113 protein-coding genes, 3 pseudogenes and 1 riboswitch (1 of these 117 running past the window's edge) are annotated in these 115343 nt (G+C 45.5%); of the genes and pseudogenes, 20 read left to right on the forward strand and 96 right to left on the reverse strand.

Annotation, left to right across the window (positions count from 1 at the left end; all coding sequences use genetic code 11):
• Positions 1–132: 132 nt before the first annotated feature.
• A riboswitch (Fluoride riboswitch) is annotated at positions 133–198 on the reverse strand.
• Between the two features lie 56 nt (positions 199–254).
• Positions 255–1649: pseudogene (locus MMY95_RS02075) on the reverse strand (DHA2 family efflux MFS transporter permease subunit).
• Positions 1650–1814: 165 nt separating this feature from the next.
• Here MMY95_RS02075 and MMY95_RS02080 point away from each other — a divergent pair.
• Complete coding sequence (locus MMY95_RS02080; protein ID WP_003640626.1) at positions 1815–2264, forward strand: MarR family transcriptional regulator; 450 nt, start codon at positions 1815–1817, stop codon at positions 2262–2264.
• Positions 2265–2333: 69 nt separating this feature from the next.
• Here MMY95_RS02080 and MMY95_RS02085 read toward each other — a convergent pair whose 3' ends face one another.
• Together MMY95_RS02085 and MMY95_RS02090 are read right to left on the reverse strand one after the other, a co-directional pair.
• Positions 2334–3479 (reverse strand): ArgE/DapE family deacylase, encoded by a 1146-nt coding sequence (locus tag MMY95_RS02085; protein WP_053267866.1) that lies wholly within the window; start codon positions 3477–3479, stop codon positions 2334–2336.
• A 120-nt stretch (positions 3480–3599) separates the two neighbouring features.
• Positions 3600–5291 (reverse strand): FAD-dependent oxidoreductase, encoded by a 1692-nt coding sequence (locus MMY95_RS02090; protein WP_053267865.1) that lies wholly within the window; start codon positions 5289–5291, stop codon positions 3600–3602.
• 192 nt (positions 5292–5483) lie between these two features.
• On the opposite strand from MMY95_RS02090, the gene MMY95_RS02095 reads away from it, so the two are divergent.
• Positions 5484–6236, forward strand: a complete 753-nt coding sequence (locus MMY95_RS02095) for a DeoR/GlpR family DNA-binding transcription regulator (protein WP_027822021.1) — start codon at positions 5484–5486, stop codon at positions 6234–6236.
• 15 nt (positions 6237–6251) lie between these two features.
• On the forward strand, positions 6252–6857 hold the full coding sequence (locus MMY95_RS02100) for an NUDIX hydrolase N-terminal domain-containing protein (protein WP_053267864.1): 606 nt from the start codon (positions 6252–6254) through the stop codon (positions 6855–6857).
• Between the two features lie 199 nt (positions 6858–7056).
• On the opposite strand, the gene MMY95_RS02105 is transcribed toward MMY95_RS02100, so the two are convergent.
• The 10 genes from MMY95_RS02105 to MMY95_RS02150 form a co-directional block, all read right to left on the reverse strand.
• A complete protein-coding gene (locus tag MMY95_RS02105; RefSeq protein WP_003640632.1) occupies positions 7057–7458 on the reverse strand; it encodes a Spx/MgsR family RNA polymerase-binding regulatory protein in 402 nt (133 codons plus the stop codon).
• Between the two features lie 165 nt (positions 7459–7623).
• The gene (locus tag MMY95_RS02110; protein WP_003644450.1) at positions 7624–8013 is read right to left on the reverse strand and encodes a YbgA family protein; all 390 of its coding nucleotides are present in this window, start codon (positions 8011–8013) and stop codon (positions 7624–7626) included.
• Between the two features lie 229 nt (positions 8014–8242).
• Positions 8243–8875, reverse strand: a complete 633-nt coding sequence (locus MMY95_RS02115) for an NAD(P)H-binding protein (RefSeq protein ID WP_053267863.1) — start codon at positions 8873–8875, stop codon at positions 8243–8245.
• 435 nt (positions 8876–9310) lie between these two features.
• On the reverse strand, positions 9311–10990 hold the full coding sequence (locus tag MMY95_RS02120; RefSeq protein WP_104795735.1) for an SWIM zinc finger family protein: 1680 nt from the start codon (positions 10988–10990) through the stop codon (positions 9311–9313).
• A gap of 159 nt (positions 10991–11149) precedes the next feature.
• The gene (locus MMY95_RS02125; RefSeq protein WP_053267861.1) at positions 11150–11818 is read right to left on the reverse strand and encodes an HAD hydrolase-like protein; all 669 of its coding nucleotides are present in this window, start codon (positions 11816–11818) and stop codon (positions 11150–11152) included.
• Entirely contained in the window at positions 11811–12419 is a 609-nt protein-coding gene (locus MMY95_RS02130; RefSeq protein ID WP_053267860.1) for a sugar O-acetyltransferase, read from the reverse strand. Before MMY95_RS02130 ends, MMY95_RS02125 begins: the two co-directional genes overlap by 8 nt.
• A 70-nt stretch (positions 12420–12489) precedes the next feature.
• On the reverse strand, positions 12490–13203 hold the full coding sequence (locus tag MMY95_RS02135; RefSeq protein ID WP_168785122.1) for a MurR/RpiR family transcriptional regulator: 714 nt from the start codon (positions 13201–13203) through the stop codon (positions 12490–12492).
• A 331-nt stretch (positions 13204–13534) separates the two neighbouring features.
• Positions 13535–14389 carry an alpha/beta hydrolase gene (locus MMY95_RS02140; RefSeq protein WP_053267859.1) on the reverse strand — a complete coding sequence of 285 codons (855 nt, stop codon included), beginning with the start codon at positions 14387–14389 and terminating at the stop codon, positions 13535–13537.
• Between the two features lie 137 nt (positions 14390–14526).
• The gene (locus tag MMY95_RS02145) at positions 14527–15168 is read right to left on the reverse strand and encodes an NAD(P)H-binding protein (protein WP_053267858.1); all 642 of its coding nucleotides are present in this window, start codon (positions 15166–15168) and stop codon (positions 14527–14529) included.
• Between the two features lie 2 nt (positions 15169–15170).
• Entirely contained in the window at positions 15171–15605 is a 435-nt protein-coding gene (locus MMY95_RS02150; RefSeq protein ID WP_016511324.1) for a DUF2255 family protein, read from the reverse strand.
• A gap of 215 nt (positions 15606–15820) precedes the next feature.
• On the opposite strand from MMY95_RS02150, the gene MMY95_RS02155 reads away from it, so the two are divergent.
• Both MMY95_RS02155 and MMY95_RS02160 read left to right on the forward strand, forming a co-directional pair.
• Complete coding sequence (locus MMY95_RS02155; protein ID WP_241277477.1) at positions 15821–16711, forward strand: LysR family transcriptional regulator; 891 nt, start codon at positions 15821–15823, stop codon at positions 16709–16711.
• Positions 16712–16874: 163 nt separating this feature from the next.
• Positions 16875–17819 (forward strand): NADP-dependent oxidoreductase, encoded by a 945-nt coding sequence (locus MMY95_RS02160; protein WP_104795737.1) that lies wholly within the window; start codon positions 16875–16877, stop codon positions 17817–17819.
• A gap of 203 nt (positions 17820–18022) precedes the next feature.
• Here MMY95_RS02160 and MMY95_RS15860 read toward each other — a convergent pair whose 3' ends face one another.
• The 7 genes from MMY95_RS15860 to MMY95_RS02190 all read right to left on the reverse strand — a co-directional run bounded on the left by MMY95_RS15860 (position 18023) and on the right by MMY95_RS02190 (position 23612).
• Positions 18023–18145: a hypothetical protein gene (locus MMY95_RS15860; RefSeq protein WP_015380420.1), complete on the reverse strand. Its 123-nt coding sequence runs from the start codon at positions 18143–18145 to the stop codon at positions 18023–18025.
• Positions 18146–18341: 196 nt separating this feature from the next.
• Positions 18342–19748, reverse strand: a complete 1407-nt coding sequence (locus tag MMY95_RS02165; protein WP_003645997.1) for an FAD-dependent oxidoreductase — start codon at positions 19746–19748, stop codon at positions 18342–18344.
• Between the two features lie 154 nt (positions 19749–19902).
• Positions 19903–20508 (reverse strand): response regulator transcription factor, encoded by a 606-nt coding sequence (locus tag MMY95_RS02170; protein WP_003645996.1) that lies wholly within the window; start codon positions 20506–20508, stop codon positions 19903–19905.
• A 9-nt stretch (positions 20509–20517) separates the two neighbouring features.
• Positions 20518–21627, reverse strand: a complete 1110-nt coding sequence (locus MMY95_RS02175) for a sensor histidine kinase (RefSeq protein ID WP_202861009.1) — start codon at positions 21625–21627, stop codon at positions 20518–20520.
• On the reverse strand, positions 21605–22375 hold the full coding sequence (locus tag MMY95_RS02180; RefSeq protein WP_053267854.1) for an ABC transporter permease: 771 nt from the start codon (positions 22373–22375) through the stop codon (positions 21605–21607). The genes MMY95_RS02175 and MMY95_RS02180 overlap by 23 nt, the downstream gene beginning before the upstream one ends.
• Positions 22372–23259, reverse strand: coding sequence for an ABC transporter ATP-binding protein (locus tag MMY95_RS02185; RefSeq protein WP_003640656.1), 888 nt, complete (start codon positions 23257–23259; stop codon positions 22372–22374). The genes MMY95_RS02180 and MMY95_RS02185 overlap by 4 nt, the downstream gene beginning before the upstream one ends.
• A 203-nt stretch (positions 23260–23462) precedes the next feature.
• Positions 23463–23612 carry a hypothetical protein gene (locus MMY95_RS02190; protein ID WP_003640657.1) on the reverse strand — a complete coding sequence of 50 codons (150 nt, stop codon included), beginning with the start codon at positions 23610–23612 and terminating at the stop codon, positions 23463–23465.
• Between the two features lie 293 nt (positions 23613–23905).
• On the opposite strand from MMY95_RS02190, the gene MMY95_RS02195 reads away from it, so the two are divergent.
• From MMY95_RS02195 to MMY95_RS02205, 3 genes are read left to right on the forward strand one after another with little or no spacing between them, the layout of a single operon-like run.
• Positions 23906–24373 carry a GNAT family N-acetyltransferase gene (locus tag MMY95_RS02195; RefSeq protein WP_003640658.1) on the forward strand — a complete coding sequence of 156 codons (468 nt, stop codon included), beginning with the start codon at positions 23906–23908 and terminating at the stop codon, positions 24371–24373.
• A gap of 58 nt (positions 24374–24431) precedes the next feature.
• Positions 24432–24869 (forward strand): MarR family transcriptional regulator, encoded by a 438-nt coding sequence (locus MMY95_RS02200; RefSeq protein ID WP_053267893.1) that lies wholly within the window; start codon positions 24432–24434, stop codon positions 24867–24869.
• Positions 24866–25534: a DUF6198 family protein gene (locus tag MMY95_RS02205; protein ID WP_053267853.1), complete on the forward strand. Its 669-nt coding sequence runs from the start codon at positions 24866–24868 to the stop codon at positions 25532–25534. The genes MMY95_RS02200 and MMY95_RS02205 overlap by 4 nt, the downstream gene beginning before the upstream one ends.
• Before the next feature lie 331 nt (positions 25535–25865).
• On the opposite strand, the gene MMY95_RS02210 is transcribed toward MMY95_RS02205, so the two are convergent.
• The 3 genes from MMY95_RS02210 to MMY95_RS02220 all read right to left on the reverse strand — a co-directional run bounded on the left by MMY95_RS02210 (position 25866) and on the right by MMY95_RS02220 (position 26698).
• Positions 25866–26033 carry a hypothetical protein gene (locus MMY95_RS02210; RefSeq protein ID WP_003640662.1) on the reverse strand — a complete coding sequence of 56 codons (168 nt, stop codon included), beginning with the start codon at positions 26031–26033 and terminating at the stop codon, positions 25866–25868.
• A 12-nt stretch (positions 26034–26045) separates the two neighbouring features.
• A complete protein-coding gene (locus tag MMY95_RS02215; RefSeq protein ID WP_015380425.1) occupies positions 26046–26183 on the reverse strand; it encodes a hypothetical protein in 138 nt (45 codons plus the stop codon).
• A gap of 101 nt (positions 26184–26284) precedes the next feature.
• A complete protein-coding gene (locus MMY95_RS02220; RefSeq protein WP_053267852.1) occupies positions 26285–26698 on the reverse strand; it encodes a YjdF family protein in 414 nt (137 codons plus the stop codon).
• Positions 26699–27278: 580 nt separating this feature from the next.
• Here MMY95_RS02220 and MMY95_RS02225 point away from each other — a divergent pair.
• Positions 27279–28178 (forward strand): ATP-binding cassette domain-containing protein, encoded by a 900-nt coding sequence (locus MMY95_RS02225; RefSeq protein ID WP_053267851.1) that lies wholly within the window; start codon positions 27279–27281, stop codon positions 28176–28178.
• A 13-nt stretch (positions 28179–28191) separates the two neighbouring features.
• Positions 28192–28944 (forward strand): ABC transporter permease, encoded by a 753-nt coding sequence (locus MMY95_RS02230; RefSeq protein WP_053267850.1) that lies wholly within the window; start codon positions 28192–28194, stop codon positions 28942–28944.
• A gap of 72 nt (positions 28945–29016) precedes the next feature.
• Here MMY95_RS02230 and MMY95_RS02235 read toward each other — a convergent pair whose 3' ends face one another.
• From MMY95_RS02235 to rpsU, 15 genes are all read right to left on the reverse strand, one after another.
• Entirely contained in the window at positions 29017–30075 is a 1059-nt protein-coding gene (locus MMY95_RS02235) for an ABC transporter permease (RefSeq protein WP_003644469.1), read from the reverse strand.
• Positions 30072–31142 carry a hypothetical protein gene (locus tag MMY95_RS02240; protein WP_015825636.1) on the reverse strand — a complete coding sequence of 357 codons (1071 nt, stop codon included), beginning with the start codon at positions 31140–31142 and terminating at the stop codon, positions 30072–30074. The genes MMY95_RS02235 and MMY95_RS02240 overlap by 4 nt, the downstream gene beginning before the upstream one ends.
• A gap of 1 nt (position 31143) precedes the next feature.
• Complete coding sequence (locus MMY95_RS02245) at positions 31144–32037, reverse strand: ABC transporter ATP-binding protein (RefSeq protein ID WP_241277478.1); 894 nt, start codon at positions 32035–32037, stop codon at positions 31144–31146.
• Complete coding sequence (locus tag MMY95_RS02250; protein ID WP_003640670.1) at positions 32021–32410, reverse strand: GntR family transcriptional regulator; 390 nt, start codon at positions 32408–32410, stop codon at positions 32021–32023. Before MMY95_RS02250 ends, MMY95_RS02245 begins: the two co-directional genes overlap by 17 nt.
• A gap of 756 nt (positions 32411–33166) precedes the next feature.
• Entirely contained in the window at positions 33167–34273 is a 1107-nt protein-coding gene (rpoD, locus tag MMY95_RS02255) for an RNA polymerase sigma factor RpoD (protein ID WP_003640674.1), read from the reverse strand.
• Positions 34274–34354: 81 nt separating this feature from the next.
• Entirely contained in the window at positions 34355–36235 is a 1881-nt protein-coding gene (dnaG, locus tag MMY95_RS02260; protein WP_015825640.1) for a DNA primase, read from the reverse strand.
• A gap of 256 nt (positions 36236–36491) precedes the next feature.
• Complete coding sequence (glyS, locus tag MMY95_RS02265) at positions 36492–38576, reverse strand: glycine--tRNA ligase subunit beta (RefSeq protein WP_053267847.1); 2085 nt, start codon at positions 38574–38576, stop codon at positions 36492–36494.
• The gene (gene glyQ / locus MMY95_RS02270; protein WP_003640677.1) at positions 38576–39475 is read right to left on the reverse strand and encodes a glycine--tRNA ligase subunit alpha; all 900 of its coding nucleotides are present in this window, start codon (positions 39473–39475) and stop codon (positions 38576–38578) included. The genes glyS and glyQ overlap by 1 nt, the downstream gene beginning before the upstream one ends.
• Before the next feature lie 322 nt (positions 39476–39797).
• Positions 39798–40574: a DNA repair protein RecO gene (recO, locus tag MMY95_RS02275; RefSeq protein ID WP_080371167.1), complete on the reverse strand. Its 777-nt coding sequence runs from the start codon at positions 40572–40574 to the stop codon at positions 39798–39800.
• A gap of 30 nt (positions 40575–40604) precedes the next feature.
• A complete protein-coding gene (era, locus tag MMY95_RS02280) occupies positions 40605–41513 on the reverse strand; it encodes a GTPase Era (RefSeq protein WP_003640679.1) in 909 nt (302 codons plus the stop codon).
• Positions 41514–41553: 40 nt separating this feature from the next.
• Positions 41554–41970, reverse strand: a complete 417-nt coding sequence (locus MMY95_RS02285; RefSeq protein ID WP_003640680.1) for a diacylglycerol kinase family protein — start codon at positions 41968–41970, stop codon at positions 41554–41556.
• Complete coding sequence (gene ybeY, locus MMY95_RS02290; RefSeq protein ID WP_003640681.1) at positions 41954–42433, reverse strand: rRNA maturation RNase YbeY; 480 nt, start codon at positions 42431–42433, stop codon at positions 41954–41956. Before ybeY ends, MMY95_RS02285 begins: the two co-directional genes overlap by 17 nt.
• A gap of 9 nt (positions 42434–42442) precedes the next feature.
• Positions 42443–43420 (reverse strand): PhoH family protein, encoded by a 978-nt coding sequence (locus tag MMY95_RS02295; protein ID WP_003644473.1) that lies wholly within the window; start codon positions 43418–43420, stop codon positions 42443–42445.
• Between the two features lie 332 nt (positions 43421–43752).
• On the reverse strand, positions 43753–44196 hold the full coding sequence (locus MMY95_RS02300; RefSeq protein ID WP_003640683.1) for a GatB/YqeY domain-containing protein: 444 nt from the start codon (positions 44194–44196) through the stop codon (positions 43753–43755).
• Between the two features lie 41 nt (positions 44197–44237).
• A complete protein-coding gene (gene rpsU / locus MMY95_RS02305) occupies positions 44238–44426 on the reverse strand; it encodes a 30S ribosomal protein S21 (RefSeq protein ID WP_003638914.1) in 189 nt (62 codons plus the stop codon).
• 232 nt (positions 44427–44658) lie between these two features.
• Between rpsU and MMY95_RS02310 the strand changes: the two genes are divergently transcribed.
• Positions 44659–45477, forward strand: a complete 819-nt coding sequence (locus MMY95_RS02310) for a pyruvate, water dikinase regulatory protein (RefSeq protein WP_003640684.1) — start codon at positions 44659–44661, stop codon at positions 45475–45477.
• Positions 45478–45619: 142 nt separating this feature from the next.
• Here MMY95_RS02310 and MMY95_RS02315 read toward each other — a convergent pair whose 3' ends face one another.
• From MMY95_RS02315 to hisS, 7 genes and pseudogenes are all read right to left on the reverse strand, one after another.
• A complete protein-coding gene (locus tag MMY95_RS02315) occupies positions 45620–46345 on the reverse strand; it encodes an SDR family oxidoreductase (RefSeq protein WP_046039487.1) in 726 nt (241 codons plus the stop codon).
• A 57-nt stretch (positions 46346–46402) separates the two neighbouring features.
• Positions 46403–47299, reverse strand: coding sequence for a deoxyribonuclease IV (locus MMY95_RS02320; RefSeq protein ID WP_011101610.1), 897 nt, complete (start codon positions 47297–47299; stop codon positions 46403–46405).
• Between the two features lie 112 nt (positions 47300–47411).
• Positions 47412–48572 (reverse strand): CDP-glycerol glycerophosphotransferase family protein, encoded by a 1161-nt coding sequence (locus MMY95_RS02325; protein WP_053267842.1) that lies wholly within the window; start codon positions 48570–48572, stop codon positions 47412–47414.
• A gap of 373 nt (positions 48573–48945) precedes the next feature.
• Complete coding sequence (locus MMY95_RS02330; RefSeq protein ID WP_003640688.1) at positions 48946–49821, reverse strand: YitT family protein; 876 nt, start codon at positions 49819–49821, stop codon at positions 48946–48948.
• 202 nt (positions 49822–50023) lie between these two features.
• Positions 50024–50555, reverse strand: a pseudogene (msrA, locus tag MMY95_RS02335) (peptide-methionine (S)-S-oxide reductase MsrA).
• Between the two features lie 80 nt (positions 50556–50635).
• Complete coding sequence (gene aspS / locus MMY95_RS02340) at positions 50636–52432, reverse strand: aspartate--tRNA ligase (RefSeq protein ID WP_003640690.1); 1797 nt, start codon at positions 52430–52432, stop codon at positions 50636–50638.
• A 41-nt stretch (positions 52433–52473) separates the two neighbouring features.
• On the reverse strand, positions 52474–53754 hold the full coding sequence (gene hisS, locus MMY95_RS02345; protein ID WP_003640691.1) for a histidine--tRNA ligase: 1281 nt from the start codon (positions 53752–53754) through the stop codon (positions 52474–52476).
• A gap of 389 nt (positions 53755–54143) precedes the next feature.
• Here hisS and MMY95_RS02350 point away from each other — a divergent pair, with 389 nt between their 5' ends.
• The gene (locus MMY95_RS02350; RefSeq protein ID WP_003640692.1) at positions 54144–54992 is read left to right on the forward strand and encodes an N-acetylmuramoyl-L-alanine amidase; all 849 of its coding nucleotides are present in this window, start codon (positions 54144–54146) and stop codon (positions 54990–54992) included.
• A 268-nt stretch (positions 54993–55260) separates the two neighbouring features.
• Complete coding sequence (locus MMY95_RS02355; protein WP_046039497.1) at positions 55261–56103, forward strand: fructosamine kinase family protein; 843 nt, start codon at positions 55261–55263, stop codon at positions 56101–56103.
• Positions 56104–56210: 107 nt separating this feature from the next.
• On the opposite strand, the gene MMY95_RS02360 is transcribed toward MMY95_RS02355, so the two are convergent.
• The 8 genes and pseudogenes from MMY95_RS02360 to MMY95_RS02395 all read right to left on the reverse strand — a co-directional run bounded on the left by MMY95_RS02360 (position 56211) and on the right by MMY95_RS02395 (position 62927).
• Positions 56211–56834, reverse strand: a complete 624-nt coding sequence (locus tag MMY95_RS02360; RefSeq protein ID WP_011101613.1) for an HAD family hydrolase — start codon at positions 56832–56834, stop codon at positions 56211–56213.
• 72 nt (positions 56835–56906) lie between these two features.
• Positions 56907–57353 (reverse strand): D-aminoacyl-tRNA deacylase, encoded by a 447-nt coding sequence (gene dtd, locus MMY95_RS02365; protein WP_003640695.1) that lies wholly within the window; start codon positions 57351–57353, stop codon positions 56907–56909.
• Between the two features lie 9 nt (positions 57354–57362).
• Positions 57363–59630 (reverse strand): bifunctional (p)ppGpp synthetase/guanosine-3',5'-bis(diphosphate) 3'-pyrophosphohydrolase, encoded by a 2268-nt coding sequence (locus MMY95_RS02370; protein WP_046039501.1) that lies wholly within the window; start codon positions 59628–59630, stop codon positions 57363–57365.
• 80 nt (positions 59631–59710) lie between these two features.
• Positions 59711–60046 carry a hypothetical protein gene (locus MMY95_RS02375; RefSeq protein WP_033608738.1) on the reverse strand — a complete coding sequence of 112 codons (336 nt, stop codon included), beginning with the start codon at positions 60044–60046 and terminating at the stop codon, positions 59711–59713.
• A gap of 70 nt (positions 60047–60116) precedes the next feature.
• Complete coding sequence (locus tag MMY95_RS02380; protein WP_033608739.1) at positions 60117–60869, reverse strand: 16S rRNA (uracil(1498)-N(3))-methyltransferase; 753 nt, start codon at positions 60867–60869, stop codon at positions 60117–60119.
• A 12-nt stretch (positions 60870–60881) separates the two neighbouring features.
• Complete coding sequence (gene prmA / locus MMY95_RS02385) at positions 60882–61832, reverse strand: 50S ribosomal protein L11 methyltransferase (protein WP_053267838.1); 951 nt, start codon at positions 61830–61832, stop codon at positions 60882–60884.
• A gap of 108 nt (positions 61833–61940) precedes the next feature.
• Positions 61941–62570, reverse strand: a pseudogene (locus tag MMY95_RS02390) (DNA-3-methyladenine glycosylase).
• A 66-nt stretch (positions 62571–62636) separates the two neighbouring features.
• Positions 62637–62927, reverse strand: coding sequence for a hypothetical protein (locus MMY95_RS02395; protein WP_003640701.1), 291 nt, complete (start codon positions 62925–62927; stop codon positions 62637–62639).
• A 254-nt stretch (positions 62928–63181) separates the two neighbouring features.
• Between MMY95_RS02395 and MMY95_RS02400 the strand changes: the two genes are divergently transcribed.
• Positions 63182–63472 carry a hypothetical protein gene (locus tag MMY95_RS02400; RefSeq protein ID WP_033608743.1) on the forward strand — a complete coding sequence of 97 codons (291 nt, stop codon included), beginning with the start codon at positions 63182–63184 and terminating at the stop codon, positions 63470–63472.
• 105 nt (positions 63473–63577) lie between these two features.
• On the opposite strand, the gene lepA is transcribed toward MMY95_RS02400, so the two are convergent.
• The 35 genes from lepA to rpsB all read right to left on the reverse strand — a co-directional run bounded on the left by lepA (position 63578) and on the right by rpsB (position 105026).
• Positions 63578–65413: a translation elongation factor 4 gene (gene lepA / locus MMY95_RS02405; protein ID WP_003640703.1), complete on the reverse strand. Its 1836-nt coding sequence runs from the start codon at positions 65411–65413 to the stop codon at positions 63578–63580.
• Between the two features lie 163 nt (positions 65414–65576).
• Positions 65577–66854 carry a D-alanyl-lipoteichoic acid biosynthesis protein DltD gene (gene dltD / locus MMY95_RS02410; RefSeq protein WP_003640704.1) on the reverse strand — a complete coding sequence of 426 codons (1278 nt, stop codon included), beginning with the start codon at positions 66852–66854 and terminating at the stop codon, positions 65577–65579.
• A complete protein-coding gene (gene dltC / locus MMY95_RS02415; RefSeq protein ID WP_003640705.1) occupies positions 66851–67093 on the reverse strand; it encodes a D-alanine--poly(phosphoribitol) ligase subunit DltC in 243 nt (80 codons plus the stop codon). Before dltC ends, dltD begins: the two co-directional genes overlap by 4 nt.
• A gap of 23 nt (positions 67094–67116) precedes the next feature.
• Positions 67117–68331, reverse strand: coding sequence for a D-alanyl-lipoteichoic acid biosynthesis protein DltB (gene dltB, locus MMY95_RS02420; protein WP_003640706.1), 1215 nt, complete (start codon positions 68329–68331; stop codon positions 67117–67119).
• Positions 68328–69854 carry a D-alanine--poly(phosphoribitol) ligase subunit DltA gene (gene dltA, locus MMY95_RS02425; protein ID WP_003644487.1) on the reverse strand — a complete coding sequence of 509 codons (1527 nt, stop codon included), beginning with the start codon at positions 69852–69854 and terminating at the stop codon, positions 68328–68330. Before dltA ends, dltB begins: the two co-directional genes overlap by 4 nt.
• Before the next feature lie 42 nt (positions 69855–69896).
• Positions 69897–70046, reverse strand: a complete 150-nt coding sequence (locus tag MMY95_RS02430) for a teichoic acid D-Ala incorporation-associated protein DltX (RefSeq protein WP_003640708.1) — start codon at positions 70044–70046, stop codon at positions 69897–69899.
• A 31-nt stretch (positions 70047–70077) separates the two neighbouring features.
• Entirely contained in the window at positions 70078–71253 is a 1176-nt protein-coding gene (locus MMY95_RS02435) for a serine hydrolase domain-containing protein (protein ID WP_080371162.1), read from the reverse strand.
• A gap of 433 nt (positions 71254–71686) precedes the next feature.
• Positions 71687–72829 carry a molecular chaperone DnaJ gene (gene dnaJ / locus MMY95_RS02440; protein WP_003640710.1) on the reverse strand — a complete coding sequence of 381 codons (1143 nt, stop codon included), beginning with the start codon at positions 72827–72829 and terminating at the stop codon, positions 71687–71689.
• A gap of 101 nt (positions 72830–72930) precedes the next feature.
• Positions 72931–74799, reverse strand: coding sequence for a molecular chaperone DnaK (gene dnaK / locus MMY95_RS02445; RefSeq protein ID WP_241277479.1), 1869 nt, complete (start codon positions 74797–74799; stop codon positions 72931–72933).
• Between the two features lie 43 nt (positions 74800–74842).
• The gene (grpE, locus tag MMY95_RS02450) at positions 74843–75442 is read right to left on the reverse strand and encodes a nucleotide exchange factor GrpE (protein ID WP_074028720.1); all 600 of its coding nucleotides are present in this window, start codon (positions 75440–75442) and stop codon (positions 74843–74845) included.
• 20 nt (positions 75443–75462) lie between these two features.
• On the reverse strand, positions 75463–76506 hold the full coding sequence (gene hrcA, locus MMY95_RS02455) for a heat-inducible transcriptional repressor HrcA (RefSeq protein ID WP_003640713.1): 1044 nt from the start codon (positions 76504–76506) through the stop codon (positions 75463–75465).
• Between the two features lie 391 nt (positions 76507–76897).
• Positions 76898–77608, reverse strand: coding sequence for an acetolactate decarboxylase (gene budA, locus MMY95_RS02460; RefSeq protein ID WP_003640714.1), 711 nt, complete (start codon positions 77606–77608; stop codon positions 76898–76900).
• Positions 77609–78610, reverse strand: coding sequence for a riboflavin biosynthesis protein RibF (gene ribF / locus MMY95_RS02465; protein WP_053267835.1), 1002 nt, complete (start codon positions 78608–78610; stop codon positions 77609–77611).
• Positions 78611–78622: 12 nt separating this feature from the next.
• Complete coding sequence (gene truB / locus MMY95_RS02470; RefSeq protein WP_080371161.1) at positions 78623–79546, reverse strand: tRNA pseudouridine(55) synthase TruB; 924 nt, start codon at positions 79544–79546, stop codon at positions 78623–78625.
• A gap of 471 nt (positions 79547–80017) precedes the next feature.
• Positions 80018–80539, reverse strand: a complete 522-nt coding sequence (locus MMY95_RS02475) for a shikimate kinase (protein WP_063851686.1) — start codon at positions 80537–80539, stop codon at positions 80018–80020.
• A gap of 2 nt (positions 80540–80541) precedes the next feature.
• The gene (locus MMY95_RS02480; protein ID WP_241277480.1) at positions 80542–81639 is read right to left on the reverse strand and encodes a prephenate dehydrogenase; all 1098 of its coding nucleotides are present in this window, start codon (positions 81637–81639) and stop codon (positions 80542–80544) included.
• A 2-nt stretch (positions 81640–81641) separates the two neighbouring features.
• Positions 81642–82940 (reverse strand): 3-phosphoshikimate 1-carboxyvinyltransferase, encoded by a 1299-nt coding sequence (aroA, locus tag MMY95_RS02485; RefSeq protein WP_053267834.1) that lies wholly within the window; start codon positions 82938–82940, stop codon positions 81642–81644.
• A gap of 13 nt (positions 82941–82953) precedes the next feature.
• Positions 82954–83481, reverse strand: a complete 528-nt coding sequence (locus tag MMY95_RS02490; RefSeq protein WP_053267833.1) for an amino acid biosynthesis protein — start codon at positions 83479–83481, stop codon at positions 82954–82956.
• Between the two features lie 8 nt (positions 83482–83489).
• Positions 83490–84659, reverse strand: coding sequence for a chorismate synthase (gene aroC / locus MMY95_RS02495; protein WP_053267832.1), 1170 nt, complete (start codon positions 84657–84659; stop codon positions 83490–83492).
• Positions 84652–85923, reverse strand: a complete 1272-nt coding sequence (locus MMY95_RS02500) for an MFS transporter (RefSeq protein ID WP_241277481.1) — start codon at positions 85921–85923, stop codon at positions 84652–84654. Before MMY95_RS02500 ends, aroC begins: the two co-directional genes overlap by 8 nt.
• Positions 85924–86570: 647 nt before the next feature.
• Positions 86571–86924, reverse strand: a complete 354-nt coding sequence (gene rbfA, locus MMY95_RS02505) for a 30S ribosome-binding factor RbfA (RefSeq protein WP_003640723.1) — start codon at positions 86922–86924, stop codon at positions 86571–86573.
• 22 nt (positions 86925–86946) lie between these two features.
• Positions 86947–89520, reverse strand: coding sequence for a translation initiation factor IF-2 (gene infB / locus MMY95_RS02510; RefSeq protein ID WP_053267831.1), 2574 nt, complete (start codon positions 89518–89520; stop codon positions 86947–86949).
• 14 nt (positions 89521–89534) lie between these two features.
• The gene (locus MMY95_RS02515; protein ID WP_003640725.1) at positions 89535–89840 is read right to left on the reverse strand and encodes a ribosomal L7Ae/L30e/S12e/Gadd45 family protein; all 306 of its coding nucleotides are present in this window, start codon (positions 89838–89840) and stop codon (positions 89535–89537) included.
• Positions 89830–90129: a YlxR family protein gene (locus tag MMY95_RS02520; protein WP_003640726.1), complete on the reverse strand. Its 300-nt coding sequence runs from the start codon at positions 90127–90129 to the stop codon at positions 89830–89832. Before MMY95_RS02520 ends, MMY95_RS02515 begins: the two co-directional genes overlap by 11 nt.
• A gap of 44 nt (positions 90130–90173) precedes the next feature.
• The gene (nusA, locus tag MMY95_RS02525; protein ID WP_003644496.1) at positions 90174–91391 is read right to left on the reverse strand and encodes a transcription termination factor NusA; all 1218 of its coding nucleotides are present in this window, start codon (positions 91389–91391) and stop codon (positions 90174–90176) included.
• Between the two features lie 20 nt (positions 91392–91411).
• Positions 91412–91888, reverse strand: coding sequence for a ribosome maturation factor RimP (gene rimP, locus MMY95_RS02530; protein ID WP_003640728.1), 477 nt, complete (start codon positions 91886–91888; stop codon positions 91412–91414).
• A 295-nt stretch (positions 91889–92183) separates the two neighbouring features.
• Positions 92184–96497, reverse strand: coding sequence for a PolC-type DNA polymerase III (locus MMY95_RS02535; protein ID WP_241277482.1), 4314 nt, complete (start codon positions 96495–96497; stop codon positions 92184–92186).
• 493 nt (positions 96498–96990) lie between these two features.
• Entirely contained in the window at positions 96991–98700 is a 1710-nt protein-coding gene (locus tag MMY95_RS02540; protein WP_053267830.1) for a proline--tRNA ligase, read from the reverse strand.
• A 39-nt stretch (positions 98701–98739) separates the two neighbouring features.
• Positions 98740–100017, reverse strand: a complete 1278-nt coding sequence (gene rseP, locus MMY95_RS02545) for an RIP metalloprotease RseP (protein ID WP_104795753.1) — start codon at positions 100015–100017, stop codon at positions 98740–98742.
• A gap of 37 nt (positions 100018–100054) precedes the next feature.
• Positions 100055–100840 (reverse strand): phosphatidate cytidylyltransferase, encoded by a 786-nt coding sequence (locus MMY95_RS02550; RefSeq protein ID WP_003640734.1) that lies wholly within the window; start codon positions 100838–100840, stop codon positions 100055–100057.
• Between the two features lie 15 nt (positions 100841–100855).
• On the reverse strand, positions 100856–101635 hold the full coding sequence (locus tag MMY95_RS02555; RefSeq protein WP_003640735.1) for an isoprenyl transferase: 780 nt from the start codon (positions 101633–101635) through the stop codon (positions 100856–100858).
• 119 nt (positions 101636–101754) lie between these two features.
• Positions 101755–102318, reverse strand: coding sequence for a ribosome recycling factor (gene frr / locus MMY95_RS02560; RefSeq protein WP_003640736.1), 564 nt, complete (start codon positions 102316–102318; stop codon positions 101755–101757).
• 1 nt (position 102319) lies between these two features.
• Positions 102320–103042, reverse strand: coding sequence for a UMP kinase (gene pyrH, locus MMY95_RS02565; RefSeq protein ID WP_003640737.1), 723 nt, complete (start codon positions 103040–103042; stop codon positions 102320–102322).
• A 199-nt stretch (positions 103043–103241) separates the two neighbouring features.
• Positions 103242–104120: a translation elongation factor Ts gene (tsf, locus tag MMY95_RS02570; RefSeq protein ID WP_003644498.1), complete on the reverse strand. Its 879-nt coding sequence runs from the start codon at positions 104118–104120 to the stop codon at positions 103242–103244.
• Between the two features lie 102 nt (positions 104121–104222).
• Positions 104223–105026, reverse strand: a complete 804-nt coding sequence (gene rpsB, locus MMY95_RS02575) for a 30S ribosomal protein S2 (RefSeq protein ID WP_003640739.1) — start codon at positions 105024–105026, stop codon at positions 104223–104225.
• Between the two features lie 224 nt (positions 105027–105250).
• Here rpsB and MMY95_RS02580 point away from each other — a divergent pair, with 224 nt between their 5' ends.
• On the forward strand, positions 105251–105973 hold the full coding sequence (locus MMY95_RS02580) for an HAD family hydrolase (protein ID WP_003640740.1): 723 nt from the start codon (positions 105251–105253) through the stop codon (positions 105971–105973).
• A gap of 287 nt (positions 105974–106260) precedes the next feature.
• On the opposite strand, the gene MMY95_RS02585 is transcribed toward MMY95_RS02580, so the two are convergent.
• The 3 genes from MMY95_RS02585 to MMY95_RS02595 all read right to left on the reverse strand — a co-directional run bounded on the left by MMY95_RS02585 (position 106261) and on the right by MMY95_RS02595 (position 108391).
• Entirely contained in the window at positions 106261–107259 is a 999-nt protein-coding gene (locus MMY95_RS02585) for a D-2-hydroxyacid dehydrogenase (RefSeq protein WP_003640741.1), read from the reverse strand.
• 84 nt (positions 107260–107343) lie between these two features.
• Positions 107344–107649 (reverse strand): GIY-YIG nuclease family protein, encoded by a 306-nt coding sequence (locus MMY95_RS02590; protein WP_053267827.1) that lies wholly within the window; start codon positions 107647–107649, stop codon positions 107344–107346.
• Entirely contained in the window at positions 107633–108391 is a 759-nt protein-coding gene (locus tag MMY95_RS02595; RefSeq protein WP_015825656.1) for a tRNA1(Val) (adenine(37)-N6)-methyltransferase, read from the reverse strand. The genes MMY95_RS02590 and MMY95_RS02595 overlap by 17 nt, the downstream gene beginning before the upstream one ends.
• Before the next feature lie 111 nt (positions 108392–108502).
• Between MMY95_RS02595 and MMY95_RS02600 the strand changes: the two genes are divergently transcribed.
• A complete protein-coding gene (locus MMY95_RS02600) occupies positions 108503–109138 on the forward strand; it encodes a 1-acyl-sn-glycerol-3-phosphate acyltransferase (RefSeq protein WP_025015626.1) in 636 nt (211 codons plus the stop codon).
• 57 nt (positions 109139–109195) lie between these two features.
• Here MMY95_RS02600 and MMY95_RS02605 read toward each other — a convergent pair whose 3' ends face one another.
• On the reverse strand, positions 109196–109432 hold the full coding sequence (locus tag MMY95_RS02605; RefSeq protein WP_003640745.1) for a YneF family protein: 237 nt from the start codon (positions 109430–109432) through the stop codon (positions 109196–109198).
• Positions 109433–109529: 97 nt separating this feature from the next.
• The gene (locus MMY95_RS02610) at positions 109530–109769 is read right to left on the reverse strand and encodes a DUF896 domain-containing protein (protein WP_003644501.1); all 240 of its coding nucleotides are present in this window, start codon (positions 109767–109769) and stop codon (positions 109530–109532) included.
• Positions 109770–109920: 151 nt separating this feature from the next.
• On the opposite strand from MMY95_RS02610, the gene lexA reads away from it, so the two are divergent.
• Entirely contained in the window at positions 109921–110553 is a 633-nt protein-coding gene (lexA, locus tag MMY95_RS02615) for a transcriptional repressor LexA (protein ID WP_003640747.1), read from the forward strand.
• A gap of 89 nt (positions 110554–110642) precedes the next feature.
• On the opposite strand, the gene MMY95_RS02620 is transcribed toward lexA, so the two are convergent.
• Positions 110643–110873: a DNA alkylation repair protein gene (locus MMY95_RS02620; protein ID WP_089178220.1), complete on the reverse strand. Its 231-nt coding sequence runs from the start codon at positions 110871–110873 to the stop codon at positions 110643–110645.
• A gap of 303 nt (positions 110874–111176) precedes the next feature.
• Between MMY95_RS02620 and MMY95_RS02625 the strand changes: the two genes are divergently transcribed.
• Positions 111177–111806 (forward strand): hypothetical protein, encoded by a 630-nt coding sequence (locus MMY95_RS02625; RefSeq protein ID WP_241277483.1) that lies wholly within the window; start codon positions 111177–111179, stop codon positions 111804–111806.
• Positions 111807–111856: 50 nt separating this feature from the next.
• Here the strand turns inward: MMY95_RS02625 and MMY95_RS02630 are convergent, their stop codons facing one another.
• Both MMY95_RS02630 and MMY95_RS02635 read right to left on the reverse strand, forming a co-directional pair.
• On the reverse strand, positions 111857–113026 hold the full coding sequence (locus MMY95_RS02630) for a hydroxymethylglutaryl-CoA synthase (protein ID WP_013355614.1): 1170 nt from the start codon (positions 113024–113026) through the stop codon (positions 111857–111859).
• 35 nt (positions 113027–113061) lie between these two features.
• Positions 113062–113454, reverse strand: a complete 393-nt coding sequence (locus MMY95_RS02635) for a hypothetical protein (protein ID WP_053267825.1) — start codon at positions 113452–113454, stop codon at positions 113062–113064.
• Positions 113455–113617: 163 nt separating this feature from the next.
• Between MMY95_RS02635 and MMY95_RS02640 the strand changes: the two genes are divergently transcribed.
• Complete coding sequence (locus MMY95_RS02640; RefSeq protein ID WP_015640487.1) at positions 113618–114010, forward strand: hypothetical protein; 393 nt, start codon at positions 113618–113620, stop codon at positions 114008–114010.
• Positions 114011–114456: 446 nt separating this feature from the next.
• A protein-coding gene (locus tag MMY95_RS02645) for a glycosyltransferase family 2 protein (RefSeq protein ID WP_003645635.1) crosses the window boundary here: on the forward strand, positions 114457–115343 show its 5' portion. The gene runs 55 nt beyond the window's last position; 887 of the gene's 942 nt are visible here — the first part of the coding sequence; the start codon lies at positions 114457–114459; its stop codon lies beyond the right edge, outside the window.

Consider the following 115343-nt stretch of genomic DNA (forward strand, 5'->3'; position numbering starts at 1 on the left):
GGTGTCTTTTTTTTACCATTTTGGCTGGGTGGCTAACTTAATTATAAAACGCGCGACCGTTTCAATAACTTGTTTTTCCATATCAATCTCTCCTTCTTAACCAAAAAGAAAAGACGCCTACTGTCTGAAAAACAAACAGTAGACGTCATCAAATTGATTATCAATTATTATGTGGCGAACGTCATCGCCGATTAACTTTTGAACAACTAAAGATTACACCTTCTCAAAACAATGTCAATCTTTTTATAACATTTTTATCGTTGACCAGCTTGACGCGTCTTCATTGCCAATATCATGGTCCCCAATTCAATCAGCACTAAAATCAGCAATAACCCCAACGCCATGGTTGACCCTAACGCTGTCCGATGCGCACTAGTTCCAGTCGTCTGTACTTGAACTAACGTGATAACGGCGGACACGACTGAAGTCCCAATGGCCCCTGCAAACTGCTGCATGGTATTGAACACGGCATTGCCATCAGCTTGATGCTCAGCTGACAACTGCTGTAAGCCACTCGTCATCGTATTACCCATGGTTAAGCCAATACCAATCATTAATAAAATGTAAATGGCTAAAATCAAACCGCCTGACAGGTGCATCCCCAACACCGTAAACAGTGCCATGGCAATAACCAAAATTGTTGAACCCGTTAGGACTGGTTTGGCTGCACCCAGACTGTCTAGAATACGTCCACCTAGTGGGGCAAAAACAGCCCCGATTGCCGCGCCAGGTAGTACAAACAAGCCAGCTAACAAAGCACTCTTGCCGTTCACTAACTGGATGTAGTTGGGCAATATGAAGGCCAACCCGAGGGCACAGATTTGAACCAAAAAGTACGCCATTAATTGCAAATCATAAGATTTTGTGGTAAAAATCGCCAGATTGATTAGCTGTTGTGCCGCTCGACGTGTGCGGATAACGAACCCCACAAGACCAATCAGACCGACTACTAGCCAAGCCACAAAAATCAGTGGTTGCGTGGTAATCGTGGCTAATTTGCTAAATCCAATTGTAAAGCCAACGAATAAGAGGACGATCATCAGCCAACCGACCACATCAAATCCAACTTTAACTGTCGGCTGGGCTTGCCGAATCGCATATAGCCCTAACACAAGTGAAATCACGAGTACCGGGATCAGCAGCACGAAAATCCAATGCCAATCCATCCAACTAACGATCAAGCCCCCAAAAGTCGGCCCCAGTGCTGGGGCGATTGCGGTAATCAGCGTGCCAATTCCCATCAAGGTCCCTTTCTGCCGTGCCGGTGCCCAATCAATAATAATATTAAACATCAACGGTAAAGCAATCCCAGTTCCCAGTCCTTAAATGATTCGTCCAGTGACTAAAACGGGAAAACTGGTCGCGGTCGCGTCAACGACCAATCCCAGTATAAACAATAAATTGGCTGTCACAAACAGCGTTTTAGTGCGAAAACGGCGTTTCAGAAACGCCGAAATTGGCACAATAATTGCGACTACTAACAAGTAAGCCGTGGTCATCCACTGGACCGTCGCCGTATTGAGTGCAAATTCTCGCATCAACTTAGGGAAAGTGATATTCATCGCAGTCTCCACGATCACTCCGCAAAATGAAAGTAATCCGGCAGCCACGATTGCAAGAATCAATTTGAGGTCAACACGTTTTTCCATACTTAAAATCAGCTCCTTAACCTATAGTTCGAATGCGAACTAATTAACTATTTTAGCACACTATTTCAAAATTTTAAGCTCTATTTTAATTGACTTTTTAAAAATTAGTTCTTATAATTCACTTTAGTTAGAATACGAACCATAATATCATTAAGGAGTCCTCCCATGCAAGATTCATTAGGAATCATGATTAAGAAAGCGAACAATGCATTAGCCAGGGACTCAGACCATTATGCAAAATCACTGGGACTAACTGGCATGCAAATCAGTACGATCAACTTTATTGCCAACAATGAACAGCATCACGACCTCTTCCAACGGGACTTAGAATTAGAGTTCAATATTCGTAAAGCAACCTGTTCCAGCCTCGTTTCCAAAATGGAAGCCGCTGATTTACTCATTCGCGTGCCAGCAAAGGACGATGGTCGCTACAAACGACTACTCCTAACACCCAAGGCCCGCCAATTAGCCACCAAGATCGAACGTTTCTTTGAAACCAGTGAACAACGAATGGCGACAATTTTAGGGGTAAATACCGCCGAAACTTACGAAGCCCTGCGACAAATTGCCGTTGCTTTTTCAACACCGACCCATGCACCTGAAAATTGGTACTAACCATTCAAAGACCCGCTGACAGTCACTGACTGCTAGCGGGTCTTTGATTTTACGATCAATCAACACCGATTACTCGGCCAAAAAACGTGTAAACAGCTGTTGATAAATTGCAATAAAGTCATAAAACATCTGTTTTGGTAAACTTTCATTGACCTGATGTTGGGTCATATTACCCGGTCCATAAACCGCAAAGGGAAAATCGGCTGGTTGACGCTTAGCCAAATTAGAAGCATCGGTAATTCCCGGACTTGAGGCAACGACAACATCGCGGCCAGCATAGGGCTTGCCAATGGCCTGCACTAACTTTACTAACCGATTATCAGCCGTGGTTGCAATTGGTGACTCATTCATGATAGCGGTCATCTTAATGTTAGCACCTTGCTGATTATACGCTGCGATCAGGTCCGTTAATTTTTGGGTCACTTGGTCATTATCGTATTCCGGAATCGTCCGCACATTAACGAGTGCAGTCGCTAAATCGGGTAACGAATTTACTTGGTCCCCACCGTTTAACACGTCAATGTTAAATCTGACCGGTCCCATCTCGCCTGCCGGAATCGTTTCAAAATAGTCATTGGCTTCATTGAGTAATTTAATCAGCGGGACTAAGGCATTATAGCCGCGTTCGGGTGTCGAACTGTGTACCGCCTTACCCTTAGACGTCAATTTTAAGTCATAAGACCCCTTCTGCTCAGCCGCTGTTCCATAAACCGTTGAAGGTTCAGCAATCAGTAAACCAGCTGCATCTTGCATCGCCCCTTGTTGATAAAAGGCAGCAGAGCCAGCTTCACCAACTTCTTCGCCCATTGTCGCCAACAAGCGAATGGTGCCATGTTTAGGGCCACCTTGCTGCTGAATATTGATCATCGCAACGACTAATGCGACTAAACCAGCCTTCATATCCGTGACACCCCGACCAAATAACTGACCGGATTTTTCTACTAAGGTGAAAGGATCGGTGTCCCACGCCGCCAGGTCACCCGCCGCAACCACATCCATATGACCGGAAACTGCTAAAACAGGCTGCCCATGACCAATCTCAGCAACTAGATTTGCACGATCACCGGTAATGGGGTGAATTTTAGCTGAAATATCATACTTCGCCAACAGGGCTTGCAAATATTTTGCGACCGTCAACTCATGGTCGTTAACTGATGGAATCTTAATCACATCCGCTAGAATCTTAAGCGCTGCATCGTCTTCAATCGTTCGCATATTTTGCCACCAACTTTCTTATGATAATTTCAGTCTAACACTTCTGAACCTTCTATTTTACCCAATAGCCTCTGCTACGTTATCAAATTTTGTTGAAATTAATATCTTAGTTATCAATCATCATGTTCGTGTCAAAATTGAGGTTCGCCCCGTTGTCTGATCATTAAAATATTCATACTGAACTAGTTCGGCATACGACCCAGCAATGTTGACCACATTCGTATAGCCGCGCTGAAGTAACGCGCGGACCATATTGTAACTTCGCTGTCCGGTCTGACAATGAATATAAACTGGCTGATTGGTTGGAATTTCCACTAAGCGCTGTCGAAACTGACTCAGTGGAATATTATGCGCGCCCTTGATGTGTCCATCAGCGTACTCTTGTGGTTCACGGGCATCGATAATAAACGCTCCCGCCAAGACCAGCTGTCGAACCTGCGTCACCGCAACCTGCTTAAATTCATCATTCAGGACGTTTTCCGCCACTAAGCCAACCATGTTGACGACATTTTTGGCGGTACTGACCCATGGCGAATAACATAATTCAACATCTGTCAGGTCACTGACTCGACCGTGCATCGTGATTAGACTAGCGATAATATCAATCGGTTTGTCGACGTCCGATTGACCAATGGCCTGCGCGCCCAAAATCTCACCAGTCGGATAACTGAATATCAACTTAAGAAAGACGTCTGTTGTCCCTGGCATCACGCTGACCCGATTCTGTGGTGCCACCGTTGCGAACCGATAATCAAGTTGCTGGTGCTCACACTCAGTAGCGTTCAGGCCCGTTGACGCCACGTTTAACGTAAAGACGTGAAGAACCTGCGATCCGATCACACCCTGATACTGTGGCGTCCGCCCGTATAAATGATCCACCATGTGTCGGGCCTGCATTTGTGCAGGAAATGCCAATGCTAGCCGCGTAGATTGACGTGTAAGCCGATTAGTCACTTCAATGGCATCACCCACCGCATAAATGTCGGCCACGGACGTCTGGTAACGATGATCAACCTTGATACCACCGGTCACGCCTAACGCACAACCCGCTTGAACCGCTAATTCAGTTACTGGTGTAACCCCAATTGCCACAATCACTAACTGGCTGGTCACGGCGCGTCCCGAGGCGAGCTGCACTTGTGTTGCACCAATGGCCGTCACTTGTTCTTGCAGTATCACCTGCACACCGTGATCGTATAGTTCCTTGTGTACTAGCTGAGCAAACTCGTCATCCAAAGTGCCCAAGACGTGTTCGGCAGCCTCAATGATTGTGATCTGATAGCCAGCCTGTTGTAAATTCTCAGCCATCTCTAGTCCGATAAAGCCGCCGCCAACAATCGTCACATCATGAACGTGTTGTTCAGTCAGATACGCTTGAATCGTTCGGACATCTTGAACATTGCGGACCGTTTTAACATTGGGCCGGTCGATTCCCGCAATCACTGTGGGTAGTATCGGTCGAGCACCAGGTGAAAGAATCAGTGTATCATATGGGACGATCGTCGTTGCTACCTGTCCTTGCCGTTTGATCATCACTGTCTTAGCCTGCGCATCAATGGCGACAACCGTTGTATTCACTTGAACGTCAATATTGTACTGTTGCTCGAATTGCATCGGTGTCTTTAAAATCACGTCATCGGGCTGGTCAATCACATCACTGAATGTGTACGGTAAGGCACAATTGGAAAATGAGACATCCGGCCCCTTTTCAAAAATTGTAATCTGAGCGAACTCGTCCAATCGACGCACACGGGCCGCCGCCGAAGCACCACCACCAACGCCACCAACAATGACCACTTTTTTCACTTCCATCTGAACCATCCTTTCGTAGGTATGCTGTAGCCCTGCCACTAATTAGCTTAATTTTAAGGGTTTCAAGGCGTAACCACAACATCAACGCCGATTAATTCAACCGTTTTCATTAATTGACGTCATTGGCTTTCTATTTAAGCTAAAATAAGTTAGTATGTGTTTAACACTTAAAAAAGCTTAAGGTGATCAATTATGAACCAAAAAACACGCTTAACATTGATTCTTGATGAATTAAAAACCCACCCATCACTGAGTTTAAAAGACATTATGCAATTAACGGGGACTTCACGCGACACTGCCCGGCGCGATATTGTCAAACTCGCAGCTCATAATTTGGCTGAACGAAACTACGGCGGCATTAGTCGGCCGAATACGTTTAATAAGCTGGATCAGTACCTGGACCGGGATGATGACTTACTGCAAACTAAACGAGCCCTGGCCCACACTGCCAGTTCGTATTTACTAAATGATGCGTTATTATTTCTAGATATCTCAACCACCGTTGCCTGTCTACCACAATATCTCCAGTCCAAGCACCCCGGCATGATCGTTACGAATTCCCTTGACATTGCTGACCAGGCATTACGACATAGCAATTTTCAAACGCGTATCCTGGGTGGCACATTAGATGCACAACAACGGTGTGTTCAAGGCGCTGACAGCATTCTAGCACTACACAAATTTCGATTTACGACCACGGTCTTGAGTTGCGCTGGATTGACCGCAGATGGCGTTTATTACGCTTACGAATCTGATATTGCTTTAAAGGAAACGTTGCGCGCCCAAAGCGACCGGCTAGTGCTGTTGTTTGACCACACCAAGGTGAACGTCAGCCACAACTTCAACTTGCTAGCTCTCAGTGATTTTGATTACTTTGTGACTGATCAGCCACTACCGGATAACCTAGTTACTAAAATTGCACCTGATAAACTTATTTACCTTTAGAGGAGGATCATTAACATGCCATCTTCACTATTAACTACTCAACGGGCAATGTTAGCCCTGATTCAAAGCGGATTAGCCTACACGACTGACCCGTTCGACAAAGATCGCTATCAAAAGTTGCAAACCTTATTGATTCAACAAATGGCCGCCGCTGCCAACGCCGCCACTGCTGACCTGACGGCTGCTCTAACTCAGGACTCTGGCTACATTACCCCCAAAATCGACGTTCGCGGCTTGATACGCCATGGTAATCAGCTACTACTCGTTCAAGATATTAAAACGAAACTATGGGCCTTACCAGGCGGCTTTGCTGACGTGGGCTACACGCCGACTGAAAATGTGCAACGCGAGGTGTGGGAAGAGACTGGCCGTCACGTCGCGGTTCAGGGGCTCATCACCGTTTTTGATACTGCTCTACGTGTCGATATTCCCCAACCATTTCAGTATTATAAATTGGTCTTTGCTTGTGAAATTACTGATGGCCAATTTGAGCCTAACATTGAGGTCGCCCAAACAGCCTACTTTACGCTCGACAACTTGCCACCGTTGTCCCAAAACCGGACAACCGAAGAACAGTTGGCACAGCTAATGGCATCTTCCACTACCATCACAGTCGACTAAATGACTGCTGAAACGCCAAAAACATCCCGACTAGCCTGTCTGCTAGCCGGGATGTTTTTGTTTCTTTATGACGTCTTTCAATCAAGTTAGGCCGCTATTGGCATCAACAATTATGAAAAAGAGCGTCGGATTAACATTAATTTACATCAACCTAGTAATTACCATTTTCACAATATGGTGGACTTTAAGTCCCCTATCATTACATATCCACCAATCCAACTAAGGTTTGTTGAAAATTCAGTCGCCGAATATGCCGGGGAATGAATTGGCGAATATCATCATCATTAAAGCCTACTTGCAATTTATTACGACCAACAATAATTGGCCGCCGCAACAACTGGGGTTGTTCGCATAACAGCCGGAGCGTCTCATTGAATGACATATCTGGCAGCTTATCAGCAATTGCGGGATAACTTTGTGAACGGGTAGAAATAATATCTTCCAATCCATTCTCAGTTAGGCACAGAATTTGTTTTAACTCACTAACAGTAGGGGCTGCGCTACTAAAGTTCTTCTCCTCAAATGCAATATCATGATCCCGGAACCATTGGCGGGCCTTTCGCGATGAGTTACATCCTGCTTGCGTAAACAATTTAATCATAATTATTTCGCCTCCTTGATTAGTGTTTTTATTATGATAATTATAACTTGTTTATTATTGTAGCAGGTTATTCATAACTTTGTAAAGACCTGAACGAAGTAACCGTAAAAAATTCATTGTTTTTTCATATTTATTATTGTTTAAATAATATAAATGTTATACGAATCACCGTTGATTTTCATGCTGATCAAACGCGCGCAGCAAGCGTGACGCCAGCAAATAAGCCACTTCGTACTTCACCGTCAACTGCCACAAGAACGGCCCAAGCTGATCGTGTGCCGGGGTTAAATTCGTTAGTAAATTCAAGTAACGTTGCTTCTCGGCCAGCGTACACTGCTTTTTAAAATAGCCCCAGACGTGCTGATAAGCCGTTGTCAACGTGGCTTTAGTTGGCGTAATTTGTTCGGCTTCTGCTAATAATTGTTGGTAGCGTTCCTGTTTTGCAGCTGACCAATCATTGTGCCGAGCTAATTGTCGGATGGCATTATAATGCTGCTGTGAGTGTGCCATGACCCAGTACTTTTGGTAAGCCCAATCTTGTTGCCATTGTGACATTGCTCCCATCTCCTCAATCTTTTGATGAATTTACAAATATTGTACCGTCTGGCTCAGAAAAATAGAACCAATTTACATTAGTACACTGGTAACAGTCGTAAGTTTTGAAACTTAGCACAAAAATGGCGATAGCCCAGTTACCCGTTGGTGCAACTTAGCTATCGCCATCAAAACTTATATTTTATGAGTACTACTGTTGTCAATTAAAGTTGATTAGCCAGAACTGATGTTACTTTTCGCCTGGCCAAGCTGAGATCATGAGCTCCCGTTGCGGATAATCTTGTGGATGTTCCAACATATCGGTGATCAATGTCGCCAATGAGAATAGACTAAGTGGCCCACCGCTAACAGCATTTCCAGCTGGTTCAACAATTAATTGACCCGCTTCATCATTGTACTTGAAAAAATGACAGGCTAGCAATGTATAGTCCAAATCACTATTCCTGATGACTGCGGCCCCGGCCTTTTGCCCCGCCACATAGGTCGTCTCAACTTCACGACTAAACCCAAACTCGCGGTGGGCTAAGGTGTACATTGCTTCTGAAATCTGATCATAGTTGATTTGAAACTGGGTCGTCCAAAATAGCCGTTTGACCCCAACTGCATCCATCGCTTGCACCAATGCCGTGGCAAACTGCGCCGCGTGGGTAATGCCCACCGTTGAGAATACGACGTCAATCCCTCGCAGCGCGCGTTTTAAATCATCAACATTGCTCGCATCCCCGATTAACTGCGTGGCTAACGAGACATCATGCTCATGTCGGTGATGATCCAACAAAGTCACGTGGTGCTGCGGCATCACGGCCACTCGACGATACACTTCATACCCCAATTTACCCGTTCCAATAATCAAAATATTCATTACTGATCACGTCCTCACATCACTCGCTAATTTATTCGTAGCAACGGCCGAACCACAAATGACGCCAACAGCGCATATCCACACCCTATGGTTAATCAGTTCGGTCGCTTAAGGCTTATTATACCGGTTCCAAGATGATAATTCGGTCATTATTTAAACTTAATTGTGATTCGATGACTGATTAGCCTTATTTTGAATAACAGGGTCAATGACAGCCACCGGTCAGCCCTGAGTACGGATAGCTATTAATAACTTTGAAATAGACTAACGTCCTACCATTTTAGCTTGGCCAGGATGACCGAGGCCCCAAAGACAATTTATTATGCCCGCAGTTGGCTATGAAAAAAGCACCGCTAAGTTTGGGGTAGGAACCGATCCTAAACTTAACGATGCGACTCAACTCTGTTCGCGATTGCTGCGCCAACTAACGATCAATTACCAGTTTAGCCGCGAGAGCTCATCCATCATTGCTGAACGCCGCGGATATTGTTGCTGCCAATCATGTACAATCGCCTGCACGGTCGATTTACCAGCCGGGTAAGCAAGCATCCGTTTCAATATGCCAACTAATTGTTGATACTTTCGCCGAGTTCCAGTAGTAGTAGCCATTTTCCGCACTTCATGATCATATTTCGCTAATAGCAGATCTGAAAAACGTGGTTTCAATAACGGCTCATAAATCCGTAAATCCCAGAGTCCGTCTGCGGCCACGACCGCTTTTAATAGCGGGTTCAATAATTTTTCTTGCACGTACAGTGGTTTCAAATCGACATTGGAATTCTTCGCGATTGCTGTCAACAGTTGCTCGCGAACCGCCGGCCAATCCGTGGTCGGGTAACTCTGCTTCAACTCTGAAAATAGCATCTCATCCGCTGGCGCATATTCAGTCAGCAATTGCCATAATTCCTGACGATACAGTTGTTTTTCACCTAATTGCTGATAAGCGTCCTTTAGTTGGCGACTAAGTTCCGCTAACATGCTGGGATCGTCCGTGACCAACTTTTTACCATCCTTTAGCAATTGGACCGCGTGCGCCTCATCTTGATGTTGAAGACAGAACTGGCTATAAAACAAGCGAACTTGCGGTATCGCCAAGTTAGCGCCACAAAATTTAATAATTTGCTTATCAGGCACATGAGCCGCAGACATCATTTGTAAATAGTGCTTTAGCCATTTTTTTATCTGCCAGTCATAGTCCCAGAGATCCGGGTGTTTTTGCACCGCACGGAACCGCTTAGCGGTATACACCAGCTTTGCATCAATAAACGCTGGCGTCTTGAAATATGTGAATAATAAATCGTCAAGCGTATCTTCAATGATATTCAACGACTTCGTTAATTGTTTGCATAACCAATCAAACACCTGCTGCTGCCCATCCGCGTCGGCTTTTGTTAAGACAGCTTCCCACAAGTCGTCACTAGCACTCATGATCATCATGATCTCACCATCGGAATCATCAATGTCGACGTGGTCGATTTTAAGCATCAGATGCGCTAAGATTTGAAATACCAAACCATACTCGCCGTGATCGACCAACGGTTGCACCTCTTCTTTTAGGAGAGTTAAGGCCTCATCACCGAAGTCCGTCGCCGCATCATAATCGATAAAACCACCGCCATCCGCGTTTGTGTCAAATAAATCATCAACACTCGCGAGATATTCAGGTAAATCTGTCACAACATTAGTCTCACCCATGACCGTCTGGAACAGCTGGACGAGATGCTTGTCATGGGCCAACACCACACTCAAAAAGTCCCGGACTTGCCGATCAGTAGCCCGCTCAACCAGCTTAGTGGCAGTCTGTTCAAGACTGTCGAAACTAGTTGGTGCTTTGGAAACTTGCTGTTGACTGGCAGGTTTATCAGCCGCCATCGCTTGGTACAAAACGGCCGCCATGTGCTTGCAGTACGGATGACTATTGGCATACGGACACTCACACGCGCCACCGTGAAAGTCACCATTAGCGAGATCAATCACCACGCCATAGTCCTGCGTGCCCGTAACCATTGCCGTAATTTGTGTTTTGGTCCGTTTTAAATCAGTGACATACCCCTGTAAGTAATAATCGTACCCACGTTCAGCGATTGCCGTTGGAAAATAGTCTTCCCAGTCCATATTGTCACTCCCGTTAACTCGTTTGTCCTAACCATACTGCGGTATGGCGGATTGGGCAAGACCCGGCAAGCAATTTCTCACCATATCACTCAATACCGACCCTCATTTAGCATACGCCGTGTCATAACTTTATCTGTTGACACTAAAAAGCTTGTTTTTTCACCGTGGTTTGTGGCTCATTGGCCGCACCAATCCATGACCAAGTCGCCGTTGCAAGTAGGCCCACAACTGCTCGACCGAAGTAAACACGATCTGATCGCCGGCTTCAACAATTGGCTGATTAGGATCCCACGCCGCCGTCAAACATTGCACCCCAGCCGTATCAGCTGCTTCAAAATCTGAGCGAGTATCGCCAACGTACAAGAGTTCCGCGGCGTCTAACGACTTAGTGCGCATCAATTGTCGCAGATTGTCAGCTTTATTAGGTTGACACTCAGAACCATACAACCGCGTGGGGAAATAGGACGTCAGGCCAGTCACGTCCAAGGAAATTTGACAACTCTTAGCCGCCTTACCCGTAATCAGAGCTAGCGCCACCCCTTGCTGCTGCAACAGTTCTAAAAGTGTGACGATTCCCGGATACGGTGCTGACACCCGTAAATGTGCGCGAGCGTATTCTTGATAAAAGGCGGCCAAAGCGACCGGCCACCGTTGACCAGCCACTGCTTTGACCATCCCAACCTCATTTAGCCCAAACGTCTGGACGATAGCTTGCTTGGTCAGTTCGTGCTCAACGTACGGTGCAACGCTACGACGAAAGACGTCAATCACCATTGGAATCGTCGGCGCGAGCGTGCCGTCAAAGTCAAAGGCGATCATCTTAAGCATGCGGTTCACCTTGATTAATCTGCCGAATCACACGACAAGGATTGCCTACCGCCAACGAATTAGCTGGAATGTCTTTGACGACCACACTACCGGCACCAATCACGGATCCCCGACCAATTGTCACGCCGGGAATAATAATCACGCCACCGCCAATCCAACAGCCATCCTCAATTGTGACTGGTCGCGCTAACGTCTGGCAAAAATACTGATCACTATCTGACTGCCAGTCCGCACGTAAACGTTCATGCAGTTCGACCGGATGGGTGGCCGTATAAATTTGAACATTTGAGGCAATCAAGACATTATTGCCAATGGTAATCCGATTACAGTCGATCAAGGTACAGTTCATATTGATTGAAACATTCTGACCAATCGAAATATTACACCCGTAGTCACAAATAAATGGGCTCCCCACCGAAACATTCGATCCAATCTTGGCAAACATAGCCTGCAATATCGTACGTTTCTCACTTTTTTGGTCATAGGCGAGCTGGTTATACTGGCTTAAAAGTTGCCGTGTACGCCGTTTTAGCTCTAAAAATACTGGTGCGTGTGCATCATAGGTCTGACCGCTCAAACTCCGCTGTCGTTCATCCATCATTAAGCACCCCTTTCACTTCCAAGCTTAAAAAACGAATCGTTACTATTCAAGTCACGATTCGTTTCTTTAGTTATAGTCGTTTCGCTAAGGTCTCAATCACATAGACCACGGGGACCTGGGTCGTTATATTATAATTACCATTAATTCTCTGGTGAGCCAATTGATATGAAAAATTCCAATCGGAAAGCTTCGCTAGCGTGGATTGGGACTGGTTAGTAATGCTTAAGACTGCGCACCGGCGTTGTTGAAAATGCTGAACAAGTGCAATTAGTTCTGGGGTTTCGTCACTCTCAGATAACGCAAAAACGACCGTATCGTGAATCTCAAAAGTATTCACTGGATAATTACTATCCTCAAGTCCAAACGCAACCTTACCAGCGTTGGTAAAACAGCGCGCGGCATAGCGGGCCAAACTTCCTGAGGAACCAATGCCGACAAAAATAACCAGCGTGGCTCGACGCAAATACGTGAGCGCTGGCATCAACTTACGTTCATACGCGCTAGAATTAGTTTTTGCAAAAAAGTGTGCTAGCTCACTGACGTCGCTCTTGGGCTCGTAGGTGGACAACTGTTGTTGTTCACTTTTAAGAGCCCGTTTAAAATCACGATAACCTTCGAACCCATTTTTAAGACAAAAACGCAAAATCGTCGAGGTCGACACGTGCAACTCGTGAGCTAACTCACGAATGCTCATGTAGCCGACCCTATCCATATTATTAATAACGTACCTGTAAATTTCCACATCAGTTTCATTATATTTTTCGAGCTGCTCATAACTAAACATCCGCCACTACCCCCCACTCCAATAATCCGTTGCTTGGTCACCATAATGACCTGGTTTGTTCGACCCTCATTAGTCATACAATCGATTGGACGCGCAACTACTATCAATAGCCTACTATAATCAGCCACTCTGATCGCGCTAGCAAACGACCAACACCGTTACCAGTAATCAGTCTTTATCTATTTAAGCGCGAATACCCCGTCATTACAAGTTGGTAGCAACCTAAAAACTAGGCTAATCACTGACAAACGTCAGCTGACTACCCCAGTTTCTTTAGCGTCAATTTTAAAAATGCGAACTCGCCAGTGCCTGTCCATCAGGCTGCCCCACTTTAATGTGTGGGCCATAAAAAATCAATCAGTAACCGGTCGACCTGCGCATTTTCATGCAACTGGCTGTGTTGCGCATGTTTCCCAGTAATCTTAACCTCGCGATAAGAACGCGCACGCGCCGCAACTAAGTACCGTAAAGAGCGTGATGAAGCGTTACTGACGGACCCATCCGAATGCGTCCCATCGCCCTTATCGCCATAAATATTAAGGACTCGTACTTGCTGACGTGGATAAACCCGCCGCAATCCTAATAACTGGCGGTAGGCCGGTCGCAATTTATTCGGTCGTCCCGCAGCATTCAACGTCATCTGGTTAGGGCTGTCGTCCATGCCTAAAATACCATTGAAATGTCCAGCAATTGCGACTTGTCGCCTGAGCTGCGGCAACCGCTCATTTTGCGCATTCGCCAATAGATAATAGGTAATCGCCATATTACCCATGGAATGACCAACCATGTTAAACGACGTGATGCCATAAGTTCGTTGGAGCGCCACCACCACATTTTTTGCCCAGCGGCCCACGGTTGGATAATCTGAAGACCGGTTATTAGCAAAGTTCACTTCGACAATTGGTCGATAATCACCTGATCTAAAGTGGCCTTTCAAAGTCACCGTCCCGTTTTTAGCAACCATCGCGCGTACAATAGTTTGTGTTTTGCCGGCTTTAACGATAGCATCTGCCATGTGCGTCTCAGCATGGTAACTACTGCCCCACCCATGGAAAAACAGTGTTGGAATGTAACGATGCCCCTGAGTCGTAACCGGTTTAGTCACCCCGGTCGTCTCTGCACGACCACAACCAACTAATAATAGCAACAGGCCTGCTATCAGCCCCCATAATCGTATTCTTTTCAATAACTTTCCCCTGAATTCTATTTAATCATCTATTCACTGTTAGTTCGTCATTTAAATTTGTGCTACCCCGCATCGGCGTGCATGTCGTCTGAGCGTTAACGCTTATTTTAGCATTCAATTAAGGCTCATGACAGGAATTACAACCAATTAGGCCGATCACCCGCCGTACCAGGTTTATCAACCCCTAAACTGACACGCTGATAATTTTCAGGATGCACCATTAATTTAAAGACTAAATCAGCAACACTCGCTCGCGATACCTCAGTTCCTTTGAAAGGTTCTGCGCCGATTGTCAGTTCATAATCAATTTCGGCAGCATCCGTTAGCCAGGCTGGTCGGATCTCCGTATAAACCAGTTCGGAAGTACTAAGCAACCTCGCTGCTTCTCGAAAACCGGGTAGGAAATCGGCAATGGCTTGTTCGTTCCACGCGCCAAATTTTCCTGGCACCTCATGATGGGCGCCGAGTGCGCTAATGAAGATCAACCGTTGCCGCTGAGTTCGGGCCATTGCGGCCAAAATGCTCTTCGTCTGGGCTGCTAGATCAGTCCCACCAACATTGGAATAGACTATGTCCACCGGCGCCATTGCTGTGGCAAGTTCATCCGTATCAAGCACGTTGCCATCAATCAGCGTGACCCGTGGTTGCTCCCGATACTGGGCTAAACGTTCCGCTCGACGTAGGAACAATACCAGTTCATCGTCAGTTTCTGCTAATAACCGTTGCGTCAGCTTCCTGGCAATCCCACCATTAGCACCAATAATCATTATTTTAGTCATTTCTATTCACCTTTCTTAGATATTCGTGGCATCACTTGGACCGTCGCCTGCCGCGGTCCACTTGCTAGCATCGGCATTAAATACGGACTACCGGCATATTTTTGTCGATAAGCTTGGTCAATCTGGTTATTTAACTGTTCATCACAAATGGGCACAAAATTCACCAGATGATTGCTCTCGGCCAAGTGAATCCGGCCAGCCCTTTGGGTTACGGCCGATCGATACCAGCGTGAGCGCGGACCGTTCCAAGCACGGATAAATAGTTGCTGCCCTACCACGACCGACCAAATCCAGGTCGGTGTCCCGTATGTCTGCCCATCACTGTAAAATGGGGAGACTTGAAAATCATCCGCCGTGCTAAAAGCGGCTAACTGTGCTCTGGACCACTGCATCGTGGTTACAGTGGTTGACACTACGGGCTGATTACTTTTTTTCATCGTTAACATTCCTCCATTCTGGCAAAATAGTGGTGCTTAATTCAGAGCACTTCGGTTAAATGGTGCCCTGCCTTGATGCTTGACACGTTATTCTCTGAATAACCAACTATTCTGCACTAACCTCAAGTTTCATCTTAAAGCTTGACAGCAACCATGTCGAATGCTTATATGGTATTTAAAATTATACTTAATTGTAATAGAAAGAAGTGCTTTAGATGGAATTACGAGTTCTACGTTATTTTCAAGCAGTGGTCGCCGAGTTAAATATCAGTCGGGCTGCTGAACGCTTACACGTCTCGCAGCCAACAATTTCACGACAATTAAAGGATTTAGAGGATGAGCTGGGCGTGACCCTATTTGAACGCAATGGCCGTCATATCAGTCTCACGAGTAGTGGTGAATACTTTGCCACGCAGGCGAACCAAATCATCGCCTTAGCCGATAAGACGCTTGCCAACATTAATACAGCCAAAGAAATCAGTGGCACGATTGAATTAGGGAGTGCCGAGATGCGCAGTTTTTTGACGATTGCTCAGTCGATTAAGAAACTACAACAACAGTATCCGAAAATCAGGATCAATGTGACGAGTAGTAATGCGAATCAGATTCGAACCAACCTCAAAACCGGGAACTTTGACTTTGGAATCGTCACGGAACCAACTGACAAACACGACTTAAACTTTATCCATCTGCCCGGAGAAAGTCGCTGGGGATTACTGGTTCCGCGGCATTCGCCGCTAGCTGACCATGATTACATTAGCTTAGCTGATCTTGAAGGCCAAAAGATCATTGTTTCTGCACAACACGGTATGATCAATCAACTTCAGGATTGGTATGGTGAAAGCACGCCCAAATTCACCATCGTCGCCACTTATAATTTACTCTATAATGCCTCGTTACTAGTTTCTGCGGGCGTCGGGTACGCGTTAGGGATTGATGGCATCATCAATACGAACCAATCCGATTTGATTTTCATCCCACTAACACCTCGAATAACCGCCCGCACCAGCCTAGTCTGGACTAAGGGACAACGCTTGTCGGAAGCCGCCAAAACCTTTTCAACGCAACTGGCGACAGACCTGCAGCAACAAATACCTACTGACTAACAGTATCGACTCAGCTCTCACCAATCACCACAACACACTGCCCAATTGATGGCTGCTGAAGACGACGCGCATCTAATTCACGCTAATTCGAACTAAATAATTGAATTGAGCACAACTAAAATGCTAAGCTAGGTTATTCAGTTTCAGGGAGGAATTATTTAAAATGAAAGCAGTCATTATTAATCAGTACGGTGGGCCCGAAGAACTCCAGATGGCCACTATCGAACGTCCCAGCATTGATCAGGACGAGGTCTTAGTCGCCGTTCAGGCAACGAGTATCAACCCCATCGATTGGAAATCTCGTCAAGGGTTGCTTAAAGGCATGTTTGACTGGCAAATGCCAGTTGTCCTTGGTTGGGACGTCGCTGGGACCATTGTTGAGGCTGGCGCGGCCGTGACCAACTTTAAGGTTGGTGATGAAGTCTTTGCCCGCCCAGACATTTATGCGGATGGCCGGCGCGGGACCTACGCTGAATATGCCGCAGTCAAAGAAAACAAGTTAGCACTAAAACCAGCCAGTCTTTCTTTTGAACAAGCCGCCGCTTTGCCGTTAGCGGGGCTAACTGCTTACCAAGTCATTCATGACCAATTAAAGATTCAAGCTGGCGAGAAAGTCTTAATTCAAGCCGGTGCTGGCGGGGTTGGTTTAAATGCCATCCAGATTGCTAAGTACCTCGGTGCCGAGGTTGCGACTACTGCGAGCGCCAATCACCATACGCTGTTGAAGCAAATCGGCGCTGACCACGTCATTGATTACCACACGACGGCTATTCAAGATGTCCTTACAGACTACGATGCCGTCTTTGATACCATTGACGCCATTGATGAGGGCTTGGCAATCTTAAAGCCAACTGGCCGACTCGTGACGATTGATGGGCAACCAACGGCGGCTCAAAAATCCCAAGGCCCCACTGTCTCCAGCTGGTGGTTACAACCCAACGGCCGGGAGTTAGCCATCTTGGGGCAGCTCGCCGTTGAAGGACACTTACAAGTCATCATCGACCAAGTCTTTCCGTTTAGTACGGTTGGTCTCCAAGCCGCCCACCGGTATAGCGAAAACAGTCACAGTGCTGGTAAGCTCATCATCAACGTCGGCACTGAAGCTTAATACGGTATCGGCTCCAGCCTCAGCCAATTGACCAATCGCCACATTGACTGTCAAACGACGCATTAAAGCCTTAAAAGGGCGCTTCAAGAATCCACTACGAATTCCTGAAGCGCCCTTTTTTAAGCCCCATCGCCCGAATAACGCTAGTTGTCACCCCTGCATTTTCAGCCGCTTGTCCCATCTGTGCCTCGGCGTGATACCTATTACCGCCACCGTGGAAAAATAACGTAGGCGTATTTGACTGTACATACTTCATGCGGTGTTGTTGTGCCATACATCCACTGAGCCCCAGTACTAGCAAAACCACTAGCAACCCCGACAGCCATTTCACTTTTACTTGCATGTCCTGATCCCCACCTTTGATTGGAACCTATTATACAGGGTTCCTGTCAGCGTAAGTCAAGCTTTTTCAACAATTATGGGATGACGAACAGTGCTTTCATCATTTGGATGGCATAAAAACAGACTTGGGAAATGACCCCAAGTCTGTGATTTAATGCGCCTGTGCTGCTTTACGTTAGGTCAATGCTTATCACTACTATTCGACCAGTTACCACGAGCTGTAATTCGTGGTGTTTGATTGCCTCGCTGATATTCTTGTTTGACGGCTAGTTGCCCCACCAAATTTAAATAGTTGAACGGTTGATTAAAATTCGGCTGAAAGAACATATCCACGTAAGCCAAATCATCAATCGTATTCTGATTTTGAATCATTACTGAGATCGTGTTTGCAGCTTGGGCAATGTCGTGACGACTCCAGAATTGCGCGCCGAGAAGCTGACGATTCTGATAATTATAAACTAGTTCAATCGTGACTTTGGCCGTCGTCGGCATATAAGCTGGCCGCCAATTGCCTTGATAGACGGCGTGTCGTACTGGTAGTTCTCGTCTTTGCGCGGCTAGATAGGTCAACCCAGTTGTGGCCATCGTGTGATCAAATAATTGCATGGCTGAGGTGGCTTGCGTTCCCATGTACGGCTGTAAATCTCCGAAAACATTGATCCCCGCCAACGCACCTTGGCGCAGTGCGTTAGTTGCCAATGGTGTATACGCCGGCTGTCCCGTGGGATTATAATTGACCACGCAAGCATCCCCAGCCGCATAAATATCCGGGTCAGAGGTTTGAACATAATCATTGATCAAGATAGCACCATGGCGGTCCATAGCGACCTGCCCGCGTAACAATTCCGTATTCGGCATAAAGCCCGCGCAAACGACGGCCAGATCAACCTCATAATCACCCTGCGCGGTTTCAACGATCAACTGATCATTCGAACCGCTTGCGAATCCAGTCACCCGTTCATTGAGGTGGATATCGACCTGGTGATGTTGTAAGAGTTTAGTTGCAGCATCCGCCATTTGGGGGCCAAGATAATTATTCAAAATATGTGAATGCGAATGAAATAACATGACTTGTTGGTCCATACTAGCATAGCTTTCCGCTAACTCGGTCCCCATATATCCGGCCCCAACAATTGCAACGCGTTGGTTGGCCTGTAGAGATTGATAAAGTTGTTCCGCCTGCTCGTAGTTTTTGCACAGTAATACTTTCTCATGATCGATACCCATAATTGGTGGCACAATAACTGATGAACCAGTTGCCATAATCAGCTTATCATAAGTGTCATCAAAGACTTCGCCAGTCTGCATATTGGCGACCTGCACCGTTTTATGGCCCGTATCAATTCGTAAAACATTATGGCGGGTCTTAACTTGAGCGCCTAACTGCTTCAAGTCAGACGGCGAGGTGTAAAACATGTCTTCCAGGTGTTGGATGACACCCGTTAAGTACAAATAAATCCCACTCGAAACAAACGAAACGTTATCATTCCGCTCGTAAATCGTCACCGCCGTCTCCGGATGACGTGTTAAAATTTCGCGTGCCGCTGCCGTACCAGCGTGGGTACTACCGATGATCATTACTTTCATCTTACCGGATCTTCCATTCTTCCAGATTTGCCACGTAATTAGTAAGCGGGCTCAACATTAACCACTGTTCAATTAATTATATCGCGCACCAAATCATTTGTATATGTGTTGATGAAAACAAACCTAGTTGGCCCCTCGTTCAAACAGCCTAGCTTTACAACCACTGATTAGCTTTCGCCACACGAATCGCTTCTAATCGATTGTGAACCCCCAATTTGCTAAAAATGGCGGATAAGTAATTACGGGTCGTCCCCGCTGACAAGTATAAATTGGCCGCAATCGTCTTCGTGGGCAACCCCTTCTCAGCTTCGACCAAAACTGCTAGTTCCCGTTCGGTCAATGGATTGTTGTCTGCTGACAACATATTCGTGACTAGCTCGGGCGCATAGATGGTGCGGCCGGTCATCACAGCTCGAATTGCATCAATTAGGTCATCACTCGGACTATCTTTTAACAAATATCCCGCGACATTGGCTTTAACTGCTCGTTCAAAATAACGGCGTTGCGCAAAAGTCGTCAAAACTATTACTTTCGTAGCTAGCTGCGAACTGTCCAATAGATCAGCAACATCCAAGCCGGTTATCCCTGGCATTTCGATATCCAGAATTGCGACATCCGGTTGCAGTTCTTGCAACTCCTGCCAGGCGTTTATGCCGTCTACTGCGCTACCCACCACGTGTAGATCATCTTCTAATTCCAGTAATTGGGTCAAGGCAGAATTCAACATGCTTTGGTCTTCTGCTAAGTATAAAGTTATCATGCTGACTCACTACTCCTTTGGTAAAGTTAAGATCAACTGGGTGCCGCGCCGACTACTCGTGATGGCAAAGGTGCCCTGTTTAGCTTGCAAGCGGGTTCGCATCCCGGCAATCCCGTTGGCGCCCTGACGAATCAAGGTTCCACCTTTACCGTCATCTTTCAGCTTAATCTGATAAATTTTTGCCGTCTCGACAAAATCAATCCGCACCTCGTGCGCGTGTGCGTGGCGCATCACATTGGTCATGGCTTCAACTAACACCGCCGCAAAACAACTTTGGACCGTTGTCGGCCACTTGGTTGCCTGTGTCTCACCAGTGGTCGTCGTCCAGACACCAGGCGCTGCTAGATTACGAGTTTGGGCCAATAGGACTTCTGTGAGCGATTGTTCATGCAAATTATTGACGATTTCGCGAACTAACTGTAAATTTTGGCGACTGGTTTGTTCGATTTCGTCCAATTCTGGTGCCACTTTCTCCGGTGCTTTGACGAGTAATTTTTTAGCTAATTCCGTTTTGAGTGTAATCATTGAAAAGCTTTGTCCAAGGGTATCGTGCAAGTCACGCGCGATTCGTTCACGCTCGTTACGTTCCACAATTGTTTTTAATCGGCGGTTAGTTTGGTTGAGTTGGCGCTGTCGTTCAACTGACCGCGAAAAGGTATACGCGAGTATGGGTGATAACAATGGAAAAACTAAACCCATCACGTCACCATTATGCCACCCAAACACACCAGGATATTGTAAATAGTCTCGTATACAGCCACCAAGTAAAAAGGCATAATACCCTAAAGCAAAACCATAAAATTCTCGCTTAGGACGACGACCAAGTAAAAAGCTCACTTGCCAGCCGGGAAAGATGATCATAAAATTGTTAGCCGCAAATACCGCAAACAGTCCCGTCACAACTAACTCCGCTGGCATCGTCATTGCACGCCAATGCGGCTTCTCAACAACCAAGATGTACAACACAAGGAAGCCACCAACAAGCATTAGCCAAAACCAATCATACCAAGATTTAACGGGTATGTAAGCCGCAATTGTATACGGCAAATAGGCGAGCCACACGTAGCTCGTCCATTCAATCGTCTTCAAGTTGTTTCTATGATGCGTCAACAACGCCATTCCCCCGTTTAAGTACCCGCTGAATCACCCAACTAACAATCACTAATAGGCCGCACACCCATAGCCCGATACCAAGCAAATCGATTAATTTTAGTGTACCATGGGTGCCCCAGTTGACCAACAAATCGTTCACATAATATGTTGGCAGTCGTTTACCAATCACCTGTAGCCAGCTTGGTAATAGGCTAATGGGCCACCATAGACCACTAATAATGGCCATTGGAAAGGTAATTAAATTACTAGCGACACTCAACGTTTCGGCACGATTCAAAAATGAGAGTCCAACGCCCATAAGCAATGTCGGTAATTGACCAATCAGAGCAATTCCAAGTATCCCTAGCCATTGAACCACGGTTAAATCAACGTGGTTCACAACGACCGCAATCGCGCCTAAAATAACGACCGTTAACGCATTCATTCCCAAACTCATCATGCCAATCGAACGATAGTACGGTACTACCCCGTGTGGCGTTAACCGTAGCCACCGTAATAGTCCCCGTTCCCGATCATGCATTAGAATCTGGGCAATACTGAACAGCGCACTGATCGTCCCACTATAAACGATCATACTGCCCATATAAGACCGATTAAAAAGTGCGATTTGAGCCATTGTGCCACCGGTAACCATTACTTTTGTAAATAACAAGTAAAAAGCTGCTGGCATCACCAAGGCAAAAAACTGAAACGCTGCGTTTCGAATAATCAAACGCCGTGCATCAAATCTCAGTTGAGCCATTAAAATTTTCATGCTGAGACTCCCTTCGTCAGATGAACAAAAATATCCGTCAATGATTCACGACTAATTGAGACTTGATGCAACTCACTGATTATGGGCATCATCGCTTGCAGCGTAGCGTCACCGTCTTCACTACTCATGCGTAGTTCGTCGCCTTGCTTAGTAACCGCAGTTACTGCCGTTAAATTTGTAAACCGATCCGCTGGCAGTCTCGTTTGGCAACGAATCTCCACTTGTTGATATTGTTTTTGCAACACGGCAAACGAGCCTTGAAAGACAAAGCGCCCGTCCTTCAGCAACATAATTCGATCAGCGATGGCTTCAATCTCCGGTAGGTAATGACTGGTAATGATAATGGTTTTACCAGCGGCCTTCAAGCGCCTAATCTGTTGCCAAAATGTCTGTTGCGCATTGGTATCCATGCCAACGGTCGGCTCGTCTAAAAATAACAAATCGGGATCACCTACCAGTGCCAAAGCAAAGGTGACTCGTCGTAACTGTCCTCCAGATAACGCCGTCAAGCGTTGCTGGGCTATGTCTTGTAGTTTCAAGGTGGCTAATAATGCTTGCCAATCAAATTCAGGCAGACGTTGTGCCGCAGCTAGCCTTAACATATCACGCACCGTCACGCCTTGAATTGCCATATCACCCTGCATCATTGACCCAATCTTTAATCGCGCCGCCAGGCTACCGGCCGCTTGCCCGAACACCTTGAGATGGCCCTGCTGAACTCGTTTGATTCCTAATAACAAATTTAACAACGTCGTTTTGCCGGCCCCATTTTCACCAATCAAGCCAACAATCTCGCCCGGCATGATCGTCATATTAATATCAGTCAAAACTGACTGTTGACCATAACTAAATGCGACCTTAGTTGCTTCAATCAACGGTGTCATTATCCCCGCCTCCTTTAATGACTATAGTGTACGCCAGCGTAATCGGGTCGAGTAGTCGCGTTTGTCATAATGATCAGGTGACAAATGTCATTATTTCAACAGTATTGATAAGTTAGCATAATTCTTTAGAAAATAACCCAGACAAAAAGTGAGCTTCTGGATTTACATCAAAAGCTCATTTGAATCACAATTAATAACGCTAGTTACCGTGCTTTCAATACCCAATGTGCCAATTGCGAAACGATAACGATTCCAATAACACCAATGATACGCAAACTCAATGGCAGTGTTCGACCATAAATGAGCCAGGCAGCTAACACCAGTAATTCACCGCCAAAAATTACAAATTTCATTCCAACACATCCAATCCACTTTTCGCTAGTATACGAGCCAGCCAATACAATGTCGATTGATCTGCCATTCCTAACTGAGGGTGGTCACTGATTAACTGTGATTTCACTTCGTTTAGTTGTTACTCGCCTACGTATGTATGTCTTTAATCCGCCATTCTCCAGTTGGAAAATGATTAGTCCATCAAAAGTTCAATACATTCAAAGGTCATTCCAACCGTTAAATTAGTTTTGGCACTGACACCGGCTCTTATGTTAAACTTAATCAATCACAACGAAAATAAGGAGGTCGACCATTGTTAATTAAGTCTTTCCCGCCTGCCGAGCGAACACCGCAATTGATTAGCCAATTAACTCAACTCTGGCGACAGTCCGTCGACGCCAGTCACCACTTTCTAACGCCCGCTGAAATCACAACCATTGAGCACGAAGTCCCCACAGCATTACGAACCGTTCCACAACTGCTCGTTGCAGTGGATGATCAAAATACCCCAACTGGTTTCATCGGTATTGATGGTTCACTAGTAGCCATGCTTTTTATCGCCCCAGCCGCTAGTGGCGCTGGTATTGGAACCGCCTTACTGCAAACTAGTATTCAGGATTATGGTGCCACAACGCTTACAGTGAATGAACAAAACCCACGGGCGCGTCAATTTTATGAACACCGTGGTTTCCAAGTCACTAATCGCCAACCAACTGATGATCAGGGCCGTCCATATCCACTATTAACTATGACTTACAACTGTGACCCGTTAAACGACTGACTTGACAAGGTCGTTTTTTTTATAAATAATGGACTTGTCCACTATTTATAAAAAAGGAGTGCTGACTATCGAGTATTTTAGTCTAACTAAATATATTGCGGGTATTTACCGCGAATCCAAAAACAGCATCAACACCCAACTACAGGCGCTGAACATTCGGGCGACCGAAAGTGACTTATTACTGGTTGTTTACGATCATTCGGCCCAAACTCAAAAGGACTTGGCTGCCAGTCTGATGCTCGATCCTAGTTTATTAGCTCGAACTGTTCGTCAACTTGAGCAACGCCAACTCGTCATCCGGTTTCGTGATCCTGCCGATCAACGTAGTCTACGAATTAGCTTGACACCGGCTGGTGAACAAATCGTTATCGCCATTAAGAAAACGTTGATTGACTGGTGGTATGACTTCTTCGCTGCTCATCCAGAAGTCAACGAGCAAGTGTTTACGAACCAATTACAACAAGTTTACCTAGCCTTACAAGAGAAAAGAGATTGAAATCGTCATTGAAAAAATTCATTAAACACTTTGGAGTCCTCGTAATTGGTATCCTGTGCATGTCAGCTGGCGTCGCACTCTCTAAATTATCCTTATTAGGAACGTCCCCAATTTCAAGTATTCCGAATGTCATTAGCAATATTACGGCAATTCCAATTGGCCAGTTGACAATTGCTTTTATTTTCATTTTAGTTCTAATAGAAGCCATCGTTTTGCGCCGGCAGTTCTCCTGGCAAAACTTATTGCAATTAATTCCGGGTAGCCTGTTCGGTTGGTTCATCGATGCTTTTGTGCGGTTTTTCCATAGTCTTCCTAATCAAACATACATCGAGCAACTCGGACTTGTCTTAATGGGAACGGTGCTCTTATCGTTAGGTGTCTTTTTAGAAGTCAATTCACACGCCATTATCATGCCTGGTGAAGGACTTCCGAACGCCATCGCACTGATGCATCAACTCAAGTTTGCCAAAGTCAAAGTTTATAATGATTTCATTCTGATTGGCATTTCACTAGTCCTGGCACTCAGCTTTACTCATTCTTTAGCGGGGGTTCGGGAAGGTACCCTCATTGCAGCCTTTTTAACTGGGCGACTCGTAAATTTCTTTACCGAACATGCAAATCGATTTGTTGACTGGATGACACCAGCCGCTGACGCGAACAACTAATTTCCAGAATTATCAAATAAAAACACGGTCACTGGCTAGTGATCGTGTTTTTTGGCTTGTGTTCACGCCAGTTCGTTAGTCTGCCAGTGCCCGAATTTTTTCAGCCACTAATGCAGGTGAACATCGGCTATCCGTTAATTATTCTCCTAATTGATTTACTTTGGACCCACATGCTCGTTATTACATGTTGTAGTAATTGTCGATCATTTTCATCGCTACCAAACGCCACTTAGCGCTGGATCCCCAGTCGTTACAGGCGGACCATTTATTGACCCTAATAGCAATCAAATCAAGATTACCTTCTGTGGTATGCTGAACAGTCATCAACATCTCAGTTGCCAGCAGTTAAGTACTTAAGCGCATACTCTGCATCTTCATCAACCCTCAATAAGATAACTTTAATCACTTCATCCAATTTCGGCAGTCCAACTCTTTGTGGCAAGTGTCGAGAATCAAGCTGGTTGAAAATCGACTTGAGCCGCACAATCTCAGCAGCCATCCGCAATATAACTCAATCGCTAGCAACCATCTCAGTCACGAGCTGTAAATCATGCGACCGTATTGATGCAACTGGTTTGATTTGCCGATTATCTGCAATTAACGCCCCATTGGCACCAATCAGTAGTCCGTCCTCAAAGCCCGGAATCATTGGTATCAAATCTCGAAGCGGTTCAAAACTGATTGATTTTATTTTGATGCTGTCAAAAAACACTCACTTAACTAAAATTAGCTAAGTGAGTGTCTCGTCAACTAATGGCCACGATGTTGAGCACGATGTTTTGCCAACCGCTTTGCTCGTATCAACTGAGCATGGTCATGTCGGGCACGACGCTGCTGCCGTTTCTTCATTACCAAGTTACGCTGATGTTCTAACTTAAACATTTGCATTGCTCTAGTCGGTTTGAATCGAACGTGATGTTGACGACATTGTCGTGCCGCACGACGATACTCGCGAACCAATTGCTGCTGAGCAACCGCACTAGCCGTCGTCCATTGCAGCGTTGACCACCGATCTTGAATTAACAACCTAATCTGGGGTTCACTAGGATTCTGCGTCCCAAAGGTCACTCGGGCGACTTGATACCCGTCCGTCGACCAACGCTCAAAAACACCCTGATAAAATTGTTGATCAAAAAACACCGTTAATTTGCATCGGTTAATCAAATTAACCCCTCCTTAATTTCACTAACGAAATTCGGACAACCAAGGAAGGCAGGTTACTGACAGCCGTTGCTGCGTCTGGACTACCGACCAGACCGTGTTTTTAATTTCGCTAATAATTAGTATGTCAGATTAAGTCAGTTTGTCAAATTAGCACTTATGTATCAATGGAATAATTAATGCACTTAGTTAATCCGACATGAATCATGATTAAAACGTGACAGTCAATCAGACTCCTGCTCGTCAGCTTGGGCTATTGAGCACTGTCACCCTGCCGCTCCCATCGGTCAACCACTCGAATGGCTGATAATTATGCCTCCAGTTGGCGCGGTAAGAATCCACCGAAAATTGGTGCAAACTCAAACTGTTTCCGGTTGATCCAAGCCGGCAGTTGCTGAATTTTAAAATCAAGACGTTTTAACCATAGTTATTGCTAAATAATAACGAGTACAACAAGTAATAATTAAGATTATATTAAATAGTGTAATACCACACTATTACACTGTGATTAATAGTATACTTTGTTTGTAAAATACCTTGAAGTGTTTATTATTAGCCGCTTAAGGTTTAGGGGGATTCCAATATGAACACACCACTACTGACCGTCACGCAATTAAATCAATACTTCAGTCACCAGCACATTTTAAAAGCCCTGACCTTCACCATTCAAAAGGGGCATATCGTCGCCTTAGTTGGTGCAAATGGTGCTGGCAAAACGACACTGATGAAATCAATCTTAGGACTCACTTCCTTTACTGGTCAGATTTATTTAAATGGTCAGTCAATTACGCCATGCCATCACCAAGCTTTAAGCGCTGTGGGCGCCCTAATTGAATATCCCGGACTCTACCCATTCTTGACTGGCCGGCAACAACTCTCACTGTTTGCAACCGGTGCCAATCGTACCGCACGCGTTACCAAAATCATTGAAGCACTTAGCATGCAAGCATTTGCCGATACACTAACGAAACACTACTCACTCGGTATGCGGCAAAAATTGGGTGTAGCCTTGGCTTTGCTCAATCAGCCCGCACTAGTCATCTTAGATGAACCCATGAATGGTCTTGATCCACAGGCCACAAAAGAATTACGCGATTTAATTCTATGGGCGCAAGCTCAAGGCACCACCTTTTTAATTTCAAGTCATCTCCTGAGTGAACTGCAACGGGTCGCCAATGACGTCTTAGTTCTTGATCACGGGCAACTGATCGCCAATATGAGCATGCCGGCGTTTCTTGCCCAACAGCGCCCCACTTATGAATTAGTAACTAATCAAGATCAACGGGCTTATCAGCTATTGCGTTCTGCTGGATACCACCTAGTTGCAGCAACACCAATTCGTGTCTTAATAACGCCCGGATTTCAGCTTAATCCATTACTGCAACTACTTTTGACCAATCAGATTCAGTTACAGCGGATTCAACCCCACACTGAAGACTTAGAATCATCCTTATTAACCATGCTGAAAACGGTCAACCACTAAGGAGGTCAATCTAATGTTCACATTGTTACGACAAGAAAATCGAAAATTAATGCACCATCGTGTGATTCAACTGTTTATTCCATTTATAATGATTTTTCAATTCATAATTGCGATATATGCCGCTCACTACCCACAGCTACTAACGCCATATGATGCATTTGTAAACAACGACTACGGCTTTATTCCGATACTATTTTTGACAATCACAATTGGCAGCACTTATTTAACGAATGAACGGCAAAATGGCACGTTACGAGCGCTACTTTATCGCAGTTATTCGCGGACCCAAGTCTTAGTCAGCAAATGGCTCACGATACTCGGTCTGATGATTGGCTTATCTGGCTTTAGCACCCTCATGAGTCTCGGACTGAAGTTGAGCTTCTTTCGGCACTTACCTAATTACGGTACAATTTGGCACACTTGGGGTCTGAACATGCTATCAACAGGACTGACCCTACTATTTTTAATGAGTGTCGTCTTACTATTGGGCACCCTATTCACCAGTTCAACACCAGCCATTCTGACCGGCATCATTGGGTACTTTATTGTGACCATTTTCAATCAACTTTGTTTTTATTTATACGCCAAAGTCAGCTGGTTAAAGTGGAATCCGCTCAACATGATCAATCTAGGCGAGCAAATCCAAACACCACAACTACAACAATTAACCCGACTAAATCTATCCACGCTGGCGATTGGTTATATCGCCTATCTACTGTTATTCTTAACGCTTGCCAACTATTCTTTTCAAACCCGTAACGTTTAAAAGCATCCAGCCGGTCAAATAAGATTACTGACCGGCTGGATGCTTTATCGATTAATTGTTAATTTCATCATATTAGCGTAACTGTCGCACAACTTGCCAAAAGTAGCGACTCCAGCGCGGTTGATAAATCCAAGCAATCAGACCAATTAATGTTGCTGACCAAACTACTGCTACATATGACCAACTCGTCTGTGGTGCCAGCATAACGTCGGTAATCAATTTAGTCAGTATGATGCTCAACCCTATCAGCATTGGTACCCGCCAAGCCGGTAACAAAATCGCTTGGTGGTTACGCTCCGTGATTTGCTGGGCGCTCAAATACCGACCAAGTATCCCGCCCAAGCCCCAGACTAGACATCCAATTGCGATACCCAACAACCAGTGTTGATTGAGGAACGCCAACAAATAATTACCAGGTTGACCGAATGACCGTATCAATACAAACCAACTGATTGGTTTAACGATTGCATAGCCGACGAGCATTGCCATTACCAGGTTAGGCGTGACCAATAACACTAATGCAGAAGCGGTCATCAAAATCAGTGCAACGAGCGTGGTACTGATTACATTGCCGCCCCAGACCCACCAATTGAATTGCGCGAAATAAATTCCGGGAATATTCTGTACCAGCACCAGCAGAACCATTAATTTCGCCAAACTATACGCAATGATCGTCGTTAAACTATAGCTCAAAAACGTCGCACCAAAAATAGCTGCTCGGCGAAATCCTAAGCTCTGTAACCACTCATTCTGATGCCGGTAACGTGGAATGGCAATGAGTGCTATGCCCACTAAAATACTGATTCCCCATAGAAAATCATTTGGTTCAACATTACTCCCAACGCGCAAATTCGCCAATAATCCCCGCCGATCAGCATGATAAACTTGTAAATATTGATTCAAGTACTGCTGTTTCGAAGGTGCTACTAAGCCATCTACATCCTGATACTGTTGCCGCCGGTGGTCGTATTTAAGACCTGAAATTAGCATGTCATGATTCTGATCTAGCATTTGCCAGTGTTGATTCATTCTGAAGCCAGTCCACGCCCCCAGTGCTATAAACAAAATCAGCATACCAATGAGAAGTGGCGCATGCTGCCAAATAATCAAGTGCCCCAATTTTTTATTCATCTCACAACTTCCCCCAGTTGATGGTAACGACGGCCAGCACGATAGACGAGCATTACCATCATAGTCAGCACGATTCCGACCAATTCATACCACGGCGCAATTGTTCCCATCAAAGGTAGTAGTAGGATGTCCCCAAGTGTTGAGCCAATACTCAAACTAATCAAAGCACTGGCGATAACCCCATTAAATAGCGATTGTTGCCGCAATGTGGTGATATCCGCTGACCATTGACGACAGGCCACCCAAGTTAATCCTAGTAGCATCAGCAAGCCCACTAATGCCATGATTGCCGCTACCCCGTAGTGAACATGTAACCAGATACTAGGCAACGACTGAATGTGAAACCACCGCAACCACATATTTGTCCGCGTTAACATTCCCGACGCCCAACGCCAGGTCAGAGTGCTGATCAGGATTGCTAACCATAACCGCTGATTAAAGCTCCCCACCAGCCAAGCAAGCATAATTAGGCACCCACTGACCATCGTCACTGCCACACTACTTCCCAAGAGGGCGGCCCCGTTACGGTATTGCTGATAAACTTGGGGGATTGCAGCCGTGATCCAGCCATAATAAATCACTTGACTTACAAAAACGGTGACCATTAATAGCAGCCCGAGCCGCAGCTGTTGCCACCAAATTTGCCAACGCGTAACACCTAAACCAGCCATAAACTCGAAGCGGTGTGTGCGACGACCCCAGAATGCAAGCAGCAAACCGCTGACGAGTCCCAAAACATAATACAAACGGTTGGGTTGTTGGGCCCGCACTGCCTGATTGGGATCCGTAGAAGTGTATTCGCCAGGCCAAAAGAACTGGTCAAGATGTTCATAATAAACATGCAGGCTAACCGCCGGACGACCGGCAACTTTATAGTCTTTCGGGTGTTTAACAAAATCCGCAGCGTTGATCCGTTCACCACGTACACTCCGGGCATGTTCCACCTGCCAAGTATGTGTCACATTAATTGCCATTAATAAGCTCACTAACAGACACGTTGCCGTCACAAGTCGCACCCAAGGCCGATTTTGTTGCCACCATAACCGTCTCAATTTTACAGTTGCCATTCTACACACCACCCCAAACAGCTTGCCGGTCGCCCAATTTAACTCGGAAAACATCTGTAATGGTCAACGGCTGGACGGCCATCATCAATGGTTGATTTTGTTGGAGCGCTGTCTCAATTGTCGGCGTGTAGTCCGCAAAGTACACTTCTAAGACCCGACCGTAAACTTTAATCAGCTGCCCATGCTCTTTCACAACCGCTGGTATATGCTTATCTGCAAAAACAAGCTGAAACTTGCGGGCCGTTGCTCGTAAACTTTCTAGGTCGTAATCAGCAACTAATTCATGATGTTGCAAAAACAGCACTTGGTCGCATAAACCGTCAAGTTCATCAAGATTATGTGATGAAATCAAGAAACTGACGCCGTGTTCGGCGACCTCCTCAACCATATAGGCTACAATCCGCTCGCGCACGATGATATCCAAACCATCAAACGGCTCATCCAAAATAATATATGGCACGTGACTCGCTAACGCTAGCAAGATTTGAAATAACATCTGCTGACCCTTTGATAACCGCTGGTAGTAGCTTTTGGTTGATAAATGCTCGGCCACTAATAACGCTGTTAGTTGCGATTGGTCAAAGTCATCGTAAGCCAACGCGTATGTCGTTATGATCTGTCGCAACCGTTGACCACCAAAAAAGTGACGTTGTGTATCAATATAAAATAATTTTTGCCGACAGTATGGTTGCTGCAAAGTCGACTGCCCCTCAATCACTAATTCGCCTTCGTCCGCCAAATAGTGATCAGCCATCGTCCGAAAGAGCGTCGTCTTTCCAACGCCGTTCCGCCCGACCAACCCAACGATTCGACCTGGCTGCCAAGTAAAAGTAATCCCCCTTAATATTTCACGATTATCAATCCGCTTACTTAATGCTTTAACTTGGATACTCATCCCGTGACTCCCCCTTTTGATAAGCCGTGGTCACCCACGCCTGAACTTGCTGCGCACTTATTCCTAAAAATTGTGCTTCCGTTAACAGTGATTGTAAGCGCGTCTGAAGATCATCAACCGCATTCGAATCAATTGCAATCTGACTCGATTCACTCACAAACGTCCCCCGACCTTTTACAGTATACACGGCTCGCTGATGCTCCAAGATTTGATAAGCCTTACTGACCGTGTTCGGATTAAGGTGCATTTCTGACGCCATTGCTCGAATTGAAGGCAATTGATCCCCTGGTCGTAAGACTTCCTGAACGATCTGCTGCTTAATCTGCATAACTAACTGTTCGTAATACGGTGCCCCATTAGTTGCAAACGGCATTTTATCACCTCGGTATTGTGTACTACGTGTATTACTACAACTAGTACACTAACATACTAATTTGAGTTTGACAACTCAACAATCATATTCCTGGCACAAAATGATTACCTCAAACGTGAGTGCGACATCATTACAGTATGCCAAATTACTGAAAAGAGTCTTAAATTTGGTTGCCAGTTCATCAGTGCTTGTTCATCCTATTCCGACCTCCGGGACCCCTGCTCGCATGACAGATGAACGGCCACTCAACTTAGTGCAATTGGTCGCCGAATTCAATTACTGCTTGGAACATTGAACAAACGTTAATGTGGTCTCAGTTGTTTGGAATCTCAGTCATAATATGGTGACTGAGAATTAATGAACGAATCACAGTTCGATTATCAAACTGACAGTTACTGATAAAATTGCTGTCTCTAAAATAGCAACGACCAAGCCAGCAAAAGTTGGGGACATCCCTGTCAGCCATTCGAATACCTTCCCAACTGGAAGGCATTTCGCCAATGCTCAGCACTGCCAGAGTGGGTGGTTCAGACGGCTTGAGACTGAGAATTAGCCCAACTAAGGCGTTGAGCGGTAAACTCATCGCGTCGCTATCCGGAAGGCTCATCGGACCCGAACACGTTTCGTCAATATGGCATTAAGACGTGGGTTGCGGCTTAAATCAGTGTCCACCACGTTTTAACATCTACATAAGCAAAAAAAACGCCTGACCAATCAGCACCTTTAGCTGGTTAGTCAGACGTCATCATCTGGTGATTATTCCAAAAAATCTTTTAACTGTTTACTACGTGATGGGTGGCGTAACTTCCGTAGCGCCTTGGCTTCGATTTGGCGGATCCGTTCACGGGTCACACCGAAGACTTTTCCAACTTCTTCCAGTGTCCGGGTCCGACCATCATCAAGTCCGAACCGTAAGCGTAAGACGTTTTCTTCCCGGTCCGTCAAGGTATCAAGGACACCTTCCAGTTGTTCTTTCAACAATTCATAAGCCGCGGCATCCGCTGGTGAGGTTGCGTCTTGGTCTTCGATGAAGTCACCTAAGTGTGAATCGTCCTCTTCACCAATTGGCGTTTCCAATGAAACGGGTTCTTGTGCGATCTTCAAGATTTCACGAACCTTTTCCGTTGGCATGTCCATTTCAGCCCCAATTTCTTCAGGAGTTGGTTCGCGCCCTAAATCTTGTAACAGTTGCCGTTGAATTCGAATTAATTTGTTAATAGTTTCGACCATGTGCACTGGAATCCGAATGGTCCGCGCTTGGTCGGCAATTGCCCGCGTAATTGCTTGGCGAATCCACCAAGTCGCGTACGTTGAGAACTTGAATCCTTTACGGTAATCAAACTTTTCAACGGCCTTCATTAGCCCCATGTTACCTTCTTGAATCAAATCAAGGAATTGCATTCCCCGACCCACGTAACGTTTGGCAATCGAAACGACCAACCGTAAGTTGGCTTCGGCTAATTCTTGCTTGGCAGATTCATCACCTTGTTCGATTCGGAGTGCTAAAGCGACTTCTTCGTCAGCCGTTAACAAGTCGACACGACCAATTTCTTTCAAATACATCCGCACGGGATCATTGATTTTAATTCCAGAAGCCGAGCCAGCGTCACTAAGTTCCTTCTTAGAAACTTTTTTGACACTTTTGACCGCTCGAGCATCAGGATCACCTTTTTCATCAACAACACTAATCCCAGCATCTTCAACCTTTTGTAATAATTTATCAATGCCACTAGCATCTAGTTTGTAAGGCGCTGCTAATTTATCTGATAATTCATCATATTGAATGCTACCAGTTTTCTTATATTCCTTAATTAATGCTTTAACGGCTTTGTCGTATTCCGTCGTTGCTTTTGCCTTTGCCATGTAGTAGCCTCCTATTTAGTATGCATCTACCAGCTGATCGGTTGCAATACCGAGCCAACCTTAAGTATATCATTTTCACGCCTAGTTATCAGCTCGTTGGACCTGCTGTTGTTGCCGATATAGGTCAATTAATGCCAACGTTAACTGCTGGACCAAATCACGATTACCGATCTGCTTGGCTGCCGTTAACTCGGCCTTCTTACTGTTGATTTGTTCTACCAGCGGCTGTTGATTCATGATCACATTGACTAGATCAGCAATCTCTTCCTTGGAAGATTCATTGGCAACATCCATAAATTCCAAACTCGTGACGACAGGCTGTAAATCTGAATCCGTCATAAAATCCGTAAAGTTGCCCAAATCAAATTGATTATGCGTTTTAAAATAAGCCTCCGCATACACCAAGATTTGTTGATACGAATCATGAACAAAATGAAAACCAGCAATCGCCATCACTCGTAACCAAACATCGTGGTCATTCAACAAACGGTACAGTAACAACCGCTCCGCTTTCTCTACCCGACTTAACGGGCCACTGTTCGTACTGCCATCCACCGTGGCTGGGGGAGGCCCTAGCGGCGCAGGTGCTGGTGGCGGAGCTACTTGCGTTTCATCCGAGTGACCACCACCACGTCGAACGGCCTGCTGACCGACCAGTGATCGTAACTGTTGCTTTAAATCATCCTTATCAAGATCAAACTCCGCCACTAATTGGTTTAAATATAAATCCTGTTCGACACTAGAGGACAGTTGTGCTAATTGTTGCAAAACCGCCTGTAAATAAGTCAATTGATCGGGCGTGTTTTGCAAGTTCAAATCATGTTTTAAATACTGCATTTCAAATGCAGTGGGCGTTTGCTTACCGTCTTCAAATACTTGGACAAACTTCTCCTGCCCCTGAGCACGCAAATACTCGTCGGGATCCATCCCATCAGGCATTTGGATCACACCCAGATTAAGGCGACTGTTACCACCTAGCAATTTCAGAGCACGATCAGTCGCCTTTTGCCCCGGCATATCGCTATCGTAACAGACATATAAGGTGTCGGTAACGCGCTCAAGCATGTAAATCTGCTCATCAGTTAGGCTCGTCCCCATTGATGCGACCCCGTTCTGAATACCAGAACGATAAGCCGCAATCACATCCATAAAGCCTTCAAACAGCACCACCGACTTTTGTTGTCGAATGGGGCCCCGTGCTAAGTCAAAGTTAAATAATACTGAACGCTTGTTGAACAGCTTCGTTTCCGGACTATTCAAATACTTAGGTTCATTAGGTGATTTTTTGAGGATTCGACCTGAGAAAGCAATCACCCGACCACTCGCGTCTTTAATCGGAAACAAGACCCGGTCAACGAAGCGATCACGTAAGTCACCCGCTTGATTTTCAATGAACAGTCCCGACTGCCGTAGTAGTTGGTAGTCGGTCTGGTGTTCTTTAAAAAAATCTAACAAGAGCTGATTAGCAGGTGCATAGCCGATACCAAACGTTTTAATCGTCTCATCATCCAGCCCGCGCTCGTGCAAGTACTTAAGCGCCGGTTCACCCAGTTCAGTATTCACTAAAATATGTTGATACATCTTAGCGCTATCCGCGTACAACTTTAACAGATCGGCTTGTTGCTGATCCTTAGGTGCGGCCGGTTGTGACTGCGCCGTATAGCTCGCCGGCAAGTCAATGTGCCCAAAATCGGCCACCTTGACGACTGCTTCCGGAAAAGACAAGTTTTCGAGATCCATAATGAAGCTGAACACGTTGCCCCCACGGCCACAGCTAAAACAGTGAAAAATCTGCTTTTGCTCATTGACCGAAAAGGATGGCGTGCGCTCTTCGTGAAAGGGACACAGGCCAAATAAATTCTTACCAGCCTTCTTCAACTGAACGTATTGTCCAATAAAATCCGCAATGTTGACTGCTGAGCGGACTTGCTCAACCTTTTCCTCGGGAATTCGATTGGCCACTTTGCCACCCCATTTCTACTAACTAAAGTCTGACAAACCAACCAAATCATTGCCGCAATCAAAAGCCGCATCACGAAATTTGGATGCGACTTTGTGCGTGCAAACTTTTACAGAATATATATTACCACAAGTTTGACAGCAGTGCAATAATAAGTTGCCCTTATTAGACATATTTGTCAAATTTGTTTGTCAGCAAACTAAAAAAGAAGCTACAGCGCGCTTGCTGTAACTTCTTTTGATTATCCACAGTCCGTGCTTATTTAACGATTAATTGATTCAAGTCACCCATCACGTTGATCATTTGGGCGATCGTCAAGAGTTGCTTTAAGTGATTATCCCGCACCTTTTCATCCTTACTCATCACCATCGTCTGTTCAAAGTAATCGACGATCAATGGTCGTAAGGCGGCCAGGGCTTTGAAACGGTCCTCCATGCTCATCGCTGGGGTAAATTGCTTTTGCAATTCAAGAACAGCATCGTACAAGTGTTGTTCCGCTTCATTTTCAAATAAACTTGGATCAACAGTCAAATCACCGGCTGCCAGCTTAGCTTTCGCCGTGATCCGCAACAGACGAGTAAAGGCTTCAATTGTGTCCTTAAACTGCGGATCATCTTGATGCGCATTCAGCACATCGGCTGCTTTGAACATTTCACGGATATCCTGACGACTCCCTTTGATAACCGTATCGACGATATCGTAGCGAATCTTACGGTTGTTAAACCATTGTTTGACGCGATCCGTTAAGAAATCAGCAACTGGTGCCGTTTGCTTTTCGAAGTCTAAGTTGTACGTAGCATCATGGGCCACTAATTCCTTTTGAATATCGGCCTCGAGTTGACGAATTGGGAAATCCCAACCTTGTTCCCGTACGATCCGTACGATTCCAAACGCTTGACGACGCAAAGCAAACGGATCATTAGAGCCACTAGGAGTCAAGCCAACGGCAAAGAAGCTCGTAATGGAATCAACTTTGTCCGCAATAGCTAACACCGCGCCGACCTTGGACTTAGGTAAGTCGCCATCAGCGCTGATTGGCATGTAATGCTCACGAATAGCTTGACCGACTGCTGGATCTTCACCCTTCAAGACAGCATACTTGTCACCCATGACCCCTTGTAATTCAGGGAATTCGCCAACCATCCCTGTCACTAAATCAAATTTATAGATTTGCGCTGCCCGGTGGAGTTGGTTCTTTTCAGTCTCAGTCAAACCAAACCGATCAGCCAAAAAATCACTGATAACCATGACCCGCTGCATCTTCTCATACATCGTCCCGATTTTATCATGGAAGCTAACCTTTTTGAGTCGTTCCACATATTCTTGAATCGAGTGTTGTTGATCTTCATGATAGAAGAAAGCTGCATCTTCTAAGCGTGCCGTCAATACTTTTTGATTACCTAAAGCCACGTTTTCCAAGTGATCCGTGTTCCCGTTTCGAACGGAAACAAAGTGTGGTAATAAGTTATCCTCGGCATCCGTTACGTAGAAGAACCGTTGATGATCACGCATCGAAGTAATCAAGACTTCATCCGGGATCGTTAAGTATTTGATATCAAAATCTCCCGCAAATGCAGTTGGATATTCCACCAAGTTATTAACTTCTTCCAACAGGTCTTCATTAACTTTGATTTGCCAGTCGCGTTCATTCGCCAAGGCTGCGATCTGTTCACGAATCGTTGCCTTACGTTTAGCGGCATCCGCAATAACTTGAACACTAGCTAAGTCAGCTTCATAGTCCGCAGCAGTAGCAATTTCAACGTCATGGCCCAAGAAACGGTGGCCTCGTGAAACACGGCCAGCCGCAACGTCCAGAATTTGAACCGGCACAACCTCGTCATCTAATAATGACACGATCCAACGAATCGGCCGAATATACTTGAAACTATACGTCGACCACTTCATCATCGTTGGGAAATTCATCTTGGTGATAACATCCTTGATTCCGGCCGCCAATACTTCGGCCGCCGTTTTACCGGCCGTAAAGGTTTGTACAAAGACATACGGGGTACCCTTAACATCTTTAAAGACGATGTCATCAGTTGACGCCCCTTGGCCCTTAGAAAAACCAATCGCTGCCTTTGTCCAGTTGCCATCCGCATCCTGAGCAATCTTCTTAGCTGGACCCCGAACTTCTTTTTTCACATCAGCCTGCTTGTCAGCTAAGCCTAACACCTGAACCGTTAACCGGCGTGGTGTTGAGAAGGTTTTAACATCTTCAAAATCAAGCCGGGCATCCTTTAAGAACTTGACCATTCGTTCTTTAAGTTGTAACACACTCGGTGTAACGACGTGGGCCGGCATTTCTTCCAAACCAATTTCAAGTAAATAAGTTTTCGCCATTATTTCGTCTCCTCCTGTGCGTGTTTTAATAACGGGAAGCCACGTTTTTCACGTTGCGCCACGAATTCCTTGGCAATCGACTTCGCCATGTTTCGGATTCGATCTAAATAGCCGGCACGTTCCGTGACTGAAACCATACCGCGAGCATCCATCAAGTTGAAGGTATGACTACATTTAAGACAGTAGTCGTACGCGGGGTGAACTAAGCCGTTCTTAATTTGCCGCTTGGCTTCCTTTTCATATTCATCAAATAACATTAATAATAATTCTTCGTTGCTATCTTCAAAAGCATACTTAGAATTTTCAAATTCTGGTTCCAAGAAGATGTCGCCATACTTCACGCCATCGCCCCATTCAAGGTCAAATACGGAGTTTACATCCTGAATGTAAGATGAGAGTCGTTCCAAACCATAGGTGATTTCAGAAGTGACGGGATCAACTTCAAGACCACCAACTTGTTGGAAGTACGTGAATTGGCTGATTTCCATCCCGTCGAGCCAAACTTCCCAACCAACACCGGCACAACCCATTGATGGGTTTTCCCAGTTATCTTCCACGAAACGAATATCGTGTTCTAGCGGGTTAATGCCAAGTTTTTCCAAGCTTTGTAAGTATAAATCCTGCACGTTTTCTGGTGAGGGTTTCATGACCACTTGGAATTGATGGTGTTGGTACAACCGGTTGGGGTTCTCACCATACCGACCATCGGCAGGCCGGCGTGAAGGTTCAACGTACGCCGCGTTCCATGGTTCGGGACCGATTGCCCGTAAGAACGTGTAGGGGCTCATCGTTCCGGCCCCTTTTTCTGTATCATATGATTGCATTAACATACAACCTTGATCCGACCAAAACTTTTGCAAGGTTAAGATAATCTCTTGCACTGATAACTTTTTGCTCATTAGTATCCTCCCAAAATTAGTGACTGAACGGCTGATGGCTTTGAAACGGGGGCATCGCTATTCCCAGACTTATGGCACAAAAAAAGTCCCCTGTCGTCGACAATAACGACATAGGGACGATTGGTTTCGCGGTTCCACCCTACTTCTGAGTAACCTCAGCAGCTTAATTACACGGTATTAAAGCTCCGAAAGCGCCAATTAACGACTTTGACTGACCGTTTTTCACCATCACGGTCTCACTGTAAGTCGAATCCGTTAACCTTCTCTCATCAACACTTAACTATTCAGTTCTTCATCATCATAGCTGATGGTCGTTCGTTTGTCAATCCTCATTCTTCCGGGGCGCCAACGGTTGGTACCAACTGCCCATCTGATCGATGAAGCGTTTAGATTTCAATCGAACGCCCACTGAGTTCTGATAGATTTCATCCAAAATCCGGCGTAACTCCGCCGCTGTCCGCGGTTTGACCTTGATCGAATGAACCTTAGCCAAATCCAACACGGAAAACTGACGTAGATAAAAGATCGCTGCTGGACTAGCATGCAAGCGGTGGGGATCCAAATGCCAGTGCTGTTGACAGAGCAAACCGCCGTAACTTTCAGAATAATCTAACGGTAAATCACTTCGACCGCAAACCGTACACCAATGCAACTCTGGGGCCACCCCAAACGGTTGCAATAACTGAATTTCGACCACGTTAGCCACCAGCGCGGGGGCCACATCTTGATCAATCAGTTGCAGCGCACTGGTCAACTGTTGGTACCACCGCCCCACCGGTTGATTATCTGGAAAAGCGACGTCCATTAAGTTCATAACGTACGTGGCATAAGCGTTCAGAGCAATGTCTTGACTAATATGTTCAAGATACTGCACTGACTTGACACTATTAATATACGAGAGACCTTGATCACGTAAATCACCAACGTATTCCCCCATCGTGAACGGCAATAACTCCGCCGCCATTTTGAAGCCACGCCGACGCGCACCGCGGATAAAAAACATCTTCTTGCCATACTCGGCAGTTAAAAACTTGATTAGCATATCGCGTTCCCGGTAGTCCCGGCGAAAGAGCAAAATGCCGTTAAAATTCGTGACCATTTGTTGGGCCATCCGGATCACCTAGCGATTCTAATAGTCATCTTGCCGATAGCCATAGCTGGCTAGCAAGTCTTGACGGTCCTTCCAGTTCTCTTGGACTTTTACCCAGAGCTCAAGGTAGACCTTATCCCCAAGTAAGTGTTCAATATCACGCCGAGCTAACGAGCCAATCTTCTTGAGCATGCTACCACCCTTACCTATGATGATGCCCTTTTGCGAAGACCGTTCAATAATAATCGTGGCCTGAACGTGAATTTTTTCTTCATCTTGACGTTTGATCGAATCAATCACGACCGCCGTTGAATGGGGAACTTCTTGACGAGTCAATTCAAGAACCTTTTCACGAATCAATTCAGAAATGATAAACCGCTCTGGATGATCCGTAATTTGGTCGGACGGATAATACTGCGGTCCTTCCGGCAATTGGCCCTTCAAGGTCGTCAGTAGTTCATCAACGTTATTTCCTTCAAGCGCGGAAATTGGATAAACTTCCTTCCACGGCAAAGCGTCTTTATACTGATCCATAATCTCCAAGAGATGATCTGGATGGACTTGATCAATTTTATTAATCACTAAATAAATCGGTTGTTTAACCGTTTTAAGACGATCGATAATAAAGTTATCCCCGGCACCACGCCGTTCGTCCGCATTAATCATGAATAGTACGGCATCCACTTCACCCAAAGTTGACAAGGCGGACTTGACCATAAAGTCACCTAATCGACTATGCGGTTTGTGAATCCCAGGGGTATCAATGAAGACCATCTGCGTATCCGCAGTGGTATAAATCCCCTGGATACGGTTCCGCGTCGTTTGGGCTTTGTCAGACATAATGGCGACTTTTTGCCCAACGACCCGATTCAATAGTGTTGATTTACCGACATTGGGACGACCAATAATCGCCACAAAGCCGGAATGAAATGCTTGTTGTTCTGCCATAATTAATTCCTTTCAATCTTGTCCAATCGTTAACCAATTACTAGTTTAACCAACTGACAATTAAGTTCCAAATTTTAGGTGCAAACAACACTAACCCAACTAAGACGGCAAAGGCCGCGGCAAACACTACCGCACCAGCCGCAATGTCCTTAATTTTTTTAGCTAGGGGACTGAAATTAGGCCCAGTGATCATATCGGACAGGTTTTCTGCAATCGTATTGTTAATTTCACATAAGATGACCAGAAAAATCGCTAATGCTAGCCACAGCCATTCGTTAACGCTCAAGTGAACCCACCAGCCAGCAAACAAGGCCACCGCCCCCAGTACAAGGTGTGTTCGCATATTACGTTCTTCAATCACAACCGTTTTAAGCCCAGTCCACGCGTGTAGCCAGGACTGCCAAAACGAGTGATTTTTGCCAACCTGTAGCCGATCTGGTCTATTTTTCGAGGCCATAAGCGTCCAGAATCTGGCGTTGCAATGTAAACATTTCGGTTTCATCCGCTGGCTGAAGATGATCATACCCATTTAAATGTAAAAAGCCGTGAACGACCAAGTAACCTAGCTCGCGCGCCTCCGAATGGTTCAAAAAAGCGGCTTGTTCGCTAACCTTATCAACTGATATCATAATATCCCCGAGATTTAGTGGCATTTCCGCCGCCATCTCCGGATCCATCACAATCAAATCATCCTCGTCATCGTCGTGCATCGCAAAACTAATAACATCAGTTGGACGATCGACACCCCGATACTGTTCATTGATTTTTTGAATAGCATCGTTATTCATCAGGGTCACCGAGACCTCGGTATCATCCCGTAACTTTAACGTCTGACCAGCAAGATCAATTAAATCCCGAATCAATTGCAACTGTTCTGGCTGCGCTCCCGTTGTTGTTTGGTCGTATAATTCTAAATCCATAAGTGCCCCCTAGCGTTGTTCCACACGGTCGTACGCCGTAATAATCTTGGCAACGACCGGATTTCTGACCACATCATCCGCCGTAAATTTAACGAACGCGACATTGCTAATGCCGCCCAAAATCTGTTCGGCTTGAATCAAGCCACTCTTAGTATGGTGTGGTAAATCAATTTGTGAGATATCACCATTAACAATCATCTTGGCACCGAAACCTAGCCGCGTCAAAAACATCTTCATCTGGGCATTCGTCGTATTCTGTGCTTCATCCAAGATGACGAACGCATGGTCAAGCGTCCGTCCCCGCATATAAGCCAGCGGTGCGATTTCGATGATACCACGATCCATTAAGCGCTGCGTATGTTCAGCGCCATAAATATCGTACAACGCATCATAAATCGGCCGCAGGTACGGATCGACTTTTTCCTTTAAATCACCAGGTAGAAAGCCAAGACTCTCACCAGCTTCAACCGCTGGCCGCGTCAAAATCAGCTTCTCGACATCGCCCCGTTTTAAGGCTGCAATTGCCATCACAACGGCAAGATAGGTCTTCCCAGTCCCAGCTGGACCAATACCAAACGTAATATCACTTTTAGCAACGGCTTGCACATACTGCCGCTGACCAAAGTTTTTGACACGAATGGGCCGTCCACGATTGTCCTTAATTAAGGTCTCTGAATAGAGGTCTTTAAAGTAATCCAAAGTCCCCCGGTTGACCATCTTAATAGCACTAATAACATCTGGCGCCCCAATCTGAATACCTTGTTTAATTAAACTCGTTAAATTATCTAGTACTGCTTGCGTATTATGAACAGCAACCTCGTCATCACTGCTGATCGTCATTTGATCCCCAAACACGTGCAATTGAACGTGTAACCCATCCTCAAGCAAAGCTAAGTGGGCGTCTTCTGGTCCTAATAACGCGACTGACTGGGCCGGATCGGCAATGAGAAATTTTTGTTCATATTTTGAGTTTTCGGTCAAAAACATGGACTCCTTTATTGACAGATTTAATCACCATTATTTAATAATGGCACCCGCAGTTAGCGTGATAACCACGCTGATTTCAGCAGGTATTTGTTAGTTAATCATAGCATAAAAGCCCCCATCGAACCAGTACAAGGACGCCTCGGCATTCGACAACGATTTTCTGAACAGCATTTTTCTTTCGAGCGATTAAATTGGCCCGCTATCAATCAACGTAAGCCCAGTTAGATCAGTCCCTGCACCCATTGCTGATACTTAATCTGAACAACCGGTACTGCATTTCTGATCAACCAGAAGAAACAAAAAAACCGGAGAAAAATTTCTCCGGTTAACCGTTAATTCAATAATGATTTAACTGTTTGGTTGATCAGCTTGCCATCCGCCTGACCTTTAAGTTTTGGCATCACTGCCCCCATCACCTTGCCAAAGTCACCTTTACCAGTAGCTCCGACTTGTTGAATGGTGTCAGCAACAATCTGTTGAACTTCTTCGTCCGACAATTGTTTTGGCATGTACTGCTCAACAATTGCAATTTCTGCTTTAACGCCGTCGACTAAATCTTGACGACCCGCATTTTCGAATTCACTTAATGATTCGCGCCGTTGTTTCAGTTCACGTGAGAGCACGCTTACTTCCTCATCAGCCGTTAAATCATGGCCAACATTAATTTGTTCATTCATCAATGCTGACTTAAGCATCCGTATAACGCTGAGGGCTTGCTTATCGCGTGCCTTCATCGCAGCTTTTAGATCACCATTGAGTGTATCGATTAAACTCATTGGTTTTCCCTCCTCGTTAGGTCATTAGTAATCAATACTAATTACTTGAAACGACGACGGTTCTTACGCTTACGTGCTGCTTCAGATTTTAACTTCTTCTTCACACTTGGTTTTTCGTAGAATTCCCGTTTGCGGTATTCTTGTAAAGTACCACTCTTTGAAACGGTACGCTTAAAGCGACGAAGAGCATCATCAAGAGATTCGTTTTTACGAACGACTGTTTTTGCCATGTTAAATTCCCTCCCTCCGAGCTCAAAAAGTAACCGTTAAATTATGCATACTTACACATAACGCAACTGTTCTAGTAAATTATACATAAATTGAAAAAGGCCGTCAACCAAAGTTTACAATTTCCTTAAAATAAATCGTTAAAAGCAACGTCAGTTCGGACAGTAAATCGTTTTCATCCCCCGCCAGCTATGCTACACTAAGACTATTATCGAACCGAAATGAGGTTATTCTATGTCAGCAATTAAAGTCTTTATTTTATCTGATTCCATCGGTGAAACAGCTCATAACGTGGCCTTAGCTGCCGCTGCACAATTCTCCGACTATGACATTCGCTATCAGCGTTTCCCATTTGTCCGCACCGACTCACTGCTCCAGACGGTTTTGTCGCAGGCACTGAAGGAACACGCCGCCATCTTTCATACGTTTGTCGATCGCCGGCTCAGCCAAATCGTTAACCAATTTTGCGAAGCGCACGAGTTGCCTTATTATGACGTCATTACACCAGCTTTAGATACTTTTTCACAGATTACGCACGTCCAACCGTCCAATCACCCCGGTACCGTACACGCGTTAAACACCAACTACTTCGACCGGATCAACGCGATCGAATTTGCGGTCACTTACGATGATGGTAAGAATCCGAGTGGCTTTTTAGAGGCCGACGTGGTCTTACTGGGTGTCTCCCGGACCTCTAAGACTCCCCTGTCACTCTACTTAGCTAATCGTAACCTGAAAGTCGCCAACTTGCCACTAGTTCCTCAGGCTCAAATTCCTGACGAAATTTGGAAAGTTGATCCGAAAAAGATTTTTGGCCTAACTAACGATCCTGAAAAGTTAAACGATATTCGCCGGCAGCGAATGGTCCAATATGGGCTTAATCCCGACACCATGTATTCCAACACGGATAAAATTAAAGCCGAGTTGGAATACGCCGACAAGATCTTCAAAAAGATTGGGTGTTTAGTTATCAATGTCGCTAATAAGTCAATCGAAGAAACCGCCACTTTAATTACCGAAAGCTTGAATACTGACGACACTAACAATGGCTAGTATCACTAATTGCCAACTCACCGATGCCGCCTAAGTTTTCCTGACAATCAGCGCGTGCCACCTTCTAACGGTCAGCGCGCGCTTTTTTGCATCATTTTTCTTATCATTAATTAGGTCAGCTACTAATCATCAGTCGTGTCACTCACACGAGCTCGACACCACCGTCAACGTGCAACACTTGCCCAGTCATAAACTCATTTTGCATCAAATAAACATACGCCGACGCGACTTCGGCGGGCGTTGCCACGCGTTTCAAGGGATTACCAGCACTGACGGTCGCAGCCTGGGCCGCCAATTGTGCGTCCGATAGTTGGCGCCAAAGACCAGTCGGCGTCCAAGTCGGTGCAACTGCATTGACGCGATAGTCAGGCGCCAACTCTACGGCAAGTCCAACAACCATCGTATTAATGGCTTGATTGCCAATAATCGCTCCGGAGGCATTATCTGGCCGCCCACCAGCACCCGAAGTGAAAATCAGCGAACCGTGTTGGTTAAGATGGTGGCTGGCTAATTGGGCCACTTGCAGATTCGCAAAAAATTTATCTTCAACCGTCTGCCGAATCGCTGCAATCGAATTGTCTAAGAATCCCCCACCCATTGCACCACCTAACATTGAGACGACGTGGTCAAATGCGGGCTGAGCTGCAAAAAAAGTTTTTAGTTGCGCCAGATTTTTTGCGTCTAACGCCGTTCCAGTCAAATGGTCTGATGGGCCTAATTGGGTGATGGCAGCTGTTACGTGCGCCGCCGTATGACCGATAATATGGACATCGGCGCCTTCCTGTAAGGCTTGGCGAGCAATTGCCATACCGAAACCCGAAGTACCACCAATCACTAACAGCCGCTGTTTTTTTAATTGCATCGTCATTTTCCTCCTTCTAAAACAAAAAACGACAACCGACTAGCGATTATCGTTCAATTCTCATTAACGTTGCTGTTCAATATCTTCAATCAAATGCGGATTAAACTGCCCGGCCCGAAGCATTGCAATCTCATACTTATAGGGTGGCAATTGATGTTTCTTATCTTCCCCGACATACGGCGTTTCTAAAATCTTGCTGATGTCTGGCAATTGCGGATGATGGGCGACCTTATTCAAAGTATCAAAGCCAATCGTTCCCATACCGATATTCGTGTGCCGGTCCTTGTGAGCACCTTGAGGATTCTTAGAATCATTGAGATGGATCACTTTCAAACGATCCAGCCCAATCACATGATCAAATTCATTCAGGACACCGTCGAAATCGTCCTTAATCGCGTAACCGGCATCACTAGTATGACAAGTATCAAAGGTAACCGATAACTTTTCATTATAAGTCACCCCATCGATCATCTGCGCGAGTTCTTCAAACGTCCGGCCAACTTCAGTTCCTTTGCCAGCCATCGTTTCTAGCGCGATTTGAACATGCTGCTCTGGCCGAATAACCGCGTTCAGTCCCTTGATGATCTGCGTAATGGCAACATTCGCTCCGGCACCAATATGTGCTCCCGGATGGAGCGTTAATTGTGTTGCGCCAACGGCATCTGCACGCTGGATCTCTTGATAGAGAAAGTCCGTTGCAAACTCAAAATAACCCGGCTTTTTCGTATTACCTAAATTAATGATGTATGGGGCATGTACGACGATCTGCCGGAGGTCATGAGCCTCGATTATCGGCTGTGCTTCGTCAATTTTCAGTTCGTCAATTGGTTTACGCCGTGTATTTTGGGGTGCGCCCGTATAGATCATAAATGTGTTGGCGCCGTAACTTGCCGCCTCATTGGCAGATCCGAGCAACATGTCGGGTGCCTTCATCGAAACATGTGAACCTAATCTAAGCATTGTAGTCCCATCCTTTTCGCAAGTTTACTAATTCCTGTCATACCTTAAAGTTGCCGGATACATATGATACCGGCATGATCACTCATTATCCAAATAAATCTGTCAAGTTATTCTAAGCGGTTGTGGTCACCCGTGGATAAAAGTACGCCAAGGTCCGCTCAATCGCATGACCGTCATTACGCGTATTCCATAACTGATTAAACTGGGTTAACTGTAACGGCGCACCCGGCATTGCTAGGACATGATTCAAGTCCACCACCGTCCGGACTAATGGTCCCGGCGCCCAGTCCCTAAAATCAGCTTGCAGGCCCACTTCTTGCTCATAGTGGTCCCAGTCAAAGACATAAAAAACGATTTTTTGACAATTTGGTAACAACGCGTAGTCAAACACAACTGAGGAGTAGTCACTGACCAACGTATTAGCGACCGTCAACAATTCATCGGTACTAAACTCAGGTACCAATGTCACTAGGTCCGGGTAACGGGCTTGCAAATCACGTTCCTGCTCGGCCAAATGGGGATGTAACTTAATAATCAAGTGTTGGTCGGGCCGCAACTTTAATTGCTTAAAATCAGCCGGCAACGCAAATTGGACCCCGGCTCGATAAGTCGGCGCATACAAAATAACTTCCTGTTGTTTAAACGCCGGATGCTTCTGATAAATGGCCGTTGCGGTTTGCATCACCCAGTCGGACTTACAATACCGATCCGAACGAGGATATCCCAAGACCCGCATCCGCGTCTGTGGGACGTGATAACTCGCTGCAAAAATCGCTCCCATCTTCTCAGAACCAACCACGTAATCAGTAATCTGATCATACACGGTCTGAAACCGACGCCGATCATCTGCGGGCCGCTGTGCCGTCTGTGGATCACCCCAACCAAATGTTTTGACCGCGCCAGCAGCATGCCAGAGTTGAATCAGTCGTTGTGGGGCCTGCCGCGTCAAGCCAGCGGTAAAGCCATAATAATTATCAAGATAAACGTCCGCTGCCCGGGTAATGACGGGAATTCCCGTCAAGGCAAATCGAACTGAATCATGAAACGGTCGTGTCGCAATTCCCGCCTGTGCCAGTTGTGCCGCCCCGGTGGCTGCACTCGGCAAGTAATAAACAGTCAAGCGCCCGGGAACGCGCTGGTTCAACTGCTGAATAAAATCCAAATTGTCCGCAAAGCTCATCAAATAAATCACCTGATCATTTTTGCTAAAGTGCGCTAGCCACGATACAACTCGCACCAGCCAGACATAAATTACTTTCTTCACACTGGCCATCCTTTCATTTCATCATTAATTATTGGTAAAGCGTGCCCTACGTGACAATCAAAAATGTGCCAGCTCAATTACACTTAAAAAGTTCAGATTGGCGTCAACTTACTTGAGCCGTCTGCCTTCGTCCACTAAATATAAACAACTATTTTTCAAGTCTGTTCCCCATTAGTTGTTCATTAGCTCTGGGTCTAACTGATATGGACTTATGATCCAGCAATAACACAATGCTTGTATTATATAACAGATGCCCACACTTCGGCTAGTCGGGTCACTATTAATAGTGGTGTAAAAGTCGTCCCCGAACGCCTAATCAAAAAGTGCTTGCAAACAAGTCCCGAAAGTCCTGTTTGCAAACACTTTTAATCTGATAAATTCATCAAGGCTTCGGTTCATAAAAGTGACCGAGAATCTTGACCGTATCTGAAATGCTAACGAAAGCGTGCGGGTCAGATTCGGCCATGGCCGCCTTCAACTCGCCCATTTCGTAACGCGTGATGACTGTAAATAAAATCGTTTTATCATCATGTTGATAAGCACCTTCAGCGTTGTGCACGATGGTAACGCCACGACGAATCCGATTTTGAACGCTATCAATCACCGTTTTAGGGCGACTCGTAATAATCATCACTTGCATCTTCTGTTGGCGCGTATACGTCATATCCATGACCCGACCATTCACAAACAATCCGAGTGCGGAATAAAAGGCATATGGCCACCCGTAAACAAAGCCAGCCGCAATGACAATGATCGAGTTGAACGCCATGTTAATCGTCCCAATACTGCGACCCGTTTTACGGCGTAACACGATACCGATAATATCGAGTCCACCGGTTGAAATCCCATTTTTGAGGGCCGTTCCGGTCCCGAAACCATTAACAGCACCCCCAAAAATCGCACAAATGATGGGGTCATGGGTCAAACCAACTGGGGCAATCAGTTTAATCATAATACTAGATAGCGTAACAGCTAAGAACGTATACAACGTAAACTTATGCCCAATCGATCGCCACGCAATAATGAACATTGGAACATTCAAAATAAACAGTAACGCCGCAGTTGAAATCTGAACGGGAAGAAACTTGCTCATCAAACTATTGATCAATTGCGCAAGCCCAGTGATCCCTGAAGAATAAATATGCCCCGGCGTCCAAAAGTAGTTCATGGCAATGGAAACTAAAATGGCGTATATAAAAGCAGTTGACGCTTTCACAACATCACGATGGTGTTTGGATAACTGCTGAAAATCATCCATGAATTAAATGTGCTCCTTTACGTTTTTGCTTTCGTTATTGTAACACGCCGATTTGCAAACGGCCGGTCTTTTGCAGTATTCTGCTAAAAGTCTCACGTTTCTCAGCAAACTCCCATTAATCAATCCGACTAAATTCCAGAACGAGCCCCGCTACGATAGTTATTGTTAGATCACACCTATCGCGATGACCAGCAACTCACGCTTAGTCCACTTTAGGTGCATCGGCCCACTGCTCGGCGATGAAATCAGCGCGGCCACCCGCTTCTTGTTCCGCAAATACCACTGGATTATTTTTATAAAAGCGTTGGTGGCGTGCCTCGGCTGGATAAAATGGTTTGGCATCCTCAATCGCCGTTACAATTGGTTTACTAAATCGTTCGCTCACCTGTAATGCCCGTTTAGACGCTTCCGCGATCCGCCGTTGTTCTGGACCATTCACAAAAATGACCGGCCGATAATTATCACCACGATCTTGAAATTGCCCCATTGCATCAGTAGGATCCGTTTGATGCCAATAAATATTGATTAATTCCGTGTAACTAATGATATCGGGATCAAACGTAATTTTGACAGCTTCAGTATGACCCGTCGTATGCGCTTTGACGTCTTCGTAAGTGGGATTTTTCGTGTGTCCACCAGTATAACCCGAGACAACACTGTCGATTCCGGGTTGACTATCAAAAGGCTGAACCATGCACCAAAAAACATCCACCCGCAAAAATTGCTGTTTCCATGAGAATTCCTCCAATTAAATATTAATATAAATTTAACACTAATTAAAAAGAACGTCCATTCCTGGACGCTCTTAATATTTTTATTCGGTTGGTTCATCATCCGTTACGGGATTGGTAATATTCAAATCCAAATCAGCTAGTTGCTGGTCAGAAACCCGCGATGGTGCATTGGTCATTGGTTCTGACGCCTTGGAATTCTTAGGGAAGGCGATCACTTCACGAATGTTGTCGTTACCTGATAATAACATCGCGAACCGGTCTAACCCGATTGCTAAGCCACCATGAGGCGGGAAGCCCATGTCAAGGGCATCCAGTAAGAACCCAAATTGTTCTTGGGCTCGTTCCTTAGTGAAGTCCAATGCCTTGAACATCTTTTCTTGTAATTCGCGGGTATGAATCCGAATCGACCCGCCCCCGAGTTCATAACCATTCAAGATGATATCATATGATTGTGCATGGGCTTTGTGTGGATCTTCGCCATCATTCAAGTAATGAACATCTTCTTCATTGGGCATTGTGAATGGATGGTGGGCTGGTACCCAGCGCTCGATGCCTTCATCATATTCAAACAATGGCCAGTCAACGACCCATAGGTAAGCGTATTGATCTTGATCAATCAAGTCAAGTTCCTTAGCAATCGCGGTCCGTAAGTAACCCAGCGTGTCAGAAACTACTTTGAAACTGTCGGCGGCAAACAATAATAAGTCGCCTGGTTTAGCAGCAGCAGCACTCGTAATGGCTTCAAAGTCACCATCGTTCTTGAAGAATTTCGCAACGGGACCACTAAAGCCGTCGTCAGTGACCTTCATCCAAGCTAAGCCCTTAGCCCCAAACCGTTTAACGTACTCCGTGTACGCATCGATTTGCTTTCTAGAATATTGATCAGCACCGCCAGGAACTGCAATCGCCTTGACCAGGCCACCATTAGCGAGTGCATTATCAAAGACTTTAAAACCGGCGTTAGAAACGGCCGCGCCCATGTCTTTGAGTTCCATACCAAAGCGCACATCCGGCTTTTCAGAACCAAAACGGTCCATAGCTTCTTGCCAAGTCATCCGCGTAAACGGCGTCTTGATGTCAACACCCTTGACGTCCTTCATGACTTGCTTAATCAAGCCTTCAGTATAGGACTGAATTTCTTCAGCCGTTAAGAAGGATGTCTCCATATCAATCTGGGTAAATTCAGGCTGACGGTCACCCCGCAAATCTTCATCACGGAAACAGCGTGCAATTTGATAGTAGCGATCAAAACCGGCCCCCATCAGCAATTGCTTAAAGAGTTGTGGTGATTGTGGTAACGCGTAAAAATGCCCTTGATAGACCCGCGAAGGCACTAAGTAATCCCGGGCCCCTTCTGGCGTCGACTTCGTTAAGAACGGCGTTTCAATATCATAGAACCCGTTGGCATCAAAATAGCTATGAACTGCTTGGGTGATGCCATTACGAATTTTCAATCCACGTTGCATTTCTGGCCGACGCAAGTCCAAGTAACGGTACTTCAAGCGCAATTCATCTGATACGTTAATGTCATCTTGAATATAAAATGGCGGGGTTTTCGCCTTATTTAAGATTTTGGCATCGTGAATCTCAACTTCAACTTTACCAGTCTTCATGCGGTCATTAACAGCGTCAGCATTCCGATTAACAACGGTTCCTTGCACTTCAATGACGTATTCGCCCCGTAACTGATCTGCTACCGCCAAAGCATCCGCTGAAAATTCCTGACTAAAGACTAATTGCACAATTCCTTCACGGTCCCGTAAATCAATAAAAATCAAACTCCCAAGGTCGCGGCGTTTTTGTACCCAACCTTGTAAAGTGACCGTTTGGCCTAAATAATCCTCATTGATGAGACCCGCATATGTGGTCCGTTTCATAAACGCTTCCTCCTTATAAATCGGCAAACTTGCCGTTCACACTACTTATCTAAAACTTGATGAGCATCTTGATAGATGTCCGCCATCGCAACCTTGGTTTCCTCACCAGTAGCCATAGCCTTCAAGTTAACGACCTGATCAGCCAGCTCGGTTTCGCCCACCGTCATCGTGTAACGGGCATTCAAGCGATCAGCACTCTTGAACTGAGCTTTAGGCTTGCGATCCAAGTAATCCCGTTCGGCCTTATAACCGGCTGCCCGTAATGCCTGTACCAGCTTCAAAGTCGTAGCACTAGCAGTGTCGCCAATTCCCACAACATAGACGTCCAACTGATCATCAGTTGGTACCGCAATGTTTTCAGCATCCATCAACACTAATAGTCGTTCAACACCCAGGCCAAAGCCAACACCCGAAACTTCAGGGCCACCTAATTCCTTAACCAATCCGTTGTAACGACCCCCAGCACAGATCGTCGTGTAGCCCTTGCCTAACGCTTTTGAGTGGGTCATAATTTCAAAAATCGTATGGTTATAATAATCTAATCCCCGGACCATCGTGGCATCAATCTCGTACGGAATTGCTAATGCATCTAAATACGTCTTAGTTTGATCAAAATGCGCTTGAGCTTCCGGAGACAAGTAATCTAAAATCGATGGTGCATCGGCCACAAATTGTTGATCTTCCGGTGCCTTACTATCTAAAACCCGCAATGGATTCTTGTGTAACCGTTCCTTGGAGTCATCACTCAATTCATCAAAGTGTGGTTCCAAATAATCAATCAAGGCTTGTCGGTAATCATCACGCGTTTGTTGATCACCCAACGTGTTGATGACCAGTTTCAAATCAGTCAAGCCAAAGGTTTTAAGTAAGTTATAGCCCATTGCAATTACTTCAACGTCTAGGGCAGCACTTTCACTACCAAAAGCTTCCACGCCTAATTGATGGAACTCACGTAACCGACCTGATTGGGGCCGTTCATAACGGAACATTGGTCCCATGTAATAAACCTTGTATGGTTTGAGAACTTGCGGACCGTACAACTTATTTTCAACGAACGCCCGGACGACGCCGGCAGTTCCTTCTGGGCGGAGCGTAATGTGCCGGTCACCCTTGTCATGAAAATCGTACATTTCCTTCGTCACAATATCAGAAGTATCCCCCGCTGAACGTGAGAAGACCTCGAAATTTTCAAACATCGGTGTCCGGATCTCTTTGAATTGATAAGTCTTGAAGACGGCACGAGCCGTTGCTTCAACGTATTGCCACTTTTCACTATCGCCAGGCAAAATGTCGGCGGTGCCTTTAGGCCGTTGATATCTCATTAATAGTTCCTCCCTTGATTGCAATCGACAAAAAAAGCGCCCTTGATTATTTACCAAGGGCGCTATTAGCGCGGTACCACCTTTTTGAGTACTAATTGATAACGTCTGTAATCACAGGCGGAACGCTGCCGTTCACCTCAAAAGCGTCTCCTCATTGCGCACTATCCGGAATTCTCAGCACTACCGGTCTCTGGTTATAGTGGCGTACAATGCTCTTACTTTCTCTGCGGTCGATTGATTAATATATGGTTAAAGTTACACGAAAATCACTTAAAAGTCAACGATTCTAGTTAAAATTATCTCAAGATTTCGTCGGTCAGCTGTTTTTTTGGTATACTATTTGCAGCACTTCAAATTGCAATTATCTTAAATCTAGTTGGTGACAGAGCATGCAAGTTTTAAAACAATTTTGGCGTCAAATCACAGTCACGGTTATTTTTATCGGCCTAGTGATTGGCTTTGTAGTGCTATTAGCGACTAATAACACTGCGACTGTTAACATTGCCAACGTCAATATTCGTAGCGGTCCAGGCATGAGTTATGCGATCGAGGACGCTACGTCTAAGGGCACCAAGGTCCACATTATGAAACGCAAAAATAATTGGCTATACGTCCGTTATGCGGATCATAAATTCGGCTGGATTGCTAGTTGGTTAGTCAACGAACATAACAGTCAGTTGACTAAAACCACCAAAATCTCTGAAGCCACCATCGTTTTAGATCCCGGACACGGCGGTTCTGATTCCGGGGCGCTCTCGAGCAAGGGCAAGATGGAAAAAACGTACACGTTACGGGTCGCTAAAGCTGTAGCTAAAAAGCTCCGGGCTGCTGGCGCACACGTTGTTTTAACCCGTGATTCAGATGAATACGTCGGCCTGAGTGCGCGTCCCGCAATCGCAAACAAGCTTCATGCAGACGCCTTCATCAGCTTCCACTTTGACAGCTCACCAGAAAAAAACACGGCTTCTGGGATCACGACCTATTACTATCATAAGTCAACCTCACTAGCACTAGCCAAGGCGTTAAACAATAACGTCTCGACCTTGCCAATTCCTAGTAAAGGAACGGACTTCGGTGACTTTCTGGTCATTCGTGATAATTCACGACCATCAGTATTGATGGAACTGGGTTATATTAATGATAAGTCGGACTTCAAGACGATCAGTTCTAAAAAGTACCCTCAAGAAGTAGCGCACGCGGTTTACGCCGGATTGAGTACCTACTTCGCCAATCAATAATAATGCAGTCAGCATGAAGTCTTTGAAAGTGGCCGTTATTCCAGTGACTGGGATAACGGCCACTTTTCGCGACTATTCAATCGATGAATCGCATATCAACTGACGCGGTTTACCTAAATAACCGTCTATTTGCCTGCACTTTAGCTCCGTACCGGACGTCTAACCTCATTTCACACTCTTACGGATCAACGCCACTAATTGTTAATAACAATTAATTGCGTTACAGTGATGGTAACCGTATTTAACATCGCAGCAAGGAGGAGTTAACATGCACTTAACAAAAACTTGGCTCGCACAACTACCACTCACTGACATTCAGCAAGTGCAACCAGTGAGCGGTGGCGACATCAACGCGGCCTTTCAAATCATCACCCGTCATCACCAATATTTTTTAAAGGTCCAGCCGCACAACGACGTTACTTTCTTTGACCACGAAGTCGCTGGATTGCGACTACTTGGTGCAGTGACTAAGACACCGCGTGTCATCGCCAGTGGCACGATTGCCACAGACGGTTATCTCTTATTAGATTGGCTAGCGACCGGGACTGGCAGTCAGTCCGCACTGGGAGCGGCTGTCGCCAAAGTTCACCATCAACACCACGCCCAATTTGGTCTTGACCACGACTTCACAGCTGGCAAGTTACCGAAAATTAATCATTGGCAGACTGATTGGGCAACTTTCTATACACAACAACGTTTAGATGTATTAGTCAATTTGGCTAAGGAGAACCATTTATGGTCAGAAACGCGTGAAATACATTATCACCGCTTACGACAACAACTGTTGCAAGATTCCCACATGCATACGGTAAAACCAAGCCTGTTACATGGCGATTTGTGGTCAGGTAATTACTTATTTGACACGACCGGTACACCCGTTTTGATCGATCCCGACGTGTTTTACGGTGACCGAGAGATGGATCTGACCATGACGACGATTTTTGGTGGTTTTGATGCTGATTTTTATCAGGCCTACCAAGCGGCCTACCCGGTTGCGCCCGGTATGCAAGACCGCCTACCAAGCTACCAACTCTATTATTTACTGGCCCACCTGAACCTGTTTGGTGAAACATACGGACCAGCCGTTGACCGAATCCTCATGCAATATTAATACAAGCCTCGTGACCGAATCCTCTCAATGAGCTGTACGGGTCGCGAGGCTTGTATATAATTTTTTAGCTACAATCATCAGTTATCACAATATTTCGAGTGTCTAGACTAGTCGACAAAGGTCAATAAGTCGTTTAAATCCGTAACTTGAACTTCCGGGGCACTAGTCACCGTAATCAGGCGGTCAATATCAAATAAATATCCGGCAATCCCAGCATTGTGACCGGCATCGATGTCCAAGTTGCGATCACCCACCATAACGGCGCGTTGACAGTCGACCTGGTGTTTATTCAATAAATAATTCAACGCAGCTGGATCAGGTTTACGTGGGAATGGCTGAGCAGCCGTGACCGCATCTGTGAAATATTGGGCTAAACCCGCTCGTTGTAAATAGGCTTGTGCGCTTTCGTCACGATGGGTCATCAAATAATTGTGACCACCAACTGCGATAACTTTTTCAAGCACCGCTTGAGCACCCGCAAAGGCGGCCGGTGCATGCTGTAATTGTGGCTCCCAACGTTGATAGCCCGCCCGTAAATCATGCCAATCCCAACCATACTGAGCCGCAACCATTCTTTCCGCATAACCAACTGACTGTTGCCGCATCAGCTGGTACGTTGTATCAGCCGGAATAGTCCCACCTAACTCGGCAACTGCTTTTTGGAAAGCTTGGACCATGGCTGGATAAGTATCTAACAAGGTTCCATCGAGGTCCCATAAAAACTCACGCATCTCATTCACTCCCGCTAATAATTGTAATAGCCAAAAAGCTGAAAGTACCGGATTGGTCTTTCAGCTTTTACTTCAACGTTGATCAGTATCATAACAAATCGTGACCGGCCCATCGTTAACCAAGGAAACTTGCATATCGGCACCAAATTCACCAGTCGCAACAGTCACGCCACTGGCAGCTAATTGCTGATTAAATGTATCATACAATTTGCTAGCCAATTCAGGATTACCCGCCGCTGTAAAACTTGGTCGATTACCATGGCGCGTCTCCGCGTATAACGTAAACTGCGATATCGACAAGATTGCTCCACCGACTTGTTGAATATTCAAATTCATTTTTCCATCTGCGTCACTAAAAACGCGGAGGTTTAAAATCTTATGCGCGATGTAATCCAATTCGGCTTGACCGTCGCCATCTTGAAAACCAACCAATAGGACGAAACCGTGGTCAATCGTGCCCCGAACTTTCCCATCAATACTAACTTGTGCCTGCTGTGACCGCTGAACAATGACTCGCATGGAAGCCTCCTAAAACATTTTCCGTTCGACAACGTAAAGATCCTGAACATTTTTCAGACTGTCAATGATTCGTTGGAGATGTTCCAAGTTGCGAACCCCCAACGAAACACTAATAATGACCATCTTGTTGTGATCGACCTTACCGTTGACATTGGTCAAAAATTTCGTGTGATTATTGATAACTTTCAACACATCGTTGAGCATGCCATTACGGTTATAACCTTGAATTTCCAAATCAGAATTGTAGTTCGTTCGGTCACCCTCGGGATTCTCCCACTGAACATCAATCAACCGTTCACCATTTGCTTCTGCGCTCTTAACGTTCGGACAATCAACACGGTGAACCGAAACACCGCGCCCCTTCGTAATATAACCAACAATCTCATCACCCGGAATTGGAGAACAGCAATGACTTAGACGTACGAGTAAGTTGTCGACGCCTTGAATAATCACCCCACCAGAAGATGAGACCTTTTGCCGCTTCCGATCCTGCTTCTCCTGATCCTCATTATGATGATCTTTCGATTTCTTCTTCGCTGGCGCTTCCGTAGAGTCTGCCAAAATGGCCTCCTCACGTTCACGCTGCCGATTAGCCTCGCGCTGTTTACGAACATCACTCGTTAACCGGTTAGCAATCCCTACCGGTTGGACGTCACCAAACCCCAAGGCCGCGAACAAATCATCCTCACTACCGTAGTGCATCTTTTGAGCGACCGCCGTCACCTTGTCCTTAGTCATGATTTCTTTTGGATTAAACTCTAAATCACGTAGCTGCTTCTCAAGCAAATCACGACCCGTAATGATGTTTTCCTCACGGTCAGCATTGCGAAAGAACTGTTTAATTTTATTACGGGCCCGCCGCGTATAGACTAATTTCTGCCAATCACGGCTAGGACCAGTTGAACTAGTGGACGTTAAAATATCCACGATATCACCATTTTTGATTTGGTAATCCAATGGAACAATCTTGCCATTGACTTTCGCACCAGTCGTATGGTTACCCACTTCCGTATGGATCGAATATGCCATATCCAGTGGTCCAGCGCCCTTTGGTAATTCTGTCACGTCACCCTTGGGCGTAAAAGCATAGACCCGGTCACTAAAGAGGTCGCCCTTGACGCCCTCCATAAAGTCGGCAGCGTCCTTACTTTCATCCTGTAGCTCAATGATTTCTTTGACTAAGTTCAACTTGTTGCCCGACTGAGTCTCTTGGACCTCGTCGCGTTTACCTTCCTTATACGCCCAGTGTGCTGCGACCCCGTATTCAGCGACCCGGTGCATTTCAAACGTCCGGATCTGTATTTCGAGGGGCTTACCTTCAGGACCAACCACCGTGGTATGCAAGGATTGATACATATTGGTCTTGGGCATCGCAATATAATCTTTAAAACGCCCCGGCATGGGCTTCCATTGTGTGTGAATCGCACCTAAAACCGCATAACAGTCCTTGATTGAATCCACGACCACTCGAATTGCCAGCAGATCGTAAAGTTGGCTAAACTGTTTGTGTTTGTCCCGCATTTTCTTATAAATTGAATAGATATGCTTCGGACGACCATAAATTTCAGCTTCTGGTAGTTCCAGATCATGAAGCGCCTTTTGAATGTCTTGAATGGCAATCTCGATGTACTTTTCACGATCCTCACGCCGCGAATTCATCAAGTGGACAATGCGATAATACTGTTGAGGATTCAAATAACGTAGTGAAATATCTTCTAGTTCCCATTTAATCGTGCTGATCCCTAATCGATCGGCAATGGGGGCGTAAATTTCCAACGTTTCATTTGCAATTCGCCGCTGTTTATCGGGCCGCAAATGCTGCAACGTCCGCATATTATGCAAGCGATCAGCTAATTTGACAATCATGACTCGAATATCTTTAGACATCGCCAACAATAATTTACGGTGATTTTCAGCAAGCTGTTCTTTGTTGGATTTGTACCGAATCTTACCCAGCTTGGTGACCCCGTCAACAATAACGGCCACGTCATGACCAAACAGTTCTTCAACGTCTCCTAAAGTAACACCAGTATCTTCCACAACGTCGTGTAAGAAACCCGAAGCGACGGTTTCAGGATCCATCTTCAATTCAGCTAAGATACCAGCAACTTGAATCGGATGCATAATATACGGCTCACCAGATTGGCGATACTGATCCTTATGCACATAAGTTGCAAAATCACACGCCCGTTTAACTAACGCGACGTGATCACTATTCATATACTTTTGAACCATGTCCAGGACATCCTGGGCAGTCCAGGTAGGTTGTTTGGGCATTTTATCACCACGACTTCCACAAAGATTCTATTTAATAAAAGGCACGTGAGGTTCCCACCCAACGTGCCTTGACAACCGTTTTAACGCAAACTCGCGTGGGGACCAGTTAACCCATATGCTAAGTAGGATATGCCTAAATCAACTAACGCTAAGTAATAGACATACGTTGGGAAAAATAGATAGAGCCCGACAAAACAGCCCACTGGGAATAGCCAGACTAACCAGCCCGTCCGTTCAGTCCGACGAATCCACCAGCCAACGACTGCTGCCAGCACAAAGTCAACTACAAAGAGTAGCCATACAATCTGATGAAACCGGCTAATACTCGTAAATCGTAGCAACCATGGTATCATCACCCCAACGACAAGCGCAATCAGCCAATACTGGCCATTAAACTTACGAATTTTTTCCGTCAAACTAACTCCCTCGCTTACGCTTTATTGCTAAATGACTATGATTATTTATTGTACACCACCAACCGCAAAATTACACTAGTTCGCACCAAAAAGAAACGCTACTTAGCAAGTAGAGGGGTGCCGTTTCGGCCCGCATGATTCGTGGGCCCAGGCCCACTGCCGTGATACCAGCAGTTTGTAATGTCGCCACTTCTTGTGGTGCCAAGCCCCCTTCAGGACCAAAAATCGCCAGCAGTCGTTGTGGTGCGGTCATCGTTTTTAACGTCTGCACCAGTTGGCTGCTCTCACCTTGTTTGGCTGATTCCTCCCACGCTACGACCCCGGTATCATATGACACGTGTGCTAACAACTGGTTTAAATCCGTTGCGTAGCTCACACTAGGAATCATCGTCCGGTGTGACTGTTCAGCCGCGCCCTGCGCAATTTTCGCCAAGCGGGCCAACTTGCGGGCTCGCTTATTCGCTGCCCATTTAGCCACTGCCCACTGACTATCGAAAAACACGAAGGCGCTCGCACCTAATTCAGTACCACGTTGTACGATCTGTTCGGGTTTATCGCCTTTAGACAACCCACAAGCAATAGTCACTGGCAACGGCAATTCAACATGGGGCGTCGTAACGGCCGTGATTGTCGCTGTAGCTGTTCGACCATCGCTTTTCACCAAATCCGCCAGCACGACTTGATGTGTCGTCGTAACAAATTCCGCAGTGTCCCCCGGTTGTGCGCGCATCACCTTGACCCAGTGTTTGACCGTCTCACCCGTGATAGTGAACGTTTGCCCAATCGTTGTCGTAATCGGTGTTGATAAAAAGTATCGTTGCATTTCAGTCCCCCACTAATCTTCAGCTGTTGGTAGATAAGCCACAATACCGTGCCAGTCACCCATTTGCGTATGTTGTGTAATTTGGAAGCCCGCTTCCTTAATTGTCGTCATGACGACCTGGAACTTATCATCGATGATGCCAGAGGTAATGAAATAGCCGCCCCGTTTTAAGTTTTGACGGGCTTGTGGTACCAACGGAATAATAATTTCAGCCAAAATGTTGGCAACGATAATATCAGCCTGCGTGTCAATCCCAGCTAGTAAATCATTGGCAGCCACGTGAACATCTTTGGCAACTGGATTCAAGTCCAAATTCGTTTGAGCTGATGCCACAGCGACATCGTCAAGATCGTAAGCTTCTACTGCACCGACGCCCATCGCTTTGGCCGCAATACTCAATACCCCGGACCCAGTACCCACATCGATCAAGTGTTCACCACCATTGATCACAGTTTCAAGCGCCTGCAAACAGAGCTTGGTTGTCGGATGCGTTCCGGTACCAAAAGCCTGACCAGGATCTAGTCGCAACACAAACTCACCTGATTGCACTGGTTGGTACTGTTCCCAACTTGGCACAATCGTCAAATAGCGCGTAACCCGGACGGGGTGATAGTATTTTTTCCAGGCCGTCGCCCAGTCTTCATCCGATAAAGCCGTCATACTGACTTCATTAGGTGCTGGATTCAACCCAAAATCAGTCAGCTGACTAACCCGCTGCTTGATCGTTGGAATGACTTCCGGTACAAACACCGTCTCAGGATAATAAGCAGAAATCTTCGCCCCACTGGTAACGTGTGGAATCGTCGCCAAATCGATGATCTCACCATACCGATCAGGCTTTAAATTCTGATAATCCAAGGCATCATCAATTTTGACGCCACTGGCCCCGGCTTCCATTAAAATGTTTGCCACCGCTTCGACAGCTTCATTAGAAGTACTGACCGTTACTTCAGTCCATTTCATATCTTTATATTTTCCTCCCATCGAAAGCTAGAGCGCCAAGCGCCATCGCTTAAGACTATCACGTTTTTCTTAGTAACAATTATATAACAAGCCTGATTAACTTGACAATCACCTGGTCATCCAACCATGATGTTCATGATCGATAGTCCGGCGAGAAATCTTGGATACGAATGGATTGCCGGCCACAAAGTACCGCAATGGTGCCGTTGTCCATTCACCCTTGTTGACAATTCCAATTCGCGGAGTCGCCACAACTTGTTCCGGTTGGCGATAATGACTCAAATCCAATGATAAGGTCGCCGGTTGCAGTGCTTGTCCATTTAACGTTTTATCTAACCCAAGTGCCTGCATTAGCTTGCCCGGTCCGTTGGTCAAGTTCGCAATGGGCACTGGCCGCTGCTGTTGCATTCGTTCAAGCCCCGCATGTGGTTCAATTCCGCGAATCAAGACACATTCTGGCGTACCGGCAGCTTGTGTCACAATATTCAGTAAGCATCAGGCCCTCATTTGATAAATATAAATTGTTCCCGCTGATTGCCAGAGTGCGTGATTGCGCGGCGTTTGGTGGTTCTGATACGCGTGAGCTCCTGCATCACGGGCGCCAAGATACGCTTCTGTTTCTGTGATCCAGGCGGTCAATACACCGCTAGATGTCTGTAGGCGCAACTGTTTACCCAGTAGGCTCACCGCAATTTCAGGTGTCGTGCGTGTGCTTAAAAATCGTTCAATTGCTGTCATAACTTGTTTTACTCGCCCCTAATAGAAAACGGACTAGCCACCTTGCTAGTCCGTCCTCATGTTCATTTAATCATTATTTGCGGTCTTTTTGGTTAGATGCTTATTCAAATACTTAATCATGTCGGCTTCATGCTTAAAGATCCGCGGGTGCTTTTGCTTGTGCAACCGAACCGCGATCTCATTGATTTTGATTCGCCCGGTCCAAGTATGACTGTACTTAACGACCACCCGATTGTTGCGATGGTCCTTACCGAATTTCAACACGTAAACGCTGTCGGGCACCATCAGCGGTCTAATATATGTTTTATCGTAGTCATAATGTATTGATCGCAGAAACTGTTTCGTGCGTTTTAACATGTCGTTGATCTCTCCTTCACAATGTGAAATTGATTAAATAATAAATTAATTTATCGTTAGTATATTTTCATATCTAGCTATTATTATAGCAGACTTTAAACAAGTAGTGTACCAATTTGCCATTGGTTTAGCAAGTATCGAACTTTAATTCTTATAAATTTGCTAACCATTTCAGAATTGTTTTTGCCGCATATCCGGGTATGGTAAAATATGATTAAATTAGTAAGGTTATCAATATTAGGGGGAATTTACTGATGATACTCATTGAAAGAATTTATCGTCGTGGTCATGAACAGTTGACAACGGTCGACCAAATCGAAAAATTTCAAACCAATGACGGTTATGTCACATCCAACGAAGTCCTCGCCCGCGAAATCGGTGCGGATAGTGAAAACTGCTTCTACAAAAATCAAGAGGGCAAACGCAAAAAAGTCGTTGCGACCAAGGACGATCAGGGCACTTGGCATTTAAAGACCATCGGCACAACTGACCCGACTAGCGATGGCTTATTGCAACTACCGCATATGAATGATGTTTGGGGTTAATTGGTGCTTACAATCATCTTAATCAGATGACAATTGCATCTAAACAATAACGCAAAAAATGGTAGTGACATCAATCGATGTCGCTACCATTTTTTATAGACTTAATCAGTTCGGCTTTTCGTCTTCGTCAGTTTTCAGAACAGCCATGAACGCTTCTTGCGGGATTTCGACTTTACCGACAGCCTTCATACGCTTCTTACCAGCTTTTTGCTTTTCAAGTAGCTTCATCCGCCGCGTCCGGTCACCACCGTACAGATGGGCCGTCACGTCCTTACGGTAAGCTTTAATATTCGTCCGAGCAATGACTTTAGAACCAATCGTTGCCTGTACCGGAATTTCAAAGTTTTGCCGGGGGATAATCGTCTTGAGCTTGGCGGCAATCTCGCGTCCACGCGCAGGTGCAAAGTCGCGATGTGCGATAAAGCTCAGAGCATCAACTTGGTCACCGTTTAATAAGATATCGATCTTAACGAGATCACTGGCACGGTAGCCGTCTAAATCATAATCTAACGAGGCATAGCCGCGCGTGTTCGACTTTAATTTATCAAAGAAGTCAAAAATGATTTCGGACAACGGAATGTGATAAACCACGTTGACCCGATTACTATCCAAGTATTCCATCGTATCAAACTCGCCCCGTTTACGCTGGGCTAATTCCATGACCGCACCAACGTAATCATTAGGCACCATAATCTGAGCTTTCACATACGGTTCACGAATTTCCTTGATTGCAGACGCCTCAGGCATTTCAGCCGGGTTTTCCACCTTTTTCTCCGTGCCATCAGTCATCCGCACATGATACGTTACGGACGGCGCCGTGGTAATTAGTTCAAGATTAAATTCCCGTTCGAGGCGCTCCTGAATGACGTCCATGTGTAGCAGTCCCAGGAATCCACACCGGAACCCAAAGCCCAGTGCTTGTGATGATTCCGCTTCAAATTCCAATGCGGCATCGTTCAATTTTAGTTTTTCCAACGCTTCCCGTAAATCGGTGAATTTGGCATTATCAGTCGGATAAATCCCAGCGTAGACCATCGGATTCATTTCACGGTAACCCGCCAATGGTTTTTCGGCCGGATTTTTCGCGTTCGTGACCGTATCACCTACTCGGGTATCCTGAATATCCTTGATGCTAGCCGTAATGTAACCAACATCCCCCGCCATCAAATAATCCCGTGCTAACGGTTTCGGTGAATTAACGCCGACTTCCGTCACTTCATATTCACTACCACTGTTCATCAACCGGATCCGATCTCCTGGACGGACTATGCCTTCGTGAATCCGAACACTCAGCACCACGCCCCGATAATCGTCATAGACGGAATCAAACACTAGGGCCTTGAGTGGCGCATCAAGATCCCCCTGAGGAGCCGGAATCTTATGCACGATTTGCTCGAGCAGATCTTCGATACCAATACCGGCTTTCGCTGAAGCTAGAACAGCATCTTCCGCATCAATCCCAATGTCATCTTCAATTTCTTTGCGCACCTTTTCAGGTTCAGCCGATGGCAAGTCAATCTTGTTGATCACCGGGACAATTTCCAAGTCATCATCAATGGCTAAATACACGTTTGCTAGCGTCTGGGCTTCGACCCCTTGCGCCGCATCCACGACTAAAACCGCCCCTTCACAGGCTGCGAGGCTCCGTGAGACTTCATACGTGAAGTCAACATGTCCAGGTGTATCGATCAAGTGGAAGATATAAGTCTCCCCATCCTTTGCCTGATAGTGTAACTCTACCGCATTCAATTTGATCGTAATCCCACGTTCACGTTCCAAGTCCATTGAGTCCAACACTTGGTCTTGCATCTCACGTTTGGAAATCGTATCAGTTAGTTCCAGAATACGATCCGCCAACGTCGATTTGCCGTGATCAATATGGGCGACGATTGAAAAATTCCGAATATGTTGTTGTCGGTCTTGCATTGTCGCTTTATCCATTGATTTTCCTACTTTCTTCCTAAATCCTAATCCCTACAATTATACCAAGTTAGTGGCACAAGCACAATTTTTCTATCAGACCGCTCCAGACACCCCGCTGCGCCACTGAATAAATGACGTAACAAAAAAGTACAAGCCAATATGGCCTGTACTTTTTAGTAGGTTATTCAAAATCCTTGATTTCACTGGGTTTGAGTAATTGCCATTCTTTTGAATAGAAGTCGTCATTAATCTGATAATGAACCGGCTTCGTCTTCTTAGTCAAGAATGGATCAACCTTTTGATCCACGGCTAACCAACCACGCCAGCCAAGATGAATCGTATCAGTCATGAAGTAGTCCTTACCACCGTCTTGGGTCAGGTCCAAGACGTTATTAAACCCTTGACTCTTCAACTGGTACTGAATCTTCTTGTCAAACTGAGCAATCATCTTCATTGACAGTCCGGTATAAGCAGACCAGCGCTGATTGATTGGTGGAATGATGAACAAGACATCGGTGTGTGTCTTTGCAAACTGATTCAAAACCAGTTGAAAATCGGCAAATTCTGGTGACTTCGTGTAATTCAAGTGTCGCTGTGAATCTTTGAGTCGCTTGTAATTACGCTTTAACTTCGTGTTCCAAAATTGATTGCTGATTTCAAGACTGTTCGAGTCCGTTTGCGCCGCACCGATTTTACCGGCTAATTGGTTTAACTGATTAAAGTTATATGTCGCTGGTAACTTGTTAGCTTGCGCATTGACAGTCCGTAAATTTTTGCCCGCAATTCCAAAACGTGAGAAGAACTCATCCTCACTGCCAAGGACACGTGCCTTATAGTTAATATACGTCATTTGTGCGCTCGTTGGTTTAAACCCAGCTGCCACACGTGCCAGGGCGCCTTCCAAAATGCGATCAGAAGAACCCGATGGCATCTGTAACAAACGTTGAGCGGCATACCGGTCCATTGCCGTATTCTGCTCATCCTGTAACCAATCAATGGTCTGCAGTGGTGAGTAATAGTACGAAAACGCATCTTTCCGCGTTCCTTGTGGCACAAACCATTGTGGCGAAATTACAAAGACGGCCTTCTTATTTGTAATCTGCTTTTTCACCGATTGCATAGCGAAATACTGCGTCAACGACTGGGTCCCCCGCGCACCGAGTAGAAATGGTCGGTAATTGCGGTGATATTTTGTTGCCAGTACGGACGGATGCATTGGATCAAATCGTGACCATTCTGAAGAACCAAAGAACGGGACATAGCCATCATCCAGCGCCTGTCGTTTAACTAACCGACCTTTTAATACGTTGGCTGACAAGGAAACGGCCGCTTTTTTCTCAGTATCCTTAGAAATATGGTTTAATCCAAATGAGAACGGTGAAAGCAGTACGGCCAATAATAAGACGGCTGCCAAAATAATTGGCCCAAAAATCTTAAAAAGGCGTTTGGCAACGTTCATTGCAAGTTCTCAACCTTTGCAACAATCTTAGCCGGTGTATCCCATTCTGACCGTTGAAATTCAGAGACCGGCACTTCGATTCCTAATTGATTTTGAAGTTCCAATAAAAGTTGGACGGAACCCATTGAATCTAAGATTCCTTCATCAAACAGGTTAACGTCCATGTTACTGGAAACATCTTCCCCCGTTAAGTCTGCTAAAATTGATAAAACCGTTGCTTTTGTATCATCCATTGTCATTACGCTCCCTTATTGTAATTATATTATGGCCGGGCTCCAAAGAATAACGTGTTCAAGAATCCTGAGAAGATCAAGAAACTGAAACAAACGACGTTAAACGTTAGGAAAATCGCAAAGTATTCCGTAAATTTATTAGACGGCAACTGCGCTTGATGTTTCTTCTTGTACCGTAACCAAGCATCGTTGACAACCATTGCTAAACCATGGAATAGCCCATAAACGATGTAATACCATGTTTCCCCGTGCCAAAACCCCATGATCAACATATTAATAACGTATGCCACGTTGGCAGTTGTGATCCGGCTCTTAAAGACCTTGTGTTTCATCATAAAGAATACTAACCGCATGTAGATGAAATCACGGAACCAGAAGGACAACGTCATGTGCCAACGGTTCCAGAAGTCTTTGATGTTCTTTGACTTAAACGGTTGATTGAAGTTCATCGGAGTTTCAACACCCATCAGGTAACTGATACCGACGGCAAACAAACTGTAACCCGCAAAATCAAAGAATAAATCCATACTATAGACGTACATCACACCGACTAACGCCCATGACATGCCGTGAGCTTGCAAGGCCGCGTGTTCAACGACAGGTAGCATCCGCGTACCAAAGATATAAGCCAAAATGAACTTATATAAGAATCCCAAGAAAATGTAGCGGACCCCTTTTTCAACTAACCCGAGATACTTTTCACGGGTCGGGACACTATCGTAATCCTTAACGAACCGCCGATACCGGTCAATCGGCCCGGACGAGATCGTTGGGAAAAACAGCAAGAACTGGCCAAACAGTACCGGATGGAATTCTTTAATCACCCCATCACGGGTCTCCATGATCATCTGGACCACTTTGAAAGTCAGGTAGGAAATTCCTAAGAAACCAATAATTGAATTAGCACCATGTGCCACGGCTGGTGTGATCTTAACGACAGCTAGTGGAATAATCGCTAAAATCACACTGACAACGAAAACCCAGCCCTTATTAGGTGAATCTGGTCGTTGTCGATACTTTGAGTACAACCAAACTAGTGTGATCTGATAGACCAAATAGATAATTAACGCGATCCCAGTGCGCCACTTAACACCACCAAAGGTCAGCATTAAGAAGATAAACGATATCAATGATTCATACCAATGGGATCGCCGACCATATAACAGACCAATCATTAACGGTAACAACGCGATAAAGAGCAGCACAAAGTACGTTGGGTTACCATATGGGTCAAAAGAAATCATTCTGGGTTAACCTCTTTAATGATCGACTTGACATCAATCTTACCGTTAGGCGTTAATGGCAAGCTCGTTTGATAGACGAACCGTTGTGGAATCATGTATTCCATCATCATTCCTTGTAGGTCCTTTTTAATTGCAGTGGTCAAAGCAAAGTCACTTTCGAAGTCATTCGGCTTTGGTACCACGTACGCAATCATTTGCGTTACTTTGTGCTCTTTATCGTATTTTGGAACGGCAACGGCTTGTTTAATATGCTGTTGCTGTGCTAAGAAGTGATCCACTTCTTCTAGTTCGATGCGGTAACCATGCATTTTAATTTGAAAATCAACGCGGCCACGATAACGGAACAGACCGTCCGCATCCATCGTGCCAATATCACCAGAATGATAGGCGGGTTGCCCGTCTAATTCAAAGAAAGCCTTGGCGGTCTTTTCAGGGTTGTTCAAATACCCCTTCGAAACGGATGGTCCGGCGATAATCAGTTCACCTTCCGTACCATTTGGAACCGCCTCACCATTTTCATCAACCACAAGTATCCGCGTATCAGCTTTGGCATAGCCAATTGGTAGCCGATCATACTGCGCTAATGCGGCATCCGTAATTTCAATTTGAGTTACCGCGACGCAGGTTTCAGTTGGCCCGTACGTATTGAAGATCCGGGCATCTGGGAACCGTTTCTTGAGTGTCGCCGCCGTCTTATGTGTGAGTTCCTCACCACAGAACAAGAAGTGCGTCAAAGTTGGCAAGTTTTCAGCATTAAACTTTGGTTCTAGCAAACAAATGTCCATAAATGATGGTGTTGAGACCCAAACGTTGATTGGTAACGTCGGCAACGCAGCAAACAATTGTTTGAAATCATCTGTCACGGCCTTCGGTAATGCGTATAGTGTCCCACCTAACGCTAAGGTTGGGTAAACGTCCATCACGGATAGGTCAAATGAATATGGTGGTTGCGACAGCGAGTTCGGCTGGTCAGGCAATCCGAAGTCATCACTCAACATCCAGTCAACGTAACTGACCAAGTTATCATGACTAATTTGGACCCCCTTAGGCATCCCAGTGGTACCAGAAGTAAAGATAATATAGTAATTATCATCGCCACTAACGACATGATCCGCTTGATAATCAACGGGAGTCGCAAAGATAGCCGCCAATTGATCTGGTGTAATCACAGGGGTTGTCCCGACACCGGTTGGCAAATCAGCAACGGCAATAACGGCAGCTGGCTTAGCAATCTCATTAATCATTGTTAACCGCTCATTTGGTGAATGTGTATCAATTGGGATATACGCCCGACCTGACTTCACAACTCCTAAGAAAGTCGCAATCATTTCAAACGTCTGACCACCAAACACAATAATTGGATCCTTGGCTGGTAAATCGAGCGTGTCAAGATGCGCCGCCAAGGCATCTGAATAAGCTTTTAATTCCGCATAAGTGTGCGTTACACCTTGCACATCATAAACCACGTTATTGGGTTGCGTCCGTGCATAATCATCAATCGTTGTAATGATGTTCTTAATCATAATTAAAACTCCCCCCAAACAATAGTGTTACTGCATCCATTTTTAAAATTCGTTGTAAATAAACTTCGCTTGGTTGATCCCACTATAACCGTAAAGATAAACCAAGGCGAGCATGACAGCAAAGTAAAATACTGTAAGTGCAATGAATTGAACGACCGGACGTTGAAACCAGCTTTTCAACTTTGCAAACATGCCATCACCTCCTCCACTAACCCAATGTGAGTTACTTAATATCACCCTTCATTAATTCCGTAAAAATCTTGTTGGCTGTTGCTTGAATACCAGCAGCTTTGCGATAGTAGTTACTCATTAATACAACACCAGTCTTCCCATCCGGTGAGAGGAAGATGCTGGATTCATAGCCATAACCCACCCCATGGGAGCGAATTCCATCACTTAGGTTATAAACACCACCACCATACTCACCAGTCGCTGTCCGTGTGTGTAGAATATCCACGTTCTGCTTGGAAATTAGTTTGCCTTTAAGAATCGCACTCTCAACCTTAAACAAATCTGCATTCGACATATAAACTTGTCCAGTACCTAACTCATTGGCCATCTGGGCTTTGCTTTCAGGCATTGTTTTCTTATAATTGGGACTGGTTTCACTGGTATCCGAACGATAACCGATTGTCGCATGTTTTCCGAGACCATCAATAACAAATCCAGTTTCGGTTAAACCAAGTTTATCAATAAAATGGGTCGTGAAGTAGTGTTTGTATGTTTGACCAGTAATTTGGCGAATAATACCTGCTAGCAACAAGAAATTAACTGATGAATAATTAGCCGTTCCGTTTTTTTCTGGATAATAATAAACATTATGCTTGGCATAATTGACTACTTTATCCTCGGATGAAAATTCCTTAAGGCCAGTGTTTAGGCGAAAGCCAGTCGTCATGTCTAACATTTGTCGAATGGTTGTTTGCCGCCCATGTTTCAGACTAGGATAAAATTTAGATATCGGATCAGTTAACTTCAGTTTTCCTGCCTGCACGAGTTGCATAATTCCTACCGCCGTCATCGACTTTTGGATTGAAAGAATCTGGTACTTCGAGTTAACTTGGTTACGTTCATTTTTAGCTTTATTAGCATAACCAAACGCACGATTATAAATCACATGATTATTTTTAACGACCATTGCAGATCCAACAAAATGGCTAAGCTTAAGTACCTTGGTCACTTGTTCATCCGTGTTCTTATTATTCGAAAACGTCGTCTGATTGACTTTACGACTCAGCTGGCTATTTTTTAGCGCCGCTTTCTTATTCAATGCTTTGTCAGCTTGACGCTTTTTAGCAATCGCTGCTTGCCGCTCTGTATGATAAACATAGTAACCGCCACCAGCACCCACAATCAGCAGTCCAAGCAAAACCGTTACTAAAAGTTTGCTTTGCTTCACAATGATTGACCTCCCCATTAGCTATCAATTACGAACTGATTGGTGATATTAGCCACGCCGCTAATAGGACGTAAGTTCATGTTATAGTGTAACAATCTACCGACCAATAGTGGCTAGGATGGCTCAAAAAGATCAAAATCCTACATTTTCGTTCGCTGATACGACATATTTGTAACGGTTTTGTAACATCAACGTTACGTTCCCCATAAGCTAGCAGCGTATTGCTTCACCTCCTTGACTAATTCTAGCACTCACTAATCCCCGGACGACAGGATAACGAAACAGTTTGCACAAAAACCGCGTTACTGAAAGGTCACTTAATAAACAGGCCGGAGTGCTTGATTGACACTAAAAAAAGCTGAACAATCCTCATCACATTTTTGTGATGGGCATCGCCCAGCTTTTTGTATATTTCTGGAATTAGTTCGCTCGGTTAAACACCCCGAAGCTTGTCAAATAACGAACTCTTGCCATTGCCAGCAACTGATTTGCCGCTAGCTTTAGCAAAGGTCTTCAAAGCTTCTTTTTGACCCTTGTTCAAGTGCGTTGGCGTTTCAATATTAACGGTAACGCGTTCGTCGCCGTTGCCATTGCCACGTAATCGTGGTGCGCCTTTACCACGTAACCGGAAAGTTGTCCCCGTCTGAGTACCAGCTGGGATCTTCAACTTAACGTCCCCGTGAACCGTCTTAACTTGAACTTCATCACCAAGAGCGGCCTGAACGAAGTCGATCGGCAACTTGAAGTAAATCGTCGCGCCATCCCGTTCAAAGTCCTTACTTGGCTCAACTCTGAAGATAATGAATAAATCACCATAAGGGCCACCATTCGTTCCCGCTTCACCTTGATTTTGAAGCCGCATTTGTTGGCCTTCTTCAACTCCAGCAGGAACCGTCACTTTGATGGAATGACTTTGTTCAGTATGACCAGAGCCACCACAAGTGGCACACTTGTCCTTGATTTCTTTACCAGTTCCATGACAAACGTCACAAACTTGTTGGCTCATCATTCGACCGAGTGGCGTATTAGTCTGTACCTGAATATAGCCAGCACCATGACATTTCGAACAGGTCACTGGTGACGTTCCTGGCTTGGCACCAGAACCACCACAAGTCTCACACTGTTCCTCACGATTGTAGGTGATGGTCGTCTTCTTACCAAAGATCGCATCTTCAAACTTCAGTGTCATCTCATACTGTAAGTCTCGGCCTTGTTGCGGGGCCGTTGGGTTAGAACGCCGTGAACCACCAGCGCCACCACCGAAGAAGGAACTGAAAATATCTTCAAAGCCGCCACCGCCGCCGAAGCCACCAAAGTCTTGACCGCCGAAACCGCCGGCGCCACCGAAGCCTTGTTGGCCACCAGTCGATCCGAATTGATCATACTGTGCCCGCTTCTGGGCATCGCCTAACGTTTCGTACGCTTCATTGACAGCTTTAAACTTTTCTTCCGCGCCAGGTTCATGATTCAAATCAGGATGATACTTCTTCGAAAGCTTGCGGTACGCCTTCTTGATTTCGTCCTGACTGGCATCCTTTTCAACACCCAGAACCTTATATAAGTCTTGCTCTGCCATTGTAACCTCCTAATGAACCTTAATTAAGTCTCATTAATACTAGCATATTTAAAGCAAAAAGGCCAAAGCCACGTGGCCTTGGCCTTTTTGTTCTGCCGGTGCTACTTCTTATCCTTGTCTTTATCCAAGTCTTCGAAATCACCGTCAACCGTGTTGTCATCACTGCCCTTGGCTGAGTTGGCATTGCCAGCAGCATTACTGTCGGCACCGCCTTGTGCACCCTGAGCTTCTTGAGCTTGTTGATACAACTTAACTGATAAGTCCTGAACGATCTTGTTCAAGTCGTCCTTCTTGGCCTTCATTTCGTCAATGTTGTTATCATCTTGAGCTTTCTTCAAAGCATCACGAGCATCTTTGGCTTTCTTAACTTCATCTTCTGAAACCTTGCCTTCAAGATCTTTCAAAGTCTTGTCGGTAGTAAAGATCAATTGGTCAACTTCGTTCTTCAAATCAACTTCTTCTTTACGTTTCTTATCGGCTTCTTCGTTTTCCTTGGCTTCCTTGACCATTTGATCAATTTCGTCGTCAGAAAGACCCGATGAACTCTTGATGGTAATCTTTTGTTCTTTATTAGTTCCCATATCCTTAGCAGATACGTTAACGATCCCGTTCTTATCGATGTCAAACTTAACTTCGATTTGAGGAACACCACGAGGTGCAGCCGGAATATCCGTTAATTGGAAGCGACCTAACGTCTTGTTATCCGCTGCCATTGGCCGTTCACCTTGGAGCACGTGAATGTCAACAGCTGGTTGGTTATCAGCCGCCGTACTAAATACTTGCGACTTGCTGGTTGGAATCGTCGTGTTACGGTCAATCAACTTAGTGAAGACCCCACCCATGGTTTCAATACCAAGTGAAAGTGGCGTAACATCGAGCAAAACAACGTCTTTAACATCACCAGTGATCACACCACCTTGAACAGCGGCCCCTAAAGCAACCGCTTCGTCAGGGTTGATAGAATGGTTAGATTCTTTGCCAGTCCACTTTTCAACAGCTTCTTGAACAGCTGGAATCCGAGTTGACCCACCATTCAAGATGACAACGTCTAAGTCACTAGCCGATAAATCAGCATCCTTCAAGGCATTTTCAACAGGAATGCGCGTCTTTTCAACTAGGTCAGCAGTTAATTCATTGAACTTAGCACGTGTTAACGTGGTTTCCAAATGCAATGGGCCACTAGCACCAGCGGAAATAAATGGCAAACTAATTTGAGCTTCAGAAACACCTGAAAGGTCCTTCTTAGCCTTTTCAGCAGCATCCTTTAACCGTTGTAAGGCCATCTTGTCTTTTGATAAATCAACACCGTTGTCAGCTTTAAAGCCATCAACTAACCAGTCGATAATCTTTTGGTCAAAGTCATCACCACCAAGGTGGGTATCACCATTTGTGGATAATACTTCGAAGACCCCGTCGCCTAATTCCAAGATGGAAACATCAAAAGTCCCACCACCAAGGTCATAGACTAAAATCTTTTCATCTTTGTCTGTCTTATCCAAACCATAGGCTAAAGCTGCCGCCGTTGGTTCGTTAATAATCCGTTCAATGTTTAAGCCGGCAATCTTACCAGCATCCTTAGTTGCTTGCCGTTGGGCATCATTAAAGTAAGCTGGAACAGTCACAACGGCCTTTTCAACCGTGTCACCCAAGTAATCTTCAGCAAAGCCCTTGATATATTGCAAAATCATTGCTGAGATTTGTTGTGGGGTGTAGTCCTTACCTTCGATGCTAACTTTGTAACCAGCTTCACCCATGTGACGCTTGATTGAAGCTACCGTATTCGGGTTAGTGATTGCTTGCCGCTTGGCAACTTCACCAACTTGAGTTTCGCCATCTTTGAATGCCACAACTGAAGGAACCGTCCGGCCACCTTCAGGAGTGGTGATAATCTTAGGTTTATTACCTTCAAGAACCGCTACCGCAGAGTTAGTAGTCCCGAGGTCAATCCCGATAATTTTATTACTTGCCATAAATTAACAAACCTCTTTTTAATTTAGTATTTTTATTGATTAATTACTGTGCCACAACAACCATTGCTGGACGGAGGGTCCGGTCTTTCAATAGGTAACCCCGTTGTAAGACTTGTACTACCGTATCAGCTGGATGATCATCATCAACTGGCACCGTTTGAACAGCTTGGTGAATATTGGGATCAAACTTTTCGCCCGCAGCCGCAACTTCGGTGACCCCATGTTTTTTCAAAGCATCCTGTAAATGGCCATAGACCATTTCGACACCCTTCTTCAACTGTTGGGCCGCTTCATCGTCAGCTGGCGTTGCCAAAGCCCGTTCCAAGTTATCCAGAACTGGTAAGACATCCTTTGCAAGTGCTTGACCGTCATATTTCAACAGCGCCGCTTGTTCTTTTTTGTTGCGGTTTTGCATGTTGACGATCTCCGCCTGTGCACGCAATAACTGGTCATCTTTCGCATCTAATTGCGCTTTGAGATCAGTAATTTGTTGTGTCGGATCGACCGCTGTCGTTTGCTCAGCTTGATCATCAGTCGCACTCGTCGCTGCCTGCGTCGCTTCACTGGCAGTTGACGTTGCTGCTGAATCAGTTGTTGACGCTTGTGAATCTTCCGACGTCGTCCGCGTTGATTTCTTTGCCAATGTTTTCATCTCCCTGTCCGTCACTCGTCAAAGTACCGGTAATAATCTAATAATTTGCGGGCTAATTCTCGTTGGAACGCACCCATCAGTCCAATCATCCGTGAATACGGCATGGCGGTCGGCCCGAGCAAGGCAATCACACCTTGTCCGTGTTGATCAACATCGTAAGTTGCGGTAATTAAACTGTAGTTCTTCAACAAATCGTTGGTGATCTCATTACCGATTCGGACTTGAATCCGTTGACCGGGTGGACCAATCACGTTAGCTAACCGGTCCGTTTGGTCGAGTAACGAGTACAATGACTGTAACTCTTTAGGGCTCTGCTGGTCCGTATAGTTGAACAAATTCAACTTACCACCAACATAAAAGCGCTCGGAAGCTGCCTTGGACAACACACTGCCAAAAATATCTAAGAAACCATCTGGATCTTGCAAATACTGTGCAAGTTTTAACGGAATCTCATGCGTTAATTGGCGGAGGACGTCTTGTAACGGCAGGCCAACCAGTTGATCGTCGATGAAACGAACGACCGGTTCCAGCTCATCGCCGGTAATGTCACTAGGAATAGTAAACGTCTGGTTTTCAACGTCACCATTATTCGTCACTAGAATCGCCATTACTTGATGATTCCCCAACGGAACGAGTCTGAAACCACTCAACCGACTATCTTTAAGTTCAGGTCGCAATGTAAAGGTCGTGTAACTTGTCAGTTGCGACAAGATATCCGCCGACTGAGCAACGATCTCATCGATCTTGTGAAATTCACCGCCTAATGAATGTTGAATCACCTTCAAGTCTTTGCCATCCACCTTTTCAGGCTTTAGGATATGGTCAACATAGTACCGATACCCCTTAATCGATGGAATTCGCCCTGAAGACAAATGCGTTTTGACGATTAATCCTAAATCTTCTAGTCGGGCCATTTCATTACGAATTGTCGCTGAACTGACCTTGATCGGTAGTTCTTGAACTAGCGATTTGGATCCAACTGGATTACCGCCCTCGGTATAGTCACGGACAATGGCCTTTAAAATTAGGCTTTGTCGTTCAGTTAACGTGATCATCACCTCTTTTTAGCACTTAACTTAATGGAGTGCTAACACAATTACTAATATAACAACCACCCTGATGAAAGTCAAGGAAAGACAAAGTATTTCTAGAAAAGAATGCTTAAATTATTAGGACCCCAGTCCCACTATGACTGGACTTATTTGACCGTCGCCCCCCAATTAGCACTCCTTACTTACGAGTGCTAATATACACCCTCACCCTTCACAATGCAAGCATGGTGCCTAGCAGACTACTCGCTTTTCTGCTGCCATTACTCAGCACACCAGCCACAACAAAAAAATCTCAAGAGTTACAGACTCTCGAGATTTTTGACTAGCCTGATGTACATTGCCAACAGACATTCTAGTGAAACCTGGCCTTAACGGTAATCAGCTTTCAAACTAATCAACGTTCAGCTTTATTAATGGCATGATCAATGGTTTCATTATCAAATTGTTCTTGTAAGTACGCTTCATTGTCGATTGGCAAGTGCACATGAAAGTCAGCAAAATGTTGAACTTTCAGCGTCGCTTGTTCGACTTCAAACCCCAGCAAGTGTCCACCTAATTGATGGTCTTTACTTAGAAAGTGTAAGTGAAAGCCACCGACCGTAGCGCCTTGGAACAAATGCGGTGCGTAGTAGCCAATAATCGTTCCGTCAACATGTTCACCGGTGAATTCCGGTTGTGTTGCCGTTGCCGCGACTAATGTTTTGTACGGTGGCTCCTGACGAGGCGCGACTCGCGTCTTGACTTTTGCAAAGGTCCCATCGACGCGAATAGCCGCAAACACGTTGGTCAAACGATAGTCATGAACCACTTGTTGCTCGAAATCAGTTTGTGTGATTGCAGCTAATTGCGCACTAATATCAGGCTTTTCAAAGTGCACCGATGCAAATGGTAACGTCTCTTCGGGCTGAATTTCACGAATTTGACCATCCTCACGTGCTTGATAGGCGTGACCTCCTAGAATAATCACTTCACCATTGAGACCGTCTAACGTCCCAATACCCGTATCACCATGGGTTAAGAGTTCACCAGCCGTAATCGTCCCGTCAAATAAGCCGGGAACAAGTAAGCCTAATGTGCCGTGTTGAAAAATTGTTGTTGTGTCCATTCATTGTGCCTCCAAACGATTTGATTGTTGTGCAACTTGAATCCGGGGTGTGACCACAAAGGGATGCGCCACATAATAGTCACGGGTGTTTTGTTCATCCCGCTTTAATTGCGCAACCAAGGCATCCGCCCCAGCAAATTTAATTTCACCGCGCATCCGGTGCCCCCAACGCACCGTTAAATTGTGGCCATAAAGATCTCCTTGGAAACCTAATAAGTATATTTCAACCGTGATTGGTCGGTGATCACCAAACGTGACATTTCGTCCAATTGAGGCCATTCCCATAACCCAGCGTGTCCCAATCTGCACCATCGTCGCGTAAATGCCAATTCCGGGAACCCGGGTATTGGGCCCGTGAGCAACGTTGGCCGTTGGAAAGCCGAGCGTTCGGCCCCGCGCTTCACCATGAACTACTTCGCCGGCAGTTTCATATTGATAGCCCAGTAACCGGTTAGCCGTATCGATATCTCCCGCGTCCAAAGCGCGGCGAATCCGCGTGGAACTGATCTTTTCAGCATCTAATTCCGCCTTAGGAACTTCAATGATTTCAAACCGGTTATGACCATAGTCATTCAAACGCTGCATATTTGCAATTTCAGCTGGCCCGTACGTGTAATCAAAACCAGCAACCACCGTTTGTGCGTGTAATCCAACAATTAACTGATCGACAAACGTTTGGGGTGGCATGGCACCGACCGTGGCATCAAAGTGAAGTACATATAAGATGTCAACGCCGAGCTCACTCATCAATGCCGTTTTTTGATCAATTGTCGTTAAATAACGGACTTGCTGCGGATCAGTGTGTTTAAAAACAACTGACGGATGCTGGTCAAACGTCATCACCGCTAGTTTGGCGTGTTGCGCCTGAGCGGCCTGGCGTGCCGTTGCAACGACTTGCTGATGTCCACGGTGAACGCCGTCAAAAAATCCTAAGGCCAATACGATTGGTCCTTCGGGAATCTGACTCAACGCCACGGGATACTTTAAATTAATCACCTGCATGACAAAAACTCCTTAATTGACCGCAAACATTTTGAACGGCTTGTACCGCTGTTCGTCCGGTCGATAACTATATAGACATTTTAGGCTGTTTTGGTAAACTAACGCAACCATCGTGTTCGCATCTGGATCAGTTTGTTGCCCTTCTGCCGCCGTAATAAAGGCCCCATTTTTGACCCGTTGCCACTGCTCATCCGTTAACGTGACTCGCGGGTACTGACTTAAAGCTTTATCGATTGGCGCCAATAATGCTCCGGCCGTTCCAGCATCGACGTGGGCCGCGATTTCCTCAAAGGTCACGGTTTCATCTAAAGTAAAGCCGCCACTCCTTAATCGGGTCAAATCACTCATCACAGCGGGTACCCCGAGCACTTTGCCGACATCCACCGCTAGCGTGCGAACATAAGTCCCTTTACTACAAGCGACCGTAAAATAGATCGTCTGAGTCTGGGTTGCCGAGTCATAGGTAGATGCCTGCCGTTGCTTGAAGCTGCTAATTGTGATATGCCGTTCTGGGCGCTCGACAGTTTCACCACTGCGCGCATAGTCATATAAACGCCGCCCATTTACTTTTACTGCTGAAAACATCGGTGGAATTTGCGTAATGGCCCCCGTCATCTGTGCCAGTGCAGCATCAACTTGGTCACTTGTGAACGGCTCTGTGACCGCTTGGCGCGCAATCTCCTCACCATCTAAATCTTCAGTAGTCGTTGCAAATCCGAGGGTAATGCTCCCTTGGTATTCTTTGCCAGAAGCCACTAAAAATTGCACAACTTTAGTCGCATTCCCAATACAAATCGGTAAAACGCCATCCACATTTGGGTCCAGTGTCCCTGAATGACCTACTTTGCGGGTCTGATAGAGTCGTCGGATTTTAGCGACACAGTCAAAGCTCGTCATCCCACGAGGTTTATATAATGGTAGAATCCCGTTCAACATAAAAAACGCCTTCAATCATTTAAATTCGGTTTCTAGTGGCAGCCAATCGCCGTGCCACGGATTCGATCGTTCTTAATCGACGGTTTTCAGTATACCACACCTCACAAATATGTAAGCGGATTATCACAGAATTCAAAGCCCTGAGCACCACAACTAAGATACCCAAAATCGACACGCTGGTCCACCACGTATGTGCCTGACAAAGCCGTATTTAACTCATTGATCCAGAAAACCGTGAGCTTAATCCCTATTAGTCAAATAAAACGACTGAAAAACAAGAATCGCACAAATTAGTCCCCTTATCAAGGGGATACCGCGCGGGACCGTCCCTAATTACGCCGATGACTTTCAACATATGCTGCCATCAAAAAAGCGTGCAACGGCCTTAGTGTGGCTGATGTACGCTTATTCAATGTTATCGTTTTAAAATACAACCGGCACGCTAACCACAGTTGACAGTTACATGGTTCTTCAAGCCTGGAGCGCAACTGGTTGCTGATTCAGCCACTGCTGAATTTGGCGGGCAATCTGCTGGGGTGTCAGTTGATCGGTTGCGATTGTCAAATCGGCCGCAGCGGCATATAAGGCTTGGCGCCGCTGCTTCAACGCAATCAGTGCCCCTGTATCCAATTCATTGACAAGTGGTCGGCTAGTATCATTTTTAACACGGTTAATAGTGGTTTGATCACTAGCCGTCAACCAGATAACTGGCACCGCGCTTTGTTTCAGACTAATTGCATTCATTGCAATGGTCGGAGTACCACCACCGGTCGATAAAATCCCGGGTGTTTCGAGTGCTTGGAGCAAAGTCTGATGCTCCAATTGCCGGAAGTACCCCTCTCCTTGCTCCGCAAAAATAGTCGTAATCGACCGTCCCGCCCGCTGAACAATCAAATCATCTAAATCAGCATGTTTAGTTGCTAACCCGGCCGCCAAAAGCCGACCGACCGTTGTTTTCCCACTACCCATAAATCCAATTAAAATTGCTCGCATTCTTAATTCCTCCTTACAATCTGATAACCCGCATCAGCTAACAACGACGATGCTTGTGTTCTCGTCTTTAGATCACTAAATGTCAGTTGCAAGACACCATCAATCTCTTCACGAATCTCTAAAATATGAATATTGACTAAGCTCAGCTGAGCCTGTGCGAGCCGCTGAGTGACATCCGCGAGAGCGCCAACACGGTCGGGGACGTTCAAAAACAAATCATAAAAGTTTGGTAGTCCTCCCAACTGTTCCGGTCCCAAGTGATCACGCGTCACCTTAGCTGTCGCAAAAAATTCGTACAATGTTGCTTGATCATGCACCCTAATGGCTGTCTTGATGCGCAACAGTTGGTCAATATAATCCTGCAATTGATTGGTTATTAGTTCAGCATTAGTCATCAGGATGGCCGCCCACATCGTGGGGTCCGAACTGGCAATCCGAGTAATACTTTTAAACCCACCAGCCACTAATCGCAACCCGAGTGCCGAATCTGCCAAAGCCACCTGAGTCTGATCAACTAAAGCCGCAGCGACAATATGTGGCAAATGACTTAACTGTCCTACAATCCGGTCATGCTGTATTGCAGTGACCGTCAACCATTTGACGTGAGTCGCTTGTAACAATGCTTGCAGCCGTTGAACGGCTGCTTGATTAGTCCGGCCCGGCACCAACAAGTAAAAGGCGTTCTCGAATAAGTTGGCGCGGCCAGCCGTCACACCCGATTTATGTGAACCCACCATTGGATGACCGCCGATGAAAGTCACACCGTGCTGTTGTATGGCAAGCGCGGCATGCATCACCACTTGTTTAGTACTCCCGACATCCGTCACAAGCACCCCTGCCTTGAGTGGCATCATAGCCAGTCGGTGCAAGTCTGCAACGATCACATCAACTGGCCCCGCTAAAATAATCACATCAGCGTCGCTCGCGACCGCGGCCAAATCAGTGCCGCTAGCATCGATCATACCCTGTTGACGCGCATAACTCAGGCTGACATCGTCACGATCAATCCCAATAATGTGCACCGTGGGATGGGCCTGCTTAATGCTTAGTGCCAACGAACTGCCAATTAGCCCCAAACCTTTGATCAATACAGTTGTCATCTTCACACCCCCTGGCTTAAACGTGCTAAATCTTCAAAGAACGTCGGGTATGAAATGTTCACAGCTTCGGCGGACTCTAGTTCGGCGGGAGCGGCTAATCGCAACGCTGCAATTGCCATCATCATACCGATTCGGTGATCGCCATGGCTGGCTAATGGCTCGGTCGGCTGCCGCCAAGACTTGCGACCATCAATCACGAAGCCATCCGGTTGCGAAGTGATCTGAACACCAAGTTTTCGAAGCTCGGTCACAATCGTTGCAATGCGATCGGTTTCCTTGACTCGTAATTCAGCAGCCCCACTGATTGTGCTAATACCATTCGCAGTCGCAGCCAACAATGCAACTAGTGGCAATTCATCGATTACGGCAGGAATTTCAGTAGCAGTGACTTGGACCGGGTGCAGTTGTGCAAACCGCACGTCAAGCGTGCCAACTGGTTCGCCCATCCAGTGTTCATGATCGACCGTCACTTGACCACCCATCCGGCGCAAAATGTTTAAGAAACCCGTTCGTGTCGGATTCAGTCCCACGTTCGTTAACCGGACATGTGAATTTGGAATAATCGTCGCGGCTGTCACGAAAAAAGCAGCCGAGGAAAAATCACCAGGAATCGTTAGTGACCGACCAACCAAGACTGGCTGCGGTTGGACCGTGATTGTTCGTTGATCAGGCGCCGTTTCAATTTGACCACCAAATTGTTGCAACAACCGTTCAGTATGGTCACGAGTCGGTAATTTTTCAATAATCGTACTTGATTGATCGGCTTGCAGGGCTGCTAAAATCAAGGCGCTCTTAACTTGTGCACTAGCGACCTGCATCTCGGTACGACTACCATGTAAAGTCCGACCAGTGATCGTCATCGGTAAGTGCCCGGCTGTTAATTGTACCTGCGCCCCCATGGCTTGTAATGGTTGACGCACTCGCTCCATCGGCCGTTGACTAAGGGACGTATCGCCGACCAAGGTCGTCTCAAACGGTTGACCGGCTAACAACCCAGTTAATAAGCGAGTGGCCGTCCCCGCATTCCCCATGTCTAATGGTTGTTGTGGTTGGGTCAGCCCACGTAAGCCGCGGCCACTGATCGTAACGGTCGTATCGACACGCTTGATTGGCACCCCTAACTTTTGCAGCGCCGTTAAAGTCGATAAGCAATCGGCGGCTGGCAAAAAGTGGTGCAAGGTCGTCGTCCCTTGACTAATTGCCCCTAAAATCAAGCCTCGATGTGAGACACTTTTATCGCCTGGTACACTTAAGTCACCTTGTAACCCACTAGCTGGTTGAATACTTAGTTTTTTTATCATTAATCATCATCACCTAATTTATTTGATAGACGCACCACACCATCGAAGGTGTCAAACGTGCAAGTTCACGTTCATGAGTCGTCAGTGTCACGTTTTTCTCATTAGTTAGCACGTAGGCCGCCTGATTACGTTGATAAGCCTGATACGCTAAATACTTACTGGCGACTGTTTGCACCACGACCTGATGCACGACCCTCGTCAACAATTGGGCGGTCGCTGCATGCGTGTAACCAATTTGATTATCGGCATTTACTCGTTGGAGCACGACGAGTGGATCGAGCTGGGTCATAAAACAACTGGTCAACGTTAATTGGGACAATAATGCGTAATGTATATCCCCCCAACTGGCATTCAGTGTGTCTGATTTGAAAGCAGCTGGTATCACCAGTTGGTCACCAGAATAGGCCGTTAAATCAGTTAAAATGGTTTCAAAGCTCGGGTGTTCGACAATCACCGCTTGGTCCTGCCAGTTGCGATGATTATAAACTTGCGCGGCCGCGTAACTATCCGTGGCGGTCGGGCCTAAAGTATGAATCTGCATAGGCCCTCCTAATATTGCCGGAGTTCTTCGCGGTATGCCGTCACTGTTTGCTGGAAGCGAGCTAAGTTACTCCCGTCAAACGTTGCCATCAATGCTCGCGTTAATTCAATCGCTACCACACTTTCAACCACAATCGAGGCGGGGACGATGGCCGTCGTGTCTGAACGCTCTACGCTCGCCTTTTGGCTGACTTTGGTCGCGATATCCACACTTTGTAATGGTTTGTAAAGTGTTGGAATCGGCTTCATGGCGGCCTTAACAACAATCGGCATTCCGTTAGTCATGCCACCTTCAAAGCCGCCCAAATGATTGGTCAACCGTGACCAGCCGGCGTGTTCATCCCAACTAATCTCATCCATCACTTGGCTACCATAATGGCTGGCAGCCGCAAATCCATCACCAATTTCAACACCTTTCATGGCGTTGACTCCCATCACTGCTGCAGCTAACTGTCCATCTAATTTGGTATCCCAGTTCGTGTAACTGCCCAAACCAGCCGGCACATTTTCGGCAACGACCCGGATAACACCACCCAAGGTATCCCCGGCCTTCTTCGTTGCTGTGATCAGCTCATGGATTTCGGGAACCAAGGCCGCATCTGGTAATCGCAAATCATTTTGCGCGATTTGGGCTTGTAATTGATCAACGGATAGTGTTAAATCGGCCGTCACTTGCTTAGGGCCAATTTGTTGAACGTAGCCAACTAGGTGAATATCTAGCTGCGCCAATAATTGCTTACAAATCTGACCGATAGCCACTCGCATGGCTGTCTCACGAGCTGAGGAACGTTCTAGCACGTTTCGTAGATCGCGATGACCATACTTCATTCCGCCTACTAAGTCAGCATGCCCCGGACGTGGACGAGTGACTTGCCGCAACGTATTGGTTGCCGTAGCTGGACTTACCGGATCCATGATTGCTGCCCAGTGCGCGTGATCGCGATTCATAATCGTTAATGCAATCGGGGAACCTAGCGTAACACCGTGCCGCACGCCACCAGTGATTTGGACGGTGTCATGTTCGATCTGCTGGCGATTGCCGCGGCCAAACCCACCTTGCCGGGCTGCGAGGCCTGTATTAATGGCATCAATGTCTAGCTGTAAGCCAGCCGGAATACCGGTCAGCACCCCTGTCAATTGAGGCCCGTGCGATTCGCCTGCCGTAACGTAATTAATCATGATCAATATCCTCCTTGTGTAAATTCGTGTGTAAATCCGTCTGATATGCGCGTGAGTTATGCATAATTGCTTGATAAATAGCTTGTAAATAAGGGGTATGCGCGGTCTGGGTACTCTTCACCGCAACTTGTTGTAACACCCGTTGTTCACGTTGCTGGTCTAATACCGGAAGTTGCTGTTGTTGCTTCAACTCCCCGATGGCTGTAACCGTCTCAAAACGTTGATTGAGTAATCGGACGATTTGCTGGTCAATATGATTGATACGTTGGCGTTCTTGACTAAGTGTGGTTGGGACATGTAGCGCCCATACAGCTAGGCCGACCTGCATCACGCCACCCGCAGCAGTAAACCCAAACCCGAAAGCCGCCAGCATGGACAGCCCAGCCGCTGGACTATAACAGATAACCGCTAACGCCAACAGCGAGCCGCCATTCATTGCCAACAACAATTTGGTTTCTGCCACCCCACGACGTAACAACCAGAAAATCACAATAACGCCGGTGATTGACCCAATGCTGTAAAGTGAAAGCAACCAGTGCGCTAACACTGACGAAAAATGCAACGTCGTAGTGGCAAACAAGCTGACCCACTGCGTGTAGAGGATCATAAGTGCCATCGAAGTATACCCATAACCAGCTAAACCAACTGTCGCCAACCAGCGCCGGTTCTTAAGTGGTTGCTGGGATACGCCCGTTCCGGCTTGAGCAGCTTGATTTTTTAGTGGAAACTGCTGCCGATTCAACAGGATACTGTTGACCACTAGGATTGCCGCGGCCAGGATAAATGACCAGCCATACCAGATTCGTTGTGCTTCAAAGTTGGCAACGAGCAGTGGTAATAAGAATTCACCGGCAGACATGAAGGCCTTTAACAAGACATTGGCTGAGCCTTGCCGCCCACCCATTTCAATAAACGTCGTGTAGGTTCCCGCATCCAACGCGGAGTTCGCAATACCGGCCAAAATCGCCAAACCGTATGCCAGCTGAATATTAGTGACCAATGCCATCCCCACAAAGAACGTGAAGTAGCAAGCCATACCAAGATTGACGAAGACTTTACGGCCAAAACGGTCTGATAAATTTCCCAGAATAAAGTAGGCTAGTAAGCGACCAATGCCAATACCAGAAATGACATAGGAAACCGTCGCTAACGGGGTCTGCCAGTGTTGACTTAACGCTTGCATGTTTTTCGTTAAAATAATTAAGCCAATACCATGAATAAAGTAGTTTAAGTAAAGACTGATTGATAATTGGTGCTGACGCATGAATAACAACTCCTTCGTGGAAATAAAAAAAGCCGGCTAGATTGTGAAAATCTAGCCGGATCATCAAAATTTAATCCTAATTGATGATATTATTCCAGCTAGACTCACGGTGTCTAGCTGGCCAAGATGAATTGACTCCGCTTAGACACGAACGTAGGTGCCGTCCGTATCTAAGGTTCCAACACGGGCGCTACCTAAAATAAGCAAAGCCATAATAATAAGTTGCGTTGAATGCTAACGTCGTCATAATCATCTATCCTTTCCGTTTCATTGATTGTTTATATTAAAACATTCTCATTTTGATTCGTCAACCCTAATTTAATTTTAATTTTGCAATTAAGAAATCATTTTCGCTTGTAAAAGCGCCACGATGCGTAATTCGCCTCATCCTACTACTATTTACAAAAATCGTCTTCAGTACGACTACTCATTAAACCAATTGTTTGCGACGGTCGCGAGCATGCTACCTTGATTAGTCAGTCTACCGACAACGTTCAAGCAGCGTGTGGCTGACTAGTGTGGCCTGCAATCAGCACCATCTAAACCGTTGAACCTCAGTGATTGGCAGCGGACGGCTCCATTCAATTTGAACACAAAAATAGTCGCTGTCAATCCATCTGGATTCACAACGACTATTTTTCCAGCGCCTAATCTTGACGCTTTAAGTTATTAATTAATTCATCAATCCGGCTACCGTATTGAACCGAGTTGTCGCGCTCAAAAGTTAATTCCGGGGTTTTATAGATGCTAAGTCGTGAGCCTAATTCACTACGAATTAATCCCGTCGCCTTAGTCAATCCAGCCGCCGTCTTTTCACCATCGGATGCCTTATCTGACAAAATACTGTAGTAGATGGTCGCTTGTTGAAGGTCGCCAGTTACCGTTACACCGGTAATGGTTACACCCGCAACCCGTGGATCACGAACCCGTTTTAACAAAATATCATTAACTTCGCGTTCGATTTCCTGTTCCAAACGACCAACACGATAATGTTGTGCCATCTGCTAATCCCCCTTTTAAAGGTTATTCAACTGGAACTTCCTTCATCACGTAAGCTTCAATGACATCGTTGACTTTAATATCGTTGTAATCTTCGATTCGAAGCCCAAGTTCAAAGCCTTGTTTAACTTCCTTAACGTCGTCCTTGAAACGCCGTAAGCTAGCTAACTTGCCATCATAAATAACGACACCATCACGAATGACCCGCACACCAGAATCCCGGTGGATGACACCATCAGTGACCATCCCACCACCAATCGTACCGATCTTAGAAACCTTATAGATTTCACGGATTTCGGCTTGACCAGTGATTTCTTCTTTATAAGTTGGTTCGAGCATTCCCTTCATCGCGCTCTCGATTTCATCGATCGCGTTGTAGATAACTTGATGCAAGCGAATATCAACATCGTCAGTATCGGCTTGGGCTTTGGCTTGTGGTGTTGGCCGCACATTGAACCCGATAATAATCGCGTTACTTGCTTCCGCCAAGGCCACGTCACTTTCGTTGATCGCCCCAACCGCTGTATGGATGATATTGACCCGCACACCTTCAACGTCGATTTTACGTAAACTACCAGCTAAAGCTTCAACAGAACCTTGAACATCAGCCTTAATAATCACGTCAACTTCCTTAAGTTCACCTTGTTTCATTGAATCAAACAAGTTATCCAAGGTGACGTGAGCAGTTTGCTTCCGTTCTTCCATCAATGCCTGCTTAGCACGTTGTTCACCAGCATCACGGGCCGTCTTTTCATCATCAAAGACCACGAAGCGATCACCAGCATCCGGCACATCATTCAAACCAGTGATTTCAATTGGCGTCGATGGCACGGCTTCCTTGATCCGCTTACCATGGTCATTGGTCATCGTCCGGACTTTTCCGTAAGTATTCCCCACAACAATTGGATCACCAACATGCATGGTCCCTTGTTGAACAAGTAACGTTGCGGTAGAACCTTTTCCACGGTCAAGACTAGCTTCCAATACAGATCCCGCAGCATTTTGCTTAGGGTTGGCCGTTAATTCAAGCACTTCTGACTGAAGTAAAATCATATCCAACAATTCATCTAGGTTCTTACCGAACTTCGCTGAAATCTGAACAAAGATTGTATCGCCACCCCAATCTTCAGGAATCAGACCATATTCAGTCAATTGTTCCATCACGTGGTTAGGGTTGGCACCCGGCTTATCAATCTTGTTAACGGCAACGATGATTGGTACTTTAGCAGCCTTAGCATGGTTGATGGCTTCGATTGTTTGTGGCATGACCCCATCATCAGCAGCAACTACTAACACTGTGATGTCAGTGATGTCAGCACCACGCGCCCGCATTTCAGTAAAGGCCGCGTGTCCTGGCGTATCCAGGAATGTAATAACCTTACCATCATGCTTAACTTGGTAAGCCCCAATAGCCTGAGTGATCCCACCGGCTTCGCCCTCTGTAACGTGAGTATGCCGCAATTGGTCCAATAGGGTCGTCTTCCCATGGTCAACGTGTCCCATGACCGTAACAACCGGTGCCCGTGGCGCCAAATTGTCGGTATTATTAACTTCATCATCAAAGAACTTGTCCAAATCGGTCACATCAACTTGGACCTTTTCTTGCGCATTGATCCCGTAATCAGTGGCTAAGATTTCAATCGTATCTTTATCCAAGGACTGATTTTGGTTAACTGCAACACCTAACATGAATAACTTCTTGATAATTTCAGCAGGCTCACGGTGCAATAATTTACCCAAATCCTGGGCATTCATGCCGACCGTGTAAACCAGTGTTTCTGGCAACGGCTTGTCCTTACGAACTGGCACTGGCTTATTATTGACCTGGCGGATCCGTTGATTCTTATTGTTCCGGCTCTTATTGTTCCGGTTGTTACGCCGACGGTTATTGTTGTTACCGCCACGATAACGACCACCACCGTTATTGTTGCTATTCAAACTACCACCAAAGCGGCCGCTGCCATTACGCGAACTATTATTCGACCCATTGCTCCGGTTACTGTTGTTATTATTGTTGTTCGTCGTAGTCCGGTTGTTGTTCCGGTTCTGACCACCATTATTGCTTCGATTACCAGTATTGTTGGTGCGGTTGTTACTCGTATTTGAGCGATTGTTATTATTAGACCGGTTATTATTATTGTTGTTAGACCGGTTCGTATTGCTCCCACCGTTATTACGAGCACTGTTGCTCCGTGAAGCATTGGCCGAACGATTGCCGTTATTACTGTTAGTACGGTTACCGCCGTTATTGCTTCGATTACCGTTACTATTACGACTTTGACTATTATTTTGGTTATTATTACGATTATTATTCAAAGAATCACCACTCTGTTGATGACGCGAGTTGGATTGCTGCTGATTAGCAGTTCGTGTCACATTTTTTGCTACGGCTTGCGTAGCCCGACTCGTTTTAGCTGGAGCCGGTTGAGATTTAGGATGGGTAACTGTGGTCGTGCCTTGTAACTGGCGCGCCTCACTGTCACCGAGTGTCGACATATGATTTTTGACGGAGAATCCCAACTGCTGTGCTTGCGCAATCAGCTGTTTACTTGGGACGTTGAGCTCCTTCGCTAACTCATAAATTCGCTTTTTCCCCATATCTTCACCCTCCTTTACTGTGTCATGATCGCCACCATTTTCTTGGCAAATCCGGCATCGGTAATTGCATAAACAGTGCGCTTATTACCAGTAGCCGTATTTAATTCTGCTTTAGTAAAGGTATCGATCACTGGAACATCATAAGATTGGGCCTTATCATGAAACTTTTTGGCAGTCGTGGGACCGGCATCGCTGGCAATAAAGACCAGTTTAGCCGTCTGATTACGAATTGCAGCCAGGGCTAGCCCTTCGCCTGCAATTTGCTTGCTGGCACGCCGTGAAAGGCCCAGTAGGTTTAAACAAGCTTGCTTAGGCGTCATTTCCGAAGAGTTCCTTTCGGGCTTGTTGATGATCAACATAAGCCACTAACTCATCGTAAAAGTCTGCACCCACTTTGATACCAAACGCCTTATCAAAAGTCTTTTCTTGCTTGGCACGTTGTGCAACTTGTACGTCTAAGGCAATGTAGGCGCCGCGTCCCGGCTTTTTACCAGTCGGATCAACGGACACTTCATCCTGCTTATTCTTAACGACCCGGACTAAGTCTTTTTTGGGATGCATTTCACCCGTCACAATGTCCTTTCGTAACGGCACTTTTCTTTTTTTCATAATCCCAGACCTCCTTTAGTTACTTCACTCACTTAGTGACGAACTTATTCAGCGTCACTTGCTGATTCATCCACAGCGGTTTCTGAGGCAGGCGTCGCCACGGCTGCGTCGGACGTTGCTGGTTCCTCATCTTCGCCGGCATCGGACTGCACTGCCGCGTCAGCTGCTGCTTCAGTCGTTTCCGTTTCGGCAGCTGCAACATCATCAGGGTTTGCATCCATTATATCAGAAGCTTCGGTTTCCGATTTAATATCGATCTTGAACCCGGTCAATTTAGCAGCTAAACGAGCATTTTGACCACGCTTACCGATTGCCAATGATAATTGATAATCTGGAACAACCACGGTACAACCCCGCTCATTTTCAGGATCAAAAATAACATCCAAAACTTCCGCTGGGTTCAATGCATTCGCGATAAATACGGCTTGATCATCCGTCCATTCCACGATGTCCATATTTTCGCCGTGTAATTCATTGACGATCGTTTGAACCCGTTGTCCCTTGGGACCGACGCAGGTACCGACTGGATCAACGTTAGGATTGTTTGAACGAACAGCAACTTTCGCCCGATCACCGGCTTCACGTGCAATCGAAACGATTTCAACGATGCCATCGAAAATTTCAGGAACTTCTTGTTCAAACAAACGTTTCAACAAATCTGGTGCAGTCCGCGAAACGAATACTTGGGGGCCCTTCGTTGCGTTTTCAACTTTCGAGACGTAAACCTTAATTTTGTCATGAATCCGATAAACTTCACCAGGTAACTGATCAGAACGACCCATGACCGCTTCTACTTTGCCCAAACTAACGTAGACAAATCGGTTATCTTGGCGCTCAACTTCACCAGTGACGATTTCATTTTCATACTGGCTGTATTCGTCATAAATAATGCCACGTTCTGCTTCACGAACTCGTTGCATGATGACCTGCTTAGCCGTCTGCGCTGCAATTCGGCCGAAGTTCTTCGGTGTTACTTCAAATCGAATATCATCACCGATTTCGTAGGCTCGGTTGATAGCCAATGCATCTTGCAAACTAACTTCTAAACGTGAATCAAAGACGTCTTCAACCACTTCTTTAACGGCATAAACGTGAATATTACCCTTAATTTGGTCAAAGTCAACTTCAACGTTTTGAGCCTGGCCGTAATTACGCTTATAGGCTGAAACGAGTGCCGCTTCTAAGGCTTCGATGACAACTTCTTTTTTAATGCCCTTTTCTGATTCGAGGGTGTCTAAGGCCCCTAATAATTCCTTGCTCATGTGTAGACTCCTTTACTTATTTAGAACTTTACCGCTAAGCGGGCTTGTGAGATTTGTTCTCGGTTGATCGTCACCGTCTTGTGACGTGTCTTATCCAAGTAATCGATGGTCAAAGTGGTCGGCGTCACCGCCGTCAAATCACCTTCAAAAATTTTCTTACCATCCAACTTCTGGTATAAGCCAACGTGCACGTACTTACCAATAGCATTTTGAAAATCTGCTTCCTTCTTCAATGGGCGTTCCGCACCAGGAGAAGAAACTTCCAAAAAGTAAGCTTGGGGAATGGGATCAGGCTCCATCGCATCTAGCTTTTCACTAAGTTCATCACTAACCATTGCACATTCTTCAATATTAATGCCGCCCGGTTTGTCAATGTATAATCGCAAATACCAGCTTTGACCCTCGCGAACAAATTCAAGATCCACGAGTTCAAACTGGTGAGCACTGACAATGGCTGCGGCCACTGGCTGAATGGTTTCAACAACATTACTACTCAAGGCTGCGCCTCCTATTCAGATTAGTCCAATAAAAAGAGTGAGCATCGCTGCTCACTCGTTAACGAGTTTTAAATTACAACCCATATATTAGCACAATTATGTTGAAACCGCAAGTTTACGCCATTTATAGCATTTAGCCGTTAGCTTTCAAGTCACAGTAAACTTCCGCTTCAACAGCCTGACAATTGCCGGTGTATCAACATTACAGGCCCTAAATCAGATAAATCTGTCTGAGTGCTGTTAAATGCATCAACCACCGCAAAAATTCATCAAACTTTAACAATTGTCGTGTTTTCTAGAACAACGAGAGTTGGTTTTCATCTGGCAAATCACTTAACACACCATTTTCAGTCATAAAGTCGATCAAACTCTTCGACACTTTTCCACGCTTAGACAGGTCTTCCTTCGACAGGAACGGCTTGTCCGCTCGGGCAGCAACGATTTGCTTGGCAACGTTCAACCCTAACCCCGGAACTGCTCGGAACGGCGCAATCAACGTATCACCATCGATCAGCCAATCCGAAGCATCAGATTTGTCAAGGTCGACCATGGAGAATTTAAAGCCCCGCTCCAACATTTCGTTGGCTAACTCTAAAACGGTCAGTAAGTTTTTCTCCTTGGCGCTAGCATCCATCCCTTTGTCAGTGATCGCCTTCATTGACGCTTTGACAGCATCTTTACCATGGGCCATCGCAACCAGGTCAAAGTCGTCAGCACGGACTGAGAAATAAGCCGTGTAATAAATCAACGGGAAGTACACTTTAAAGTAAGCCACCCGCAACGCCATTAAGATATAGGCTGCCGCATGGGCCCGCGGGAACATATACTTGATCTTTAGACAAGATTCAATGTACCAGTCGGGAACGTTGGCATCCTTCATTGCTTGTTGCCATTCATCCGGGATCCCCCGACCCTTCCGCACGTGTTCCATAATTTGGAAAGACATATCAGATTCCATGCCGTAGTGAATCAAGTCGGTCATGATGTTATCACGACAACCAATAACTTCGGCCAGCGTAACCGTGCCATCCTTGATCAATTCTTCAGCATTTCCTAACCACACGTCAGTCCCGTGTGAAAGTCCTGAAATCTGAAGTAATTCGTTAAACGTGGATGGGTGAGTCTCTTCGAGCATCCCACGGACAAACCGCGTCCCAAATTCTGGAATTCCCAGCGTCCCCGTTTTCGAGAAAATCTGGTCTTCTGTGACTCCTAAAACTTCAGGACTGGAGAAAATCTTCATGACGTGCGGATCAACTGGTGGAATACTCTCAGGTTGGACACCCGACAAATCTTGTAACATCCGAATCATCGTCGGATCATCATGTCCCAGAATATCAATTTTCAAAATATTATCATGAATCGAATGGAAATCAAAGTGGGTCGTTTGCCAGGCCGCACTCTGATCATCAGCCGGATACTGGACGGGCGTGAAATCATAAATATCCATGTAATCCGGCACAACGATAATACCGGCCGGATGTTGCCCAGTCGTCCGTTTGACGCCAGTCGTTCCCTTTGCTAATCGGTCAACTTCCGCCGAACGAAGTGTTTGATTCGTATCCCGTTCATACGCCTTGACATAACCATAACCAGTCTTATCAGCGACCGTTCCAATTGTCCCGGCTCGGTACACATTTTTCTCACCGAACAAAACTTTGGTGTAATTATGGGCAATGGGTTGGTAGTCCCCAGAGAAGTTCAAATCAATATCCGGCACCTTGTTCCCATAAAATCCTAAGAACGTTTCGAAGGGAATGTTTTGCCCATCACGCACCATGTCAGTCCCACATTCAGGGCAATCCTTAGGTGGTAAATCATAGCCCGATCCATACTCGTTATTCGTATAAAAGTGCGAGTACTGACAATTTGGACACCGATAATGCGGTGGCATCGGGTTCACTTCAGTAATCCCAGACAGCGTCGCTACGATACTCGAACCGACTGACCCCCGAGACCCAACCAAGTAACCATCTTTATTACTCTTAAATACTAGGCGTTGGGCAATTAAGTAAATGACCGAGAACCCGTTACCGATGATACTCTTGAGTTCTTTATCCACTCGTTTTTGGACGATTTCTGGCAACGGATTACCGTACCACGCATGGGCACGATCCATCGTCAGTTTTTCGATTTCCGCTTCGGCACCCTTCATCCGCGGAGTATACAACTTATCCTTGACTGGTCGCACGATTTCAAATTGGTCAGCAAGCGCGCGGGGCGTGTCAACCACGACCTCGTGTGCCGTCTCCGTACCTAAGAAATCGAAATCTTTAAGCATCTCATCCGTTGAGCGAAAATGCACGTCTGGCCGTTCAGTCCGATTTAACGGGTTACCGGGCTGTGAATGAATCAAAATCTTACGATAAATCTTATCCTTAGGATTCAGATAATGCACATCCCCCGTAGCAGCAACCGGGATATTCATCTCATGGCCTAATTCCACCATGTTGCTGATAATTTCTTCCAAATGATCCGTATCAGCAATCAAACCACTCTCGATCAGCGCCGAATATGCCGGTTTCGGTTGTACTTCCAGGAAGTCATAGTAGCCGGCCTTTTGTCGGGCCTCTTCCTTCCCCTTTTGCATCATTGCAGTAAAGACTTCACCACTAGAACAAGCTGAACCGACCAGGATGCCATCCCGATATTTGTTTAAAACACTGCGGGGTACACGGGGCACGCGGTAATAGTACTCAACATTCGACAAGGAAATAATTCGGAAGAGATTTTTCAACCCCGCTTGGGTTTGCGCATACAATGTCGCATGAAATGGCCGGGCATGGCGGTAAGCCGCATTTTCATTCATATGATCATTCAGCTGATCGTGGAATTGAACCTGATAACGGTCCTCCGCATCTTTCAAAAACAGGTGGTTCAAATGACCAGTCGTCTCAGCATCATAGATGGCGCGGTGATGGTGCTCCAAATTAACGTTGAATTTTTTGGCTAGGGTGTTTAAGCGGTACCCGCGTAAATTCGGATACAGCCACCGCGCCAGCGTCAACGTATCAATAATTGGATTTGTAATCGGCCCCATGTGATGCCGGGCATAGCCCGTATTCATAAAGCCAATATCAAAGGTGACGTTATGACCGACCACGATTGCATCACCATAAAATTCGCGGAAAAGTTTAAACACTTCTTCTTCCGATTTAGAGCCCCGCACCATATCATCGGTGATACTCGTCAAATTAGTGGTTGTTTCCGACAAGTGAAAACCAGGGTCAATAAATTCCTCAAACTGATCAACGACGTTCCCCTTGACCATCTTAACCGCTGACAATTCGATGACCCGGTCATAAATGGCGGACAACCCCGTTGTTTCAGTATCAAAAATAACATAGGTGGACTCTTTCAAATCAACGTGGGCGTCATTATAAGCAATCGGCACCCCGTCATCAACCATGTTGGCTTCGACACCGTATAAAATTTTGATGTTATTTTTTTCACCAGCCGCAAACGCTTCTGGGAACGCCTGCGCCCCCGAATGATCCGTAATCGCAATCGCCGGATGGCCCCATTTAGCAGCTTGTTTGACATAATCACTGACACTGTTGGTTGCATCCATCTGACTCATATTAGAATGCAAGTGCAATTCAACCCGCTTCTCATCTGCCGGCGCCGTGTCTTGCCGACTGGCATGCGACGTTTCGTTAATATCATACGCATTGATCGTTAAATCGCGCATAAAACTATCTTCCTGAACGGAACCACGTACACGTACCCACATTCCAGGCTTCAGTGCCGCGAATTGTGCTTCGTCATCAGCATTCCGTGAGAACTTCTTGACGACCATTGACGAACTATAGTCGGTCACCTTTAGAATCAATAACTGCCGTTGGGAACGCAACGTCCGCACTTCCATATCGAAGACATAGCCTTCCACGACGACCGACCGTTCTTCTTCAGTAATTTGGACCATCTGCTTAGCCGGCTCTTGCGGGTTGATCTGCTTGCCTAATTGGACAGGACCATCAATTGGTGCTGGTGCATCCGCCTGCTTTTGCCGTTTCTCATTAGCTTTTTTGATAGCCGCTTCCGCTTTTTGGGCCAATGCTTGATCAGACTTCGCTTTTTGTTCATGAAATTCCTTGATCTTCGCCTGTGAAGCACTCTCATCAATCATCGTGTGGACGGAGAACTTCGGGAAGCCCAAGCGATGATAGGTACTCTCAATCGGCCCTAATGCTTGGTTAGTTAGAAAATTTTGAATAACTTCATTTTCAGCCAACAAAATGACCCGACCATCTTCATAAGTCGGCACGTTGCTGTTACACAATGATTGGACCAGGGGCGACTTGATCCCACTGTGCTGAACGATCCATTCCCAGTATTCAGCTAGTTCACGACCATTGACCTCGGTATCATCAGTCACGATCGTAAAGGTCACGCGTGCAATTTCTTTAAAGGCGATTTGGAGTTTGTTTTGAAAAGTCATAAATTGTGTATAAGGTAAAACATGTTGGAAATGCAAATGAAATTCCCAAACCTTGGAAGCTTGATGAACGGTCAATTTATCGATCGCTGCTTCTGTAAATTCAGGACCCGTTGGCATTTCAATTTGTTCGAGTAACTTCTCGAACATTTCTTGTTGGTTTAAACTCACCAGTGGTCCTCCTTTTGTTGATTACAATCAGTTAGTAAGACACGCACCGTACTTGTTAATTTGCGCTTGCATATATATTAAAGCAAATCCAATCTTAAAATCAAAAGCTGCTAACCGTGACCCGCTAGAAACAGAATCCCGTTTCAACGATGACTTAGTCGCTAACAACTAACCCATCGCCAAGCAAGACTTTTAATATTAACTAGAACCTCAATTAAGTGCTCAGGGCCGCGGTCCACAGTTGGCACTACTTTGTCAGTTTGCTTAACCGACAGCGTGATGCCTCGGTGATTAACGGCATCTGAAATAATCTTCAGCGAACGCACAAATCGTTCACTTGAAACGTTACTATTTTATCACAGTCTGACCGTTGAGCCACGTGATTAATCGGCAAACAAAAATCACCCAGTCAACAGAATCCAACCAGGTGATTGTTGTTGGCGACTATCAACGGGTAGTTGCCATATTTTTATTAACTTAGTTTTGCAGCATTTTAATCGATATTCTTGAGCAGAACGGCCAAGTTGTTGGCGATTTCTTCCTGTTTAACTTCCAAAGTCTCACCAGTCTGGCGAAGCTTAATCTCGACGATTCCTTCGCTGGCCTTTTTCCCAATGGTAATCCGAGCAGGAATGCCCATTAAGTCGGAATCAGCAAACTTCACACCAGGACGTTCCTTCCGATCATCATACAAAACGTTGTACCCAGCGGCTTCTAATTGTGCTTCAACTTGGTCGGCAACCTCAACCTGGTCCGCTTTCTTCGGGTTAACCGGAATCACGTGCACATCAAATGGTGCAATTGCTTTTGGCCAAATCAACCCATTTTCATCAGCGCGTTGTTCAGCGATGGCAGACAACAACCGTGAGACACCAATCCCATAGCAGCCCATAATTACCGGAATATTACGTCCATTGGCATCCAAGACTTCTGCGTGCAAGTCTTTAGAATAACGGGTGCCAAGTTTGAAAATATGTCCAATTTCGATACCCTTGGTGAACTTCAAGACGCCCGCACCATCTGGTGATAACTCACCTTCCTGAACAAAGCGAATGTCAACGTAAGCTTCCGCGTGGAAATCACGTTCAGGGTTGACGTTCGTGAAGTGATGACCGTCTTCGTTAGCCCCGACCGTAATGTTGACCATGTCCTTCACATACTGGTCAGCGACAATTTTAACGTCATCATGAACGTTAACTGGGCCGAGTGAACCAAAGCTAGCGCCCAAATATTGTTGGGCTTGTTCTGGCGTAGCCATTTCCAAGAAATCCGCACCAAGGTAATTCTTCAACTTAACATCGTTGACTTCATGATCGCCACGAACCAGTGCCATTACTGGCTGATCGTCTGCAATAAACAGAATACTCTTAACCAGTTGGTCAGCACCAACTTTTAAAAACTCAGCCAGTTCGTCGATCGTGCCCACTTCGGGAGTATCGATCTTTTCCATATCCTTTAACGAAGCATGTGACTTCTTTGGGACGTATAAACTCCGAGCCATTTCAAGATTAGCCGCATAATCACTCGCATCCGAATAAACAATTGTATCTTCACCAACCGGTGCGATGGCCGAATATTCACGGGAATCCTTTCCACCCATCGCCCCACCATCACCGATGATTGAACGAAACTTCAAACCGACCCGCTCAAAAATATTCTGATAAGCTTGCGCCATATCTTGGAACGTGTCATCTAATGAGGCCTCATCCGCGTGAAATGAATAGGCATCCTTCATGATGAACTCACGCCCACGAAGTAATCCATAACGTGGCCGATCTTCATCACGATACTTAGCCTGGATTTGATACAAAGTCAATGGCAACCGTTTATACGATTTGATTTCATCGCGAACAATTGACGTAAATGTTTCTTCGTGCGTGGGGCCAAGGATAAATTCTCGGTCATGGCGGTTCTTCAGCTTGAATAGTTCTGGACCGTATGTCTCATAACGCCCAGTTGCTTTCCACAACTCAGCTGGAATGACTGCTGGTACCAGCATTTCCGCTGCATCAATTTTTTCCATTTCTTGCCGAATGATTTTTTCAATATTCGTCAATACGCGGTAAGCCAATGGCAAATAAGCGTACATTCCGGCTGAAATTTGTCGGATATAGCCCGCCCGTAACATCATTTGATGACTCAAGGCTTCGGCATCATTAGGCACTTCCTTGAGTGTTGGGATTAACAATTTCGACTGTTTCATCTACAAATCTTCTCCTTATTGTTCCAAATTAAATATCACTTAGAAGAAATATCGCTGAATATCATTCCAAGTTACTAGAATCATTAATAACATCAGGAGGCCAAAACCAATCAAGGTAATGACACTTTCCGTTTCCACCCGTAGTGGTTTACCCCGAATGCCTTCAACAATGTTTAATAATAGTTTACCACCATCAAGTGCTGGAATCGGTAATAAATTAACAATTCCAAGGTTGATCGACAGCACGGCGAGCAAATAGATCACCGTGCGCACCCCGGACTTAGCGGCTTGCGAGGTCGTGGCAAAGATTGCCACCGGCCCACCTAAATCGTTCAAACTGAACCCGTGAGTGACCATCCGACCAAGCACTTGAAAAATCTGTTTGGTAATTCCCCACGAACCAGTAAAGCCGTATGCTAACTTGGCCCCCAGACTCGTGTCGGTCTTAGTCGCCCATTGGACCCCGATTTGACCGATTCGATTACCAGAGACCGTCTTGGCAGCAGGGGTAACCGCAATTTTTTTAGTCTGACCGGCCCGGTTGATGGTCAAAGTCAACCGTTGCTTCGGGCTGTCTTGAATCAACAGCGAAATCGATTGGGCACTCGTCATTTTTTTACCGTTAACCGCCACGATTTGATCGCCCTTTTGAATACCGGCCGTACGGGCAACTGAGTCTGCTGTCGTCGCCGCTACGTGGGTCGTTGTACTCGTAACACCACCCTGCATAAAGGCAAGAATTGCAAATGTAATGATGGCCAAAATGAAGTTATTCATCGGTCCGGCAAAATTCGTCAACATTCGTTGCCATAACTTGGCCGATTGAAATTGGACGTCGACCGGTGCAATTTGAACTCCGGTACCATCGCTTTCAACGATCGTAGCGTCATGATCGACGGCGTAGTGTTTAACTTCACTTTCGTCCCCGTTCTCATAACCTTCGATCCAGAGTTCTTTTTCGAGATCAGTCGCCGTCACTGACAGTGGAATTCCATTGAACAACGTTGTCTTCTTACTAGCATTGATTGAATGAACAATCCCATCCGGACCAATTTGCAAACTAACTGGCGTTCCGGGCTTGAGTTCTTCATCTTCATCATCGGCCACACCGGCCATCCGTACGTAACCACCGATTGGCAGAAACCGTAACGTATAAGTTGTTGCATTACGACGAAACGCGACCGCCTTGGGCCCCATCCCGACAGAAAATTCACGCACTAGAATCCCAGCCTTTTTGGCAAAGTAAAAGTGCCCAAATTCATGGACGATGACCAAGATTCCGAAAACGATAATGAACGTAATAATTGTAACGATCAATTAAGCGCTCCTTTCTCCCGCGTTTCGGGTACTCAGCTTAAAAGAGGCCGAATAAATGTGCAATTGGAAAAACTAATAACATACTATCAAATCGATCTAGGATACCGCCATGTCCCGGCAAGATCTTACCAGAATCCTTAACACCATAGTAACGCTTCAACGCGGATTCTACTAAATCGCCAAACTGGCCAACTACTGATAAGACTAAAGTAATCAGTACCATACTGATGACGCTAGCATAGCCGACGTGAAACCCAATTGCAAAGGCACTGGCAACGATCACACCAATCACGCTACCCCCAATACAACCTTCCCATGTTTTATTGGGGCTGATCGGTGTGACTTTATGCCGACCCAGTTTGCGACCGACCATGTAAGCCCCACTATCTGTTAGCCAGACAATGAACATCAGGAAGAGTAGCATGTAGACACTGACACCCCGCGCAGCCGTGAAGTAGTTGAAACCCATCCCAATGTACAGGACGCCTAACGTCAACATTCCGGCATCATCAAATGAAAAGCGATTCCGTGACCACACAGTGTGTAACAGTAGCAAGATAACTAAGAAGTAAACCACGTACTCCTTGTTTAATTGGTCTGGTAAGCCATTGAACCAGTTATTCGGTGCAATTTGAATCATAACTGCAAGCATGCTTACGATTGCTTCAAATGAAATCAATAATTTTTTACGCATCACGAGTAACTCGCTCATCGCAACGGCCCCTAACAGCATGGCCACAATATCTAAGGTTACCCCGCCCACAAAAATGACTGGGATAAATAAAATTAACGCAACGACAGCCGTAATGACTCGTTGTCTCATACCAAAAACTCCCTTTTATTTATGATCCGACAACCCACCAAAGCGCCGATCACGGCTCTGAAAATCCGCGATACAGGCTTGAAGGGTCGCCGCTGTGAAATCCGGCCACTTCACATCAGTAAAGACCAGTTCACTGTAGGCAATCTGCCACATTAAGAAATTTGAAATGCGTTCTTCACCACTCGTGCGAATCAGCAAATCTGGATCATTGTATGGCGCAAGTGGTGCCGTCATCAGTGCTGCGTCGATGGTTGCATCATCGATATCACCAACCGCCAATTGACCATCTTGCACTTGCTGGGCAATTTTTTGCACCCCGGTCACGATTTCGGCCCGTGAACCATAGTTGAGAGCAAAGTTCAGCACCATCCCATCACAATCTTTGGTATCTGCAATCGCATTTTGGACTGCTTTTTGCGTTGCTTCTGGCAAGTGATCAACGTAGCCCATGACTTGCACCCGCACATTATTTTTTATCAAGTCCGGTACGAAAGTATCAAAGAAACTCACTGGCAGTTGCATGAGGTAATTAACCTCATCAGTTGGCCGCTTCCAATTTTCAGTTGAAAACGCGTAAAGCGTCAGGACTTTAACGCCCAAATCACTTGCGGCAATCGTAATCTTTTTGACCGTGTTCATACCTTCCTTATGGCCAGCAACCCGTGGTAAATGCCGTGCTTTGGCCCAACGCCCATTGCCATCCATAATAATGGCGACATGGGCTGGAATACGTTCAGGATCCAATTGCACGTCGGTGTTATCTGCAGGATCATTCTTATTAAAAAAAGCGAACAAGGCGCACCTCCATAAAAATAGCTTAACTATGCACTATTTTACCAAAAAAAGCACTAATTAACTATTCGTCAACAAAAAAAGGCTTGAATTTCTCCAAGCCTTAATAAATTGGTCGGTCATTAACCTTCCAAAATTTCTTTTTCTTTGTCCGCAACGATCGCGTCGACGTCCTTACCCGCTTGATCCGTTAACTTTTGGGCTTGGTCTTCTAACTGATGTAACTGGTCGTCAGTGAATTGACCATCTTTATGGCCCTTCTTCAAGGCTTCCATTGCATCACGACGCACGTTTCGAACGGCGACCTTGGCACGTTCACCTTCCGCCTTAACGTCCTTGGCAAGTTCTTTACGCCGTTCTTCCGTTAATTGTGGAATAACTAACCGAATCGCAGAACCGTCGTTAGCTGGGCTAATACCGAGGTCTGACGCTAAAATAGCCTTTTCGATTTCTTTAAGGGCACTCTTATCAAATGGGGTCACCATTAAGACCCGTGGTTCGGGTACCGTAATTGCCGCCATCTGATTAAGTGGTGTTTGCGCACCGTAATAATCTGCAGAAATCCGATTCAATAATGATGCGTTAGCCCGGCCAGCCCGAATATTACCGAGCTCGCGTTGTAAAGCGGCTTCCGCCTTCTTCATCCGTTCCTGTGCTTCTTTTAAAATTGGTTCTGTAATTGCCATATTATTTCCCCCTGACTGTTGTCCCGATGTGTTCACCGGCGACGACTTTCCGAATGTTTCCAGGTTCATTCAAGTTAAAGACCACGACAGGAATGTCATTATCCATCGATAAGGAACTTGCCGTAGTATCCATCACTTGTAACCCTTTGTTGATAATGTCGAGATGGGTAAGCGTATCAAATTTAACTGCACTAGCATCCTTGTTAGGATCAGCCGAGTAAACACCATCGACGCCATTTTTGGCCATCAAAATCGCATCCGCGTTAATTTCAGCGGCCCGTAATGCGGCGGTCGTATCCGTTGAGAAGTATGGACTCCCGGTACCACCGGCAAAAATAACGATCCGGCGTTTTTCAAGATGGCGCATTGCCTTCCGCCGAATGTATGGTTCCGCGATTTGTCGCATTTCAATGGATGTTTGAACCCGGGTCGGCACACCAATTGATTCGAGATTATCCTGGAGTGCCAAGGCATTCATAATCGTGGCTAACATGCCGATATAATCAGCTTGGGCCCGTTCCATACCCATCTGGGCACCAGCTTCGCCACGCCACATATTGCCACCGCCAACGACGATTGCAATTTGTACGCCCATGTCATAGACGTCCTTAAGTTCCTCTGCCACCGTTTTAATGACGGGGGGATTGATTCCAAAGCCCTTCTCACCAGCTAAGGCTTCCCCACTCAGTTTTAGGATTACACGCTTATATTTAACTTCCGACATCGTTTTGTCCTCCTCGAAATTATCTGTCTATCATTTTACCATATATTTCAATAAGCGTTTGGTATCAGCCGTAATCCGGCGCAAAAATTAACCGAATTCTCTTTTTAAAGCGGCTTCAACCCGTTACTTTACAAAAAGGGACTACGCCGAAAATTGCTTTCCGTCGTAATCCCCAATTAGCTAATCCCTTAGTCAGTAATTAGTCTTTAATTTGGTTCATAACTTCATCGATGAAGTTATCAGCCTTCTTTTCGATTCCTTCGCCAACTTCAAAACGAATGAATGAGCTAACCTTGCCACCCTTTGATTCGACAAAGTGCGCAACAGTTTGATCAGAATCCTTAACGAATTCTTGGTCATCCAAGCTAATTTCTGAAAGCCACTTGTTTAAACGGCCTTCAACCATCTTTTCAACGATCTTTTCAGGTTTACCTTCATTCAAGGCTTCCTTAACAAGCACGTCTTTTTCATGAGCTAACCGGTCAGCAGGAACTTGTTCACGGTTAACATACTCAGGATTGATAGCAGCGACGTGCATGGCAACGTCCTTAGCAGTAGCACTGTCAGCACCGTCTAAGACAACTAAGGCTGCAATTTGGCCACCGTTGTGGATGTATGAACCAAAACTTTGGTCAGCACCCTTTTCAACAACTTGGAAACGACGAAGACTGATCTTTTCACCAGTTACTTGAGTCGTTTCGATGACGTCATCTTTAACCGTCCCGTTAGCCGTCTTCAAAGCTAAGGCGTCGTCAACGGAAGCTGGTTCTTCTTCAGCGATCTTGTCGGCAACTTCAGTTACCAAGTTTTTGAACTTGTCAGTTGAAGCAACTGAATCAGTTTCACAGTTGATTTCAACAATGGCAGCTTTGTTGTCCTTGATTGCAACAGCAGCAATCCCTTCGGCAGCAACCCGGCCACTCTTCTTTTCGGCCTTAGCAACCCCTTTTTCACGTAAAACGTCAACGGCTTTTTCCATGTCGCCTTCAGTTTCAACTAACGCCTTTTTAGCGTCCATCATACCAACACCGGTTTTATCACGAAGTTCTTTAACTTGTGCTGCAGAAATCTTTGCCATAGTTTACTCTCCTTTGAGTATCTTGATTTTAGATAAAAAGCTGCCCGCAAAATCAGGCCGTAATGGTCCGCGATTTTTAGGCAGCCTAATTATTTCAATTAATTATTTGTCAGACTTGGCGTCGTTGTCGCCTTCAACAGCTTCAACGATGTCTTCCAATGAGTCAACGGACTTCTTAGCGTCCTTGTTGTCCTTGAAAGAATCTTCAGTAACATCTTCGTCTTCACCTTGACGACCTTCAATGACAGCATCAGCCATCTTAGAAGTGATCAAACGAACGGCACGGATTGCGTCATCGTTTGAAGGAATAATAACGTCGATGTCATCTGGATCAGTGTTCGTATCAACCATCGCAACGATCGGAATGTTCAACTTTTGAGCTTCCTTAACGGCGATTTGTTCCTTACGAGGATCAACGATGAAGATTACATCTGGAATCCGAGGCATGTCTTCGATACCGCCCAAGAACTTTTCAAGCTTGGCACGTTGCTTCATTAATAATGAAACTTCCTTCTTAGGTAACCGTTCGAAGGTGCCATCAGCTTCCATCTTCTTCAAGTCTTTAAGACGCTTGATCCGTGTTTGGATGGTGTTCCAGTTAGTCAAAGTCCCACCTAACCAACGATGGTTAACGTAGTATTGACCTGCACGGGTTGCTTCTTCTTCGATTGAATCTTGGGCTTGTTTCTTAGTCCCAACAAACAAGATAACACCATCATCAGCCGCAGCATCCTTAACGAAGTTGTAAGCTGAGTCGATCATCTTGACCGTCTTTTGTAAGTCAATGATGTAGATGCCGTTCCGTTCCGTAAAGATGTATGGTTTCATCTTTGGGTTCCAACGACGAGTTTGGTGACCGAAATGGACACCGGCTTCAAGCAATTGTTTCATAGAAATAACAGCCATAATAAATGTGCCTCCAAAAAATTTGTTTTATTCCTCCCCACCGTTCAACTAATCATGGCACTCTCCCGAGCACCGCCATGATTATCGCAGTAGGTGTGAATTGGTTTTAACACCGAAAATTAGTATACCGAAAATTACTAGTGCTTGCAAGCAATTTCATCAAGAATTTGTGAATTCCTGAAAGTGTGTTAAAATACAATCTCGCATAGGGGGCTCACTTAATAATGATAAAAGCCATCATTTTTGACCTTGACGATACGTTGTATGATCAAAAATCACCGTTCACTGCTGCCTTAACTAAAACTTTTAACCAGGCTTTGAGCAGCACTGAATTGGCACAAATTTTTAACCGGTTCCATGATTTTAATGACCGTACCTTTAACCAGGTCACTGATACAACTATGACGCTGGAAGCGTGGCAAACCGCCCGTATTCGACACGCGTTAGCACCCAGCAAAGTCCACATCAGCACTGATCGGGCTATCCAATTTGAAATGGCCTATCAGCAGGAACTAAATCAGATTTGCCTTTTCGATGGGCTGAGTGCGACGCTGACTAAACTCAGTCACGCTTTTAAAATTGGTATCATTACCAATGGGCCAGCGCCGATTCAGCATCAAAAGTTACATCAATTACAAATTGAACATTTCGTGCATCCGGATAACATCTTTATCTCAGAAGAATTGGGTATTGCTAAACCCGACCCATCAATCTTCACGACGTGGGCCCATCAGGTTGGCATCAAGGCCAACGAAGCCGTTTACGTTGGTGACAATGCAGCACTCGACATGACCAGTGCCAAACACGCTGGGTGGCAAACTTTTTGGTTTAATCACCGGCGCAATGACCAGGTGACACCGAGCGTAATTCCTGATCAAATCATCCAGAGTCCAGCGGAACTAAATGAACTATTGCTAGCACTTCTTCAAGCCGCCAGCGCTTCATAGACGCATACTGGCGTTAAAGCTACGAGCAACTTATGCTGGTAACAACCACGGTAAGTACGTGCTAGCAAGACCTTTACCTAGCAACACTTAATTGTGTTATCGCTAACAAAATCGCTCACTTGTGAAGCCCACAGCCGTGCAACCAGCTCGATTGTGGGCTTTTTGTTATGGATATAACAGCATTGAAAGTACGCTTGGGGTTAACGCTTCGAAAAGGCCCCATTAGATGAAAGTATAAAAAATGGCGTCACTCAGATGAGTGACGCCATTTTCAGTGATAATCGAGATTAGTCAAACTTAACTTGTGTGTCAGCTTTACCAGTTTCGATGAATTGTTTGTTACTGTTCATTGAAACGTGCACCATGTTGTGAACGGCAGTTTCAGTGTAGAAAGCCGTATGTGGTGTAATCAAAACATTGTCGCGGTTGAACAAGTTCATGAAGACCTTGTCATCAATCGTTTGACCTTCAAGGTCTTTGTTGAAGATCTTAGTTTCGTATTCATACGTATCAAGAGCGGCACCGGCAACTTTGCCACTGTCTAAGGCTTTGATCAAGTCTTCTGAATCGATGAGTGTCCCACGAGCAAAGTTCAAGATGTAGGCGCCATCTTTCATCTTGCTGAAGGCATCCGCATTCAACATGTGGTAGTTATCCTTCAATGCAGGAACGTGTAACGTGATAACATCAGCTTGGGCGTATAATTCGTCCAAGGTGTCAACGTACATGCCTTCCTTTTCAAGTTCAGCATTCCGGTAAACATCGTAACCGATAACCTTAGCGCCGAAGCCTTTGAAAATATCGATGGCAGCACGGCCAATCCGACCAGTACCGATAACACCAACAGTCATGGTGTTTAATTCCTTGGCAATATCTGGTGCCCAACGGAAGTCTTGCTTAGCTAACTTCTTGTTGAACAATGGGGTTTGACGTAATAATTGCATCAATTGCGTTACTGATAATTCAGCAATCGCATTTGGTGAGTATGCAGGTACGTTAGAAATGTTTAAGCCACGTGCTTTAACAGTAGGAACGTCCAAGTTATCAACACCAACGTTACGAAGAGAGATGTTCTTAACCCCTTCGTCGGCTAACTTGTTCAATACTTCAGCAGTATAGTCCTTTTGTTGGTATACATCGGCACCGTCGAAGCCTTTAGCTAAGTCAACGTTGTCTTCAGTAAGTAATTCTGGAACTAATTTAACTTCAACATCTGGGTTTTCTTTCATCCAAGTATCGAAGAATGGACGTTCGTCATCACGTACAGCATATGCAATAATTTTCATTACAAAAATTCCTCCTATATATTGATACAGTAAATATTATAACAGTAAATGCGAGAAATAGAATCATAAATTGTGAAAACTTCGCTAAATTTTTACATCGTGAGCTGACAAGTATTTTAGCTTGGCAGCTCGCGATTGGTGTTTGAAGGCATATTCAGCCTTTAACGCACTTGATTTGTCAGTGAAAGTTTCATGGTAAATTAATTGCAAAGGCCGCCGTGAGCTGACCCGCGTATATTTAGCCCCTTTGCCCGCATTGTGCGTTGCTAATCGTCGCTGCAAGTTATCCGTAAAACCACCATACAACGTTTGATCAGCACATAATAGGACATAAAAATAATATTTTTTAGTTGCCGTCGTGGACGCAGCCGGCTTACTTGTGCTTGCCATAGAGTAATGTGTGCACCTCTTCCCTGTATTCACCATCATCACGATAAACGACAAGCGGTGGCATGATTCGAACACCGTTGCGTTTCCCATCCTTGATCATTTCGATCAGAACCATGTTCGCTTCCCGTTGTGCTTTGGGATGGACGAACCGAATCCGTTTGGGTGCCAACCGATTGGTCGCCATGGTACTGAACAAGTCATCTAGTCGTTCAGGACGATGAACAAAATATGCTTTACCATTCATTTTTAACAAATCACTAGTTACCGCTAGGATCTGATCTAAATTAGCGGACAGTTCATGCCGTGCAATCGCCAAATGAGGATTTGGATTTTTAACGCTCTGCGGTCGATCTTTAAAATACGGTGGGTTACATAAGACTGTATCCACCGAATCTTTCGGTAGTTGGCGCGTAATTGCCAGTAAGTCTTCGTTCAGGACTGTCATTTGTTGGGTTAAATCGTTCAAAACAACACTGCGTTGAGCCATATCGGCCAACCGGGGCTGAATCTCGACCGCCGTAATATGGCCTTGAGTTTTAGCACTGGCGAATAGACCTACTGCGCCATTGCCAGCACAGAGATCCACGATCTGGCTCTTAACGCCCTTCGCAACCTGGGCAAAGTCACCCAACAGAACAGCATCCAGTGAGAACGCAAAGACTTGAGAACTTTGAATTATTTGGATATCTTGACTATATAATTGATCAATACGCTCATCGGCGTGTAACGTGACGTCTGCCATATTCGGCCACCTCTCCATTAAAATCATCGCACAGTTATCATACAATTAACTTGCAGAATTTGCCAAATTTCGTCATACTGTGAGCAGTTAGTAAACGAAAGGAAGATCGTGATGTTTTATTCTTTTATGCGCGGACTAGTCCGACTAATCATCACCATTATTAACGGTCGGCCGCACTATCAAGGACGGGAAAACTTGCCTGAGGGCGCCTACATCTTAGTTGGACCGCACCGGACGTGGTTTGATCCGTTGTACTATGCGTTGGCCGGCAGCCCAATGAAATTTAGCTTTATGGCCAAGGAAGAACTATTTAAGAATCCCGTCTTGCGGTTCATTCTCGTCCATGCGAACGCTTTTCCTGTCAATCGGCAACATCCAGGACCTTCAGCAATCAAGACTCCCGTCAAATTTTTGCGCAGCGGTAAGCTTTCATTAATCATGTTTCCATCGGGAACGCGCCACTCACAAGAACTTAAAGGCGGCGCAACCGTCATCGCAAAAATGGCCGGTGTTCCACTAGTCCCAACCGTTTACCAAGGTCCATTGACCTTCAAACAACTTTTTAGTCGTCAGCGGGTCACCGTCCGTTTTGGTAAACCGATTGATATTGATCGTAAGCTGAAACTAGATGATGCTGGTCAAAAACAAATTGAAACTAAAATGTTGCACGCTTTTGACGACTTGGATCGTCAAATCGACCCAACGTTCAAATACGTTGATCCTGCTACAACCCGTCAGAAACATTAAGTTCGATAATAAAAAAGTGTCGGTGATCGCAATTTAAAGCGAGCCGACACTTTTTTACTACTTGTTATCGTTTTTAGATGCAGCTTTCATCGAATTCAACATCTGATGTAACTTCTTTTCGGACGGGCGTTGACCCATTTGCATCATCATACTACGAAGCATTTCTTCACTAATTGGTGGATTTTGCTTCAAGTAATTTTGCATATAGTGCCGGGCACCGAAGAAACCACCAGTTAACCCAACCAATACGCCGATAACGACGATTAAAATCCAAATTCCTGTAGACACAGTCATTCCCCTCCCTTATTACAGTCTTCATTAAACTAGTCTACACAAATTAATAATAAAAGAAAAGGAAAATTTGTCAGTTGACAAATTTTCCTGAAATCGGTTAATCATCTCGAAGACCGCGATCGCGTTGCACTTGACGGACCTTTTCTGGCGTAACCTCTTTACCATCTTTATCATAAACCTGAAGCATTTCAACTTGTTGCCGAAAACCGGCGCGAAATTCCTTCAAGTATTTTTGCCGCAACTCTTGACGTTCGGCTTCTTCTAGCTCGGTGAGCCCCTCGGCTTTCGCCTTATGAGCTAACTCATTGATCCGAGCAAGCAATTCTTTTGAAATCAAATCAGCAGCCCCTTTCACTCTTGAAATATACACGAAATTAGACCCTAAATCAATTAATAGTGTTTGTCAACCGAACATTTGTTTGAAAGCTATGAAACGCTATGCTACAATTGGTTTAACCAATAATGAAAATAAAAAATGAGGTGCCAAGATGAGTAAAACATCGGAAAGCAAACAAATGGCCGTTCTTCGCTTTATTTATGAACGTGTCAATGAAAAAGGATACCCGCCAACCGTTCGTGAGATTGGTGAAGCCGTTGACTTATCTTCGACTTCGACCGTTCACGGCCACATTTCACGGCTAGAAAAAAAAGGTTACATCCAAAAAGACCCAACTAAGCCACGTGCCATTGAGGTAACGCCAGCCGGTTTCGAAGCACTGGGCGTCGAAACTACGCCACATCAAATTCCGGTACTTGGAACGGTAACCGCCGGCCAACCAATTCTTGCCGTACAGGAAGCGACGGATTATTTTCCAATTCCTAAGGAACTTGAATCATTCGGTGGCGACCTTTTCATGCTCACCATCCGTGGCGAAAGTATGATCAATATCGGTATCATGAATGGTGATCAAGTCATTGTTCGGCGTCAAAGTTCCGCTGACAATGGTGATATCATCATTGCCATGACCGATGAAAATGAAGCGACTTGCAAGCGATTCTTCAAAGAGGCCGATCACTACCGACTACAACCTGAGAACGACACGATGGCGCCAATTATCTTGAACAACGTCTCTGTATTAGGCAAAGTTGTCGGTTTATATCGCGACATGCTGTTTCAGTAAACTATCACCCACAAGATGACAATTCAATTTGTCATCTTTTTTATTCGCCAGTTTTTAGAGCAGGTTGATGGCATGCCTACAGATTCCACTCACAAATATTTACACCCTTCCCGCCGTGCCAGGGACGAGAGCACGTTATTTGCGACAAAAGCACGCCCCCATTCCGGATTCACCTTGCCATAATCCCGTAGTGCCCAACCGATTGCCTTCTGAATAAAAAAGTCATCATCACCCCGATTCGTTAGTATCGCCGTTTGTAAATTGGCAATCCGTCCTCTTTCAAGCCTAATCGAAGCGCGATACCTACTCGTCGCACCTATTTATTGGTAGCTCGTAAATATACCACCCGCTTGTTGTAAACAACCGTGCGCTGAGAGATACGCTGCAAGAACCTTGCACCAGGCATCAACACTATCCCACTGTGGCGTTACTGTGATTTGGTGGTAGCACCATTGCTATTGAATCAGCGGCGCCTGATTCTCCCGATGTATCGACAGAAAAAGTGCTGGCGCCAAATTGGTTATTAGTCGGATCTCTTTTCAAAATATTTCAAATCTGTGACGAACAGCCAATAGTTCAATGGTATAATGATTATACTATTTTAAACATTGGGAGTTGGTTACATGTTGTTCCTAGCCATTATGGGCTTGATTGTTTTTCTATTAGCATTATTTTCCGTGATTTACGCACGTCAAACCGGTGGTGGTTGGAAATTTCTAACACTAATTACGGTCCTCAGCGCCCTGGTCACCATCTACGCGGTCGTTAAATTGCCTTACTGGCCATACAACCAGTCACAGCAATCGGCGCGCAAAGCATCATCTAGCACGAGTACTAGCGCTAGTACCAGCAAGTCCAAATCAACGAGCTTGAGTTCCTCACAAGTCGTTTTTAACGAAGCCAGCACCAAACGCGCGGCCGCAACGATTAAGTTGAATGAAGAAAATATCCTTAAACAATTACAATCTAACTATCAATCGATTGGTACCGTTGCATTCACCAAGTCAACGAAAACATATACGATTACGCCAACCAATAAAAAGTACGTTAAATCTTTGAAGACGATTAAATCATATCCATCTCAAAACCAAAAAGCAATCACCACGATTACTTCGAATTTTAAATCGTTGTCAAAATCGCTCCAAAAGAATCTTGCCGCTGGTTACACGATTCAGTTGCTACAACCAGATACCACTGACAAGACGCTGTTGAGTGTCCAAGATGGTCAAATTATGACCAATAACTTCAAATAGGAAAAGTCACTTGTCTAGCAAATTTGCTAGTAACAAGTGACTTTTTTTGTTTAAACTTGTTGATCCAAATATTGACGTTGTTCGTTCTTTTGACCGGTCAATACGAATCGATGGGGATCATCAGCATAGCTGACCGACTGATCATCGGCCCGCCATTGCAATTGATGACTGAATAAGGCTTCATACTCCGCCACACTAACTCGGCGACGACGAGCCAACCGTTGTGGTAGGCCATGATCTAAACCGGTCTGATAATCCGGCTGAATAACCCCGGTATAAAATTCACCCTCGGCACCCGAGCCATAACTGAATAATCCGAGTCGATTCCCTGGTTGTAACTGAGGATCAGTCAGTAACTGCGATAACAAGCTCAAATAGAGTGAACCAGTATACAAGTTACCAACTTGTCGATTTAGCTGACGCGCATGTTCGAAGTGCGCCAACCACTGGGCTTGTTTCTCGGCATCAACTAATGGTAACACGCTTCGAAGCGCTTTAAGTCCCATCTTTGTATATGGCAAATGAAAAACCAAGGCCGTCAGTGCGTCTGGACTAGTTTGAGTCGTTTGCAGGTAATTCTTAAACACATCTTGAAAATAATCAATATAGATATTAGACGAGTATTTGCCGTCAACTAGGGCTTCTGTATGATACAACGGTCGCCAAAAGTCCATCACATCTTCGCTCAGTAGACTTGACTCAGTACCCAGTACTAATACTTTAGGATCCGCACTAATTAACATAGCAACCGCCCCACCACCTTGAGTTGGCTCGCCCGGTGTGTTCAATCCGTAGCGTGCCACGTCACTACCAATGACCAGCGCCTTTTTATCTGGATGAACACGCACGTGATCTTGGGCCAGTTGGACACCAGCCGTCGCCGCATAGCAGGCTTCTTTCATTTCAATTGTTCGAACCCGCTGACTCAAACCGAGCAACTTAGCGACGTAAATCGCACTCGCTTTGGAATTGTCGATCCCCGACTCGGTACCGACGACTAATAAATCAATAGCCGCAATGTCAGTCGCTGTCAGCATCGGTGCGGCAGCATTAGCAGCTAACGTCACTACATCCTGACTCGGCGGAATCACCGCCATTTTAGACTGACCAATACCAATCAAATACTTATCAGGTTCTGCCTGGCGAGCTGTTGCCAGTTCCGCCATGTCTACGTATAAATGTGAAGTTGCAAAATGCAACTTGTCGATTCCAACTTTCACGTCTTTTCCTCCAATTTGTTAATGACAATAAGGGATTAATATGCACGTCCGCGTGGCCCTAAGTAATGAAAATCAGGGTCAGTTCCGACCCGATAGCAGCTGAAAGCCCGACTAATTTCATTATGAAAAGTCACAACAATTGCCGGTGTCGCCCAAGTAGACGCCGCCCAAAAAACGGTGTCATCAAACGCCCGGTTGTCATTCGGGTAGCGGTGATAGCCTTGTACATTGTCCCAAATGGTGCCGTGCGTATTCAACCAATCTTCAGCAAGTCCGGCGTCCACCTGCATCATCACGTCTTGATTATCAGCAATCAAACTACTTAGTTTTTGCCAATCGAGTTGCCAATCATGAATATGGGGATTCAGTCCGCGTGTGCCAAGTGGTGTATGCCCCAATGCGATCGGTGTCAATTCTACAAAGTCCATCTTGACCACCCCGTTCGTTAACCATCCTAAGATTTCTTAACTATTATAGCATTTCACGACAAAAATACTGCCCGCAATTGCTTGACCTGGGACGGGTTCCATAATTTATGCTGTTATTAAATAAGGCGATCAAGACAAGCACCAAGTAAGGAGCGCGGTAAACATGTGGTTCTCACGTCATCAAAAACGAAATAGTCTTCAGGCACCTGTCGCTGGTACTTATACGGCGATTCCCACTGCCACATCACCCCAACAAATCGGGCTATTAGCCATACAACCGACCAGTCCGGTGATTAATGCCCCGATTGATGGTGATATCATTAGCCTGTCACCCTCGCGTCTCGTTATCAATTCGCTGAGCAATCAACATATTGAACTGCGTATCGACCGGACGAACTTCCACAACAACTGTACCTGGCAAGTACGCGTGGGCGATTCCGTTTCACCATTAACAATTGTAGGGACACTTTATGGATCCTTAAAAGACGTCACCATCGCTGTCTATCGAATTGATACCATTCAGGCCACTAATTGGGTTTCACTCGCAAATAATTAGCTGTTTACGGCTATAGATTCATATCCGCTAATTGGGCATTTCGGTTGTCAAAATATAAATTTGACGGTTGTGAATATTTCTAAGTCCACCTTGACACCCATCGCCCAATCTCAAAAAGATAAATCACAATAATCACTTTTCCAACAGCTTCAACGGGCCATGCTACTGTGCCCAGTTGGAGTTGTTTTTTTTGCAAACTACTCAACACTGCCAGGTGTGAAATTTGAAATAACATGACGCATCGCTGTCGACGTACTTGATTGGTGGTGTAATTGACAAGCTATCATGACATCATTACAATTTTTGTGGTTTGATATTTGATTGCTTTATACCTTAATTCAAGCTATGATATTCATACTGGTTTAAAATTCCTTTCTTTATTAATCAGTAGGAGCCCTGATTAATAGATCAATCTAAAAATTATAAAAAGGTCGGATACAATTATCATGAAAACCATGAGTCTTGTTGTTCCATGCTATAACGAGGAACCAACGATTGAAATCTTTTATAACACCGTTGAAAAAGTCCTGGCAGATAATCCAGAGTCGTTCAAGGATATCACTACTGAATATGTTTTCGTTAATGATGGCTCATCTGACGACACTTTGAACGTACTACGAACTTTAAACGCCGCCCATCCTGACACTGTTCACTATGTCTCCTTTTCGCGAAATTTCGGTAAGGAAGCTGGTTTATTAGCCGGCTTAGAACACACTATCGGCGATTACGTCGCCGTCATGGACGTTGATCTACAAGATCCACCAACTTTATTGCCTAAAATGCTGGCGATGCTTCAAACCGGTGACTATGACTGTATCGGAACAATGCGGGAAAATCGTGTCGGTGAACCAATGATTCGGTCATTCTTATCACGCTCGTTTTACTCAGTTGTCAACAAAATTTCAAAAGTACAAATTATTCCAAACGCCCGTGATTACCGGTTAATGACACGTCAGATGGTTGATGCCATCTTGGAATTGCCCGAATATAACCGATTTTCAAAAGGCATCTTCAACTGGGTCGGTTTCCGAACGACTTATTTGAAGTTTGAGAATCAGCCCCGCTCCGCTGGCGAAACACACTGGTCAATTTGGCAGCTGTTCAATTATTCAATGGACGCTATCGTCGACTTTTCAGATGTACCCCTGAAGATTGCGACCTTCACCGGTGGCTTGCTCTCACTAATCTCAATTATCAGTATATTTGTCGTTATTATTCGTAAAATATTATTTGATAACAGCGTCAGTGGTTGGGCTTCAACCGTCACAATTTTACTCTTAATCGGCGGCATCCAGCTGTTCTGTCTGGGGATTATCGGTAATTATATTGGTAA

The sequence above is a fragment of the Lactiplantibacillus sp. ME-2 genome, from assembly GCF_022549155.1.
Classification (GTDB): Bacteria; Bacillota; Bacilli; order Lactobacillales; family Lactobacillaceae; genus Lactiplantibacillus; species Lactiplantibacillus plantarum.

Excerpts from the sequence above, each read along its gene's own strand:
- MMY95_RS02500 (WP_241277481.1), bottom strand. The coding sequence starts at position 85,923 with ATGCGTCAGCACCAATTATCAATCAGTCTTTACTTAAACTACTTTATT.
- MMY95_RS02080 (WP_003640626.1), top strand. The coding sequence starts at position 1,815 with ATGCAAGATTCATTAGGAATCATGATTAAGAAAGCGAACAATGCATTA.
- MMY95_RS02225 (WP_053267851.1), top strand. The coding sequence starts at position 27,279 with ATGAACACACCACTACTGACCGTCACGCAATTAAATCAATACTTCAGT.
- tsf (WP_003644498.1), bottom strand. The coding sequence starts at position 104,120 with ATGGCAAAGATTTCTGCAGCACAAGTTAAAGAACTTCGTGATAAAACC.
- rpsB (WP_003640739.1), bottom strand. The coding sequence starts at position 105,026 with ATGGCTGTTATTTCTATGAAACAATTGCTTGAAGCCGGTGTCCATTTC.
- glyQ (WP_003640677.1), bottom strand. The coding sequence starts at position 39,475 with ATGAGCAAAAAGTTATCAGTGCAAGAGATTATCTTAACCTTGCAAAAG.
- MMY95_RS02165 (WP_003645997.1), bottom strand. The coding sequence starts at position 19,748 with ATGAAAGTAATGATCATCGGTAGTACCCACGCTGGTACGGCAGCGGCA.
- MMY95_RS02120 (WP_104795735.1), bottom strand. The coding sequence starts at position 10,990 with ATGGACTGGGAAGACTATTTTCCAACGGCAATCGCTGAACGTGGGTAC.
- MMY95_RS02605 (WP_003640745.1), bottom strand. The coding sequence starts at position 109,432 with ATGACTGTGTCTACAGGAATTTGGATTTTAATCGTCGTTATCGGCGTA.
- MMY95_RS02310 (WP_003640684.1), top strand. The coding sequence starts at position 44,659 with ATGTCAGCAATTAAAGTCTTTATTTTATCTGATTCCATCGGTGAAACA.
- MMY95_RS02550 (WP_003640734.1), bottom strand. The coding sequence starts at position 100,840 with ATGAGACAACGAGTCATTACGGCTGTCGTTGCGTTAATTTTATTTATC.
- MMY95_RS02520 (WP_003640726.1), bottom strand. The coding sequence starts at position 90,129 with ATGAAAAAAAGAAAAGTGCCGTTACGAAAGGACATTGTGACGGGTGAA.
- MMY95_RS02160 (WP_104795737.1), top strand. The coding sequence starts at position 16,875 with ATGAAAGCAGTCATTATTAATCAGTACGGTGGGCCCGAAGAACTCCAG.
- aroC (WP_053267832.1), bottom strand. The coding sequence starts at position 84,659 with ATGATTAATTACGTTACGGCAGGCGAATCGCACGGGCCTCAATTGACA.
- MMY95_RS02585 (WP_003640741.1), bottom strand. The coding sequence starts at position 107,259 with ATGAAAATTATTGCATATGCTGTACGTGATGACGAACGTCCATTCTTC.
- aspS (WP_003640690.1), bottom strand. The coding sequence starts at position 52,432 with ATGAAACGGACCACATATGCGGGTCTCATCAATGAGGATTATTTAGGC.
- MMY95_RS02580 (WP_003640740.1), top strand. The coding sequence starts at position 105,251 with ATGATAAAAGCCATCATTTTTGACCTTGACGATACGTTGTATGATCAA.
- MMY95_RS02370 (WP_046039501.1), bottom strand. The coding sequence starts at position 59,630 with ATGCCCAAACAACCTACCTGGACTGCCCAGGATGTCCTGGACATGGTT.
- rpoD (WP_003640674.1), bottom strand. The coding sequence starts at position 34,273 with ATGGCAAAGGCAAAAGCAACGACGGAATACGACAAAGCCGTTAAAGCA.
- ribF (WP_053267835.1), bottom strand. The coding sequence starts at position 78,610 with ATGCAGGTGATTAATTTAAAGTATCCCGTGGCGTTGAGTCAGATTCCC.
- prmA (WP_053267838.1), bottom strand. The coding sequence starts at position 61,832 with ATGAAATGGACTGAAGTAACGGTCAGTACTTCTAATGAAGCTGTCGAA.
- MMY95_RS02325 (WP_053267842.1), bottom strand. The coding sequence starts at position 48,572 with ATGGCCAGTGTGAAGAAAGTAATTTATGTCTGGCTGGTGCGAGTTGTA.
- MMY95_RS02215 (WP_015380425.1), bottom strand. The coding sequence starts at position 26,183 with ATGATTCCGGGCTTTGAGGACGGACTACTGATTGGTGCCAATGGGGCG.
- MMY95_RS02190 (WP_003640657.1), bottom strand. The coding sequence starts at position 23,612 with ATGAAATTTGTAATTTTTGGCGGTGAATTACTGGTGTTAGCTGCCTGG.
- MMY95_RS02240 (WP_015825636.1), bottom strand. The coding sequence starts at position 31,142 with ATGGCAACTGTAAAATTGAGACGGTTATGGTGGCAACAAAATCGGCCT.
- truB (WP_080371161.1), bottom strand. The coding sequence starts at position 79,546 with ATGTTGAACGGGATTCTACCATTATATAAACCTCGTGGGATGACGAGC.
- MMY95_RS02115 (WP_053267863.1), bottom strand. The coding sequence starts at position 8,875 with ATGAATATTTTGATTATTGGAACGGGTAAATTGGGGTATGAAGTGTAT.
- MMY95_RS02135 (WP_168785122.1), bottom strand. The coding sequence starts at position 13,203 with ATGTTTAGTTATGAGCAGCTCGAAAAATATAATGAAACTGATGTGGAA.
- era (WP_003640679.1), bottom strand. The coding sequence starts at position 41,513 with ATGGCAGAACAACAAGCATTTCATTCCGGCTTTGTGGCGATTATTGGT.
- MMY95_RS02320 (WP_011101610.1), bottom strand. The coding sequence starts at position 47,299 with ATGCTTAGATTAGGTTCACATGTTTCGATGAAGGCACCCGACATGTTG.
- MMY95_RS02145 (WP_053267858.1), bottom strand. The coding sequence starts at position 15,168 with ATGACTAAAATAATGATTATTGGTGCTAATGGTGGGATTGCCAGGAAG.
- MMY95_RS02180 (WP_053267854.1), bottom strand. The coding sequence starts at position 22,375 with ATGAAAATTTTAATGGCTCAACTGAGATTTGATGCACGGCGTTTGATT.
- nusA (WP_003644496.1), bottom strand. The coding sequence starts at position 91,391 with ATGAGCAAGGAATTATTAGGGGCCTTAGACACCCTCGAATCAGAAAAG.
- MMY95_RS02095 (WP_027822021.1), top strand. The coding sequence starts at position 5,484 with ATGAACCAAAAAACACGCTTAACATTGATTCTTGATGAATTAAAAACC.
- MMY95_RS02090 (WP_053267865.1), bottom strand. The coding sequence starts at position 5,291 with ATGGAAGTGAAAAAAGTGGTCATTGTTGGTGGCGTTGGTGGTGGTGCT.
- frr (WP_003640736.1), bottom strand. The coding sequence starts at position 102,318 with ATGGCAATTACAGAACCAATTTTAAAAGAAGCACAGGAACGGATGAAG.
- dtd (WP_003640695.1), bottom strand. The coding sequence starts at position 57,353 with ATGCGAGTCATTGTTCAGCGGTCACAGCAGGCACAAGTTAGTATTGAT.
- MMY95_RS02380 (WP_033608739.1), bottom strand. The coding sequence starts at position 60,869 with ATGCAACGATACTTTTTATCAACACCGATTACGACAACGATTGGGCAA.
- dltD (WP_003640704.1), bottom strand. The coding sequence starts at position 66,854 with ATGAACGTTGCCAAACGCCTTTTTAAGATTTTTGGGCCAATTATTTTG.
- dnaK (WP_241277479.1), bottom strand. The coding sequence starts at position 74,799 with ATGGCAAGTAATAAAATTATCGGGATTGACCTCGGGACTACTAACTCT.
- MMY95_RS02295 (WP_003644473.1), bottom strand. The coding sequence starts at position 43,420 with ATGTTTTTGACCGAAAACTCAAAATATGAACAAAAATTTCTCATTGCC.
- MMY95_RS02595 (WP_015825656.1), bottom strand. The coding sequence starts at position 108,391 with ATGGCAGACGTCACGTTACACGCCGATGAGCGTATTGATCAATTATAT.
- MMY95_RS02600 (WP_025015626.1), top strand. The coding sequence starts at position 108,503 with ATGTTTTATTCTTTTATGCGCGGACTAGTCCGACTAATCATCACCATT.
- MMY95_RS02250 (WP_003640670.1), bottom strand. The coding sequence starts at position 32,410 with ATGCCGTTTGCAACTAATGGGGCACCGTATTACGAACAGTTAGTTATG.
- MMY95_RS02300 (WP_003640683.1), bottom strand. The coding sequence starts at position 44,196 with ATGAGTTTAATCGATACACTCAATGGTGATCTAAAAGCTGCGATGAAG.
- rbfA (WP_003640723.1), bottom strand. The coding sequence starts at position 86,924 with ATGGCACAACATTATCGTGTTGGTCGTTTGGAACAGGAAATCGAACGC.
- MMY95_RS02360 (WP_011101613.1), bottom strand. The coding sequence starts at position 56,834 with ATGCGTGAGTTTTTATGGGACCTCGATGGAACCTTGTTAGATACTTAT.
- dltC (WP_003640705.1), bottom strand. The coding sequence starts at position 67,093 with ATGACAATGGATGATACAAAAGCAACGGTTTTATCAATTTTAGCAGAC.
- MMY95_RS02230 (WP_053267850.1), top strand. The coding sequence starts at position 28,192 with ATGTTCACATTGTTACGACAAGAAAATCGAAAATTAATGCACCATCGT.
- infB (WP_053267831.1), bottom strand. The coding sequence starts at position 89,520 with ATGGGGAAAAAGCGAATTTATGAGTTAGCGAAGGAGCTCAACGTCCCA.
- MMY95_RS02100 (WP_053267864.1), top strand. The coding sequence starts at position 6,252 with ATGCCATCTTCACTATTAACTACTCAACGGGCAATGTTAGCCCTGATT.
- MMY95_RS02490 (WP_053267833.1), bottom strand. The coding sequence starts at position 83,481 with ATGCAGATTCATACTTTAGGCCCGACCGCCACGGATAGTTACGCGGCC.
- MMY95_RS02430 (WP_003640708.1), bottom strand. The coding sequence starts at position 70,046 with ATGTTTGCAAAGTTGAAAAGCTGGTTTCAACGTCCGGTCGTTCAATTC.
- MMY95_RS02395 (WP_003640701.1), bottom strand. The coding sequence starts at position 62,927 with ATGTTAAAACGCACGAAACAGTTTCTGCGATCAATACATTATGACTAC.
- MMY95_RS02625 (WP_241277483.1), top strand. The coding sequence starts at position 111,177 with ATGTTGTTCCTAGCCATTATGGGCTTGATTGTTTTTCTATTAGCATTA.
- ybeY (WP_003640681.1), bottom strand. The coding sequence starts at position 42,433 with ATGGATTTAGAATTATACGACCAAACAACAACGGGAGCGCAGCCAGAA.
- hisS (WP_003640691.1), bottom strand. The coding sequence starts at position 53,754 with ATGAGATATCAACGGCCTAAAGGCACCGCCGACATTTTGCCTGGCGAT.
- hrcA (WP_003640713.1), bottom strand. The coding sequence starts at position 76,506 with ATGATCACGTTAACTGAACGACAAAGCCTAATTTTAAAGGCCATTGTC.
- lepA (WP_003640703.1), bottom strand. The coding sequence starts at position 65,413 with ATGGATAAAGCGACAATGCAAGACCGACAACAACATATTCGGAATTTT.
- MMY95_RS02285 (WP_003640680.1), bottom strand. The coding sequence starts at position 41,970 with ATGGCCTCGAAAAATAGACCAGATCGGCTACAGGTTGGCAAAAATCAC.
- MMY95_RS02235 (WP_003644469.1), bottom strand. The coding sequence starts at position 30,075 with ATGAATAAAAAATTGGGGCACTTGATTATTTGGCAGCATGCGCCACTT.
- MMY95_RS02640 (WP_015640487.1), top strand. The coding sequence starts at position 113,618 with ATGTGGTTCTCACGTCATCAAAAACGAAATAGTCTTCAGGCACCTGTC.
- budA (WP_003640714.1), bottom strand. The coding sequence starts at position 77,608 with ATGGACACAACAACAATTTTTCAACACGGCACATTAGGCTTACTTGTT.
- MMY95_RS02635 (WP_053267825.1), bottom strand. The coding sequence starts at position 113,454 with ATGGACTTTGTAGAATTGACACCGATCGCATTGGGGCATACACCACTT.
- aroA (WP_053267834.1), bottom strand. The coding sequence starts at position 82,940 with ATGATAAAAAAACTAAGTATTCAACCAGCTAGTGGGTTACAAGGTGAC.
- MMY95_RS02515 (WP_003640725.1), bottom strand. The coding sequence starts at position 89,840 with ATGACGCCTAAGCAAGCTTGTTTAAACCTACTGGGCCTTTCACGGCGT.
- MMY95_RS02475 (WP_063851686.1), bottom strand. The coding sequence starts at position 80,539 with ATGCGAGCAATTTTAATTGGATTTATGGGTAGTGGGAAAACAACGGTC.
- MMY95_RS02155 (WP_241277477.1), top strand. The coding sequence starts at position 15,821 with ATGGAATTACGAGTTCTACGTTATTTTCAAGCAGTGGTCGCCGAGTTA.
- rpsU (WP_003638914.1), bottom strand. The coding sequence starts at position 44,426 with ATGGCAAAAACAGTCGTTCGTAAAAACGAATCTCTTGATGATGCTCTT.
- dltB (WP_003640706.1), bottom strand. The coding sequence starts at position 68,331 with ATGATTTCTTTTGACCCATATGGTAACCCAACGTACTTTGTGCTGCTC.
- lexA (WP_003640747.1), top strand. The coding sequence starts at position 109,921 with ATGAGTAAAACATCGGAAAGCAAACAAATGGCCGTTCTTCGCTTTATT.
- glyS (WP_053267847.1), bottom strand. The coding sequence starts at position 38,576 with ATGGCGAAAACTTATTTACTTGAAATTGGTTTGGAAGAAATGCCGGCC.
- MMY95_RS02085 (WP_053267866.1), bottom strand. The coding sequence starts at position 3,479 with ATGCGAACGATTGAAGACGATGCAGCGCTTAAGATTCTAGCGGATGTG.
- MMY95_RS02480 (WP_241277480.1), bottom strand. The coding sequence starts at position 81,639 with ATGACAACTGTATTGATCAAAGGTTTGGGGCTAATTGGCAGTTCGTTG.
- MMY95_RS02170 (WP_003645996.1), bottom strand. The coding sequence starts at position 20,508 with ATGATAACTTTATACTTAGCAGAAGACCAAAGCATGTTGAATTCTGCC.
- dltA (WP_003644487.1), bottom strand. The coding sequence starts at position 69,854 with ATGATTAAGAACATCATTACAACGATTGATGATTATGCACGGACGCAA.
- MMY95_RS02245 (WP_241277478.1), bottom strand. The coding sequence starts at position 32,037 with ATGAGTATCCAAGTTAAAGCATTAAGTAAGCGGATTGATAATCGTGAA.
- MMY95_RS02185 (WP_003640656.1), bottom strand. The coding sequence starts at position 23,259 with ATGACACCGTTGATTGAAGCAACTAAGGTCGCATTTAGTTATGGTCAA.
- MMY95_RS02355 (WP_046039497.1), top strand. The coding sequence starts at position 55,261 with ATGCACTTAACAAAAACTTGGCTCGCACAACTACCACTCACTGACATT.
- MMY95_RS15860 (WP_015380420.1), bottom strand. The coding sequence starts at position 18,145 with ATGGCTGTCGGGGTTGCTAGTGGTTTTGCTAGTACTGGGGCTCAGTGG.
- MMY95_RS02150 (WP_016511324.1), bottom strand. The coding sequence starts at position 15,605 with ATGAAAAAAAGTAATCAGCCCGTAGTGTCAACCACTGTAACCACGATG.
- MMY95_RS02400 (WP_033608743.1), top strand. The coding sequence starts at position 63,182 with ATGATACTCATTGAAAGAATTTATCGTCGTGGTCATGAACAGTTGACA.
- MMY95_RS02330 (WP_003640688.1), bottom strand. The coding sequence starts at position 49,821 with ATGGATGATTTTCAGCAGTTATCCAAACACCATCGTGATGTTGTGAAA.
- MMY95_RS02105 (WP_003640632.1), bottom strand. The coding sequence starts at position 7,458 with ATGATTAAATTGTTTACGCAAGCAGGATGTAACTCATCGCGAAAGGCC.
- MMY95_RS02540 (WP_053267830.1), bottom strand. The coding sequence starts at position 98,700 with ATGAAACAGTCGAAATTGTTAATCCCAACACTCAAGGAAGTGCCTAAT.
- dnaJ (WP_003640710.1), bottom strand. The coding sequence starts at position 72,829 with ATGGCAGAGCAAGACTTATATAAGGTTCTGGGTGTTGAAAAGGATGCC.
- MMY95_RS02130 (WP_053267860.1), bottom strand. The coding sequence starts at position 12,419 with ATGATGGATGAACGACAGCGGAGTTTGAGCGGTCAGACCTATGATGCA.
- pyrH (WP_003640737.1), bottom strand. The coding sequence starts at position 103,042 with ATGTCGGAAGTTAAATATAAGCGTGTAATCCTAAAACTGAGTGGGGAA.
- MMY95_RS02210 (WP_003640662.1), bottom strand. The coding sequence starts at position 26,033 with ATGGCTGCTGAGATTGTGCGGCTCAAGTCGATTTTCAACCAGCTTGAT.
- MMY95_RS02125 (WP_053267861.1), bottom strand. The coding sequence starts at position 11,818 with ATGCTTAAGATGATCGCCTTTGACTTTGACGGCACGCTCGCGCCGACG.
- MMY95_RS02350 (WP_003640692.1), top strand. The coding sequence starts at position 54,144 with ATGCAAGTTTTAAAACAATTTTGGCGTCAAATCACAGTCACGGTTATT.
- MMY95_RS02590 (WP_053267827.1), bottom strand. The coding sequence starts at position 107,649 with ATGGCAAGCACAAGTAAGCCGGCTGCGTCCACGACGGCAACTAAAAAA.
- MMY95_RS02110 (WP_003644450.1), bottom strand. The coding sequence starts at position 8,013 with ATGTCACAATGGCAACAAGATTGGGCTTACCAAAAGTACTGGGTCATG.
- MMY95_RS02175 (WP_202861009.1), bottom strand. The coding sequence starts at position 21,627 with ATGGCGTTGTTGACGCATCATAGAAACAACTTGAAGACGATTGAATGG.
- MMY95_RS02315 (WP_046039487.1), bottom strand. The coding sequence starts at position 46,345 with ATGACGATGCAATTAAAAAAACAGCGGCTGTTAGTGATTGGTGGTACT.
- recO (WP_080371167.1), bottom strand. The coding sequence starts at position 40,574 with ATGGTCACGAATTTTAACGGCATTTTGCTCTTTCGCCGGGACTACCGG.